Source organism: Klebsiella sp. K5-45, from assembly GCF_030128605.1.
In the GTDB taxonomy this organism is placed as follows: Bacteria; Pseudomonadota; Gammaproteobacteria; order Enterobacterales; family Enterobacteriaceae; genus Klebsiella; species Klebsiella quasipneumoniae.
Genome location: NZ_JAKUZW010000007.1, coordinates 1 through 112,621, shown reverse-complemented (window position 1 = coordinate 112,621; position 112,621 = coordinate 1). Strand labels below are relative to the sequence as shown.

Annotated in this window: 111 protein-coding genes, 3 tRNA genes, 1 rRNA gene and 4 pseudogenes (1 of these 119 cut by a window edge); 70 read left to right on the top strand and 49 right to left on the bottom strand. The window is 58.3% G+C overall.

Features of this window, described 5'->3' with window-relative positions; genetic code table 11:
• Positions 1-564, bottom strand: partial view of a murein transglycosylase gene (gene sltY, locus MKS11_RS16205; RefSeq protein WP_032451406.1) — the beginning only. Its footprint begins 1,374 nt before the window's first position; the window shows 564 of its 1,938 coding nt (coding positions 1-564); its start codon is at positions 562-564; its stop codon lies off the left edge, out of view.
• Between the two features lie 228 nt (positions 565-792).
• Between sltY and ettA the strand changes: the two genes are divergently transcribed.
• On the top strand, positions 793-2,460 hold the full coding sequence (ettA, locus tag MKS11_RS16200) for an energy-dependent translational throttle protein EttA (RefSeq protein WP_004204211.1): 1,668 nt from the start codon (positions 793-795) through the stop codon (positions 2,458-2,460).
• 257 nt (positions 2,461-2,717) lie between these two features.
• Here the strand turns inward: ettA and nadR are convergent, their stop codons facing one another.
• Genes nadR through serB form a run of 3 tightly spaced genes read right to left on the bottom strand, consistent with a single transcriptional unit; the run spans position 2,718 to position 6,335 of the window.
• A complete protein-coding gene (gene nadR / locus MKS11_RS16195; RefSeq protein ID WP_004886547.1) occupies positions 2,718-3,950 on the bottom strand; it encodes a multifunctional transcriptional regulator/nicotinamide-nucleotide adenylyltransferase/ribosylnicotinamide kinase NadR in 1,233 nt (410 codons plus the stop codon).
• A gap of 21 nt (positions 3,951-3,971) precedes the next feature.
• The gene (gene radA, locus MKS11_RS16190; RefSeq protein WP_002887800.1) at positions 3,972-5,354 is read right to left on the bottom strand and encodes a DNA repair protein RadA; all 1,383 of its coding nucleotides are present in this window, start codon (positions 5,352-5,354) and stop codon (positions 3,972-3,974) included.
• A 9-nt stretch (positions 5,355-5,363) separates the two neighbouring features.
• The gene (serB, locus tag MKS11_RS16185) at positions 5,364-6,335 is read right to left on the bottom strand and encodes a phosphoserine phosphatase (RefSeq protein WP_004886545.1); all 972 of its coding nucleotides are present in this window, start codon (positions 6,333-6,335) and stop codon (positions 5,364-5,366) included.
• 104 nt (positions 6,336-6,439) lie between these two features.
• Between serB and MKS11_RS16180 the strand changes: the two genes are divergently transcribed.
• Both MKS11_RS16180 and lplA read left to right on the top strand, forming a co-directional pair.
• The gene (locus MKS11_RS16180) at positions 6,440-7,087 is read left to right on the top strand and encodes a YtjB family periplasmic protein (RefSeq protein WP_009309166.1); all 648 of its coding nucleotides are present in this window, start codon (positions 6,440-6,442) and stop codon (positions 7,085-7,087) included.
• Positions 7,087-8,103, top strand: a complete 1,017-nt coding sequence (gene lplA, locus MKS11_RS16175) for a lipoate--protein ligase LplA (RefSeq protein ID WP_064178542.1) — start codon at positions 7,087-7,089, stop codon at positions 8,101-8,103. The genes MKS11_RS16180 and lplA overlap by 1 nt, the downstream gene beginning before the upstream one ends.
• Positions 8,104-8,192: 89 nt before the next feature.
• On the opposite strand, the gene deoD is transcribed toward lplA, so the two are convergent.
• From deoD to MKS11_RS16110, 13 genes are all read right to left on the bottom strand, one after another.
• Entirely contained in the window at positions 8,193-8,912 is a 720-nt protein-coding gene (deoD, locus tag MKS11_RS16170; RefSeq protein ID WP_004886539.1) for a purine-nucleoside phosphorylase, read from the bottom strand.
• A 103-nt stretch (positions 8,913-9,015) separates the two neighbouring features.
• Positions 9,016-10,239 (bottom strand): phosphopentomutase, encoded by a 1,224-nt coding sequence (gene deoB, locus MKS11_RS16165; RefSeq protein WP_004886536.1) that lies wholly within the window; start codon positions 10,237-10,239, stop codon positions 9,016-9,018.
• A gap of 52 nt (positions 10,240-10,291) precedes the next feature.
• Entirely contained in the window at positions 10,292-11,614 is a 1,323-nt protein-coding gene (gene deoA, locus MKS11_RS16160; protein WP_032431297.1) for a thymidine phosphorylase, read from the bottom strand.
• 109 nt (positions 11,615-11,723) lie between these two features.
• Complete coding sequence (gene deoC, locus MKS11_RS16155) at positions 11,724-12,503, bottom strand: deoxyribose-phosphate aldolase (RefSeq protein WP_017901231.1); 780 nt, start codon at positions 12,501-12,503, stop codon at positions 11,724-11,726.
• Positions 12,504-12,918: 415 nt separating this feature from the next.
• Positions 12,919-14,196 (bottom strand): NupC/NupG family nucleoside CNT transporter, encoded by a 1,278-nt coding sequence (locus tag MKS11_RS16150; RefSeq protein ID WP_017901232.1) that lies wholly within the window; start codon positions 14,194-14,196, stop codon positions 12,919-12,921.
• 129 nt (positions 14,197-14,325) lie between these two features.
• Positions 14,326-15,120 carry a metal-dependent hydrolase gene (locus MKS11_RS16145; RefSeq protein ID WP_017901233.1) on the bottom strand — a complete coding sequence of 265 codons (795 nt, stop codon included), beginning with the start codon at positions 15,118-15,120 and terminating at the stop codon, positions 14,326-14,328.
• On the bottom strand, positions 15,117-16,190 hold the full coding sequence (locus MKS11_RS16140; RefSeq protein ID WP_004886521.1) for a patatin family protein: 1,074 nt from the start codon (positions 16,188-16,190) through the stop codon (positions 15,117-15,119). Before MKS11_RS16140 ends, MKS11_RS16145 begins: the two co-directional genes overlap by 4 nt.
• Before the next feature lie 153 nt (positions 16,191-16,343).
• On the bottom strand, positions 16,344-16,505 hold the full coding sequence (locus tag MKS11_RS16135; protein WP_002887716.1) for a DUF1328 domain-containing protein: 162 nt from the start codon (positions 16,503-16,505) through the stop codon (positions 16,344-16,346).
• 129 nt (positions 16,506-16,634) lie between these two features.
• The gene (osmY, locus tag MKS11_RS16130; protein WP_017901234.1) at positions 16,635-17,255 is read right to left on the bottom strand and encodes a molecular chaperone OsmY; all 621 of its coding nucleotides are present in this window, start codon (positions 17,253-17,255) and stop codon (positions 16,635-16,637) included.
• A 219-nt stretch (positions 17,256-17,474) separates the two neighbouring features.
• Entirely contained in the window at positions 17,475-19,064 is a 1,590-nt protein-coding gene (gene prfC / locus MKS11_RS16125) for a peptide chain release factor 3 (RefSeq protein WP_002887711.1), read from the bottom strand.
• Between the two features lie 90 nt (positions 19,065-19,154).
• Positions 19,155-19,832, bottom strand: a complete 678-nt coding sequence (gene yjjG, locus MKS11_RS16120) for a pyrimidine 5'-nucleotidase (protein WP_004886511.1) — start codon at positions 19,830-19,832, stop codon at positions 19,155-19,157.
• Positions 19,833-19,846: 14 nt separating this feature from the next.
• Positions 19,847-20,293 (bottom strand): ribosomal protein S18-alanine N-acetyltransferase, encoded by a 447-nt coding sequence (gene rimI, locus MKS11_RS16115; protein ID WP_004886508.1) that lies wholly within the window; start codon positions 20,291-20,293, stop codon positions 19,847-19,849.
• The gene (locus tag MKS11_RS16110; RefSeq protein ID WP_004886506.1) at positions 20,262-20,675 is read right to left on the bottom strand and encodes a DNA polymerase III subunit psi; all 414 of its coding nucleotides are present in this window, start codon (positions 20,673-20,675) and stop codon (positions 20,262-20,264) included. Before MKS11_RS16110 ends, rimI begins: the two co-directional genes overlap by 32 nt.
• Positions 20,676-20,777: 102 nt before the next feature.
• On the opposite strand from MKS11_RS16110, the gene rsmC reads away from it, so the two are divergent.
• The 4 genes from rsmC (at position 20,778) to MKS11_RS16090 (ending at position 22,296) form a co-directional block, all read left to right on the top strand.
• A complete protein-coding gene (rsmC, locus tag MKS11_RS16105) occupies positions 20,778-21,806 on the top strand; it encodes a 16S rRNA (guanine(1207)-N(2))-methyltransferase RsmC (RefSeq protein WP_049093625.1) in 1,029 nt (342 codons plus the stop codon).
• Between the two features lie 171 nt (positions 21,807-21,977).
• Positions 21,978-22,064 (top strand) — tRNA-Leu (locus MKS11_RS16100).
• Positions 22,065-22,092: 28 nt separating this feature from the next.
• Positions 22,093-22,179, top strand: a tRNA-Leu gene (locus MKS11_RS16095).
• A gap of 30 nt (positions 22,180-22,209) precedes the next feature.
• Positions 22,210-22,296 (top strand) — tRNA-Leu (locus MKS11_RS16090).
• 21 nt (positions 22,297-22,317) lie between these two features.
• Here the strand turns inward: MKS11_RS16090 and MKS11_RS16085 are convergent.
• A complete protein-coding gene (locus MKS11_RS16085; protein ID WP_025999141.1) occupies positions 22,318-22,557 on the bottom strand; it encodes a DUF1435 domain-containing protein in 240 nt (79 codons plus the stop codon).
• 70 nt (positions 22,558-22,627) lie between these two features.
• On the opposite strand from MKS11_RS16085, the gene MKS11_RS16080 reads away from it, so the two are divergent.
• From MKS11_RS16080 to fhuF, 3 genes are all read left to right on the top strand, one after another.
• A complete protein-coding gene (locus MKS11_RS16080; protein ID WP_072096669.1) occupies positions 22,628-22,798 on the top strand; it encodes a hypothetical protein in 171 nt (56 codons plus the stop codon).
• A gap of 23 nt (positions 22,799-22,821) precedes the next feature.
• Positions 22,822-23,868 carry a GGDEF domain-containing protein gene (locus MKS11_RS16075; RefSeq protein WP_004886496.1) on the top strand — a complete coding sequence of 349 codons (1,047 nt, stop codon included), beginning with the start codon at positions 22,822-22,824 and terminating at the stop codon, positions 23,866-23,868.
• 106 nt (positions 23,869-23,974) lie between these two features.
• Entirely contained in the window at positions 23,975-24,763 is a 789-nt protein-coding gene (gene fhuF, locus MKS11_RS16070) for a siderophore-iron reductase FhuF (protein WP_004886493.1), read from the top strand.
• A gap of 50 nt (positions 24,764-24,813) precedes the next feature.
• Here the strand turns inward: fhuF and MKS11_RS16065 are convergent, their stop codons facing one another.
• A complete protein-coding gene (locus tag MKS11_RS16065; protein ID WP_002887650.1) occupies positions 24,814-26,157 on the bottom strand; it encodes a PTS cellobiose transporter subunit IIC in 1,344 nt (447 codons plus the stop codon).
• Between the two features lie 333 nt (positions 26,158-26,490).
• On the opposite strand from MKS11_RS16065, the gene MKS11_RS16060 reads away from it, so the two are divergent.
• A complete protein-coding gene (locus MKS11_RS16060) occupies positions 26,491-26,949 on the top strand; it encodes a YbaK/EbsC family protein (RefSeq protein WP_004886490.1) in 459 nt (152 codons plus the stop codon).
• 5 nt (positions 26,950-26,954) lie between these two features.
• Here the strand turns inward: MKS11_RS16060 and bglJ are convergent, their stop codons facing one another.
• The 4 genes and pseudogenes from bglJ to pobA all read right to left on the bottom strand — a co-directional run bounded on the left by bglJ (position 26,955) and on the right by pobA (position 30,659).
• The gene (bglJ, locus tag MKS11_RS16055) at positions 26,955-27,629 is read right to left on the bottom strand and encodes a DNA-binding transcriptional activator BglJ (protein ID WP_023319687.1); all 675 of its coding nucleotides are present in this window, start codon (positions 27,627-27,629) and stop codon (positions 26,955-26,957) included.
• A pseudogene (locus MKS11_RS16050) lies at positions 27,590-28,312 on the bottom strand (LuxR C-terminal-related transcriptional regulator). Before MKS11_RS16050 ends, bglJ begins: the two are co-directional and overlap by 40 nt.
• Before the next feature lie 264 nt (positions 28,313-28,576).
• Positions 28,577-29,458, bottom strand: coding sequence for a helix-turn-helix domain-containing protein (locus MKS11_RS16045; RefSeq protein ID WP_284109626.1), 882 nt, complete (start codon positions 29,456-29,458; stop codon positions 28,577-28,579).
• Between the two features lie 16 nt (positions 29,459-29,474).
• Complete coding sequence (gene pobA, locus MKS11_RS16040; RefSeq protein ID WP_004886477.1) at positions 29,475-30,659, bottom strand: 4-hydroxybenzoate 3-monooxygenase; 1,185 nt, start codon at positions 30,657-30,659, stop codon at positions 29,475-29,477.
• Between the two features lie 280 nt (positions 30,660-30,939).
• On the opposite strand from pobA, the gene MKS11_RS16035 reads away from it, so the two are divergent.
• The 6 genes from MKS11_RS16035 (at position 30,940) to opgB (ending at position 36,671) form a co-directional block, all read left to right on the top strand.
• On the top strand, positions 30,940-31,716 hold the full coding sequence (locus MKS11_RS16035) for a threonine/serine exporter ThrE family protein (protein ID WP_004886474.1): 777 nt from the start codon (positions 30,940-30,942) through the stop codon (positions 31,714-31,716).
• Positions 31,707-32,180, top strand: a complete 474-nt coding sequence (locus MKS11_RS16030) for a threonine/serine exporter (RefSeq protein WP_032455516.1) — start codon at positions 31,707-31,709, stop codon at positions 32,178-32,180. Before MKS11_RS16035 ends, MKS11_RS16030 begins: the two co-directional genes overlap by 10 nt.
• Positions 32,181-32,282: 102 nt before the next feature.
• Positions 32,283-32,822 (top strand): primosomal protein DnaT, encoded by a 540-nt coding sequence (gene dnaT / locus MKS11_RS16025; protein ID WP_017899103.1) that lies wholly within the window; start codon positions 32,283-32,285, stop codon positions 32,820-32,822.
• Between the two features lie 2 nt (positions 32,823-32,824).
• The gene (dnaC, locus tag MKS11_RS16020; protein ID WP_025999144.1) at positions 32,825-33,562 is read left to right on the top strand and encodes a DNA replication protein DnaC; all 738 of its coding nucleotides are present in this window, start codon (positions 32,825-32,827) and stop codon (positions 33,560-33,562) included.
• A gap of 65 nt (positions 33,563-33,627) precedes the next feature.
• Complete coding sequence (locus MKS11_RS16015; protein WP_004886462.1) at positions 33,628-34,122, top strand: DUF2501 domain-containing protein; 495 nt, start codon at positions 33,628-33,630, stop codon at positions 34,120-34,122.
• Positions 34,123-34,379: 257 nt separating this feature from the next.
• Entirely contained in the window at positions 34,380-36,671 is a 2,292-nt protein-coding gene (gene opgB, locus MKS11_RS16010; protein WP_017899105.1) for a phosphatidylglycerol--membrane-oligosaccharide glycerophosphotransferase, read from the top strand.
• A gap of 54 nt (positions 36,672-36,725) precedes the next feature.
• Here the strand turns inward: opgB and MKS11_RS16005 are convergent.
• The 9 genes and pseudogenes from MKS11_RS16005 to MKS11_RS15965 all read right to left on the bottom strand — a co-directional run bounded on the left by MKS11_RS16005 (position 36,726) and on the right by MKS11_RS15965 (position 46,209).
• Positions 36,726-37,647 (bottom strand): annotated as a pseudogene (locus MKS11_RS16005) (Rpn family recombination-promoting nuclease/putative transposase).
• A 133-nt stretch (positions 37,648-37,780) separates the two neighbouring features.
• Complete coding sequence (locus MKS11_RS16000; protein WP_165474139.1) at positions 37,781-38,791, bottom strand: SIS domain-containing protein; 1,011 nt, start codon at positions 38,789-38,791, stop codon at positions 37,781-37,783.
• 17 nt (positions 38,792-38,808) lie between these two features.
• Positions 38,809-39,870, bottom strand: a complete 1,062-nt coding sequence (locus MKS11_RS15995) for an SIS domain-containing protein (RefSeq protein WP_065697293.1) — start codon at positions 39,868-39,870, stop codon at positions 38,809-38,811.
• A gap of 12 nt (positions 39,871-39,882) precedes the next feature.
• Positions 39,883-40,734, bottom strand: a complete 852-nt coding sequence (locus MKS11_RS15990) for a PTS system mannose/fructose/sorbose family transporter subunit IID (protein WP_023319679.1) — start codon at positions 40,732-40,734, stop codon at positions 39,883-39,885.
• Positions 40,712-41,491, bottom strand: coding sequence for a PTS mannose/fructose/sorbose/N-acetylgalactosamine transporter subunit IIC (locus MKS11_RS15985; protein WP_087771775.1), 780 nt, complete (start codon positions 41,489-41,491; stop codon positions 40,712-40,714). The genes MKS11_RS15990 and MKS11_RS15985 overlap by 23 nt, the downstream gene beginning before the upstream one ends.
• A gap of 16 nt (positions 41,492-41,507) precedes the next feature.
• Entirely contained in the window at positions 41,508-41,978 is a 471-nt protein-coding gene (locus MKS11_RS15980) for a PTS sugar transporter subunit IIB (RefSeq protein ID WP_004886443.1), read from the bottom strand.
• 14 nt (positions 41,979-41,992) lie between these two features.
• Positions 41,993-42,414 (bottom strand): annotated as a pseudogene (locus tag MKS11_RS15975) (PTS sugar transporter subunit IIA).
• Positions 42,415-42,513: 99 nt separating this feature from the next.
• On the bottom strand, positions 42,514-45,279 hold the full coding sequence (locus tag MKS11_RS15970; RefSeq protein WP_284109625.1) for a sigma 54-interacting transcriptional regulator: 2,766 nt from the start codon (positions 45,277-45,279) through the stop codon (positions 42,514-42,516).
• A 99-nt stretch (positions 45,280-45,378) separates the two neighbouring features.
• Entirely contained in the window at positions 45,379-46,209 is an 831-nt protein-coding gene (locus MKS11_RS15965; protein WP_004886436.1) for a GNAT family N-acetyltransferase, read from the bottom strand.
• A gap of 32 nt (positions 46,210-46,241) precedes the next feature.
• Between MKS11_RS15965 and MKS11_RS15960 the strand changes: the two genes are divergently transcribed.
• Complete coding sequence (locus MKS11_RS15960; protein ID WP_017899113.1) at positions 46,242-46,775, top strand: GNAT family N-acetyltransferase; 534 nt, start codon at positions 46,242-46,244, stop codon at positions 46,773-46,775.
• 29 nt (positions 46,776-46,804) lie between these two features.
• Here the strand turns inward: MKS11_RS15960 and MKS11_RS15955 are convergent, their stop codons facing one another.
• From MKS11_RS15955 to MKS11_RS15935, 5 genes are all read right to left on the bottom strand, one after another.
• Positions 46,805-47,815: an Ldh family oxidoreductase gene (locus tag MKS11_RS15955; protein WP_087771776.1), complete on the bottom strand. Its 1,011-nt coding sequence runs from the start codon at positions 47,813-47,815 to the stop codon at positions 46,805-46,807.
• Positions 47,816-47,826: 11 nt separating this feature from the next.
• Complete coding sequence (locus MKS11_RS15950) at positions 47,827-49,428, bottom strand: APC family permease (RefSeq protein ID WP_087771777.1); 1,602 nt, start codon at positions 49,426-49,428, stop codon at positions 47,827-47,829.
• Positions 49,429-49,443: 15 nt separating this feature from the next.
• On the bottom strand, positions 49,444-51,048 hold the full coding sequence (locus MKS11_RS15945; protein WP_284109624.1) for an aldehyde dehydrogenase (NADP(+)): 1,605 nt from the start codon (positions 51,046-51,048) through the stop codon (positions 49,444-49,446).
• A 14-nt stretch (positions 51,049-51,062) separates the two neighbouring features.
• Positions 51,063-51,983, bottom strand: coding sequence for a dihydrodipicolinate synthase family protein (locus MKS11_RS15940; protein WP_004204197.1), 921 nt, complete (start codon positions 51,981-51,983; stop codon positions 51,063-51,065).
• Between the two features lie 151 nt (positions 51,984-52,134).
• Complete coding sequence (locus tag MKS11_RS15935; RefSeq protein ID WP_017899117.1) at positions 52,135-52,959, bottom strand: AraC family transcriptional regulator; 825 nt, start codon at positions 52,957-52,959, stop codon at positions 52,135-52,137.
• A 310-nt stretch (positions 52,960-53,269) separates the two neighbouring features.
• Here MKS11_RS15935 and MKS11_RS15930 point away from each other — a divergent pair, with 310 nt between their 5' ends.
• Genes MKS11_RS15930 through MKS11_RS15915 form a run of 4 tightly spaced genes read left to right on the top strand, consistent with a single transcriptional unit; the run spans position 53,270 to position 56,826 of the window.
• Entirely contained in the window at positions 53,270-54,217 is a 948-nt protein-coding gene (locus tag MKS11_RS15930) for a 4-hydroxyproline epimerase (protein ID WP_284109623.1), read from the top strand.
• Positions 54,214-55,323, top strand: a complete 1,110-nt coding sequence (locus tag MKS11_RS15925) for an FAD-binding oxidoreductase (protein WP_064151049.1) — start codon at positions 54,214-54,216, stop codon at positions 55,321-55,323. Before MKS11_RS15930 ends, MKS11_RS15925 begins: the two co-directional genes overlap by 4 nt.
• Positions 55,320-55,583: a (2Fe-2S)-binding protein gene (locus tag MKS11_RS15920; RefSeq protein WP_004204189.1), complete on the top strand. Its 264-nt coding sequence runs from the start codon at positions 55,320-55,322 to the stop codon at positions 55,581-55,583. The genes MKS11_RS15925 and MKS11_RS15920 overlap by 4 nt, the downstream gene beginning before the upstream one ends.
• On the top strand, positions 55,564-56,826 hold the full coding sequence (locus tag MKS11_RS15915) for an FAD-dependent oxidoreductase (RefSeq protein WP_284109622.1): 1,263 nt from the start codon (positions 55,564-55,566) through the stop codon (positions 56,824-56,826). The genes MKS11_RS15920 and MKS11_RS15915 overlap by 20 nt, the downstream gene beginning before the upstream one ends.
• Positions 56,827-56,829: 3 nt before the next feature.
• On the opposite strand, the gene hpaR is transcribed toward MKS11_RS15915, so the two are convergent.
• Complete coding sequence (hpaR, locus tag MKS11_RS15910) at positions 56,830-57,270, bottom strand: homoprotocatechuate degradation operon regulator HpaR (protein WP_002887503.1); 441 nt, start codon at positions 57,268-57,270, stop codon at positions 56,830-56,832.
• A 64-nt stretch (positions 57,271-57,334) separates the two neighbouring features.
• Here hpaR and MKS11_RS15905 point away from each other — a divergent pair.
• The 17 genes and pseudogenes from MKS11_RS15905 (at position 57,335) to MKS11_RS15825 (ending at position 72,995) form a co-directional block, all read left to right on the top strand.
• A pseudogene (locus MKS11_RS15905) lies at positions 57,335-57,499 on the top strand (hypothetical protein).
• Between the two features lie 57 nt (positions 57,500-57,556).
• Positions 57,557-58,189, top strand: a complete 633-nt coding sequence (locus tag MKS11_RS15900) for a fumarylacetoacetate hydrolase family protein (RefSeq protein ID WP_087771779.1) — start codon at positions 57,557-57,559, stop codon at positions 58,187-58,189.
• Entirely contained in the window at positions 58,186-58,950 is a 765-nt protein-coding gene (locus MKS11_RS15895; protein ID WP_087771780.1) for a fumarylacetoacetate hydrolase family protein, read from the top strand. The genes MKS11_RS15900 and MKS11_RS15895 overlap by 4 nt, the downstream gene beginning before the upstream one ends.
• Positions 58,947-60,413: a 5-carboxymethyl-2-hydroxymuconate semialdehyde dehydrogenase gene (hpaE, locus tag MKS11_RS15890; RefSeq protein WP_064178547.1), complete on the top strand. Its 1,467-nt coding sequence runs from the start codon at positions 58,947-58,949 to the stop codon at positions 60,411-60,413. The genes MKS11_RS15895 and hpaE overlap by 4 nt, the downstream gene beginning before the upstream one ends.
• Before the next feature lies 1 nt (position 60,414).
• Positions 60,415-61,272, top strand: a complete 858-nt coding sequence (gene hpaD, locus MKS11_RS15885) for a 3,4-dihydroxyphenylacetate 2,3-dioxygenase (RefSeq protein WP_002887492.1) — start codon at positions 60,415-60,417, stop codon at positions 61,270-61,272.
• A 9-nt stretch (positions 61,273-61,281) separates the two neighbouring features.
• Positions 61,282-61,662 (top strand): 5-carboxymethyl-2-hydroxymuconate Delta-isomerase, encoded by a 381-nt coding sequence (locus MKS11_RS15880; RefSeq protein ID WP_017899124.1) that lies wholly within the window; start codon positions 61,282-61,284, stop codon positions 61,660-61,662.
• A 137-nt stretch (positions 61,663-61,799) separates the two neighbouring features.
• Positions 61,800-62,603 carry a 2-oxo-hept-4-ene-1,7-dioate hydratase gene (gene hpaH, locus MKS11_RS15875; RefSeq protein WP_004204180.1) on the top strand — a complete coding sequence of 268 codons (804 nt, stop codon included), beginning with the start codon at positions 61,800-61,802 and terminating at the stop codon, positions 62,601-62,603.
• 10 nt (positions 62,604-62,613) lie between these two features.
• On the top strand, positions 62,614-63,411 hold the full coding sequence (gene hpaI, locus MKS11_RS15870; protein ID WP_017899125.1) for a 4-hydroxy-2-oxoheptanedioate aldolase: 798 nt from the start codon (positions 62,614-62,616) through the stop codon (positions 63,409-63,411).
• 21 nt (positions 63,412-63,432) lie between these two features.
• Positions 63,433-64,791 (top strand): 4-hydroxyphenylacetate permease, encoded by a 1,359-nt coding sequence (hpaX, locus tag MKS11_RS15865; protein WP_004204177.1) that lies wholly within the window; start codon positions 63,433-63,435, stop codon positions 64,789-64,791.
• A 9-nt stretch (positions 64,792-64,800) separates the two neighbouring features.
• Positions 64,801-65,691, top strand: coding sequence for a 4-hydroxyphenylacetate catabolism regulatory protein HpaA (gene hpaA, locus MKS11_RS15860; RefSeq protein ID WP_004204176.1), 891 nt, complete (start codon positions 64,801-64,803; stop codon positions 65,689-65,691).
• A 223-nt stretch (positions 65,692-65,914) separates the two neighbouring features.
• Entirely contained in the window at positions 65,915-67,477 is a 1,563-nt protein-coding gene (hpaB, locus tag MKS11_RS15855) for a 4-hydroxyphenylacetate 3-monooxygenase, oxygenase component (RefSeq protein ID WP_002887473.1), read from the top strand.
• 19 nt (positions 67,478-67,496) lie between these two features.
• Entirely contained in the window at positions 67,497-68,009 is a 513-nt protein-coding gene (locus tag MKS11_RS15850; protein WP_017899127.1) for a 4-hydroxyphenylacetate 3-monooxygenase reductase subunit, read from the top strand.
• A 295-nt stretch (positions 68,010-68,304) separates the two neighbouring features.
• Positions 68,305-70,455: a carbon starvation CstA family protein gene (locus MKS11_RS15845; RefSeq protein WP_004204173.1), complete on the top strand. Its 2,151-nt coding sequence runs from the start codon at positions 68,305-68,307 to the stop codon at positions 70,453-70,455.
• Positions 70,456-70,565: 110 nt separating this feature from the next.
• Positions 70,566-70,769 (top strand): YbdD/YjiX family protein, encoded by a 204-nt coding sequence (locus MKS11_RS15840; protein ID WP_004204171.1) that lies wholly within the window; start codon positions 70,566-70,568, stop codon positions 70,767-70,769.
• Positions 70,770-70,780: 11 nt separating this feature from the next.
• Complete coding sequence (yjiA, locus tag MKS11_RS15835; protein WP_004204169.1) at positions 70,781-71,737, top strand: GTPase; 957 nt, start codon at positions 70,781-70,783, stop codon at positions 71,735-71,737.
• A gap of 392 nt (positions 71,738-72,129) precedes the next feature.
• Entirely contained in the window at positions 72,130-72,675 is a 546-nt protein-coding gene (locus MKS11_RS15830; protein ID WP_004204167.1) for a YfaZ family outer membrane protein, read from the top strand.
• Complete coding sequence (locus MKS11_RS15825) at positions 72,675-72,995, top strand: hypothetical protein (protein ID WP_101865633.1); 321 nt, start codon at positions 72,675-72,677, stop codon at positions 72,993-72,995. The genes MKS11_RS15830 and MKS11_RS15825 overlap by 1 nt, the downstream gene beginning before the upstream one ends.
• A 48-nt stretch (positions 72,996-73,043) precedes the next feature.
• Here MKS11_RS15825 and MKS11_RS15820 read toward each other — a convergent pair whose 3' ends face one another.
• Together MKS11_RS15820 and MKS11_RS15815 are read right to left on the bottom strand one after the other, a co-directional pair.
• Positions 73,044-74,414, bottom strand: a complete 1,371-nt coding sequence (locus MKS11_RS15820) for an NAD-dependent succinate-semialdehyde dehydrogenase (RefSeq protein WP_043522346.1) — start codon at positions 74,412-74,414, stop codon at positions 73,044-73,046.
• A 159-nt stretch (positions 74,415-74,573) separates the two neighbouring features.
• Positions 74,574-75,476 carry an Rpn family recombination-promoting nuclease/putative transposase gene (locus MKS11_RS15815; protein WP_087771783.1) on the bottom strand — a complete coding sequence of 301 codons (903 nt, stop codon included), beginning with the start codon at positions 75,474-75,476 and terminating at the stop codon, positions 74,574-74,576.
• 215 nt (positions 75,477-75,691) lie between these two features.
• On the opposite strand from MKS11_RS15815, the gene MKS11_RS15810 reads away from it, so the two are divergent.
• From MKS11_RS15810 to MKS11_RS15775, 8 genes are all read left to right on the top strand, one after another.
• Entirely contained in the window at positions 75,692-76,507 is an 816-nt protein-coding gene (locus MKS11_RS15810) for an AraC family transcriptional regulator (protein WP_087771793.1), read from the top strand.
• Between the two features lie 47 nt (positions 76,508-76,554).
• Positions 76,555-77,217 carry a LysE family translocator gene (locus tag MKS11_RS15805; protein WP_087771784.1) on the top strand — a complete coding sequence of 221 codons (663 nt, stop codon included), beginning with the start codon at positions 76,555-76,557 and terminating at the stop codon, positions 77,215-77,217.
• Positions 77,210-78,502 (top strand): DUF445 domain-containing protein, encoded by a 1,293-nt coding sequence (locus MKS11_RS15800; protein ID WP_023319661.1) that lies wholly within the window; start codon positions 77,210-77,212, stop codon positions 78,500-78,502. Before MKS11_RS15805 ends, MKS11_RS15800 begins: the two co-directional genes overlap by 8 nt.
• 53 nt (positions 78,503-78,555) lie before the next feature.
• A complete protein-coding gene (gene mdtM, locus MKS11_RS15795; protein WP_049092926.1) occupies positions 78,556-79,803 on the top strand; it encodes a multidrug efflux MFS transporter MdtM in 1,248 nt (415 codons plus the stop codon).
• Positions 79,804-79,828: 25 nt separating this feature from the next.
• Positions 79,829-80,068 (top strand): DUF2164 domain-containing protein, encoded by a 240-nt coding sequence (locus MKS11_RS15790; RefSeq protein ID WP_043522363.1) that lies wholly within the window; start codon positions 79,829-79,831, stop codon positions 80,066-80,068.
• Positions 80,069-80,165: 97 nt separating this feature from the next.
• A complete protein-coding gene (locus MKS11_RS15785; RefSeq protein WP_087771786.1) occupies positions 80,166-81,317 on the top strand; it encodes a double-cubane-cluster-containing anaerobic reductase in 1,152 nt (383 codons plus the stop codon).
• Between the two features lie 9 nt (positions 81,318-81,326).
• Positions 81,327-82,094, top strand: a complete 768-nt coding sequence (yjiL, locus tag MKS11_RS15780) for a putative 2-hydroxyacyl-CoA dehydratase activator YjiL (RefSeq protein ID WP_043522364.1) — start codon at positions 81,327-81,329, stop codon at positions 82,092-82,094.
• Complete coding sequence (locus MKS11_RS15775; RefSeq protein WP_004204154.1) at positions 82,091-82,345, top strand: DUF3343 domain-containing protein; 255 nt, start codon at positions 82,091-82,093, stop codon at positions 82,343-82,345. Before yjiL ends, MKS11_RS15775 begins: the two co-directional genes overlap by 4 nt.
• Here MKS11_RS15775 and MKS11_RS15770 read toward each other — a convergent pair.
• The 4 genes from MKS11_RS15770 to MKS11_RS15755 form a co-directional block, all read right to left on the bottom strand.
• On the bottom strand, positions 82,342-83,406 hold the full coding sequence (locus MKS11_RS15770; RefSeq protein ID WP_004204153.1) for a DUF2955 domain-containing protein: 1,065 nt from the start codon (positions 83,404-83,406) through the stop codon (positions 82,342-82,344). The genes MKS11_RS15775 and MKS11_RS15770 overlap by 4 nt on opposite strands.
• Positions 83,396-84,463 carry an HlyD family secretion protein gene (locus MKS11_RS15765; protein ID WP_284109621.1) on the bottom strand — a complete coding sequence of 356 codons (1,068 nt, stop codon included), beginning with the start codon at positions 84,461-84,463 and terminating at the stop codon, positions 83,396-83,398. The genes MKS11_RS15770 and MKS11_RS15765 overlap by 11 nt, the downstream gene beginning before the upstream one ends.
• Positions 84,464-84,469: 6 nt before the next feature.
• Positions 84,470-84,934 carry a MarR family winged helix-turn-helix transcriptional regulator gene (locus MKS11_RS15760; RefSeq protein ID WP_004204151.1) on the bottom strand — a complete coding sequence of 155 codons (465 nt, stop codon included), beginning with the start codon at positions 84,932-84,934 and terminating at the stop codon, positions 84,470-84,472.
• A gap of 163 nt (positions 84,935-85,097) precedes the next feature.
• A complete protein-coding gene (locus MKS11_RS15755) occupies positions 85,098-85,262 on the bottom strand; it encodes a DUF1127 domain-containing protein (protein ID WP_004204150.1) in 165 nt (54 codons plus the stop codon).
• A 177-nt stretch (positions 85,263-85,439) separates the two neighbouring features.
• Between MKS11_RS15755 and MKS11_RS15750 the strand changes: the two genes are divergently transcribed.
• Both MKS11_RS15750 and MKS11_RS15745 read left to right on the top strand, forming a co-directional pair.
• Entirely contained in the window at positions 85,440-86,852 is a 1,413-nt protein-coding gene (locus MKS11_RS15750; RefSeq protein ID WP_004204148.1) for a PLP-dependent aminotransferase family protein, read from the top strand.
• A 304-nt stretch (positions 86,853-87,156) separates the two neighbouring features.
• Positions 87,157-89,007, top strand: coding sequence for a nuclease-related domain-containing DEAD/DEAH box helicase (locus MKS11_RS15745; RefSeq protein ID WP_087771787.1), 1,851 nt, complete (start codon positions 87,157-87,159; stop codon positions 89,005-89,007).
• A 10-nt stretch (positions 89,008-89,017) separates the two neighbouring features.
• On the opposite strand, the gene fosA is transcribed toward MKS11_RS15745, so the two are convergent.
• A complete protein-coding gene (gene fosA / locus MKS11_RS15740) occupies positions 89,018-89,437 on the bottom strand; it encodes a FosA5 family fosfomycin resistance glutathione transferase (RefSeq protein WP_065903167.1) in 420 nt (139 codons plus the stop codon).
• Positions 89,431-90,339, bottom strand: a complete 909-nt coding sequence (locus MKS11_RS15735) for a LysR family transcriptional regulator (RefSeq protein ID WP_032455484.1) — start codon at positions 90,337-90,339, stop codon at positions 89,431-89,433. Before MKS11_RS15735 ends, fosA begins: the two co-directional genes overlap by 7 nt.
• Before the next feature lie 86 nt (positions 90,340-90,425).
• Between MKS11_RS15735 and MKS11_RS15730 the strand changes: the two genes are divergently transcribed.
• The 21 genes from MKS11_RS15730 (at position 90,426) to MKS11_RS15630 (ending at position 111,182) form a co-directional block, all read left to right on the top strand.
• Positions 90,426-91,208: an NAD(P)H-dependent oxidoreductase gene (locus MKS11_RS15730; RefSeq protein WP_043522375.1), complete on the top strand. Its 783-nt coding sequence runs from the start codon at positions 90,426-90,428 to the stop codon at positions 91,206-91,208.
• 141 nt (positions 91,209-91,349) lie between these two features.
• On the top strand, positions 91,350-91,934 hold the full coding sequence (locus tag MKS11_RS15725) for a TetR/AcrR family transcriptional regulator (protein ID WP_017899140.1): 585 nt from the start codon (positions 91,350-91,352) through the stop codon (positions 91,932-91,934).
• A 21-nt stretch (positions 91,935-91,955) separates the two neighbouring features.
• Positions 91,956-92,762 (top strand): winged helix-turn-helix domain-containing protein, encoded by an 807-nt coding sequence (locus MKS11_RS15720; RefSeq protein WP_284109620.1) that lies wholly within the window; start codon positions 91,956-91,958, stop codon positions 92,760-92,762.
• Positions 92,759-93,277, top strand: a complete 519-nt coding sequence (locus MKS11_RS15715) for a FidL-like protein (RefSeq protein WP_004204137.1) — start codon at positions 92,759-92,761, stop codon at positions 93,275-93,277. Before MKS11_RS15720 ends, MKS11_RS15715 begins: the two co-directional genes overlap by 4 nt.
• Positions 93,278-93,723: 446 nt before the next feature.
• A complete protein-coding gene (locus tag MKS11_RS15710; RefSeq protein ID WP_004182810.1) occupies positions 93,724-94,002 on the top strand; it encodes a BMC domain-containing protein in 279 nt (92 codons plus the stop codon).
• A gap of 17 nt (positions 94,003-94,019) precedes the next feature.
• A complete protein-coding gene (locus MKS11_RS15705) occupies positions 94,020-94,304 on the top strand; it encodes a BMC domain-containing protein (RefSeq protein ID WP_002442227.1) in 285 nt (94 codons plus the stop codon).
• A gap of 12 nt (positions 94,305-94,316) precedes the next feature.
• On the top strand, positions 94,317-94,595 hold the full coding sequence (locus tag MKS11_RS15700) for a BMC domain-containing protein (protein ID WP_004146125.1): 279 nt from the start codon (positions 94,317-94,319) through the stop codon (positions 94,593-94,595).
• Positions 94,596-94,648: 53 nt separating this feature from the next.
• Positions 94,649-96,253, top strand: a complete 1,605-nt coding sequence (locus MKS11_RS15695; protein ID WP_043522385.1) for an acetaldehyde dehydrogenase (acetylating) — start codon at positions 94,649-94,651, stop codon at positions 96,251-96,253.
• Positions 96,254-96,278: 25 nt separating this feature from the next.
• The gene (locus MKS11_RS15690; RefSeq protein ID WP_017899143.1) at positions 96,279-96,545 is read left to right on the top strand and encodes a EutN/CcmL family microcompartment protein; all 267 of its coding nucleotides are present in this window, start codon (positions 96,279-96,281) and stop codon (positions 96,543-96,545) included.
• A gap of 8 nt (positions 96,546-96,553) precedes the next feature.
• The gene (locus tag MKS11_RS15685) at positions 96,554-97,708 is read left to right on the top strand and encodes a 1-propanol dehydrogenase PduQ (protein WP_017899144.1); all 1,155 of its coding nucleotides are present in this window, start codon (positions 96,554-96,556) and stop codon (positions 97,706-97,708) included.
• 25 nt (positions 97,709-97,733) lie between these two features.
• Complete coding sequence (cutC, locus tag MKS11_RS15680; RefSeq protein WP_017899145.1) at positions 97,734-101,120, top strand: choline trimethylamine-lyase; 3,387 nt, start codon at positions 97,734-97,736, stop codon at positions 101,118-101,120.
• An 85-nt stretch (positions 101,121-101,205) separates the two neighbouring features.
• Positions 101,206-102,153, top strand: a complete 948-nt coding sequence (gene cutD, locus MKS11_RS15675) for a choline TMA-lyase-activating enzyme (RefSeq protein WP_048322873.1) — start codon at positions 101,206-101,208, stop codon at positions 102,151-102,153.
• 12 nt (positions 102,154-102,165) lie between these two features.
• Positions 102,166-102,564 (top strand): BMC domain-containing protein, encoded by a 399-nt coding sequence (locus tag MKS11_RS15670; protein WP_087771789.1) that lies wholly within the window; start codon positions 102,166-102,168, stop codon positions 102,562-102,564.
• Positions 102,561-103,181 (top strand): phosphate propanoyltransferase, encoded by a 621-nt coding sequence (locus tag MKS11_RS15665; RefSeq protein ID WP_004204126.1) that lies wholly within the window; start codon positions 102,561-102,563, stop codon positions 103,179-103,181. The genes MKS11_RS15670 and MKS11_RS15665 overlap by 4 nt, the downstream gene beginning before the upstream one ends.
• A gap of 12 nt (positions 103,182-103,193) precedes the next feature.
• The gene (locus tag MKS11_RS15660) at positions 103,194-103,862 is read left to right on the top strand and encodes a hypothetical protein (RefSeq protein WP_004204125.1); all 669 of its coding nucleotides are present in this window, start codon (positions 103,194-103,196) and stop codon (positions 103,860-103,862) included.
• A gap of 31 nt (positions 103,863-103,893) precedes the next feature.
• Positions 103,894-104,307, top strand: a complete 414-nt coding sequence (locus MKS11_RS15655; RefSeq protein ID WP_017899148.1) for a multidrug efflux SMR transporter — start codon at positions 103,894-103,896, stop codon at positions 104,305-104,307.
• A gap of 19 nt (positions 104,308-104,326) precedes the next feature.
• Positions 104,327-104,656, top strand: a complete 330-nt coding sequence (locus MKS11_RS15650) for a multidrug efflux SMR transporter (RefSeq protein WP_004204123.1) — start codon at positions 104,327-104,329, stop codon at positions 104,654-104,656.
• 279 nt (positions 104,657-104,935) lie between these two features.
• Entirely contained in the window at positions 104,936-105,943 is a 1,008-nt protein-coding gene (gene trpS, locus MKS11_RS15645; protein ID WP_087771790.1) for a tryptophan--tRNA ligase, read from the top strand.
• A gap of 306 nt (positions 105,944-106,249) precedes the next feature.
• Positions 106,250-107,317 carry an HlyD family secretion protein gene (locus MKS11_RS15640; protein ID WP_284109618.1) on the top strand — a complete coding sequence of 356 codons (1,068 nt, stop codon included), beginning with the start codon at positions 106,250-106,252 and terminating at the stop codon, positions 107,315-107,317.
• Entirely contained in the window at positions 107,314-110,058 is a 2,745-nt protein-coding gene (gene rbbA, locus MKS11_RS15635) for a ribosome-associated ATPase/putative transporter RbbA (protein ID WP_101865631.1), read from the top strand. Before MKS11_RS15640 ends, rbbA begins: the two co-directional genes overlap by 4 nt.
• On the top strand, positions 110,058-111,182 hold the full coding sequence (locus tag MKS11_RS15630) for an ABC transporter permease (protein WP_023319637.1): 1,125 nt from the start codon (positions 110,058-110,060) through the stop codon (positions 111,180-111,182). Before rbbA ends, MKS11_RS15630 begins: the two co-directional genes overlap by 1 nt.
• A 41-nt stretch (positions 111,183-111,223) precedes the next feature.
• On the opposite strand, the gene MKS11_RS15625 is transcribed toward MKS11_RS15630, so the two are convergent.
• The 3 genes from MKS11_RS15625 to rrf all read right to left on the bottom strand — a co-directional run bounded on the left by MKS11_RS15625 (position 111,224) and on the right by rrf (position 112,620).
• Positions 111,224-111,541 (bottom strand): hypothetical protein, encoded by a 318-nt coding sequence (locus MKS11_RS15625; protein WP_004204117.1) that lies wholly within the window; start codon positions 111,539-111,541, stop codon positions 111,224-111,226.
• Positions 111,542-111,862: 321 nt separating this feature from the next.
• Positions 111,863-112,138, bottom strand: a complete 276-nt coding sequence (locus MKS11_RS15620) for a DUF2574 family protein (RefSeq protein ID WP_114267919.1) — start codon at positions 112,136-112,138, stop codon at positions 111,863-111,865.
• A gap of 366 nt (positions 112,139-112,504) precedes the next feature.
• Positions 112,505-112,620 (bottom strand): 5S ribosomal RNA (rrf, locus tag MKS11_RS15615).
• Position 112,621: the final 1 nt, after the last annotated feature.

Sequence of the window (112,621 nt, the reverse complement as noted above, 5' to 3'; positions counted from 1 at the left end):
GATCCGTTCGAGATAGGCCAGCGGATCCTGTTGGCCGGAGTCGCGCCAGGCGCTGAACAGCGGTTCACAGGCGCCGGGCTGGTTCTTGCCCGTCAGCCAGAGCGCTTTCGCTCCGCTCCAGGCCTCCTGCGACTGACCCACGCTCAGTTTGGCGTAGTAGTAGTTGCACTGCGCCTCGGTGCTGGTCGGCTTATCGGGGCTAAACGCCAGCAAGCCGCGCCAGTCGCTGCGCCGGGCCAGTTCATTCACGAAACGCGAACGTAATGAACGCGCCGGGGGCAGCGTCGGGTTGGCGTCAATAAAGTTTTTCACCACCAGCGCCGGCTGGTTCATCAGATCGTCGGTAATCTGCCGGTACTGCAAATAGGGATACAGGGGATAGGTGCTTAACGTGGGCATCAGCTGGTCAACCACATCCATCTGCCGGTTATCCCACGCCTGCTTAATTTGTGCGTAGCGGCTGCGCTGTTCATCCAGTGAATCCGCATGCGCCAGCTGACTCAACGCCAACAGACCAACGCTGGCAGCCAAAAGATGCCACGCCATTTTTTTGGCTTTTTCCACAAGCTCTTCCTCTTTCAGGTGCATTTTCGCAGCATCGTGCCGCTTAAAAGCCCCTGCCGGTTCGGCAGGCGGCTTTACTTATGCTAATCAGACAACGCTAAACGCGCCATGTCCTGAACATTTTTTTACGCTTCTGTGAATCCTGTCGCCTCGCTGGGATTAGCGCGCGAAAAAGGCTACACTTCGGCTTTGAACTATCTATCAAAATAGAAAGAGGCGAAGTCCAACGTGGCTCAATTCGTTTATACCATGCATCGTGTCGGCAAAGTGGTTCCGCCGAAACGTCATATTTTGAAAAATATCTCCCTCAGCTTTTTCCCTGGCGCGAAAATCGGTGTGCTCGGTCTGAACGGCGCCGGTAAATCTACCCTGCTGCGCATCATGGCCGGTATCGACACCGAGATCGAAGGTGAAGCGCGTCCGCAGCCCGGCATTAAAATTGGCTACCTGCCGCAGGAGCCGCAGCTCAACCCGGAGCACACCGTGCGCGAGTCCGTGGAAGAAGCGGTCGCCGAAGTGGTTAACGCGCTGAAGGGTCTGGACGAAGTCTATGCCAAATACGCCGAGCCGGATGCGGACTTCGATAAGCTTGCCGCACAGCAAGGCAAGTTCGAAGAGATTATCCAGGCGCACGACGGCCACAACCTGAACGTGCAGCTGGAGCGCGCGGCCGACGCCCTGCGCCTGCCGGACTGGGATGCGAAAATCGCTAATCTTTCCGGTGGTGAACGCCGCCGCGTCGCACTGTGCCGCCTGCTGCTGGAAAAACCGGATATGCTGCTGCTCGACGAACCGACTAACCACCTCGACGCCGAGTCCGTCGCCTGGCTGGAACGCTTCCTGCACGACTTCGAAGGCACCGTGGTGGCGATTACCCACGACCGTTACTTCCTCGATAACGTCGCCGGCTGGATCCTCGAACTTGACCGCGGCGAAGGTATTCCGTGGGAAGGCAACTACTCCTCCTGGCTGGAGCAGAAAGATCAGCGTCTGGCGCAGGAAGCTTCTCAGGAAGCCGCACGCCGCAAATCCATCGAGAAAGAGCTCGAGTGGGTACGCCAGGGCGCGAAAGGCCGTCAGTCTAAGGGCAAAGCCCGTCTGGCGCGCTTTGAAGAGCTTAACAACGTTGAATACCAGAAACGTAACGAGACCAACGAACTGTTCATTCCGCCAGGCCCGCGTCTGGGCGATAAAGTTCTGGAAGTCAGCCATCTGCGCAAATCCTACGGCGACCGCGTGCTGATCGACGATCTGAGCTTCTCGGTACCGAAAGGCGCTATCGTCGGCATCATCGGTCCGAACGGCGCGGGTAAATCCACCCTCTTCCGCATGATGTCTGGCCAGGAACAGCCAGATTCCGGCACCATCACCCTGGGTGAAACCGTTAAGCTGGCTTCCGTCGATCAGTTCCGCGACGCGATGGACAACAGCAAAACCGTGTGGGAAGAAGTGTCCGGCGGCCTGGATATCATGAAGATCGGCAACACCGAAATGCCGAGCCGCGCCTACGTGGGCCGCTTTAACTTCAAAGGCGTCGACCAGGGTAAACGCGTTGGCGAGCTGTCCGGCGGTGAACGCGGTCGTCTGCACCTGGCGAAGCTGCTGCAGGTCGGCGGTAACGTCCTGCTGCTCGATGAACCGACCAACGACCTGGATATCGAAACCCTGCGCGCGCTGGAAAACGCCCTGCTGGAGTTCCCGGGCTGCGCGATGGTTATCTCGCACGACCGCTGGTTCCTTGACCGTATTGCCACCCACATTCTGGATTACCAGGATGAAGGTAAGGTGGAGTTCTTCGAAGGTAACTTTACCGAGTACGAAGAGTACAAGAAACGCACTCTCGGCGCCGACGCGCTGGAGCCCAAGCGAATCAAGTACAAACGTATCTCAAAATAAAATGCAAAAAGGCAACGCAAGTTGCCTTTTTTAATGTTTGCTCCCTCTCCCACCGGGAGAGGGCCGGGGTGAGGGCAAGGTAAAAGTAAAAAGGCAACGCAAGTTGCCTTTTTTAGGGTTTGCTCCCTCTCCCACCGGGAGAGGGCCGGGGTGAGGGCAAGGTAAAAGTAAAAAGGCAACGCAAGTTGCCTTTTTTAGGGTTTGCTCCCTCTCCCACCGGGAGAGGGCCGGGGTGAGGGCAACAGCCCGCAGAGGATCTACCCCTGCTCCCCCATCAGCTGCTTCACCAGCTCGACGCAGCGCAGGAAGCGCGTATCATAGTCCGACTCCTTAACATGGACGAACTCGATCTCATTCTCTTTCAGCAGCGACACCAGCAGCGACTGAAACTCTTTACGATCCACCGAACTCCCAAGACTGCGTAACCCATCAGCCACCCACGGGGTGTTGTTCTCCAGCAGGATCACCAGGTCAAAGCGGTATTCATCAATCAGCGCCTGCACGAACGGGTGCTCACGCCCCTCGTACTTCAGACAGAACGCCTGAGTACTGACGAAGTCGGTATCGATAAATGCCACCTTGTTGGCATATTTCACTGCGAAATCAATATACTGGGCATGCCCGAGGGCAATTTTATCGTAATCAGAATACTGGAGCGCCATCTCATCGCCGCCGAGATGCGAAAAGACATAATCCCGGCCATATTCCCAGGCGCTGGTAGTATTGAAGATATTGGCGAGCTTATTGACCAGCGTTGATTTACCGCTCGACTCGCCGCCGAGGATCGCCACCGTCCGCACAAAGAACGGTTTCACTTCCGTCGGAATATATTCCCAGTAGCGGAACGGGTTCTCGCGGATCTGGCCGCCGCTAATATTCATAAAGGTCCGCTTAGGATCGATAAGCACCGTCTCGATCCCCAGATGCTCAAGGTACTGCGGCGCATCGGCCTCTTCCGAGGTATAGATCCGGTTCGGCTCGATCCCTTTTTCGCTCATAAAAGCGCGGATCCCATGACTCCACACATCCCAGCCGTGCGGATAGGGCTCCATCCCCTCTTCATTGAACGCATGGATGCGAATATTCTTCTGATACTTAAAGGTCTGTAGCAGCCAGCGCAGGCGGTCAGGCACCGTTGGCTGCTGCGACATGGCGCTCTCTTCAAACAGCTCGCGGTCGCGAGTATCGTCGTAGCCCATGATGATATGCAGCTCATCGACCTGGCTACAGGCGCGTTGAATCAAATAGATGTGCCCGGTATGCAGCGGGTAAAACTTACCAAACACCACGCCGACGCTTTTCTGTCGGCGGGGAAACTCCAGCCCGAGGAAGCGATGCAGCGCTTCAAGCTTCTGCGCGCTCGGGCTTTTGATTTTGGCGTTCAACAGCTGGCTGAGATACCCCTTGGTCATCCCGCTGGCTTCCGCCACCTGCTGCAGGGTACAGCCTTTCTGCTTTATGGCGCTTTTTAAATAGTCAAATGACGACATCGCTAATCTCCTTTTAACTTATTATAAGTCGTCAAAAACGCTTAGCGCGTCTGAAAGCTTTTTCACACCAAAGATTTGCATGCCTTCCGGCACTTTTTTCGGCACATTGGCCGCCGGGACGATGGCGCGGCGGAAGCCATGCTTCGCTGCTTCGGAGATACGCTCCTGACCGCTCGGCACCGGGCGAATTTCGCCGGCCAGCCCCACTTCGCCAAAGACCACCAGGTCCTGCGGCAGCGGGCGATCGCGCAGGCTGGAGACCATCGCCAGCAGTAGCGCCAGATCGGCGCTGGTTTCCGTGACCTTCACCCCGCCGACCACGTTGACGAAAACGTCCTGATCGGCCATCTGCAGGCCGCCGTGGCGATGCAGCACCGCCAGCAGGATCGCCAGACGGTTCTGTTCCAGCCCCACCGCCACGCGGCGCGGGTTGGACATCATCGAGTGATCCACCAGCGCCTGGATCTCCACCAGCAGCGGGCGGGTCCCTTCCCAGACCACCATCACCGAGCTGCCGGAGGTGATTTCATCTCCCCGGCTGAGGAAGATAGCGGACGGGTTGCTCACTTCGCGCAGCCCCTGCTCGGTCATGGCGAAAACGCCCAGCTCATTCACCGCGCCAAAGCGGTTTTTGTGGCTGCGCAGAGTGCGGAAGCGGGAGTCGGCATCACCGTCCAGCAGCACCGAGCAGTCAATACAGTGCTCCAGCACCTTCGGGCCGGCCAGCGAACCGTCTTTGGTGACGTGGCCGACCATAACGATCGCCACGCCGCGAGTTTTGGCAAAGCGCGTCAGATAGGCCGCCGTTTCACGTACCTGGGCGACGCTGCCCGGCGACGACTGAACGTCGGCCATATGCATCACCTGGATTGAGTCGATCACCATCAGCTGCGGTTTTTCTTCATCGGCAATCTGACAGATCTGCTCAATGCTGGTTTCCGAGAGCATGTTCAGGTTCGCCGTCGGCAGCCCAAGGCGATGGGCGCGCATCGCCACCTGCTGTAGGGACTCCTCCCCGGTGACGTACAGCGTTTTCATCCCTTCCGCCAGCTTGCACAAAGTCTGCAGCAGCAGGGTCGATTTCCCCGCGCCGGGGTTGCCGCCAATCAGGATCGCGCTGCCCGGCACCACGCCGCCGCCGAGTACGCGATCGAACTCTTTAAACCCGGTGGAGAAACGCGGCAGCGCTTCCAGGCTGATGTCTGACAGCTTCTGCACCTTCGAGACGCCGGCGTTACCGGCGTAGCCTGACAAACGCTCGTTTCTCGCCACCTGCGGCGACGCGGCGATGCGCATCTCGGTGATGGTATTCCAGGCATGGCAGGCGCTGCATTGCCCCTGCCACCGCGGATAATCCGCACCACATTCATTACAGACAAATGCGCGTTTTGGAGCTTTCGCCACGTTTACCTCTTACTTTTGGTTCATGCTGCCCGAGAGAATACAGAATACCCCCATCAGGTCAGCGTGGCGGATAGTCACTTCCGCCTGTTCATTCACTTTAGGCTTCGCATGATATGCGATGCCAAGCCCGGCAGCTTTAATCATCGGCAGGTCGTTGGCGCCATCGCCGATGGCCACGGTCTGCGCCGTTGGGATCTCATACTTTTCCGCCAGCTTGCGCAGCGTATTGGCTTTGTATTTGGCATCGACGATATCGCCGAGCACGTTGCCGGTAAGCTTACCGTCGCGGATCTCCAGTTCGTTGGCGAACACCGCGTCGAGATGCAGTTTGTCGCGCAGATACTCCGCAAAGAAGGTAAAGCCGCCGGAGGCGATCGCCACCTTCCAGCCCAGCGTTTCCAGCTTGAGCACCAGCTGCGCCAGGCCCGGCATCAGCGGCAGCGCGTCGCGAACCTGCAGCAGAATGTTGGCATCGGCGTCTTTTAGCGTCGCCACGCGCTGGCGCAGGCTGGCGGTGAAGTCCAGCTCGCCACGCATCGCCCGCTCGGTCACTTCTGACACCAGCTCGCCGGTGCCGGCCAGTTTCGCGATCTCATCGATGCATTCAATTTGGATCGCCGTGGAGTCCATATCCATCACCAGCAGCCCTGGGGTGCGCAGATGGGGGATTTTACCCAATGGCGCGACGTCCAGCCCCGCCTCATGCGCCAGTCGCGTCGCACGCGGGGTAAGCGAGCCCGCCAGGCGGATCACCTGGTAATCCTCGACCACCCAGGAGGCGACGATCACTAACGCGGCGCCCAGCTCGCGCTGCCACGCCGTCAGACGGCGTTTATCCAGCCCACGTCCGTACAGCAGCCAACCGCTGCGCCCGGCGTGATAATCCAGCGGCATGACCTCGTCACCGCTCAGGGAAAGCGGCAACCCAGGCCACAGGGAAACGTCTTCAGGCAGGTCGCACCAGGTCAAACTGTTAGGCATTACGGCTCCACATCTCTTCATTCAGGCGAGGAAAATAACGCATGAGGCTACCTTGTAACCAGCGCTTCTGGCAACATTAAGCTGCAAATTTTCAAAGGTGGAATATGGTTCGCGCAAAACTGAAATTCCGGCTGCATCGTGCGGTCATTGTCCTTATCTGTCTCGCCCTGCTCGTCGCGCTGATGCAGGGCGCCTCGTGGTTCAGTCAGAACAGTCAGAAACAACGCAATCCGCAGATGGAAGAGCTGGCCCGCACGCTGGCGCAGCAGGTGGTGCTGAATCTCGCGCCGCTAATGCGCAGCGAGACGCCGGACGAGAAGCGCATCCATCAGCTGTTGACGCAGCTCACCCACAACAGCCGCGTACTTGACGCCGGGGTATATGACGAACAGGGCGACCTGGTGGCGCGCTCTGGCGAAAGCGTCGAGGTTCGCGACCGGCTGGCGCTGGATGGTAAGAAAGCCGGCGGCTACTTCAACCAGCAGATTGTCGAACCGGTGCCGGGAAAAAATGGCCCGCTGGGCTATCTGCGTCTGACCCTCGATACCCATACTCTGGCGACCGAGGCGAAGCAGGTGGATAATACCACCAATATCTTACGCCTGATGCTGTTGCTGTCCCTGGCCATCGGCGTGGTACTGACCCGCACGCTGCTGCAGGGCAAACGCACCCGCTGGCAGCAATCGCCCTTCCTGCTCACCGCCAACAAGCCGGTTGAGGATGAAGACGATGAAAAGAAAGGAAATCTATAATGTCCACACTGCGCCTCCTGCTTTCTGACTCTTACGACCCGTGGTTCAACCTGGCGGTCGAGGAGTGCATTTTCCGCCAGATGCCCGCCACCCAGCGGGTGCTGTTCCTGTGGCGCAATGCCGATACCGTGGTCATCGGCCGCGCGCAGAACCCGTGGAAGGAGTGTAATACCCGCCGAATGGAAGAAGATCATGTGCGGCTGGCCCGTCGTAGCAGCGGCGGCGGCGCGGTGTTCCACGACCTCGGCAATACCTGCTTTACCTTTATGGCTGGCAAACCGGAGTACGACAAAACCGTCTCCACCGCTATTGTGCTGGCGGCGCTCAATTCACTCGGCGTAACCGCCGAAGCCTCCGGGCGCAACGATCTGGTGGTCAAAACCAACAGCGGCGACCGCAAAGTCTCCGGCTCCGCCTATCGTGAAACCATGGACCGCGGTTTTCACCACGGCACCCTGCTGCTCAACGCCGATTTAAGCCGTCTTGCCAACTACCTCAACCCGGACCAGAAAAAGCTGCAGGCTAAAGGCATTACCTCGGTGCGCGGGCGAGTGGCGAATCTGGTTGAGCTACTGCCGGGCATTACCCATCAGCAAGTTTGCGAGGCGATCCAGGAGGCGTTCTTCAGCCATTACGGCGAACGGGTAGACGCCGAGGTGATCTCCCCGGACAACACGCCGGACCTGCCGAACTTTGCCGACACTTTCGCTCGCCAGAGCAGCTGGGAATGGAACTTCGGCCAGGCGCCCGCCTTTTCCCACCTGCTGGACGAGCGCTTCCCCTGGGGCGGCGTCGAGCTGCATTTTGACGTTGAGAAAGGACATATCACCCGCGCGCAGGCCTTTACCGATAGCCTGAATCCGGCGCCGCTGGAGGCGCTGGCGGCACGCTTAGTCGGCTGTCAGTATCGGGCTGAGGTTTTGCAGCAGCAGTGTGAGGCGCTGGTCGGCGATTTCCCGGAGCAAGAAGCGGAACTGAAAGAACTGTCGGCATGGATTGCCGGCGCGGTGCGCTGATAAAAAAAGCCGGATGGCGGCTACGCCTTATCCGGCCTACAGATTTGACTCAAGCCCGGTAAACAAAGCGCTACCGGGCTATACCACGCTTACTCCTGGTCGCCCAGCAGTACCGATTCCAGCGCGATTTTAATCATGTCGTTGAACGTGGTCTGACGCTCCGCGGCAGTGGTCTGCTCGTGGGTACGAATATGGTCAGACACGGTGCAGATGGTCAGCGCTTTCGCCCCGAACTCCGCCGCCACGCCGTAGATACCCGCCGCTTCCATTTCCACGCCCAGGATGCCGTATTTTTCCATCACGTCGAACATGGACGGGTCCGGGGTATAGAACAGGTCTGCGGAGAAGATGTTGCCGACGCGCGCGTCAACGCCCAACGCTTTCGCCGCGTCTACCGCGTTACGCACCATGCCGAAATCGGCAATCGCCGCGAAGTCATGGTCTTTAAAACGCAGACGGTTCACTTTGGAGTCGGTGCAAGCGCCCATGCCGATCACCACGTCGCGCAGTTTGACGTCTTCGCGCACTGCGCCGCAGGAGCCAACGCGGATGATTTTCTTAACGCCGAAATCGGTGATCAGCTCTTTGGTGTAGATAGAGCAGGACGGGATACCCATCCCGTGGCCCATTACGGAGATTTTGCGGCCTTTATAGGTGCCGGTGAAGCCCAGCATGCCGCGCACGTTATTCACTTCACGCACGTCTTCGAGGAAGGTTTCGGCAATGTGCTTGGCGCGCAGCGGGTCGCCCGGCATCAAAACTACGTCAGCGAAATCGCCCATTTCTGCGTTAATGTGAGGAGTTGCCATCTTCAGTTCCTTTTATATTGTTGTTTTTGCCGGGTGGCGGCTACGCCTTACCCGGCCTACAAAATAGTAGGCCCGGATCGCTGTGCGCCACCGGGCAATGACCTCAGAACATGGCTTTGCCATATTCCATGTCAGACGTACCAAAGTATTTCGCGATAGTCTGGCCGATGTCCGCGAAGGTTTCACGGTGACCGAGCGAACCTGGTTTCACTTTCGGGCCGTACACCAGCACCGGAATATGCTCGCGGGTGTGGTCGGTACCGGTCCAGGTCGGGTCGCAGCCGTGGTCGGCGGTGAGGATCAGAATGTCGTCTTCCCCTACCAGCTCCATCAGCTCCGGCAGACGACGGTCGAACAGTTCCAGACCCGCCGCGTAGCCGGCGACATCGCGACGGTGGCCCCAGGAGGAGTCAAAGTCGACGAAGTTGGTGAAGACGATAGTCTCGTCGCCAGCTTCCTTCATCTCTTTAATGGTAGCGTCGAACAGCGCGTCCAGCCCGGTGGCTTTCACTTTTTTGGTGATGCCGCAGTTGGCGTAGATATCCGCTATCTTACCGACAGACACCACGTGGCCGTTCTTCTCGTCAACCAGCTTCTGCAGCACGGTCGGCGCCGGCGGTTCGACCGCCAGATCGTGACGGTTGCCAGTACGCTGGAAGTTACCGGCTTTATCGCCGATAAACGGACGGGCGATGACGCGGCCAATGTTGTAGCCGCCTTCGGTCAGCTCTTCACGGGCGATTTCGCACAGCTCATACAGTTTGTCGAGGCCAAAGGTCTCTTCATGACAGGCGATCTGGAATACGGAGTCAGCGGAGGTATAGAAAATCGGTTTCCCGGTTTTCATATGCTCTTCGCCGAGCTGATCGAGGATCACCGTCCCGGAAGAGTGGCAATTGCCGAGGTAGCCCGGCAGGTTGGCGCGTTTCACCAGCTTATCCAGCAGCTCCTGCGGGAAGCTGTTTTCGTGATCGCTGAAGTAGCCCCAGTCAAACAGTACCGGCACGCCAGCGATTTCCCAGTGGCCGGACGGCGTATCTTTACCAGAAGAGAGTTCATGCGCCCAGGCATAGGCGCCAATCACTTCGGCATTGCCATCCATTCCGGCGGCAATTTTACCGGTGGAGCCTTCATGCGCTTTCACCAGCCCCAGACGGGTCAGGTTCGGTAAATTCAGCGGGCCTTTGCGGCCGTGGTCAGCTTCGCCTTTGGCGCAGGCTTCCGCAATGTGACCCAGCGTATCGGCGCCGACGTCGCCAAAGCGGTCTGCGTCTTCCGTTGCGCCAATCCCAAAGGAGTCCAGCACCATGATAAATGCACGTTTCATCTTGTTCTCCATACATCTTGCGCTGCAAAAAAGCGATCAGATCAGTATATCGCTATTCAGTGATACGGCGATAGACTGTCGGTGTAATTTCCGGAGCTTTATCGTCCAGTTTAATGGCCGCTTTGACCGCTTTCGCGGCCTCCTGCCAGCTGTTCTCGTCTTTGGCATGGATCACCGCCAGCGGACGCTGTCCGTCCACGCGGTCACCCAGACGCGCCATCTCGGTAAAGCCAACGCTATAGTCAATGGTGTCTGATGCCTGACGGCGGCCGCCACCCATAGAAACCACTGCCATGCCCAGCGCGCGAGTGTCCATCGCGCTGATAAAACCTTCGGTATCAGCATAGACTGCTTTGCTCAGCATCGCCGTCGGCAGATAATGATCATAATTCTCGACAAAGTCGCTCGGTCCTTTCTGCGCCGCGACCATGCGACCAAAGACTTCCGCTGCTTTACCGTTATCCAGCACCGCCTGCAGCTTCGCGCGCGCATCGGTATCGTCCGCCGCCAGCTTGCCGGAAATCAGCATCTCCACACACAGCGCCATCGTCACGTCGAACAGGCGTGGGTTGCGGTATTCGCCGGTCAGGAACTGAACCGCTTCGCGAACTTCAACGGCGTTCCCGGCGCTGGAGGCCAGCACCTGGTTCATATCGGTCAGCAGCGCGGTGGTGCGCACGCCGGCGCCGTTGGCGACCCCGACGATCGCTTCCGCCAGCGCGGCGGAAAGCTCATAAGTCGGCATAAACGCGCCGCTGCCGACTTTAACGTCCATCACCAGCGCATCCAGCCCTTCCGCCAGCTTTTTGGCAAGGATCGAGGCGGTGATCAGCGGGATGGAGTCCACCGTCGCGGTAATATCGCGGGTGGCATAGAAACGTTTGTCCGCCGGAGCGAGGGAGCTGGTCTGCCCGATAATCGCCACGCCGACATCTTTAATAATCTCGCGGAAGCGGTTGTCGTCCGGGAAGATATCGAAGCCCGGGATGGCTTCCAGTTTATCCAGGGTACCGCCGGTATGGCCGAGGCCGCGGCCGGAAATCATCGGCACATAGCCGCCGCAGGCGGCCACCATCGGCCCCAGCATCAGCGAAGTGACATCCCCGACGCCGCCGGTGGAGTGTTTATCGACGATGGGGCCGTTAAGGTTGAGGCTTTTCCAGTCCAGAACGGTACCGGAATCCCGCATCGCCATGGTCAGCGAAACGCGCTCCGGCATAGACATATCATGGAAGAAGATGGTCATCGCCAGCGCGGCGATCTGCCCTTCTGAGATAGTATTGTCGCGGATGCCGTTGATGAAAAAGCGGATCTCTTCATCGCTTAATGCCTGACCATCACGTTTTTTACGAATAATTTCTTGTGCGAGAAACACGGTAACCCCCATGAGGAATCGGGTGAATGGTGGCGGGTGGCGCTACGCTTACCCGCCCTACGATCCTGTAGGCCGGATAAGTGAAGCCTCATCCGGCAATGTCTGACAATCAGTAGCTGCTGGTGCTCTTGCCGTCGCCGTGACCCAAGGCTTTCAACAGGCTGGCCAGCAGGCTGGAGGCGCCAAAGCGGTAGTGACGAGCATCGGCCCAGTCGGCGCCAAACAGCTCATCGGCGATCGCCAGGAACTGCTGCGCATCTTCCGCGCTGCGCACGCCGCCCGCCGGTTTGAAGCCAACGGTTTTCTCAACGCCCATATCACGAATGACTTCCATCATGATGCGCGCGCTTTCTGGCGTGGCATTCACCGGCACTTTACCGGTCGAGGTTTTGATGAAATCGGCCCCGGCTTTGATAGAGATTTCAGACGCTTTACGGATCAGCGCTTCTTCTTTCAGCTCACCGGTTTCGATGATCACTTTCAGCAGCACGTTGGCCGCCGCGCAGGCCTCTTTACAGGCTTTCACCAGCTCGAAGCCGACCTGTTCGTTACCGGCAATCAGCGCGCGGTACGGGAATACCACGTCCACTTCATCAGCACCGTAAGCGATCGCCGCGCGGGTTTCCGCCAGAGCAATGTCGATATCGTCATTACCGTGCGGGAAGTTGGTGACCGTGGCGATGCGGATATCCGGCGTTCCCTGCTCGTTCAGCGTCTTACGGGCAATCGGGATGAAGCGCGGATAGATACAGACCGCCGCGGTGTTACCCACCGGGGTTTTCGCCTGATGACACAGGGCAATCACCTTCTCATTGGTGTCGTCGTCGTTCAGGGTGGTCAGGTCCATCAGTTTTAACGCGCGCAGGCTGCTTGCTTTTAAATCAGTCATTTCATACTCCGCCGGCGCAGTGCCGGTTCAATAGTTTGTTCACCTTGCGAGTCTGTTACTATTGTAACATTCACTCGCTGTTACACTTCGACATTCATCACAGTTAATGAAAACTACTTACTAATTTGCATTACTGTAATGTGATTTTAATCACGAAACATCGGTGCATACCGCGACAATTATCATCACGCCCCTCTTAAGCATAATCAAAACTCTGCAACCAATGGGGATGTGACAATTCTAACACATAATAACAGCGCCACTCGACAACGTGGCGCATATTTTATCCGTACTGCCGGTGATAAAATGATTATCATTTGAAATGTAAATGGTTTTTCTGAAAACCAGAAATGATGGAATTTTCACAAACTCAATAAAACCAGCGACGCGACGGCCGCTGGTTCAGGTAACAGGTTTAGAGGGCGAGGAAAACCCCGGCGATGGTGGCGCTCATCAGGTTAGACAGCGTCCCCGCCGCCACCGCACGCAGCCCAAGCTGGGCGATATCCTGACGCCGGTTGGGTGCCATCCCCCCGAGGCCGCCAATCAGGATGGCGATCGATGACAGATTGGCGAATCCGCATAGCGCGAAAGAGATAATGGCTTTGGTGTGATCTGAAATGACCTGCAGCCCGGCCGCCGCCACCTCAGCGTCCGCCTTCAGATACTCGCCAAAGTTCATATAGGCCACGAACTCGTTAATGATCAGCTTCTGGCCGATAAACGACCCCGCTACCGTCGCTTCGTGCCACGGCACGCCGATCACCCACGCCAGCGGTGAGAAGACCCAGCCGAGGATCATCTGCAGCGACAGCTCCGGATGGTTAAACCAGCCGCCGACGCCGGACAGAATGCCGTTCAGCAAAGCGATCAGCGCAATAAACGCCAGCAGCATTGCGCCGACGTTGAGCGCCAGCTGCATACCAGACGCGGCGCCGGAGGCGGCGGCGTCCAGCACGTTGGCCGGTTTATCCGCATCCGCGCTCTGGCGGTCATGAGCTGGGTTATCGTCCGGTTTCTCCGTTTCCGGTACGATAATTTTGGCAAACAGCAGTCCACCCGGCGCCGCCATAAACGACGCGGCAATCAGGTACTCCAGCGGAACGCCCATCTGCGCATAGCCCGCCAGCACGGAACCCGCCACCGAGGCCAGGCCGCCGCACATGACCGCAAACAGCTCCGAGCGGGTCATGGTGGCGATATAAGGACGCACCACCAGCGGCGCTTCGGTCTGACCAACGAAGATGTTCGCCGTGGCCGACAGCGACTCGGTACGCGAGGTCTTCAGAACCGCCCGCAGCGCGCCGCCGAGAATGCGAATGACCAGCTGCATAATGCCCAGGTAGTAAAGCACGGCAATCAGCGACGAGAAGAAAACGATCACCGGCAGCACGCGCAGGGCAAAGACGAAGCCGCCGCCGCCAAATACCTCGAACATTTTATCGGAAACCAGCCCGCCGAAGATGAAACTAATCCCTTCATTGCCGTAGGCAATAACGCTGGCGACGCCGTTCGACATCGCTAACAGCGCCGAGCGCCCGGCCGGTACATACAATATTAACGCGCCGATACCCACCTGGATTATCCAGGCGCCGAGCACGGTACGCAGGTTAATGGCTTTTCGATTATTGGAGAGCAGCACAGCAATGGCCAACAGCGCCACCATGCCGATAAGTCCCATGAGGATTTGCATACAGATTCCCTGTGTTTTGATAGTCCAGCACTAACGGCGTGATTATATCGGCCCGAAACTATCCTGCCCGCCTGGCTTCACACATTTTAAGCAAATCAATGATATGGATGGACAATTATGAGAATTCGATCACCATACAGTGGCTGAGGGTAAGGAAAACAAGGCGAGTGTGTTGCGCATTATCCCTTCGGCTATAGCTGCCGGAGGCTCAGGGCGCAGTTCGCACAGGGCCTCAAATACCCGCGCAGCTTGCTCCGGGCGATTGGGCAGTCCCTGAAAGCCATTGAGCGGCATATCCGGGGCATCGGTCTCCAGCAGCAGGGCTGAAAGCGGCAGACGCGCCATCACCTCGCGGGTTTTGCTGGCGCGGGGATAGGTAATGGTGCCGCCAACGCCGATCTTATAGCCAAGCTGCACAAAGCGCTCGGCCTGCTGCAGACTGCCGGCGAAGCCATGTACCACCCCAGTACGCGGCAGGGCATGTTTTTTCAGCAGCATCGCCAGCTTATCGTGGGTGCGTCGGGAGTGGAGAATCACCGGCAGATCGTAACGCTTCGCCAGACGCAGCTGCGCTTCCAGCAGCGCCTGCTGACGATCGAACTGCGGCTCGTCGCGATAGAGATCGAGACCAATCTCCCCCACCGCCACCAGTTTTGGCGGGCGCTGCGCCAGCGACGCCTCCAGTTGCGCCAGCCCCTCATCGGTATGCTGCTCAATGACAATCGGATGCAGGCCCAGCGCGGCATACAGCGCCTCGTGCTGCGCCGCCAGCGCCAGCACGCGGCTAAAACGCTCAGCGGAGATGGCCGGAACGATAATTCGTCCGACGCCGGCCTGCGCCGCACGCGCCAGGCTGGCGACCTCATCTTCCGCGAAGGGGGGAAAATCGAAGTGGCAGTGGGTATCGATAAAACGGTGCGTCACGCCAGATCCTCATGATTAAAGCTTGCGTCATTGGCCTGCGGCGCAGCGATGATGGTCGCCTGCGGCGCTTCATTGGCCACCGGCACCGGCGGCACCACCACCGGCGAGGGCCGGGCAACACGCGGCGCGTGGCGCAACAGCGGCGGCCGGTCGGCCAGCAGTTTACCCACGGTGGCCAGGAAATAACGGCCGCACTGGCGTCCGGTTTTGTAGTCCTCCAGCAGCGCCGGCAGTCGGCTGCCAAGCGCCATGCTGCGCAGCGGCCGCTGGGGATAGATTTCGAAGATCCGCAGCTTACCGGGCGGTTTCTCGATGAACTGCTGGATGGCGCGATAGGTGGTTTCGTGGTGATGCACCAGATTGACCAGCGGCTGCAGGCTGCTCTCCCCCAGCCAGCGCTCCATCCGCTTAAACCACTCCGGGGTATAAAACATCTGCGAGGGGACGGTGCGGATCACCACGATGGTCTGAGCGCCGCGGCGGGCCGCCTCCTGAACCGGGATCGCATCGCTGACGCCGCCGTCAAGGTAGCTGACGCCGTCAAGCAATACGCCGCTGCGATAAAATCCAGGGATGGCGCTGGAGGCGCGGATCAGATCCAGCCAGGTTTGCGGCGTTGGTGAAAAATAGCTGGCGGAGTAATCGTCGCCGCGACAGGCGCACATCCACAGCTCTTTTCCCTGCGCGAACTGCGTTTCAGCATAGTTCATGGCCAGCGGCATCTGCTGCGAGGTGGCCTCGACCAGCCAGTCGAGATCGATAAGGTTGCCGCCGCGCACAAAGCGCATCGGATCGAAAAACTGGCGTGAGGTGGTGTAGCGGGTGATGACTTTGCGGGCATAGCCTTGCTGATTACACATGTAGGCGGAGAGGTTTTGCGCCCCCGCGGAAGTCCCCAGCATCAGGTCAAAGGGGTTAAATCCGGCGCGCATGAATTCGTCCAGAACCCCGGCGGTGAAAATCCCTCGCTGTCCCCCGCCTTCACACACCAGCGCCAGCTTGCCTGGTCGGAAGGGTTTAACCGCCAGCGGGGCGATATTGCCCAGCGTGACGGGAATGCGTTGCCCCACCCTGCTTTCCTGTTCGATTGGTCTTCTCCTGACAAGGTAACGCAATTTGCCCGCCGCTTAAACCGCGAAAGCCAGTCCACAGGACTGGCTTTGTGTAAGACGACGTGTCAGTAAAAATGCTCAGGCTTCAGCATCGCCCGCATCGCGGGCCACCTAAGGACGTCTGCGTCCAGTAAACAGGCTCACCAGGAACAGGATAATCCCGACGACAAAGACGATTTTCGCGGCGCCAGCGGCAGTACCCGCCAGACCACCGAAGCCCAGGGCCGCAGCAATTAATGCAATGACCAGAAAAATAATTCCCCATCGAAACATACTTTTCTCCTTACCATAATGGACGGTGAACAGCGGTTTGCGCACCCTTTCTGTCTAGCTCATCGCTCAGTGGATGCTGCTATTCGTTCGGCAACCTTGGCCAGACAACACTTTTGTTAATAACTCGATTTACTTCACGCTAAGATCGTTGCGGACGCTTTTCACACCGGAGACCGCTTTCGCAATCTCTGCGGCGCGCTCAGCCTGCGCAGCGGAAGCCACCGTACCGGTCAGATGCACGGCGCCGGCGTTAGTTTCTACTTTCACATTGCGCGAAGGGACAATGTCATCCGCCAGCAGCTTGGCTTTCACTTCGCTGGTAATAGCGGTATCCCCGGCATAGCCTTTCAGCGTCGCCGTCTCGCTCGACGATTTGTGCTGCACCGTCAGTTTGTCGTTAACCTGAGAGACGCCTTCGACCGCTTTTGCCACGCTCAGCGCCTGACTTTTCTGTTCAGCACTGGTGACGTCGCCGCTGAGGGTGACCACTTTGTTTTCCGTTTTCACCGAAATATCGCCGGAGTTAATATCCTTATGGTCGATCAGCGCCGCCTTTACCCGCGCGGTAATGGTGCTGTCGTCCATAAAATCGCCGACTTTATTAATCGAATTGTCTACCGCCTCTCCCGCATTGCTGGCAGCTGACTTCGCACTGTCTACCGTTGTTTTTTCCGTCTCTGCCGAGGCGTTCAACGCGGCTAAGCCTAAGAAGAGCGCCAGCAACATATTGGCATTCTTTAGTCTGGTCATCGTGATGTCCTCGTTTTTTCACCAGCGCTGGCGTCTTATCGCAGTGAATTACGCCAGCATTTTTAAAAACACGAATTAAATATAGTAGACAGGCGAAGGGGTTGCGGAGGATATGGATAAAAAACAGACGAATTAGCGGCGTTTTAAGAACTTTCCAGAAGGAAGGAAGCGCGGGCAGAAGAAGAAAAAAGCGCGGCCTGGGCCGCGCTTCGTCAGGGATTAGTGCTCGCGCGTTTTGCGGAACACCACGTCAGGATAACGCTCCTGCGTCAGGTTCAGGTTGACCATCGTCGGAGCGATGTAAGTCAGGTTATCGCCGCCATCCAGTGCCAGCTGAACTTCGTTTTTACGCTTGAACTCTTCGAATTTCTTCACGTCAGTGGATTCAACCCAGCGCGCGGTGGCCACGTTGACGGATTCGTAAATCGCTTCCACGTTGTATTCGCTTTTCAGGCGCGCCACGACGACGTCAAACTGCAGCACCCCCACGGCGCCGACGATCAGATCGTTATTGGCGATCGGACGGAAGACCTGCACCGCGCCCTCTTCAGAGAGCTGAACCAGCCCTTTCAGCAGCTGTTTCTGCTTCAGCGGATCCTTCAGGCGAATACGACGGAACAGTTCCGGTGCGAAGTTCGGAATACCGGTGAACTTCATCATCTCGCCCTGGGTGAAGGTATCGCCAATCTGAATGGTGCCGTGGTTATGCAGGCCGATAATATCCCCAGGATAGGCTTCCTCGACGTGTGAACGGTCGCCGGCCATAAAGGTCAGCGCGTCGGAGATCACCACGTCTTTACCGATGCGCACCTGACGCAGTTTCATGCCTTTCTCATATTTACCGGACACCACGCGCATGAAAGCCACGCGGTCGCGGTGTTTCGGGTCCATATTGGCCTGAATTTTAAACACGAAGCCGGTGAACTTCTCTTCCGTGGCGGTGACTTCACGGGTGTCGGTGTTACGCGGCATCGGCGCCGGCGCCCACTCCACCAGGCCATCCAGCATATGGTCAACGCCGAAGTTACCTAACGCGGTCCCGAAGAACACTGGGGTGATTTCCCCGGCCAGGAACAGATCTTTATCGAACTCGTTCGACGCGCCCTGCACCAGCTCCAGCTCGTCACGCAGCTGCTGCGCGAGATCTTCCCCCACCGCCGCGTCAAGATCCGGGTTGTTGAGCCCCTTCACGATGCGCACTTCCTGGATGGTATGGCCTTTACCGGTCTGATACAGGTAGGTTTCATCTTTGTAGAGATGATAGACGCCCTTGAACAACTTACCGCAGCCGATAGGCCAGGTAATCGGCGCGCAGCCAATTTTCAGCTCGTTCTCGACTTCATCCAGCAGCTCCATCGGATCGCGGATATCACGGTCGAGTTTGTTCATAAAGGTGAGGATCGGCGTATCGCGCAGACGGGTGACTTCCATCAGCTTACGGGTCCGATCTTCGACGCCTTTTGCCGCGTCAATCACCATCAGGCAGCAGTCCACCGCCGTCAGGGTACGGTAGGTATCTTCGGAGAAGTCTTCGTGCCCCGGGGTATCCAGCAGGTTCACCAGGCAGTCATGATACGGGAACTGCATTACCGAGGTGGTGATCGAGATACCACGCTGCTTTTCCATCTCCATCCAGTCGGATTTCGCATGCTGGCTGGAGCCACGGCCTTTTACGGTACCGGCGGTCTGAATCGCCTGTCCGAACAGCAGCACCTTTTCGGTGATGGTGGTCTTACCGGCATCCGGGTGAGAGATAATGGCAAAAGTGCGGCGTTTGGCCACCTCTTGCAGATAAGGAGACAACGTCATAATTAATCTTCTAAGTAAACGCGGCCATGGGCCACGCATGTGGAATACGAAAAATTGCGGCTATTTTACCCATCAACGGGGGGGAGGCAATCAGTGTTTACACAGGAGCTGCTCCAGTTCGCTTAACGAGGTCACCGTCCAGTCCGGCTCGAGGTCCGCCGGCAGCTCGCGCTGATGCGCATTGAGCCAGCAGGTCGCCAGTCCGGCGTTCACGCCGCCGCGAATATCCGACTCGGCGGTATCGCCGACCATCAGCACCCGCGAGCGCGGTGGGTTACCCGCCTTCGCCAGCGCGTAATCGAAAATGCGCGCGTCCGGTTTAGCGACGCCCACTTCTTCAGAAATAATTAGCAAATCAAAGTGATCGCGTAAACCGGTCCGCTCCAGACGAGTCTGCTGCAGCGAGGTAAAGCCGTTGGTGATGATGCCCATTTTGACCTTGCCCTGCAGCGCGTTGAGCAGAGAGACCGCACCCGGCAGCGGCGCACAGATTTCCGCCATCGCATTCATAAACGCATCGTTGAGCTCCCCGGGCGGCACATTCAAACGTTGCGCCCAGTTGTCAAAACGCTGGTGCTGCAGCTGCAGCGAGGTGATGGCGCCGTTTTGGTAATCCACCCATAGCGGCTTATTCACGGCCTGATAGTCCTGAAAATCTTCGGCGGTAAAGGTCACGCTGTAGTCGAGAAACATTCGCTGTAAACCGCTGAAAGAATCAAACGTAAACAGCGTTTCATCGGCATCAAAGAAAATCCAGTCCCATTTCATCGTATCACCTTGTCTTACATACTGATTGGCAGAGCCATAACAATGGCGTCTTCGCGCCCGTCGGCCGTCGGGTAGTAGTTGCGGCGAATCGTCGCTTCATTGAAGCCTAAGCTTTCATACAGCGCGAGGGCGGCAACGTTGGAGGCGCGCACCTCCAGCCATAGCGTGACGACGCCGAGCTTTTCGACTTCATCAATGACATGTTCCAGCAGCGCTCGCCCCAGGCCACGGCGCTGGTAAGCGGGATCGACAGCGATATTGAACAGCGTCGCCTCATCCAGCACCACTTGCGTAATGGCGAAAGCCGCCATTTCGCCATCCACCGACAGCTGATAGTTGCGATAGCGTTCCCCCTGGTTACTGGCCAGGGTCTGTTCGCTCCACGGGAAAGCGTGGGCGCGGGTTTCGATTTGCCAGGCTCGGGTTAAATCAGCCGTGCTGAGGGTAGAAATCGTGTTCATGTGCGCAGATTTGTTGCCAGAGCGCCCTGCGAGCCGGCGCGCTGGTCTGGAGTTCATCAAAAGCGGGGGTGGACACCTGGGCGCCCGCCAGCGGCAGCGACGCCTCTGTGCCCAACCGCCAGCTGTTACAGCGGCTGTCCTGCGGCAGCATCGCCACCCGCTCCGGGGTCAGCTGCAGGACCTGATCTGGCGTTACGGCCAGCGCGCGCAATACGTCGCCAATCAGCGGCTCTGTCAGCGACGGCGGGGTTTCCGCCACCATCACCAAACGAATATGTTCAGGAAGCGAGATAGCGATTTCGCCCTGTAACGCCCCCGGTCGGCGCAGCGACCACTGGGTAATGCCCAGCTGCTGTAGTTGCCAGTCTCGTCGGGATGTCATAGCGAAACACTCCTGTTAAACAAGCGCGCAATATAGCAAATCCGTCGTATCTGCGCCAACAAACTACTATAATCGGCGCCAGTCTTAATGAAGGAGTGTTTCATGTCCGCTTTTACCCCGGCAAGTGAAGTCTTGCTGCGCCACAGTGATGATTTCGAGTCCGCCCGCGTTCTGTTTGCCGGTGACCTGCAGGATGACCTGCCTGCGCGTCTGGATACCGCGGCCAGCCGCGCCCACACCCAGCAGTTCCACCACTGGCAGGTCCTCAGCCACCAGATGGGTGACACCGTCCGTTTTAGCTTAGTGGCTGAGGCGGCTGACGTCGCCGAGTGCGACACCCTGATCTACTACTGGCCAAAGAACAAACCAGAGGCGCAGTTCCAGCTGATGAACCTGCTCTCTCTGCTGCCGGTGGGAAGCGACATTTTCGTCGTCGGTGAAAACCGCAGCGGCGTCCGCAGCGCGGAGCAGATGCTGGCTGAATACGCGCCATTAAACAAAGTGGATAGCGCTCGCCGCTGTGGCCTCTATCATGGCCGTCTGGAAAAGCAGCCCGCCTTCGACGCCGAAGCTTTCTGGGGCGAATACACACTGGATAATCTGACGATTAAAACCCTACCGGGCGTCTTCAGCCGCGACGGTCTGGACGTCGGCAGCCAGCTGCTGCTCTCCACCCTCGAGCCGCATACCAAAGGGAAAGTGCTGGACGTCGGCTGCGGCGCGGGTGTGCTGGCCGCCGCGCTGGCCAGCCATTCGCCGAAAGTGCGCCTCACCCTGTGCGACGTCAGCGCCCCGGCGGTTGAAGCCAGCCGCGCGACGCTTGCCGCCAACGGCCTGGCTGGCGATGTGTTTGCCAGCAACGTCTTCTCCGAGGTCAATGGTCGCTTCGACATGATCATCTCCAACCCGCCATTCCATGACGGCCTGCAGACCAGCCTCGAAGCCGCCCAGGCGCTGATCCGCGGCGCGGTTCGCCATCTCAACAGCGGCGGCGAGCTGCGCATTGTCGCCAACGCCTTCCTGCCGTATCCGCAGGTGCTGGATGAGACGTTCGGCTTCCATGAGGTGATCGCCCAGACCGGACGTTTTAAGGTCTATCGCACCATCATGACCCGTCAGGCGAAAAAATAATCGTCTTTTCACGCCGGCGGCCCGCTCCTGGTGCCGCTGGCGCTTCCCGCGGGCAAATCCGCCCATTTTTGCAGCAATCGATACAACCTGCATAATTAACTATTGACGTGTCGCCGAAAACCACTAGAATGCGCCTCCGTGGTAACGATACTTTCATAGTGTCGATGGTATGCGAAGGTGGCGGAATTGGTAGACGCGCTAGCTTCAGGTGTTAGTGTCCTTACGGACGTGGGGGTTCAAGTCCCCCCCCTCGCACCATAATCCACGAAGATATTGCTCGCACTGGGCGAAGGTGGCGGAATTGGTAGACGCGCTAGCTTCAGGTGTTAGTGTCCTTACGGACGTGGGGGTTCAAGTCCCCCCCCTCGCACCAACGAGGCAATATCCAAAGAAAGAATACTGTGCGAAGGTGGCGGAATTGGTAGACGCGCTAGCTTCAGGTGTTAGTGTCCTTACGGACGTGGGGGTTCAAGTCCCCCCCCTCGCACCAATATTCTTCCCTCTCCCGACGTTATCCTCTCAGTTTGATATCCACCATCATCAGCATTATCCCACCAATCAATGCAACGCACGATGGCAGCAGGATAAAATGGCGCAGTTGACGATGCCATATCATCACCGCGGACATCAGCATGCCCACCGCGACCAGCGTCCGCCATACGTCAGCCGACACCCCGGCATACCCGAGAGCGACAATCAGCGCGCCGGGAACGACGACTGCCCAACCGCTTCCTAATGCTCGCTGCAGCATGGTTTTACCTCTCACAACGATAATGATAACCAATATCATATGATAATTTTTATCATTTGTCATTTGCAAAGTGCTCTGTGCCTTATTCTTTACGTTCGCGGTAATGACATACATTCATGAAGGTGATAAATTAAGCGGATTATCGATATATATTAAATATTTTTCTTATTTTGCAAATAACCTTTTTTTGCACATTGTTATCAGACTCTTCATTTTTGGCTTTCATCATTTTGAAATTTAACGACTAATAATGATTCTTCCGATATGACTGCACAAACCTGGCGAGCACATTACGCACAAAAATATCAATATTCCTTACGGCTTTTTTTACTGCTTAATTTCATTTCTTCCTCTCTGTCGCTGGTCACCCCCCTATTTACGGTAGTTCGTTTCACGCTGCCCTGCGCCCTGATCGTGGCCTGCAGCGGGTTGCTGCTGCTCTGGCACTGGAAATGGCCGCAATCGAAAATAAATATTTCCGCTATCTCGTTGTTATTTGGCATGCTATGGGCATGGCACGTAGTGACAAAGGCGATGCTATTGACACCGCCGCATTTTAACTATCTGGTGATCGCCCTATTAAGCATTCTGTTTATCGGCACCATCGCTTTTTCCAATAATATCACTGCCTTTACCCTCCACTCTTTACCGACTTTCCTTGCCTGCCTGATAATGGCGGAGGGAGAACAATGGTTGCGCATGACTTACTGTTTTATGCTGCCTATTGCCGGTATTACCCTGCAAAATATTATCCAGAAGCGCAGCGATGCCTTTACACAAGGATTGATGGATAAACTGATGCAGGAACGCAACACCCTCAACGATCTCAGTATGCTGGATCCCCTGACCGGTTTGTATAATCGCCGCGGACTGCAGAATCGCCTCGATACCCTGCTGGCGCTGGACGGCGATAACCACTTCGTGCTGCTCCTCGATATCGATCATTTCAAAGCCTATAACGATCACTACGGTCATATGATGGGCGATCAGGCGCTCATTCGCGTCTCTGCTGCCATTCGTAACGCCGTACGCTCGCGCGATATTGTCGCCCGCTTTGGTGGAGAGGAGTTTATGGTGCTGCTGACCAATAGCAGCGAAGAAACGGCCTGGCAGGCTGCCGAACGAATTCGACAGCGGGTCTATGACCTGAAAATCCCGCATATGTTTAATGAGAGCGTCGCCACCAACGTGACCATCAGTATTGGTCTGACGCCGCTCATTGATGACAATATTGAGCAAGCGCTGGCGCGAGCCGATGGCGCACTCTATGAAGCTAAAAATAAAGGCCGCAACATTATTTTGGCCAGTTAACCCGCGCGCGCTGCGGCATCGTGGCGCCGACAAAATTCTTGCCATGCCGCCTGCAAACAACTAATATCAGGAATCATTATCATTTAGATTTGTATCTGGAAATCGAATGGCCTGGCGTTCCCTTCCTCTCAGCGATGAACTTATCTGGCGGGCCCCTTTGCCGACGGCTGAGCGCGCCCTGGCGGAGAGTATTCGGGAAAAAATCGCCACCCTGCGCCCCCATCTGCTCGATTTCCTGCGCCTGGATGAATCCGCTCCCGGTCACGCGTTGACGCTCGCCGAGTGGTCGCAACCCACCGCCTTACGCTCCCTGTTGGCCACTTATTCCGATCATATCTATCGTCATCAGCCAACGCTGACACGGGAACAGAAACCTCTGCTCTCGCTCTGGGCGCAATGGTATATCGGTCTGCTGGTGCCGCCGCTGATGTTGGCGTTGCTCAATGAACCACAGGGTCTAAGCCTGGCGCCGGAACATTTCCACGTCGAATTTCACGAAAGCGGCCGGGCGGCCTGTTTCTGGATTGATGTCCATAGTGATGCCGGCATCGAGAGACTGTCACCGCTGTCGCGGATAGATGCCCTGGTGACGCGCACCCTGCAGCCGGTTATTGAGGCGCTGGAAGCGACGGGCGAAATCAATGGCAAACTTATCTGGAGTAATACAGGCTATCTGATTAACTGGTATCTTGGGGAAATGCGCGCGCTGCTGGGGGATGAGCAGCTTGCCGCCCTGCGCCAGCACTGTTTCTTTGAAAAACAACTCGCCGATGGTCAGGATAACCCACTATGGCGAACGGTCGTGCTGCGTGAAGGGCAGTTAGTCCGACGCACCTGCTGTCAGCGCTATCGCCTGCCGGACGTCCAACAGTGCGGCGACTGCACGTTAAAATAACGCCCTGTTCCCAATAAGCTACGGGCAGCCTGTGGCCGCCCGGTCACTATTTATGCGGTCTGCTGACTCTCCTGTTCCGCCCGTTCGGCCTCTTCCGCTTCCTGAGCAAGCAGCTGTTTCTCATACACCTTAAAGAACGGGAAGTAGATAATCGCCGACACGCAGGCCAGAACGATGACCAGAATTGCCGCCCGGAAATCCCAGCCCAGCGCCCAGGCACCGCCAATCGGCGCCGGCGCCGTCCACGGCACCACGGAGATGACGCGGCCGATCAGATCCAGCTTCATTGCCGCCCAGGCCAGTACCGCATTCACCATCGGCGCCAGCAGGAACGGAATAAAGAACACCGGATTCATGACAATAGGCGTCCCAAAGATGACCGGCTCGTTAATGTTAAACAGGCTTGGCACCACGCTCAAACGACCAATGGAGCGCAAATGCGCTGAACGACTGCGCAGATAGCAGAACACCAGCCCCATGGTGGCACCAGAACCTCCGACCACGATAAAGAAGGTCCAGAACGCCTCCATAAAGATATGCGGCAGAGGTGCGCCCTGGGCCAGCGCCTGCTGGTTCATACCGAGGTTGGTCAGCCAGAACATCTGCAGCATCCCGGAAACGATCGCCGCACCGTGGATCCCGGCAAACCACAGCAGGTGGCCGATGAGAACCGCCAACAGGATCGCCGGCAGGGAATCGGCCGCCGAAACCAGCGGTTTGAAAATCGCCATAATGGCCTGCGGGATCAGCATGTCAAAATGGTGTTGAATAAACAGGCTCAGCGGATAGAGCGTTAGCACAACCACCAGCACCGGGATCAACAGATCAAAGGAATTTTTGATCATCGGAGGGACCTGATCCGGCAGACGGATACCGATGTTATGTGCCTTGAGAAAACGCATCATCTCCACACAGTAGATCGCCACCAGAATGGCGGTAAAGATCCCTGTTCCGCCGAGGCTATCCACCGGCAGCGTGCCATTCGTCTTCGGCGCGGCAATCAGTAAAAAGGCCATGATCGACAGCATCGCGCACATAAAGGGATCGAGCTGATTGGATTTCTCGTAGTGCTTACCGAGGTTGTAAGAGATTGCCGCGCAGATGTAGATCGACATGATCCCCATTGTCATATCAAAGGGGGTCAGAATGCGCCCCTCGAACTCTTTTGCCAGATCCAGCCAGGCGCGGGCGAAACCCCAGGTGGTATCCGGGGAAAAAGGAGGATAAGCAAACACCAGCAGAAACGATCCGACGATCATAAACGGCATCGCGGAGATAAAACCGTCACGGATAGCCATGACGTGACGCTGCGATGAGATCCGCCCTGCTATGGGGCTTATGTAATTTTCTACAAAGCGAAATATCAAATTAAACGCAGCATGGTTAGCAGACATAGTAGCCCTCCTGACAGGCTATTGATACTGGCCCAACAACGATTACCCTGCCGTTACGATGACCGCTTTTTGATGCAGCAGGCCGCGGGTGGATCACCGGCTATACTGCTCATAACACAACGATTCATACACGGCTCTTTTGTTATAAATAAAAGGAGAAGTGACTGTTCCAGTATTCATCTCAATGCAGATAACCGCAACCGGTTACAGTAACCGGTTACGGTGAATGTGAAGGAGATCGACAAAATAGAAAGAATCTGGATTGTCCGCGCCGATATTTACACTCCGCCAGGCTTGTGACAGATTTAACCAGGCTTAAATCAGGAGAATCCAATGAGTCTGCAGTCTGTACGGCAGTTCTTTGCCGAACACGCCCCCGATATCGAAATTATTGAGTTAAACCAGAGTACCGCCACCGTGGCGCTCGCCGCTGCCGCGCACAACGTTGAGCCGGGACAAATAGCCAAAACGCTGTCGCTCAAGATCAAAGATAAAATTGTACTGATCGTCGCCAGGGGCGATGCGCGGCTGGATAATAAAAAGCTGAAAGAAACCTTTGGCGCAAAAGCGCGTATGTTGAGCAGCGATGAGGTGGTGACCTGGACCGGCCATCCGGTCGGCGGCGTGTGCCCGTTTGGTCTGGAAAATCCGCTGGACGTCTTCTGTGACGTCTCGCTCAGGCACTATCAGGAGGTACTACCCGCAGCGGGGGCTATTCACAGCGCCGTTCGCATCGAACCAGAACGAATGGCGCAGCTCACCGACGCAACATGGGTAGACGTATGCATATAGCCGCGTTATGCCACCTGTTTAACGGCGCTGGTCGGGCCGTTTATCGGTAAATGCAGCAAGATATCCGCCGCGTTTAATAAACCAATGTCAGAGCGAACCCCGAGCTTGGTCATGGCGTTGAACTTATGCGCGCGGATGGTTTTAATGTTCCGGTTCAGCTGCACCGCAATTTCCGAAAGCGAATATCCCCACGACATATACCGAAGAATAGCGTGCTCCGTCGGACTTAGCGGATCGTTGCATGCCTCTCTGCCGCAAAAATGCTCTTTGCCGGCGAGGGAATGATTATCCAGCAGCTGTAACAAATGCTCCTGCAACCCGCGTCGCGGCGCAGATTTATTTAATATACCGTGCAGGCAGGACGGCATTAAATGGCCGATCAGGCGCATTTCGCTTTCATTATTAGCCAGAATAATCGTTTGGACTTCCGGTCGGATCCTCGCCATCTCGTGAAGAAAAAGCAGGCTCTCGGCTCTGGACGAACGACTCCCTGAAAGTGAAAAGATCATTGCTGACCATGGGAACGACGCTTCCACCGCCCTGAGCAAATTGATATTTTTAAAAAAATGAATGCGGTATTGGCTGTTATCTTCACGGCTAAAGATATAGCGCCAGGCCATTTCCGTCATCACACATTTTTCTACGATGGCGACATGACGGGTTGTGCTATTTTTTTCCATTCCATTTGCTCCCCGTAAGCTGAATTGATATTCAGCTCTTGCATTCCCTGCGCGCTGTTGATCCAGGCATACATTTCAGCGTTGCTGCGTAGCGATAAGCGACGCATTGCGCTATTTTTCTGCGCGCTGATCGTCTTATTGCTCTTTTTCAACAGCGCGGCGATCTGGTTAATTCCCCATCCCTTCGCCAGAAGGCGCAGAACTTTTCGCTCTGACAGGGTCAGCATCGCCGCAGAGTGGTAGCTTGCGAAATCGCTGTCCTCATTCCCGGTAAACAGCGTACGGCTAATCTGCTCAGCCGCACGGCTACCGGCACAAATCACCTCAATCAGCCGGTTTACCGGCTCGCTCTCGGAGATGAGCGAGCTTTCGGGACGAATTAATAGCTCAACGGCTAATGGATAGAGGCTGTCGCTGACCATAAAAACCCAGTGAATATCACGATACTGGGTCATGAGGGAGTAATAACGCTCTCAGACGGCCCGGGGTTGCGCAATCTCGCCGGAGATATCCGCAACGACCAGCACCGCCCGCCGCAGTTGTAAAAGGGTGAGCTCATCATGAGAGCGACAAAAACTGAGTTCGTAATCCGGGAGGTTCTCATTGAAGATCACCTTTAACCCTGACTGCATGACGGGGATTTTACTAATAACGACGCCAAACTTACCTTGTCCTGGTAACATAACACCTCCGCTTCCTGTCGAAGTTCCTTCGCTTGCCCGTAAACGTTCGGCGAGTGACTCGATCGCCATACCATTTACTGGATGAATATTAAAAACATATTCATGGCCCGCGTACACGATATACTGAATGACCGAACCGTGGTCATACCGTGTAAATATTATTCCTGTGTATACTTGCGATGAATATTAGCACAGACGCCTCTGCGTTAATAAATTAGAAAAGATAAAACTATTATTTAGCAAAAATAATTTCAGGCTTGAAAATTATGAAGCATTCTCTTTAATTGCTTCTCTAAATGCTTTAGGCGACATGCCACTGTAGCGGCGGAAAAAGCGAGAAAAATAGGCGGCGTCGCTAAAACCCAAATAATCAGAGAGTTGCGTTACCGTCATGCGAGTGTACTGCAGGTTACGCCGCGCCTCAAGCATCAGTCGCTGATGCAGTACCCCGAGAGCGCTACAGCCATAGAACTCGCGACATAAATAGTTTAAATGCGTGACCGACAGCCCAATCAACTTCGCATACTCCGCCAGCGGGAGATGCTGCCGGTAGTGGCTCTCAATAAGCCGGGAAAAATGACGCATCATACTGCGCTTTCGCTCCGCTTTGTCTTCCGCGGGCGGTGCGAGGCGGCACTGCCGGTTCAGCCAGATCAGCAGCGTTCCCAGCAGCGAATAAAGCATCATTTCCCGTGCGTCATGATCGGCACTGTACTCCTCGCGAAGCGCTGAAAACAGCGTATGCATACGCCCCCGGGAACGCCCCACCGGCAGACACTGCGCTACGCTAAGCACATCCAGCGGCCGGCCGAACTGATTTTCAAAGCGGCTCAGCAGCGGCAGCGCCAGGGAGAGCACAAATCCGTGCGTTCCGGGTGAGAAATGAAAGCCATGAATGCAGAGGGCGGGCACCACCTGGATGCAGGACTCCGTCATCACCGAGGTGGTGCCTTCAATTTCGATCTCCGCCCGACCTTTGTGCAGATAGAGGAGCTGGACCATTTCGGCGTGCTGGTGGACGCGAATATGCCACTGATACAGGCTGCTGCGCTGCAAAATCGACTCGCAGTGCAGCAGGTCCGGCGTCGGCCAGCCGCGCTCCTCGCCATAGAGCTTAAATACCGGAACAGTTTGGACGGGCGACATAGTTACTCCTGTTCAGTCAGACGACGCGCTCCATGGGCAGGCCCACGTAGTTTTCCGCGATGGTGGTCAGCCCGGCGCGCGAGCCCAGATAGTAGCGGCGATCGGCCGCCTGCATTTTGGCGTCGAATTCGCTCTGCTGCGGGAAATCGTGCAGCAGGCGGGTCATGAACCAGCTAAAGCGTTCCCCTTTCCAGACCCGATCCAGCGCTAGTCGCGAATAGGTCGCGAGCAGATCGCTCCGGCCATGATGGTAGTATTCGCGAAGGATCCGCCACAGATAGTTCACGTCCGATGCCGCCAGGTTCAACCCTTTAGCGCCGGTCGGCGGTACGATATGCGCGGCATCCCCCACCAGAAACAATCGCCCATATTGCATCGGCTCTACGACGAAGCTGCGCAAGGGAGCGATGCTTTTCTCAAGTGAGTGACCAGTCACTAACTTTGATGACAGATCCGCCGGCAATCGGCATTTCAACTCCTGCCAGAAGCGTTCGTCCGACCAGTCTTCCACTTTATCGCTCAGCGGAACCTGCAAATAGTAGCGGCTGCGAGTAAGTGAGCGCTGACTACATAAAACGAATCCCCGCTGATGATGCGCATAGATCAGCTCCGGATTGACCGGCGGCGTATCCGCCAGCAGGCCTAACCAGCCGAACGGCCAGACGCTCTCGTAAGTCTTGAGTATGTCAGCGGGAATACTTTGCCGCGACACGCCATGGAACCCGTCGCAACCGGCGATAAAGTCACACTCCAGGCGACAGAATTCTCCTTCGCTAAGATAGGTGATCGTCGGCCGGTCGCTTTTCGCGTCATGGATAGTCACTTCGCTCACGCCGTACACGATCGGCGCGTCGCTGGCGGCCCGGGCAGCCATCAGATCGCGGGTCACTTCAGTCTGGCCGTAAACCATCACGCTCTTGCCGTCGGTCAGCTCGCTCAGTGAGACGGGCACCCGCTGGCCGTCAAAGAGAAACTCCACCCCATGATGCACCAGGCCTTCGACGTCCATTCGCTGCGCCACGCCCGCTTCGCGAAGCAGATCGACGGTACCGCTTTCCAGAATTCCCGCGCGGATGCGCCCCAGCACATACTGCGGCGTTTGACGCTCAAGAATGACCGTGTGGATGCCGGCGTTGTGCAGGAGCTGCCCCAGCAGCAGCCCGGAAGGGCCAGCGCCAATAATCGCGACCTGTGTTTTCATAGGATTGTCTCACTTTTGCAGGGTTAATTATTTGTATATTTTTTGTTTAATAAAAGTGCTTTCCTGCATTTTTGATAAGTCAGACGGGAAAAAGAAGGGATGAATGGCGACAAAAATTGCACTTTTCACCAAACTGGCAAAAGTGTGGGAAGCTTCAAATTCTGCCCCTCCGGCGGGCGGGAAATTTTTGCACATTATTTGATCCCACCCCCCTCAGCCGCCCAGGCGCTTCAGGTTAAAGTATCGGCAGATACCAGGCGTCGCGGACAGCAGAGGAAATATGCAGGTTGATCGGGCACAGCAGCGGGCAATCACACGATTATGCATCCAGTGTGGTCTTTTTTTGTTACAGCACGGCGCCGAAAGCGCGTTGGTGGAAGAGCTTTCAACGCGTCTCGGGCTGGCGCTGGGGATGGACAGCGTCGAAAGCGCCATTTCCTCCAACGCTATCGTCCTGACCACCATTAAGGATGGCGAATGTCTTACCTCCACGCGTAAGAATGTCGACCGCGGCATTAATATGCATGTGGTGACGGAAGTGCAGCATATCGTGATCCTCGCCGAGCATAAGCTGCTGGACTATCGCGACGTCGAGAAGCGCTTCGCGCAGATTAGGCCCCTGCGCTATCCCCGCTGGTTGCTGGTGATCATGGTGGGCCTCTCCTGCGCTTGTTTCTGTAAACTGAATAACGGCGGCTGGGATGGAGCGCTGGTCAGCTTCTGCGCCAGCACGGTGGCCATGTACATTCGCCAGGTGCTGACCCACCGTTCCATGCATCCGCAGATCAACTTCTGCATCACCGCCTTTGTGGCCACCACGATCTCCGGGCTGCTGCTGCGCCTCCCTACCTTTGCCAGCACCCCGACCATTGCCATGGCCGCCAGCGTCCTGCTGCTGGTCCCGGGCTTTCCGCTGATCAACGCCGTCGCCGATATGTTTAAAGGGCATATTAATACCGGCCTCGCCCGCTGGGCGATCGCCAGCCTGTTAACCCTTGCCACCTGCATTGGCGTAGTGATGGCAATGACCGTATGGGGGCTGCGGGGATGGGCATAATTTCGTTTATTTTCGCGCTGGCGGAAGACATGCTGCTGGCGGCGATCCCTGCCGTCGGGTTTGCGATGGTCTTTAATGTCCCGCGGCGCGCCCTGCGCTGGTGCGCGCTGCTGGGGGCCATCGGCCACGGTTCGCGCATGGTCATGATGAGCGCCGGTTTTAACATTGAATGGGCCACGTTCCTCGCCGCCCTGCTGGTGGGCTGCATCGGTATCCAGTGGTCGCGCTGGTATCTGGCGCATCCGAAGATTTTTACCGTTGCCGCCGTGATCCCGATGTTTCCCGGTATTTCCGCTTACACCGCGATGATCTCCGCGGTAAAAATCAGTCATTTTGGCTATTCTGAAGAGATGATGATTTTGCTGCTGAGCAATTTTTTAAAGGCCTCTTCAATCGTGGGCGCCCTCTCCATCGGCCTGTCGATACCCGGTCTGTGGCTGTATCGTAAGCGCCCTCGCGTCTAACCCCGGCGTCGCGGTAAAGCCGCGACGCTCCTTCCGCGACGGGCTCTGTGCTACTATGTGCAGATCACCCCACTCTTTGCAGTTCAGAGTTGAGATAGAGTTATGTCTTCGCGAATTTTAACCTCCCATTTTAGCGGCCTGGAAGAGTTCCTCCAGCAGCACGCGGCGCTGCTGGCGAAATCGACTGACGGCACTGTCGCCGTTTTTGCCAACAACGCCCCGGCGTTCTATGCGCTGACCCCAGACCGGCTGGCGCAGCTGCTGGAACTGGAAGCCAGGCTGGCGCGCCCCGGTAGCGACATCGCGCTTGACCCGCAGTTTTTCGACGAGCCCGCGGCGGCGCCGGTTGCGGTGCCGATGGGCAAATTTGCCATGTATGCGGCCTGGCAGCCGGACGCCGACTTTCAGCGTCTGGCCGCGCTGTGGGGCATCGCCCTGAGCCAGCCGGTCACCCCGGAAGAGCTGGCCGCTTTCGTCGCTTACTGGCAGGCGGAAGGTAAAGTGTTTCACCACGTGCAGTGGCAGCAGAAACTGGCTCGCAGCGTGCAAATCAGCCGCGCCAGCAACGGCGGGCAGCCGAAGCGCGATGTGAACAGCGTGAGCGAACCCGACAGTCATATTCCGCGAGGTTTCCGAGGATGAGCATGAAAAACGTTGGCGATCTGATGAAGCGCCTGCAGAAAATGATGCCGGCTCATATCGAACCGGCGTTTAAAACCGGCGAAGAGCTGCTGGCCTGGCAAAAAGAGCAAGGCAAGCTGCGTTCCGAAGCGCTGGAGCGGGAGAACCGCGCGATGAAAATGCAGCGCACCTTTAACCGCTCGGGGATCCGCCCCCTGCATCAGAACTGCTCCTTTGATAACTATCGCGTCGAGTGCGAGGGGCAGATGAACGCCCTCGCCCGGGCGCGTCAGTACGTGGAGGAGTTTGATGGCAATATCGCCAGCTTTATCTTCTCCGGCAAACCGGGCACCGGTAAAAACCACCTCGCGGCTGCTATCTGCAACGAACTGCTGCTGCGCGGGAAATCGGTCTTAATTATCACCGTGGCTGATATTATGTCAGCCATGAAAGATACCTTCGGCAATCGGGAGACGAGCGAAGAGCAATTACTGAGCGATCTCAGCAAGGTCGATCTTCTGGTGATTGATGAAATTGGTATGCAGACGGAGTCTCGCTATGAAAAGGTCATTATCAATCAGATAGTTGACCGCCGCTCTTCCTCCAAACGGCCTACCGGTATGCTAACCAACAGTAATATGGAAGAGATGAATAAGCTGCTCGGCGAACGGGTGATGGACCGTATGCGCCTGGGCAACAGCCTGTGGGTTATCTTCAACTGGGAAAGTTACCGGCACCGCGTCACCGGCAAGGAGTATTAAGAGATTTCCGGACAACGGCGGCGTTATACTAAAGTGATTCTTCAGTCACGCTTATGAGTCCGTCTATGAAATCGTTAAAAAATGGCTTACTTGCCGCGCTTACCCTCAGCGCATTTACCCTCTCCGGGGCCCACGCTGCCTCCTGGCAGGATTCTCTCAACAGCGCCGCCAGCCAGCTCAGCGGCGGCAGCACCCAGGCTGGCAGCGGCGGCATGTCCGTCTCCTCGCTAACCAGCCTGCTCAGTGGCAGCAGCCAGTCGCTGACCGCCAGCAGCATGAATAATGCGGCCGGGATCTTGTCATATTGCGCGCAACAGAAGCTGGCCTCCGTGACCAGCGCCGATAACGTCAAAAACCAGGTGCTGGATAAACTAGGACTCAGCACGCCGGAAAAACAGAAACAAGACACCAACTATCTCGATGGCCTGCAGGGGTTGCTCAACAGTAATAACGGCCAGCAGCTGGACCTGAATACGCTTGGCAACAGCTCGTTGGCGAAACAGGTGAAAACCAAAGCCTGCGATCTGGTCTTAAAACAGGGCGTTAACTTCCTCTCCTGATACATACTGCTAATGCCGCGTTTGTCGCCTTCGCAACGGCAGCGCGGCCTGAAACGGCTTTTTTCTCCTTTTTCTCCTTACGCTTCCCCGCCACGCCGGCTGCGACGCCGATCAAAAAAGGCAACTTCTAAACCAATTCTGAATAACTGCACACTTTCATGACGCTAGAATTGCAGCAAGATGGCGCTGCAATTACAGTGTGGCTTGAAAAGTAATCTGTTCTGCCAGCCGATAACTGGCGTTATTGAGGATGAGCTGTGTCAGAGTTGTTATCCATCGCCTTATTTTTAGCTTCGGTGGCGCTTTATGCCTGGAAAGCGGGTCGTAACACCTGGTGGTTTGCCGCCACGCTCACGGTGTTAGGCCTGTTCGTGGTGCTGAATATCACCCTCTACGCCAGCGACTACTTTACCGGCGACGGCATCAACGACGCGGTACTCTACACTCTGACCAACAGCCTGACCGGCGCCGGGATCGGCAAATACATTCTGCCGGGCGTCGGCGTGGCCGTCGCGCTGGTTGCCGTTTTTGGCGCCCTGGGGTGGGTGCTGCGCCGCCGTCGGCATCATCCTCATCACGTCGGCTACAGCCTGGCGGCGCTGCTGCTGGCGCTGGCCTCGGTCGACGCCAGCCCGGCCTTCCATCAAATCAGCGAGCTGGTGAAATCGCAATCACGGGAAGGAGACCCGGACTTTGCCGCGTACTACAAAGAACCGTCGAAGCGTATCGACAATCCGCAGCTGAATCTGGTCTATATCTATGGCGAAAGCCTTGAGCGCACCTATTTTGATAACGATGCGTTCCCCAACCTCACCCCTGAGCTTGGCAGAATTAAAGATGAGGGCATTGATTTCAGCAATACCATGCAGCTGCCGGGGACCGATTACACCATCGCCGGCATGGTCGCGTCACAGTGCGGCATTCCGCTGTTTGCGCCGTTTGAAGGCAACGCTTCGGCCTCCGTATCCAGCTTCTTTCCGCAGAATATCTGCCTTGGCGATATCCTGAAAAACTCCGGTTACGAAAACTATTTTGTGCAGGGAGCTAACCTGCGCTTTGCTGGCAAAGACGTCTTTCTCAAGTCCCACGGCTTCGATCACCTGTTCGGGGCGGAAGAGCTCAAAACCACGGTAGCGGATCCCGCCTACCGCAACGACTGGGGCTTCTATGACGACACGGTACTTGAGGAGACGTGGAAAAAATTCGAAGAGCTGTCGCAGTCCGGAAAACGCTTTTCGCTGTTCGCCCTGACGGTGGACACCCACCATCCCGACGGCTTTATTTCGCGCACCTGCGAGCGTAAACGCTATGACGTGGACGGTAAGAAAAACCTCTCCTTTAGCGCCGTTAGCTGCAGCCAGGAACATATCGCCGCGCTAATCGAGAAGATCAAAGCCTCTCCCTATTTCAAAAACACGGTCATCGTGGTCTCTTCCGACCACCTGGCCATGAAGAACAGCGCCTGGGATTACCTCAACAAGCACGATCGCAGCAATTTGTTCTTTGTCCTGCGCGGCGATCGGCCGCAGCAGGAGACCCTGGCAGTGAAACGCAACACCATGGATAACGGTGCGACGGTGCTGGATATTCTCGGTGGCGATAACTATATCGGCCTCGGGCGCAGCAGTCTCTCTGGCCAGTCGCTCTCCGGTATTTTCATCAATATGAAAGAGAAGATCCTGGCCTGGAAACCCGACGTGATCCGCCTGTGGAACTTCCCGAAAGAGATTAAAAACTTCACCATCGACTCGCAGAAGAACATGATCGCCTTCTCCGGCAGCCATTTCCGTCTGCCGCTGCTGCTCCGGGTGTCGGATCAGCGCGTTGAACCGCTGCCGGAGAGCGAATACTCGGCGCCGCTGCGCTTCCAGCTGGCCGATTTCGCACCGCGGGATAATTTCGTGTGGGTCGATCGCTGCTATAAAATGGGCCAGCTGTGGTCTCCTGAGCTGGCGCTCTCCACCGACTGGTGCGTCTCGCAGGGCCAGCTCGGGGGTGAGCAGAAGGTTCAGCACGTTGATAAGCCACAGTGGAAAGGCAAGACCGCCTTCAGGGACACCCTTATCGATATGGAGCGCTATAAGGGCAACGTCGATACGCTGAAAGTTGTCGACAACGATATTCGCTATAAGGCCGACAGCTTCGTGTTTAACGTTGCCGGCGCGCCGGAAGAGGTGAAACAGTTTAGCGGCATTTCGCGCCCCGAGTCCTGGGGTCGGTGGTCCAATGCCCAGCTGGGCAGCGACGTGAAGATTGAATATAAAGAGCCGCTGCCGGAGAAATTTGATCTGGTGATCACCGCCAAAGCCTACGGTCCCAATGCCAATAAGCCGATCCCGGTGCGGGTTGGTCAAAGTGAGCAAGTGCTTACTCTGGTCAATGATGTGACCACCACGACGCTGCATTTCGACAACCCGACGCGCAGCAACACGCTGACCATCACTCCGCCGGACCCACAGTCCACCAACGAGGGCAATATCCTCGGCCACTCCCCGCGTCAGCTGGGGATCGGTATGGTGGAGATCAAAGTGGTGAAAAGCGAAGGTTAAAGCCACCTTGCCCGGCGGGTTTTGGCGCCGGGCAACGGTTTGGGTGGCGGGGTGTTAGCAATACAGCGGCTTGAGCTCGTCAGCCGACAGTCCGGTAATCTTCTGTACCGTCTCTTTGTCGAGGCCATTCTGTAACATGCTGCCGGCAATGCGCAGCGCCTCACGCCGGCTCCCTTCCTGTAAGCCCTCAAGGCGCCCTTCCTGTCGACCTTCCTGCTTAAGCTTTTGCGCGATAGACATCAATGTCTCCTCATACTGTGGCAGACGGCGGGCCAGCCGGCGGAGAAACACGCCCGGCTCGGCCGTGTTACCGTACTGCAGCATATAGTGAAACAGCATTCTCAACTGCCGGGGGCTAGTGTATCCCAGCATCACCACGGCCGCCAACGACTCCGTTATGTCGCTGAGATCGCGCTGGCGAATATGCTTTTGCATCAGCTCCAGCAGGGCGACCCGCCGATGCTGCACGATTTCATCGTCCGGCATGACCGTGACGTCGATCAATGGAAACTGGATTGCCGTACAGCCTCTTCGCCAGCTGCGGGTCGGCAAATTCATCCAGCCAGTTGAGGGAAAAAGGATACGGACTGGTTGCGCCGTGATAAAACAGCATCGGCACCACCAGCGGCAGCGTTTTGTGCCCGGCGTCGAGGTGTCGCTGCATCGCGGCAATCGCATAGCGCATCAGACGAAAAGCCATATGGTTGTCCGGCGAGCTCTGATGCTCTATCACCACGTAAATATATCCCGCCCCGCAGGTGGTCCGCACCGACCACAGCACGTCCGAATACCAGGCGCGCAGATCCTCATCGATAAAACTCGCCGATTGCAGCCTCAGGGTAGCGAAATCGCACCGCTGGCGGATCGCTTCGGGAAGATAGAGCATGAGGAAATCATTCGCTGTCTCCGGGTGGCGAAGAAATCGTTTAAAGACCGCATCATGCGGCGTTGAGGTCATCCGTTTTTTCATGGCCATCCGCTTGCCTGAAAGAGAAGGAAAGCCGGACTCTACCACCGGTTTTTACCCGGCTGGATTTGACGATGATTGTCTGGGAAGCGCCTCGGAGAATAGCGGAGCGGCCAGTCTGACTGGCCGCCATGGGCAAGATTTAGTAATCAAACTGCCGGTAATAACGGCGGATATTCAGGTCGTGGCCGGTATGGTGCTCAAAGTGGGCCGCCAGCCGGTCCACCAGCAGAGTGGACACCACGCACGGCGCCATAATCCAGCGGAACGCATCATCAATGCCGTTCAGCGGATAGTCGCGTGGGTCGATCACCACCAGATGGTCAGTTATCTTTTCGGCAAAGCGTTCGACGCGCTCGTCCAGCGCCCGGCATTTCCCCTCACCCTTCACCAGAAACAACGGGACCTCTTTTTCCAGCAGCTCCAGGGTACCGTGGAAAAATTCAGCCGAGCTTACCGACTTCGTCCGCTTCCACTGCATCTCTTCGAGAATACACATCGAGAACAGATAGACTTCCCCCCACATTTCCGCCCCGCCAATCCACATCATGTAGTCGCTATTATGGTATTGCGCGGCAATTTTATCCGCCTGCGAATCGAACTGGCGCTTGGCCTCTAGCAGATTTTCCGGCAGCAATTCCAGCTGGCTGGCAAAACGCGCATATTCAGCAAACTCGCCGTGACGATAAATCACGCGGAAGAATAACCAGTACAGCAGCATATACTCATATTCCACGCCATTCTTATGGCACATCGGAATATGCCATCTGGCGGCGGCAGCCAATGGCGAATCGGCATGACGGGTAATGGCTACAACGCGTATCCCCTGCGCCTTGCACCATTCGGCAATGGCCACCGACTCTTTGGTATCGCCGGATTTAGAGAGCGTGACGACAACCGCCTCTTTATTTAATTTTTTATGCCCGCGATGGATTAATTCCGCCGCCTGCTCAAGATAAACCGGTACGCTGGTTAATTCTTTGGCAAACTCATTAATAGCCATCATCGGGGCCAGGGAACCGCCAACCGAGGCAAAAAATAATGCGCTGCAGCCGCTGTCATAAATAGCGTTGGCCACGGTTTCAGCCTGTTTACGCGCAGCGATGATCTCGCGAGCACTGGTCAGGTACTCGTCCTGATTAAAACCCAACATAGTTTTCTCCTGAATAATCAGATTTTACTTTTTAAGACGCGGTCAAAATCGTCGAAAATACGTTTAGCCAGATCGATGCCTTTCAGTCCTGCGGTATGCCAGGCGAGCATCTGCACTGGGACAATCAGCAACAGCGGCGCCAGGTGATGCTCGCACGGGCAGTTTAGCGCCAGCGTTTGTTCATCCTCTTCGTCGCTCAACGTCAGGGTAAAGGCCCGGGCAATGGACGGCGCCATATAGTCGCGCAGCGCCCGGGTTCGCCCGTCCGGCGTATCTTCAATAAACAGCATCACATGGCGGGCATTGGCTTCCAGATAGGGGCCGTGCATATAGGCTTCCAGCTCAAAGCCGCTGGAAGGCACGCGCACCGTCTCGGTAAATTTGGTTTCGAACTCCTTCGCCACGCCAACCAGCGCGCCGTAGCCGGTAGCGACAAAGCGCTCACCTCCCCGCAGCGCTTCGCTATGCTTGTCGATAAAACATGCGGTGCGGGCGGTAACTTCCGGGATCGCCGCCGCCAGCCGCTGGAATTCGGCAAGATAGTGCTGCTCCTCGACTTCGCTGGCCTTCCCCTGGCTGCGGGCAATCATCAGCGCCATCAGCAGCAGATTCAGCACTGTCGCGCTAAAGCCGCGGGTGACAAACCCTACGCTCTCGATCCCGGTATTGATATCGAGAACGCCATCGCAAGCGCGGGCTATCGGGCTTTGCGGGTCGGAGGTCAGGGAAAATACCGGCAGTCCTGAGGCCTGTACCTTACGCATCGCCTCCAGCGTCGACGCGCTTTTTCCGCTCTGTGAAATCGCCACCACCAGATCGGTATGCGGGTCGATAGCTTCGTAATGGGTAAAGTTGTACGGCTCTTTAATGTCAACCAGCACGCCGAAGCGTTGTTCAAAGAAATAGCGCGCGCACAGCGCGGCGTTCAGCGACGATCCGGTCGCCAGCAGCAAAATTCGGCGTACCGGGTGCTGGCGGGCAAAGGTCTCAATCGCCGCCAGCTTTTGCCGGTAGTCGCGCAGGATCTGCGCCAGACAGGCCGGCTCTTCGCTGATATAGGTCATCATTGTTGGTTGCATAGCTCACTCCCGTTAAAACAATCCGATCCACGAACCCAGAATGCCCACCAGCGCCATTCCGCCGATAATAGAGAGCGGTTTAACCTTGCGCCCAAGCAGCCAGTAGACGATGCCGAAACTCACCAGCGGCAGCATGCAGGGCAGAATGTCGTTGATGATGTCCTGCACCTGGGTTTTGGCCTCCCCGGCGCCAAAGGAGACAGGGATGGTGATATCGATCATTGAGGCGGTCATCGCCCCGACCACCATCAGGCCGATAATCGATGCCCCGTAGGTCAGGCTCTCCATCATTCCGCTCTTCTGGATCCGCTGCAGGACGCCGGTGCCCAGCACGTAGCCCCAGCGGGTAAAGCACCAGCGCGCCAGAATGTGCGGCACGTTAAATACCAGCAGAAACAGGATTGGCCCGAGAATATTGCCTTTTAGCGCCAGGCTGGTGCCGATACCGGTGGCGATCAGGCGCAGCGTCCCCCAGAAAAAGGAATCTCCCAGCCCGGCCAGCGGCCCCATCAGCGAAGCTTTGACGTTATCAATCGCATTGGCATCCATATTTTTCTGCTGGCTATTTTTCTCCTCCATCGCCGTCGTGATCCCCAGCAGCAGGGTGACGATATGCGGCGTGGTATTGAAGAACACCAGATGGCGTTTCAACGCCCCGGCCAGCTCCTCTTTGCGCGGATAGAGCTTCTTCAGCACCGGGATCAGCGCGTAAACAAAGGCAAGATTCATCTGTCGCTCATAGTTCCACGAGAACTCCATCTGGAAGGAGCGCCAGAACACCCGGCGTAAATCACGCGGCGTAATTCGCGTTTCTTCCTGCTCCTGCGGCTGCAGGGTCTCTTCAGAAATCATCTTCGTCGTCATCGCTGACTCCTTGTTCTGTCGGGGTACGAGGTGCGCTAAATGCGGTGACGTTAACCATCACCACCGCCACGATGGCGCCGAGAATGGCGATACCGGTCACCGGGATTTTCAAATAGGCCATCAATACAAAGCCGAGGAAAAAGTACGGCGCCACTTTCTTGTTAATCAGCAACCTGGCGAGCATCGCGAAGCCGAGAGCCGGAATGATCCCGGTGGCTACGCTAAGCCCGTGTTTGATAAATTCTGGGATCGCATCGAGCAGAGATTTCACCGCGTTGCTGCCCACCAGGAATGAGACGGTCACCACCGTGGCAAGCATTAGCGACAGGCCGAATCCGGCGATCAAATGCATCCGCTCAATGCCGCGCGTATCCGCCCGTTCCGCATAGCCGTCCGCTTTCTGGCTGAGCAACGGAATGAACATCCCCAGATAAACGTTTTTCAGGATCAGGGTCAGGGTGGCGATAGGCAGGCCGAGCAACAGCGCCGTTTCCGTGCCCGCGCCGGAGGTGATAGCGAACGCCACGCCGAGAATACCGCCGGTCACCACGTCGGGCGGGATCGAGGCGCCAACGGAGAACGAGCCGATAAACGCCAGCTCTAGCGTCGCGCCCATGATGACGCCGGTCTGCACATCCCCCAGCACCAGACCGGTCAGCAGCCCGGTGACGATTGGCCGGGAAATCAGCGACGTCCCTAAGGCATATTCCGATTGCGCGATAAACGCCACCAGACCCAGTAAGAGAGCCTCTACCATAATCTGTCCTCCGGAATTACACGCATTCCGTAAAAAGCTGTTTGCGATCGTTCGGGACCTGGCGAATTTCCACCTCGACGCCTTTGCCCACCAGTTGTTGCAACTGCTCTATTTCCTCCGGCAGTAAATTAATCGCCTTAGAAATATTTTTACTGCCCTCTTTGGCCTTAATCCCACCGAGATTAATACTTTTTATTTCCTCAACGGCGCTGGCAATACGCCAGGCGTCATTGACCGATTCCACAACAATAAATAAATTATATTTATCGGTAACCCCACTTGTTATCGCTTCAATAGAATCATTTATATTTTTAATCACCAGCTTTACCGAGGGTGGTTTAGCAAGCTTAATGGTGGTTTTCCGCAGTTCATCTTCAGGGACACTGTCGTTGGCGATTAAAATACAATCGGCACCGACATATTGGGTCCAGGAAAAGGCTACCTGGCCGTGAAGTAATCGATGGTCAACCCTTAATAACGTAATCATCATGCATCCTCATTTCAGAAGTCTTTATCCATAGTCATCGCCCGGCAATACTCTGATTGCAGTACTGAATGCTCTCTTTGGCGTTGATTAATGCTTCAGAAATTAATTTTTCGGTATTCTCTTCCGCTGCAGAAATAAGCAGGTCAATAATTAACGGTAGATTTAACCCAGACAATAAATGGAAATGTGGGCGCGATAAAAAACGCACAAACTCATTATTGACGCTGCCGGCGAAAATATCCGTAATCACTATCAGTTCATCCTGCGCCGGGAAACGCGCCAGCAGCGCCTCCACCTGCTGCGTCAGATCGACCTCCTCTTCTACATAGGCGCACAGAGTATGAATATCCGGCTGTTTACCGAGGATCAGCTCCACAGAGTTCAACAAACCGTTAGCAAAGGTGCCGTGGCTGGCAAAAATATAGTGTCGTTTCATCCTTACCTCGAAAGCGCATTCCACTGCTTTCTTAATTGCAACCGACGTGCCAGAAACAGTGGCGCGTCGGCTAACGTAAGGACAAAAGGGAGAGAAGCGTTAAAACTCTTGATCTTCCTGAATAAATTCCGTTTCCCGCGTCAGGATGTCGTGAATGTAATAGAGCTCGACAACGGGAATTTTGACACTATATCCGCTCTCTATGACACTAAAAGCCTCGCGCAGCGTAGCCAGCTCGCGCTCCGGACACTGCCTTCCCGAATAATGGGTTGGGGAAGCGTGGCGAATTAACCGCTCTATCAGACAGCTGATGTGCACATACAGCGCTACCTTACGTTCGTTGGGCACCTCGTACCCGGCCAGATGCTCATAGCGCAGCAAAAACTGCTCAACCTGGTTGATCACCTTCGCGGTATCAAGGATCGTCACCGACTCAATCACTCGCCGCAGCGAAAAGTTTTTCAGGATCAGGTTGTTGATCTCGCTAACCTGCTCCGCCGTCGCCAGTTCGCCGAAGATACGCATCAGCGGGCGACTTCCTTCGCCGGAAATCAGCGAATCCAGCGAGATCCACGGGAGATCGGCAAGATGCGGATCGAGGGTGCCGACGATCGCCAGCACCTCGTAGCGGCTGAGCATCGGCTCCCGCCGCGCGGGATCGGCAAGGGTCTCCACATCACAGGCCACAATATCAATGCCAAGCGCTTCAGGGATGCTGGCTTTTAACAGCGCCGACAGGTTCGCCGCCGCGCCCAGTCCGGTGGCGCAGGTGGTCAAAATCGCCCGCGGTTTATCGGTCTGCGGGTAATAGAGTTGGTGCTCAACCGCCAGATCATCGCCGATCTCGCGGACGATATCTTCCAGCATATCGCCGTGCAAAATCCGCTCCCCGACGTACATCGCCATGCCGGTGGAGACATTGTTAATAATCGCCACCGGCGTGTTCAGACGACGATTAAAATGGCTGTGAATAGCGTTCAGGGATCCCATATCGACCAAAATGATCAGTCCTGACGCCAGCGCGTGGCGCTCAATGTAGGCCATCACCTGATTAGCGATAGCCTCCGGCGTCACGTCGAGCGGCATGTCGAATGACTCAAACAGCGGGCTTTTCAGCAAGCGGTTCGCCACGCTGGCGATGCTGCTGGCGGTGGCGTAACCGTGAGCGAGAATAATCGCCCGGGTCACCTGCTGCTGGCTAATAGCGCCATTTTTCTGGAACCACAGCACCAGCAACAGCAGGTCAATACGTTGGGGCTCAATATCCAGCTTCAGCGCCAGCGCGTCGAGGATCGCTTCGCAAAAGCGATACAGCAGCGGGAATTTGTTTGCCAGAAAATCCGCCAGCAGACGGATTTTCTCATTGCTCATCGTGGACGGCGCCTGACGGGATCGATGGATCAGGTAGTGGCTCAGAGCGTAAAGACAGTTACCGTTAAACTGGATATTGAAGCGTTTTTCCAGGCGATAATACTCCTCCCGCACCTGATGGGCGATCAGCAGCAACATCTGCGAGCTACTGGCATCCTGGTTATCAAAGATCAGCCGATCGAAGAGGGTTTCAATCTCCTCCCCCATGCTTCTTTGCGCCTCTTCCCAGACCGTTTTTTTATTCAGCACCGCTTCATGCAGCGCCAAAATCCGACACTGAACGTCATAGATCAGCCCCTGAATCGGGTCGCGCGCCCGCAGCAGCCAGACCAGGCTGGTCTGCGGCTCGATTAGCAGCGGCTCCTGCTGGCCCATCGCTTCACTGAGCGCCGGCGTCGCCGCCATGATCGTTTCCGGCAGATCGTGCAGCGTCACGGTCAGCATCTCGCTGCCCGGAGACCTGGCCCAGGCTGATGCCACGGCGTACTTCACCACATTCTTCAGTTCGCCGACGTTGCCCCGATAAACGTACTGCGTCAGGACCTGCAAAAGCCGCGGCGTTAGCTGCAGCCGGGCGGCCAGCGTCCGGGCCTCCTGCCAGAAAAACTGCAGCGTTAGCGCCTCCTTCTCCTCGCGGCTGCGGTGTTGAAGATCGGGCAAGCTGACCAGGATCGGAATACGACGAAGAAAGGTGGTCAGAAAAGTGCTGTGAATCTCTTCGGTGGTGGCAAACACCAGCCGCAGCGAAATCGGCAGGCCTTGAGCGGTCTCCCCCACCCGGTAGATCTCCTTGCGATCCAGCCAGGTGAACAGCTTCTCCTGCCCCTGAGCATCCAGGCGGTGGACCTCGTCGAGAAACAGCATCCCGCCGTTTGCCGCCTCGAACGCCCCGGCTTTATCGCTCTGCGCGCCGGTAAACGCGCCTTTGACGTAGCCGAACAGGTTGGCGGCCAGCAGCTCCGGATTACTGGCATACTGCGCGCAGTTGAAGCTCACGAAGGGCGCATCGGGCGCCAGCGGGCCCTGGGCGATCGCGAACTCGTGCATCAGCTCCGCCATATAGCTTTTACCGGTCCCGCTGTCGCCGGTGATCAGCAGCGGTAGCCCGCCGTTGGGATAAAACAGCGCGGTTTTCATCTGCTCAATCGGTTTACGCAGGCTGCCGTCATGCCCGGTCAGCAACGAAAAATGGTCCGCCTGTTCCGGCTGGCGGTCACTCTCCGCGAGCAGCTCCGCCATGCTGGCGTACTCGCTGCGGGAAAGGGGGAAGAACTGCTGGCAGAAGGCTTTTTTATGCAGAAAATAGACCGGCCGGGTGTTGATCTTCACCAGCACGTCCTGGGCGACCAGCTGATTGAGATAATGGCTGGCGGTATTTCTTTGCATCGCGAATCGCTGAGCCAGCCAGCTGGCGGTGAACACTTCGCTCAGGTTATCCGGATCGAAAAAATCGGTCTGATTTTGCAAAAAAGCCAACAGTTCCGTTTTACGCATTACATCCCCCTCGTCGCCATTACGAAGAGATATGATGCGGCAAAAGAGAGGCTTATCGGCGCCCCGTGCTGTTTTTTGCGGCCCAGCGCACACTCCCGCTTAAGCGAACTTCGCTGCGGTCAACTCCATCGTCATTTCATACTGCTGCAGCGATAGCGGTGAATATCCCGCCGCGGCAAACAGCGGCGTAAAGGTTTCCGGGACCGTCACCGAAGTGCCGATACCCGGGAACTGCTGCGCCAGCGCCATCAGCAGCGCCCGTGCCAGCCCCTGGCGACGGGCGGCGGGTTCAACCCATAAAAACTGCAGTACAGGCCGTGAACCCGAGGTGCCCAGTACCGCGAAGGCGCGCTGTTCCAGCGTCACGACGCGGCATGGCAGGGTGGCGAAGGTAAGCGGATCCATCAGCCAGGGGAGCTGACTGTTACTCTCCTCAACGGCGCGTCTAAGCAGCGCCAGGGTGGGATAAGGCTGTAACACGCCTGGCGCCGCAGCCTGAGGCTCTGCGCTCAGGTAGCCGCAGAGCCCATAGCGCCGCGTAAAGCCTAACGACTGATACAGCGCGACGGCCACATGGTTATCGCGGATCACCTCCAGGGAAACCGCCTCGATCTCCTGCTGCTGCAGAAGCATCAGCAGCTCCTGCATCAATTTCCGTGCAAGACCTTTGCCGCGCCAGGCCGGACGCAGGGCAAAGGCCGCCAGGCGAGCCATATTCCCCCGACGCGCGACGATCGCGATCGCCGCCGGTTCATCTCCGGCCAGCCAGACGCGGGAATCGATCAGGCTCATCCCCTCGGCGCTAAAGCGCTGAACAAATCCCTCCACCGACTGGGTCACCGGTACCAGATAGTCTGCAAAACAGGCGTTAAGAATATCCGTTAACTGCACGCTGCTGAACTGCGTGGCGGGAACGGCGGTCAGCTCCATACTTTTCTCCCGAAGGCTGCTATGCTGAGGTGATGAAAACTAACACTATAACTGCCGGCGCCGGATTACGCCTGACCGAGGAGAGTGATATCGCCCTTCTGCCGGCCATTGAACGTTCCGCCGCTCAGGCTTTTCGTCAGATCCCCGCTCTCGCCTGGCTGGCGGACAGCGAGGTGATTAGCGTTGCGCGTCATCATGATTATCTGGAAACCGAGCATAGCCTGCTGGCGGAAGCCGCCGGGCAGCCGATTGGCTTTATTCTGACCGAACCGCTCGACGATGCCTTATTTATCGTCGAAGTCGCCGTCCACCAGGCCTGGCAGCATCAGGGCATCGGGCGGATGCTGCTGGAGCAGGTTATCGACGGCGCCCGGCAAATGGCTTACCCGGCGGTGACCCTCACCACCTTCCGCGACGTGCCGTGGAATGCGCCGTTTTATACCCGTCTGGGATTCGCCATGCTTGATGAGCTGACCCTGCCCGCCGGGCTGGCGGCGAAAAGAGAACAGGAGACCCGGCACGGCCTGCCGCCGGAGACGCGCTGCGCCATGCGCCTGGCGCTCTGATGTTCGGCCCCGCCGCGCTCTGCGCTTTGCTACGGCCGCAAGGCGCAAATCTCATCATATAAGGCGCGGCTGATAGCCACTCCCTGCTGCTCACTCTGCTGGCGGCAGGCGAAACGCCGCTCGCCCGGCAGCCGCGCGCCCTGATCCTGCATCGCATTGAACAGCGTTTCGGCGCGCGCCAGCTGCTCCTGTGCCTGCGCGCCGAGAAAGCGCTGCGGATCCAGCGCCAGAATCAGCTCTCCGCCGTAGGGTAAACCGCCCGCGCCGTTATCCCACGCCAGCGATTCGGCGCTGGTCATATCGCCGATAAGCGGCCCGGCCAGCAGCTCAACCATTGCCGCCAGCGCCGAGCCCTTATGGCCGCCGAAGGTTAACATCGCGCCGTTCAGCACCTCTGTGGCATCGGTGGTCGGCTGCCCCTGGCTGTCGATTCCCCACCCTTCCGGTAGCGCTTTGCCGGCGCGCTGATGCAACTGGATCTCGCCGCGCGCCGCGGCGCTGGTCGCCATATCAACAATAAACGGCGGCTTGTCCCGCCGCGGCCAGCCAAAGGCGATAGGGTTGGTGCCGAACAGCGGACGGGTGCCGCCCGCCGGGGCGACCCAGGCGTGGCTTGGCGTACAGGCTAGCCCCACCAGCCCTGCCTCGGTCAACGGCTCAATATCGGCAAACAGCGCGGAAAAATGGACGCAGCGGTTAATCGCCAGCGCCGCAATGCCGCTGTGCCGCGCTTTCTCCAGCAGCAGCGGCAACGCGCGCTCGTAGGCCAGCAGCGAAAAAGCGCCCCCTGCATCCGCCCGCACAATCGCCGGCGCCTGGTCGTGGATCTGCGGCTCGGCATCAGGCGATACCTTACCTTTACGTAAGGTATCGACAATGCCCAACAGCCGCCACAGGCCGTGGGAAGCGCAGCCGTCGCGCTCCCCGGCAGCCACGTTACGGGCGATAGCCGCCGCGTGGTCGGCGCTGAATCCATTGGCGCTGAGCACCGCCAGCGCCAGGTCATAAGCTTCTGGTAACGATAGAGTTACCGACTCCATACTGTTCTCCTTTACTCTTCTTCGTCTCCGCTAAAATTAGCCTGCGGCAGACAGCTGTGCGCGCCCCAGTAATAAATCCCCAGCGACATTGCCGCCACCAGCACCGTATCCCAAGGGTGACCAATAACATTAAGCCCGCCGAAGCTGCCCAGCCAGGAAAAGAGGATAATCAACGCATAAAAAGCGATCAGCCACAGCGAAGACTTCACCTGCTGCGCCAGGCTCACGGTATGTTCCGGCACCTTGCCTTTGCACATCACGTACACCACAAACATCACGATCTGCAGCCCCAGCAGCCACGAGAGCGTATTCCAGCCGGACCAGTAGACGATCAGCGCCGAGACCATAAACGACACTGGGCCGATGATGGCGAAGGCGCGCACGCGGAACGGCCTCGGCAGATCCGGGGCGTTGCGGCGCAGCCCGGCGGCAGTAACCGGGGCGATGGCGTAGCTCAGCACCAGGGCAGCCGACACCACGCTAATTAACTGTTCCCATGAGGGGAATGGCAGCGTCCAGAAAATCGACAGCCCGAAGGTCAGCCACAGCGCCGGGCGCGGAATACCGGACGCTTTATCGATATGGGTAAAGGCTTTAAAGAAGGTGCCCGCCTTCGCCCAGCCGAAGATCACCCGCGGCGTCGCGTTCATGTAGATATTGCCGGTGCCGCTCGGGGAGATGATCGCATCGCTAATGACCATAAAGGCCAGCCAGCCCATGCCGAGGGTAATGGCGATATCGCGATACGGCAGCGAGAACTGTTTGCTCACCTCGGCCCAACCGCCGGTCAGCATCTCGGTGGGGATACTGCCAAGGAACGCCAGCTGCAGCAGCACGTAGATAATCGTTGACAGCACCACTGATAAAATCAACGCAATAGGGATAGTCCGCTGCGGCTTTTGCACTTCGCTGGCCACCGAGATAATCGGCGTCAGTCCCAGATAGGCGAAGATAATCCCTCCGGCGCTGATCGCCGCTTCCACCCCGGACATACCGAACGGCGCAATGCCCTGCGCGTGCAGGTTCTCCGGTTTAAAGAAGGCGAACAGCGTCACCACCACCAGCAGCGGCACCAGAAACTTGAGCACGCTGATGAAGTTGTTCGAGCGGGCGAAGGTCTTGACGCTGTAGTAATTCAGCGCAAAGAAGAAACAGAGCAGTAGGAACTGCACTACCCACCCCAGCAGCGTCGGCGAGCTGGAGCCCGGCTGGGTCAGCACCGGAAACCAGGCCGCGGCGTATTGCCGGGCGGCGACGATTTCTATCGAGATCAGGCTGGAGAAGGCAATCAGGGTGATGAACCCCAGCAGATAGCCCATCAGCTCGCCGTGGGAAAAGACCGGGTAGCGGATAATGCCGCCGGCGCGCGGCAGCGCCGCCCCCAGCTCACAGTAGACAATCCCCAGCAGCAGTACCGCAAAGCCGCCGATCACCCACGACGCGATCCCGGCCGGACCGGCAATGGATGCGACGTGGCTGGCGGCGAATAACCATCCCGAGCCGAAAATCGCGCCCAGGCCGATAAAGGTGAGGTCGGTCAGGGTCAGCTGTTTTTTAAACTTACCCGACTCAGCAACGCGGGTTTGACTGTTATGCGTAGTGTGAATGGTCATGGTGATGCCCTTGCGTCAATGAGAGGAGGAAATCGCTTCCCGGGTCCACTGGCCGTTGACCAGGCGCAGCAGGTTCAAAGGGTTCGCATCCTGCAGCGCCGGCGGTAACAGGGCGGCCGGCGCATTCTGCAGGCAGACCGGGCGCAGAAAACGCTCAATCGCCCGGCTGCCGACCGACGTCCCGCGCGCATCGGTCGTCGCCGGCCACGGGCCGCCGTGGACCATCGCATCGCACACTTCCACGCCGGTGGGATAACCGTTAAACAGCACCCGTCCGGCCTTCTCGCACAGCAGCGGTAGCAGGTTCGCCGCCAGCGGGCCGTCGTCCGCTTCCGCGTGTAGCGTCGCGGTGAGCTGTCCCTGCAGCGCTTTCACCACCGCCTGTAGCTGGACCGCGTCGTCCACTTCCACCAGCAACGATAGCGGGCCGAAAACTTCGGTCTGCAGCAGCGTATCCTGCGCCAGCAGATCCTCGACCTGAGCCTGCCACAGCTGGGTTTGCGCCTGCCCGGCGCCGGCGGCGAGGCCGCTCGCCAGCCTCTCGATACGCGGGTGCGCCGCCAGGGCCGCCACGCCCTGGCGGTAGTGCTGGAGAGTCGGCGCATTGAGCAACACCTGCGGCGCAGAGCCCGCTACCGCCGCGCACAGCGCCGACTTAAAGCGTTCCAGCCCGGCGCCGCGCAGCGCCAGAATCAGCCCCGGACGGGTACAGAACTGGCCGCCGCCGAGGGTGAATGACGCCACCAGCTCGTTCGCCAGCGCCTCGGCCCGCGTCTGCAGCGCCTGCGGTAGAATAATCAGCGGGTTAATCGCCGACATTTCAGCAAACAGCGGGATTGGCTGCGAACGCTGCTGCGCCAGTTGATACAGCGCCTTACCGCCGGCCAGTGAGCCGGTAAAGCCAACGGCCTGAATCGCCGGATGGCGGACTAATTCGGCGCCGATATCAGTCCCGAAAATCATATTGAAGACGCCGCCGGGTAACCCGCATCGCGCGACCGCCCGGACGATCGCTTCAGCGGTCAGCTCGGCGGTGGCCATATGGCCCGGATGGGCCTTCACCACCACCGGGCAGCCCGCCGCCAGCGCCGAGGCGGTATCGCCGCCAGCGGTGGAAAAGGCCAGCGGAAAGTTGCTGGCGCCAAACACTGCCACCGGCCCTAACGCCTGCTGATACTGGCGCAGGTCCGGGCGCGGCAGCGGTTGACGGTCGGCTAAGGCGGTATCAATACGGGCGGCGAAGGTATCCCCGCGCAGGATCACGCCAGCAAACATCCGCAGCTGGCCGCTGGTGCGCGCCCGCTCGCCCTGCAGCCGCGCCAGCGGCAGCGCGGTCTCCTGTTCGGCGAGTGCAAAAAACGCTTCCCCCAGCGCGTCCAGCTCATCGGCAATGGCGCAGAGAAAGCGCGCCCGCTGCTGCGGCGTGGTTTGTGAATAAACGGCAAACGCCTGCTGTGCCGCCTCCGCGGCCTGGGCGGCCTCCTCGCATGAAGCCGGATAAAAGCGATGGCCGGTGGCTTCCCCATCCACCGCCCGCAGGCTCAATAGCGTCGCCTCGCCGCTGGCAACGCGGCGGCCGGCAATAAACTGCCGTCCCGCCATGGTCTGAGATGCATTCATACTGACTCCTGGGTTCAGAGGCCGACGTCCGGCAGGGCTGGACGAGTCGCCAGCGCCTGTTCCACGATCGCCACCACCTGCTGGCGCGTTTCCCCTTCCAGCGCCAGACGCGGCGGACGGGTCACGGCGCTGCCGCGTCCGAGTAGCTCTTCGCACAGCTTGATGCACTGCACCAGATCCGGACGCGCATCGAGATGCAGCAGCGGCATGAACCAGCGGTACAGCGCCATTGCCTCTTCGTAACGCTGTTGGCGGGCGAGACGGAATAACGTTTCCCCTTCGCGCGGGAAGGCGTTGGACATTCCGGAGATCCACCCTTCCGCGCCGACGGCGATACTTTCCACCACCACGTCATCCAGCCCGGCAAACAGCACGAAGCGATCGCCAACGGTGTTACGCAGGTCGATAAAGCGGCGGGTATCGCCGGAGGAGTCTTTAAAGCAGACGATGTTGTCGCAATCGGTCAGGGTGGCGAGAATGTCCGGCGTCACGTCGTTTTTGTATATCGGCGGGTTGTTGTAGACCATGATCGGCAGGTCGGTGGCGGTGGCCACGCTGCGGAAGTGGGCGGCGGTTTCATGCGGTTTTGAGGAGTAGACCAGCGCCGGCATCACCATGATCCCGTCGACGCCGACGCGCTCCGCCTCTTTCGCCATCTTCTGGGCAAAGGCGGTGGTGAACTCGGCCACCCCGGCGATCACCGGAATTTTGCCGCCGGCGGCATCTTTCGCCACTTCGATAATCTGCAATTTTTCATCAGTGCTCAGGGAGGTGTTCTCCCCGACGCTGCCGCACACCACCAGCCCGGAAACGCCATCTTTGACCAGGTTTTTCATCACCGCGTGGGTGGCGTCTAAATCGAGGGAGTAATCGCTACGAAACTGCGTGCTAACCGCCGGGAATACGCCGCTCCAGTGAATCGCTTTATTGCTCATGCTCGGTTCCTTGTCGTCATTTTGTTAAGTCGAGGTGAATGATTGGTGAATATTCACTGACAGATTGACGCGTAGCGGAACCGGCGGCTTGTCGGTTTTCCCTTAATCCGATGACGAAATTAGCACAGTCGACAAAAGTGTGAGCCAGCCGTTATCCCTGCAGCGTCAGGCGAAAATCGCGCGGCGTCGAGCCGGTCATCGCTTTGAACTGGCGGCTGAAGGCGCTGTGATCGGTATAGCCGCACTGCAAGGCGATATCGGTAATCGGCGTATCGCCGGCCAGCAGTTCGGTGGCTTTTTCCAGACGCACTTTGTGGATCATCTGCCGCGGGGTGAGATGAAAGATCCGCTTGCAGTAGCGCTCGATCTGCGCAATCGACATCCCGCTTAGGGCGGTCAACTCTTCCATGGCGATCGGCCGGTGATAGTGGCGCCGGATATGATCGTCGACGATCGCCAGCCGCTGCCACGCCGGATGGCGGGCGTGGGCCTCCTGCAGATCGTGAGAGATCCCGGCCATGCCGATCACCTGACCGCGGACATCGCGCAGCGCCAGCTTCTGCGTCAGGCACCAGCCTCGTTCCCGGCCATTGTAGAGATGCATTTCCAGCTGGTCGCGCAGGGTCACGCCCTCCCGTAATACCCGAAGATCCTGTTCGGTGTACCCCTGCCCCAGCGTGGAAGGAAAGACGTCGGCGGAGGTTTTCCCCAGCAGCGAGGAGACGGTTTTGAAACCGCAGCGGCGGGCCAGCGTCAGGTTCGCCAGCAGATAACGCGCCTCGCGGTCTTTGATAAAAAAGACCACGTTGGGGATGGCATTGAGCAGGGGGGCGATCAGCGCCAGGGCATTGAGCAGCGCCGGCATATTCTCCGGCCGCTGGCGCGCCAGCCCTTCGCAGATCTGGCTCAGCTCATCGACCGCCAGCTCCGGTTGATTAACAGCGCGCGGCGGCGCCGCTTCAGAAACACCGATCATAGGGCTTCCTCATGGTAAGTGACCGAAGGATATTTATTCACTTCCTGTTAACACCTCAAGCGGTAACCGCCGGTTTTGCGATCCTGGATCCGCTTTACGCCTTCCCCTGGTTTATCCACTGGCGCAATCGCCACTTTCGGTTTACCACGCCATTAACCAAATGATTAATAAGAAATAACTATGCAACGTATGCACATCACCCCGGCACGATTATGCCGATTTCGTCATTATCTCTGCCGAAAGTGCTCAAGCCGCCCGCCCCGGGTTGCGCCAGCATGATGAAACATGTTGTTAACTTTCGGAGAGCAGAATGACCGCGCCACGCCCCCCTATTGCGCTGAGAGCCATTGATTCACACACCGGCGGCGAACCCACCCGCCTGATCGTTGACGGCTTCCCCGACCTCGGCGGCGGCAGCATGGCGCAGCGCCGCGACCGTTTCGCCCGTGACTTCGATCGCTGGCGTCAGGCGGTGATTCTCGAACCGCGCGGCAACGATGTGCTGGTCGGCGCGCTGCTGTGCCAGCCGGTCTCGGCGGCGGCCACCGCTGGCGTCATTTTCTTCAACAACGCCGGTTTTCTGAATATGTGCGGCCACGGCACCATCGGGCTTATCGCCTCGCTGGCGTGGCTTGGCCGTATCCAGCCAGGCGTACATCTGATTGAAACCCCGGTCGGCGACGTAAGCGCCACGTTGCACGACGATGGCAGCGTATCGGTGCAAAACGTCCCGGCCCGCCGCTGGAAAAAGCAGGTCCGCGTGGAGACCGCGCCCGGCCCCGTCGTCGGCGATATTGCCTGGGGCGGCAACTGGTTTTTCCTGATCAACGATCACCCGTTCGCCATTACCCCGGAGCACATCCCACAGCTCACCGACTACGCCTGGGCGGTGCGCGAGGGGCTGGAAGCCGCGGGGATCCGCGGCGACGACGGCGGCATTATCGATCATATCGAGCTGTTCGCCGATGACGATGCCGCCGACAGCCGCAGCTTCGTACTCTGTCCGGGAAAGGCCTGGGATCGTTCGCCGTGCGGCACCGGCACCAGCGCCAAGCTGGCCTGCCTGGCGCAGGATGGCAAACTGCAGCCGGGAGCGATCTGGCGCCAGGCCAGCATCATCGGCAGCCAGTTTACCGCCAGCTACCAGCGCGCCGCCGCGGGCATCATCCCCACGATCCGCGGCGAAGCCTGGGTGTGCGGCGATAATCAGTTGATCCTCAACCCGGACGATCCCTTTTGCTGGGGGATCGCCCCGTGAAGTCGTGCGATGTCATCGTGATCGGCGCCGGGATCATCGGCGCCGCTTGCGCGTGGCAGCTGGCGAAGCGGGGGCAGAGCGTGACGCTTATCGACGACGGTCAGCCCGGCGCGACAGCGGCCGGTATGGGCCATCTGGTGTGCATGGATGACGACCCCGCCGAACTGGCGCTGTCGGCGTGGTCGCTGGCGCGCTGGCGCGCCATCACGCCGCGGATGCCCGACGCTTGCGCCTGGCGCGGCTGCGGCACGCTGTGGCTGGCGGATAGCGAAGAAGAGATGGCCGTCGCGGGCGAAAAACAGCGGCGGCTGGCAGGCTATCAGGTCCACAGCGAGCTGCAGACCCCGCAGCAGATCGCCGGGCGCGAACCGCTGCTGCGCAGCGGGCTGGCCGGCGGGCTATGGGTGCCCGGCGATGGTATCGTCTACGCGCCGAACGTCGCCCGCTGGCTGGTGGCCGATGCCGGAGACCATCTCACCTGCCTGCGCGACAGCGCGCAGGCGATTACCGAACCACAGGTACAGCTCGCCAGCGGCAAACGGCTACAGGCGCGGGCCATCGTGGTGGCCTGCGGACTTGAAGCCAACGCGCTGTTAGCGGAAAACTGGCTGCGGCCGAAAAAAGGCCAACTGGCGATAACCGATCGCTACGGGCCGCGGGTGCATCACCAGCTGGTTGAACTGGGTTACGGCGCCAGCGCCCACGGCGGCGGCACCTCGGTGGCCTTTAACCTGCAGCCGCGGCCCACCGGCCAGCTGCTGATTGGCTCGTCGCGCCAGTTTGATAACCGCGAGCGCCAGCTGGATCTCCCCTTGCTGGGGCAGATGCTCGATCGCGCCCGCCATTTTGTGCCGGCGCTGGCGACGCTGAATATCATCCGCTGCTGGAGCGGCCTGCGCGCCGCCTCACAGGATGGCAATCCGCTGATTGGCCCGCACCCCACGCGCCGCGGTGTATGGCTGGCGCTGGGCCATGAAGGGCTGGGCGTCACCACCGCCCCGGCGACGGCTGAGCTGCTGGCGGCGCAGATCCTCGGCGAACGCTGCCCGCTGGCGCCTGAGGCCTGGCTCCCGACCCGTCTGTATCATCAGGAGGCGATCGCATGAATAACACGCTCAATATCACTGTCGATGGCGAAGCGCTGACGGTGCCGGAAGGGATCAGCGTGGCGGCGGCGCTGGCGTTGACCGGCGATCCCACCACCCGCCAGGCGGTTAACGGCGACCCCCGCGCGCCGTTTTGCGGCATGGGGATCTGCCAGGAGTGCCGGATCACCGTCGACGGCCGGCGGGTGCTGGCCTGCCAGACCCTGTGCCGGGCCGGCATGCAAATAGAAAGGAGCCGCTATGCACACGCTGCGCTGTGACATTTTAATCCTCGGCGCCGGCCCCGCCGGCATGGCGGCCGCGCTCTCTGCCGCCGCCTGCAATAAGCAGGTCATTATTCTCGACGATAACCCCGCACCCGGCGGGCAAATCTGGCGCGCCGGCCCGCAGACGACGCTGCCCGCCCTGGCCCGGCGCTACCGCGACGCCATCGCCGCGTCTGCCGCCATCCGGATGGTGAACGGCGCGCGGCTGATTGCCCGCCCCTCCGCGCGCAGCGTGCTGTTTGAAACCGCCGACGGCGGGGGCGTGGTTGACTGGCAGAAACTGATCCTCTGCTGCGGTGCGCGCGAGCTGTCGCTGCCCTTTCCCGGCTGGACCTTACCCGGCGTGACCGGCGCGGGCGGCCTGCAGGCGCAGATCAAGCAGGGCCTGTCGCTGAAAGGAGAAAAGGTGGTGATTGCCGGCAGCGGCCCGCTGCTGCTGGCGGTGGCGGATACGGTGAATAAGGCCGGAGGCCAGGTAACGAATATCATTGAGCAAGCGGCGCTCCCGGCGCTGCTGCGCTTCGCCAGCGGGCTGTGGCGCTGGCCGCAGAAGCTGCGCCAGTTAGCGACGCTGGCCCCGAAAGGCTATCTTAGCGGCGCCCAGGCGATCCGCGCCCACGGCACAACGCGGCTGGAGGCCGTGACATTGCGCCAGCGCGGCGTCGAGCGGACTATCGCCTGCGATCAGCTGGCCATCGGCTACGGGCTGGTGCCCAATATCGAGACGGGGCTGCTGTTCGGTTGCACCACGGCGCAGGAGGCGATCCAGGTTAACCGCTGGCAGGAGACCAGCATCGCGGATGTCTACGCCGCCGGGGAGTGCACCGGTTTCGGCGGGAGCGAGCTGGCGCTGGTGGAGGGCGAAATCGCCGGGTATGCCGCCGCCGGTGCCAGCCAGCAGGCCCAGGCGCGATTTGCCCGTCGCGCCCGCTGGCAGCGCTTCGCCGCGGCTATCAACCGCACCTTCCAGCTGGCAGAGTCGTTGAAAAACGCGGCGACGCCGGAGAGCCTGCTGTGCCGTTGCGAAGATGTGCGCTGCGGCGACGTGGCTGCCGCCGACGACTGGCTGCAGGCCAAACTGACCCAGCGCTGCGGAATGGGCGCCTGTCAAGGGCGCACCTGCGCCGCCAGCGCCCGCTGGCTGTATGGCTGGCCGCTGCCGCAGCCGAGAGAGCCGCTGTCCCCCGCCCGCGCGGAAACGCTTATTGCCCTCGCCAGGCTGAGCGCCGAGCCGTAACCGCTACTCTTCTTCATCACCGCGCCCGGCAGGGACGCCAAGCGCAATAAACTCCTCCAGCAGCGAGGTCAGTTGCTGCAGCTTTTCCGTAGTGAACTGAGCCTCCAGCAGGCGATAGGTTTCTTCCACCTCCGCCTGGGCGCTTTCGTACAGCGCGGTTCCGGCAGGCGTCAGCGAGACGTATAGCTTGCGCTGATCGTTAACCGGCTTCAGGCGCAGCACCAGTCCATCCCGCTCCATACGCGTCAAAATACCGGTCAGACTGGGGCGCAGGATACAGGCGCGAAAAGCCAGATCGTGAAAGTCCATCGACGGACGTTCGGCGAGGATCCGCACGATCCGCCACTGCTGTTCGGTGAGATTGTGTCGTTTAACGATCGGTCGAAAGTAGGCCATCGCCGCTTCACGCGCCTGCAACAAGGCAATGGTTAATGAATCATGCATAGTTTCCCCTCAACGGCCTCATCTAAAACTTATTAACAAATTAATAATTAGCGTTAATCCTGCCATGTACAACCGGTTTCTGCACCTGAAAAGTACCAGTCTTTCCCTGAAAAATATTCAACTCGTTGATTAATAATAAATAAGTTACTGACGTGTAAATATTGTGTTAATCAGATCACAAAACATTCACTTCCAGTTGCTAAACCTCAGCGCAAAGCATAAAAGATGATCATTAATATATTAACGAAATCCCTTTGAACCGAAATCAGTCCCAGAGGAGTGGTGAATGAAAGGTACCATCTTCGCCGTTGCGCTCAATCATCGCAGCCAGCTAGACGCCTGGCGCGAGGCGTTTCAACAGGCCCCCTACAAGACGCCGCCGAAAACCGCGGTCTGGTTTATCAAGCCGCGCAATACCGTGATTGGCGATGGCGAGGCGATCCCCTATCCGCCGGGTGAAATCGTGCAAAGCGGCGCCACCGTGGCGCTGATTGTCGGCAAAACCGCGCGCAAGGTGGCGGAAGAAGAGGCGGCAAACTATATCGCCGGCTACGCGCTGGCTAACGACGTCAGCCTGCCGGAAGAGAGTTTTTATCGCCCGGCGATCAAGGCCAAGTGCCGCGATGGCTTCTGCCCCCTCGGCGCGCTGTCGCCGGTGCGCAACGTCGATAACCTGACCATCATCACCGAAATCAACGGCCGCGAAGCGGACAGCTGGCATACCGGCGATCTGCAGCGTAACGCCGCGCAGCTGCTGAGCGCCTTGAGCGAGTTCGCCACCCTCAATCCCGGCGACGCGATCCTCATCGGTACGCCCCACTCCCGCGTCACGCTGCGCCCCGGCGACCGGGTACGTATCCTCGCCGACGGTTTCCCGACGCTGGAAAACCCGGTTGTCGCAGAAGGAGAGCTGGCATGAAACAGGCACGCATTGAATGGCAGGGACAGGTACGCGACGTGCTGGTCGATGAACGCGACCAGGTGCGCCTGGACGATGGCACGGTATTAAAAGAAGGTGAATTCCGTTGGCTGCCGCCCGCCGACGGCACGCTGTTCGCGCTGGGGCTGAACTACGCCGACCACGCCAGCGAGCTGGAGTTTAAGCCGCCAACCGAGCCGTTGGTGTTCATCAAAGCGCCAAACACCTTTACTGGCCACCAGCAGCAGTCGGTACGCCCGGATAACGTCGAATACATGCACTACGAAGCCGAGCTGGTGGTGGTGATCGGTAAAACCGCGCGCCGCGTCAGCGAAGCCGAGGCCATGGACTATGTCGCCGGCTATACCGTGTGCAACGACTACGCGATCCGCGACTATCTGGAAAACTACTATCGGCCGAACCTGCGGGTGAAAAGCCGCGACACCCTGACGCCGATCGGCCCGTGGATCGTCGGCAAAGAGGCGATCCCGGATCCGCATAATCTGGCGCTGCGCACCTGGGTCAACGACGAGCTGCGCCAGCAGGGCACCACCGCCGATCTGATCTTCAGCATCCCGTTCCTCATCGCTTACTTAAGCGAATTTATGACCCTGCAACCGGGCGACATGATCGCCACCGGCACGCCGAAGGGGCTGTCCGACGTGGTGCCGGGCGACGAGGTGATCGTTGAAGTCGAGGGCGTGGGCCGCCTGGTCAACCATATCATCAGCCAGCAAGCGTATGAGGAGACACTGTCATGAAAAAGATTAACCATTGGATTAACGGTAAAAACGTTGCCGGCGCAGACTATTTTCATACCACCAACCCGGCCACCGGCGAAGTGCTGGCGGAAGTCGCCGCCGGCGGTGAAAGTGAAGTCCATCAGGCGGTAGCGGCGGCGAAAGCGGCCTTCCCGAAGTGGGCTAACCTGCCGATGAAAGAGCGCGCGCGCCTGATGCGCCGCCTGGGGGATCTGATCGATCAGAACGTCCCGGAGATCGCGGCGATGGAAACTGCCGATACCGGCCTGCCTATCCACCAGACCAAAAACGTGCTGATCCCGCGCGCCTCACACAATTTCGAATTTTTCGCCGAAGTGTGCCAGCAGATGAACGGCAAGACCTATCCGGTCGACGACAAGATGCTCAACTACACCCTCGTGCAGCCGGTGGGCGTCTGCGCGCTGGTGTCGCCGTGGAACGTGCCGTTTATGACCGCCACCTGGAAGGTGGCGCCGTGCCTGGCCTTAGGCAATACCGCAGTGCTGAAAATGTCCGAGCTGTCTCCGCTGACCGCCGATCGTCTGGGCGAGCTGGCGCTGGAGGCCGGGATCCCGGCCGGCGTGCTGAACGTGGTGCAGGGCTACGGCGCCACCGCCGGCGACGCGCTGGTGCGCCATCATGATGTGCGCGCCGTCTCCTTCACCGGCGGCACCGCCACCGGGCGCAACATCATGAAAAACGCCGGGCTGAAAAAGTACTCCATGGAGCTGGGCGGCAAATCGCCGGTGCTGATTTTTGAAGATGCCGATATCGAGCGCGCGCTCGACGCCGCGCTGTTCACCATCTTCTCGATCAACGGCGAACGCTGCACCGCCGGCTCGCGCATCTTTATTCAGCAGAGTATTTATCCGGAGTTCGTCAAGCGCTTCGCCGAGCGCGCCAACCGCCTGCGCGTGGGCGATCCGACCGATCCGAATACCCAGGTCGGCGCGCTGATTAGCCAACAGCACTGGGAGAAAGTGTCCGGTTACATTCGCCTCGGCATCGAAGAGGGGGCCACCCTGCTGGCCGGCGGCGCGGATAAGCCGTCCGACCTGCCGGCGCATCTGAAAGCCGGCAACTTCCTGCGCCCGACGGTGCTGGCGGATGTCGACAACCGCATGCGCGTCGCGCAGGAAGAGATTTTTGGCCCGGTCGCCTGCCTGCTGCCGTTCAAAGACGAAGCGGAAGGGCTGCGCCTGGCTAACGATGTGGAATACGGCCTGGCGTCGTATATCTGGACCCAGGACGTCAGCAAAGTGCTGCGTCTGGCGCGCGGTATTGAAGCCGGGATGGTGTTCGTCAACACCCAGAACGTGCGCGACCTGCGTCAGCCGTTCGGCGGCGTGAAGGCCTCCGGCACCGGCCGCGAAGGCGGCGAGTACAGCTTTGAAGTGTTCGCCGAAATGAAAAACGTCTGCATCTCGATGGGCGACCATCCGATCCCGAAATGGGGAGTCTGATATGGGTAAGTTAGCGTTAGCAGCAAAAATCACTCACGTGCCGTCGATGTATCTGTCTGAGCTGCCCGGGAAAAACCACGGCTGCCGCCAGGGCGCTATCGACGGACATAAAGAAATTGGCAAGCGCTGCCGCGAAATGGGCGTCGATACCATCATCGTGTTCGACACCCACTGGCTGGTCAACAGCGCCTACCACATCAACTGCGCCGACCATTTCCAGGGCGTCTACACCAGTAACGAACTGCCGCATTTTATTCGCGACATGACCTACGACTACGACGGCAACCCGGAGCTGGGCCAGCTCATCGCCGACGAGGCGGTGAAGCTCGGGGTACGCGCCAAAGCGCACAATATTCCGAGCCTGAAGCTGGAGTACGGCACCCTGGTGCCGATGCGCTACATGAACAGCGATAAGCACTTCAAGGTGGTGTCTATTTCCGCCTTCTGTACCGTTCACGACTTTGCCGACAGCCGCAGGCTGGGCGAAGCGATCCTCAAAGCCATTGAGAAATATGACGGCACCGTGGCGGTGCTGGCCAGCGGCTCGCTGTCGCACCGCTTTATCGACGATCAACGCGCCGAAGAGGGGATGAACAGCTACACCCGCGAGTTCGATCATCAGATGGATGAGCGGGTGGTGAAGCTGTGGCGCGAGGGCAAATTTAAAGAGTTCTGCACCATGCTGCCGGAGTACGCCGACTACTGCTACGGCGAAGGCAACATGCACGACACGGTGATGCTGCTCGGCCTGCTGGGCTGGGATAAATATGACGGCAAGGTGGAGTTTATCACCGAGCTGTTCGCCAGCTCCGGTACCGGCCAGGTTAACGCCGTGTTCCCGCTGCCGGCGCAGGCGTAAGGGGGCCCCATGCCGCATTTTATCGCCGAATGTACCGACAACATCCGCGAGCAGGCCGATCTGCCCGGACTGTTCGCCAAAGTCAACGAGGCGCTGGCCGCCACCGGCATCTTTCCGATCGGCGGGATCCGCAGCCGTGCCCACTGGCTCGATACCTGGCAGATGGCCGACGGCAAGCAGGATTACGCCTTTGTCCATATGACGCTGAAGATCGGCTCCGGGCGCAGCCTGGAGAGCCGTCAGGACGTGGGAGATATGCTGTTCGCGCTGATCAAATCCCATTTCGCGGCGCTGATGGAGAGTCGCTACCTGGCGCTGTCGTTCGCCATGGAAGAGCTCGACCCGACGCTGAACTACAAACAGAACAACGTGCACGCGTTATTTAAATAATACATCGAGGCTCAAGCTGGTAGCCCGGCCGAGCAACGCGACGCCGGGGTTTGCTCCGGGCCACCCCGGGGTCGGCGTAAACGCCTCGCCCGGGCTACTTGATTGTGCACATTTCCGGTAATGCCACAGGAATCACTATGCTCGATAAACAGACCCGAACCCTGATTGCCCAGCGGCTGAATCAGGCTGAAAAACAGCGTGAACAGATCCGCGCGATCTCGCTGGATTATCCGTCGATCACCATTGAGGACGCTTACGCCGTCCAGCGCGAGTGGGTCGAGATGAAGATCGCCGAAGGCCGCGTACTCAAAGGCCACAAGATCGGTCTGACCTCAAAAGCCATGCAGGCCAGCTCGCAGATCAGCGAGCCGGACTACGGCGCGCTGCTTGACGATATGTTCTTCCACGACGGCAGCGATATCCCCACCGACCGCTTTATCGTTCCGCGTATCGAAGTCGAGCTGGCCTTCGTGCTGGCCAAACCGCTGCGCGGCCCGAACTGCACGCTGTTTGATGTCTACAACGCCACCGACTTCGTTATTCCGGCGCTGGAGCTTATTGACGCCCGCTGCCACAACATCGATCCGGAAACCCAGCGCCCGCGCAAAGTGTTCGACACCATTTCCGATAACGCCGCCAACGCCGGGGTGATCCTCGGCGGCCGCCCGATTAAACCCGACGAGCTGGATCTGCGCTGGATCTCCGCCCTGCTGTACCGCAACGGCGTGATTGAGGAGACCGGCGTCGCCGCCGGGGTGCTCAATCACCCGGCCAACGGCGTGGCCTGGCTGGCCAACAAGCTGGCGCCGTACGATGTTCAGCTCGAAGCCGGGCAGATTATTCTCGGCGGCTCCTTTACCCGTCCGGTACCGGCACGCAAGGGCGATACCTTCCATGTCGACTACGGCAATATGGGCGCCATCAGCTGCCGCTTTGTCTGAGGAGAGCAACATGAACAACGCTTTTAAAGCGGCGCTCAAGGCCGGGCGTCCGCAAATCGGCCTGTGGCTTGGGCTGTGCAGTAGCTACAGCGCCGAACTGCTGGCTGGCGCCGGCTTCGACTGGCTGCTGATCGACGGCGAACACGCGCCCAACAATGTACAAACGGTGCTAACCCAGCTTCAGGCCATCGCGCCCTACCCTAGCCAGCCGGTAGTCCGCCCATCGTGGAACGACCCGGTGCAGATCAAACAGCTATTGGATATCGGCGCGCAAACCCTGCTGGTGCCGATGGTGCAGAACGCCGACGAAGCGCGGCTGGCGGTCAGAGCCACTCGCTACCCGCCCGCCGGCATGCGCGGCGTCGGCAGCGCGCTGGCCCGCGCCTCACGCTGGAACCGCGTGCCGGATTATCTCCACCAGGCCAACGACGCCATGTGCGTCCTGGTACAGATTGAGACCCGTGAAGCGCTGAAAAATCTGCCGCAGATCCTCGATGTCGACGGGGTGGACGGGGTGTTTATCGGCCCGGCGGACCTCAGCGCCGATATGGGTCACGGCGGCAATCCGCAGCACCCGGAAGTACAGGCCGCCATTGAAGATGCCATCCAGCAAATCCGTCAGGCCGGTAAAGCGCCGGGGATCCTGATGGCCAATGAACAGCTGGCGAAGCGCTATCTCGAACTGGGCGCGCTGTTCGTCGCCGTCGGCGTCGATACCACCCTGCTGGCCCGCGGCGCAGAAGCGCTGGCGGCCCGGTTTACCCACACCGCAACGACCACAACCGATAACAATAAATCCGTCTATTGAACGGATAATGTGGAGCGCAACATGACTACCTCTACCCTGCAACACAATGATAATAAATCCGTTGAAGTAGAAAACCGGGTGATCAAAAAGCTGTTCCGCCGCCTGATCACCTTCCTGTTCGTTCTCTTTGTTTTCTCATTTTTGGACCGCATTAATATCGGCTTCGCCGGCCTGACGATGGGCAAAGACCTCGGTCTGACCTCCACCATGTTCGGCCTGGCGGCGACGCTGTTCTACGTCACCTACGTGCTGTGCGGGATCCCCAGCAATATCATGCTGGCGAAAGTTGGCGCGCGCCGTTGGATCGCCGGGATCATGGTGGTCTGGGGGATCGCCTCGACCTGTACCATGTTCGCCACCAGCCCGCATACGCTGTACATCCTGCGCATGCTGGTCGGCATCGCCGAGGCTGGTTTCCTACCAGGGATCCTCGTCTATCTGACCTGGTGGTTCCCGGCCTACCATCGCGCCCGCGCCAACGCCCTGTTTATGATCGCCATGCCGGTGACGATGATGCTCGGCTCGATACTTTCCGGCTATATTCTGGCGCTCGACGGCCTGTGGAACCTGAAGGGCTGGCAGTGGCTGTTTCTGCTGGAAGGCCTGCCATCGGTGGTGCTTGGCGTCGTCACCTGGTTCTTCCTCAACGACACGCCGGATAAAGCCAACTGGCTGGATAACGAAGAGAAACAGGCGCTGAAGGCGATGATCGATCGCGAACGGGAACATGCGGCGATCGTCCCGGCTTCGCCGCGTTCCACGCTGCGCGAAGTCCTGACGCCAGCGGTGCTGATGTATACCCTGGCCTACTTCTGCCTGACCAATACCCTCAGCGCCATTAATATCTGGACGCCGCAGATCCTGCAGAGCTTCAACACCGGCAGTAGCAACATCATGATTGGCCTGCTGGCGGCGATCCCGCAGTTCTGCACCATTTTCGGCATGATCTGGTGGAGTCGCCGCTCCGACCGGCGCAAAGAGCGCAAGATGCATACCATCCTGCCCTACCTGTTCGCCGCGGCGGGTTGGCTGCTGGCTTCGGCAACGCACCACAGCCTGATCCAGCTGATCGGCATTATTATGGCTTCGGTGGGATCCTTTACCGCGATGGCCATTTTCTGGACCACCCCGGATCGGGTGATCAGCCTGCAGTCGCGCGCGGTGGCGCTGGCGGTGATCAACGCCATCGGCAACGTCGGCTCTGCCGTCAGCCCGCTGTTGATCGGCATTTTGCGTGATACCACCGGCAGCTTTAGCTCCGGGCTGTGGTTTGTCGCCGGACTGCTGATCGTCGGCGCGCTGGTGCTCACCCGCATTCCAATGAGCCAGCGTGAGGACGCCGCCGCCGCGCCGGGCTTAGCGGCGCAAAAAGGCCACTAAGGAGCGGGTATGTGTCAGCATTCCATCGCCAACATCGACATCAATAAAGATTACGACGAGAGCCTGGGTACCGAAGAGGTGCACTATCAGTCGTTTGCCCGTATGGCGGCCTTTTTTGGCCGCGACATGCAGGCGCATCGCCACGACCGCTATTTTCAGATGCACTTTCTTGATACCGGGCAGATTGAGCTGCAGCTTGATGACCATCGCTACTCGGTGCAGGCGCCGCTGTTTGTGATAACGCCGCCTTCGGTGCCGCACGCCTTTATTACCGAGTCCGATAGCGATGGTCACGTGTTGACGGTGCACGAAGAACTCATCTGGCCGCTGCTGGAGGTGCTTTATCCCGGCACGCGGGAGACCTTCGGCCTGCCGGGGATCTGCCTGTCGCTGGCGGATAAACCCGACGAGCTGGCGGCGCTGGCGCACTACTGGCAGCTGATTCGCCGGGAATCTACCGCCCAGTTGCCGGGGCGCGAGCATACCCTGGCGCTGCTGGCGCAGGCGGTCTTTACCCTGCTATTGCGTAACGCAAAGCTCGACGATCACGCTGCCAGCGGCATGCGCGGCGAGCTGAAGCTATTCCAGCGCTTTAACCAGATGATCGACAGCCACTACCATCAGCACTGGACGGTACCGGATTACGCCAGGGAGCTACACCTGACCGAATCGCGGCTGACCGATATCTGTCGCCGCTTTGCCAACCGTTCGCCGAAGCGGCTGATATTCGACCGCCAGCTACGCGAGGCGAAGCGGCTGCTGTTGTTTTCCGATAGCGCGGTTAATGAGATAGCCTGGCAGCTGGGGTTTAAAGATCCCGCTTATTTTGCGCGCTTTTTTAGCCGCCAGGTCGGCTGCTCGCCCAGCAGCTACCGGGCGCAAAAAGTACCGGTATCGTAAGTCCCCGCTGGCGCTGCGCCTGCCGGACGATGGCCCACAGGTCGGGTCAGCGCCGCGCCAGCCGGCAAAAGCTGCAGAGATCACAAAATTCACTCCCGCCTGAAAAGTACCCGTCGTTGTCGCAAACGTCCCTTCACGACAAGCGCAATAACCGCTTCAATTAAACAACAAAAACAAAACATATATTTAACATTATTTTCCGATAAATACTGAAGAGGCCCCTATGAAACCTGAAGATTTCCGCGCCGACGCGAAACGCCCGTTAACTGGCGAAGAATATTTAAAAAGCCTGCAGGATGGCCGCGAAATTTATATCTACGGCGAGCGCGTGAAGGATGTCACCACCCACCCGGCCTTCCGTAACGCCGCGGCTTCTGTCGCGCAACTGTACGATGCGCTGCACAAACCGGAGATGCAGGATTCCCTGTGCTGGGGCACCGATACCGGCAGCGGCGGCTACACCCATAAATTCTTCCGCGTGGCGAAAAGCGCCGACGATCTGCGCCAGCAGCGCGACGCCATCGCCGAGTGGTCACGCTTAAGCTACGGCTGGATGGGCCGCACCCCGGACTACAAAGCCGCCTTCGGCTGCGCGCTGGGCGCCAACCCGGCGTTTTACGGCCAGTTCGAGCAGAACGCCCGCAACTGGTACACCCGCATTCAGGAAACCGGCCTGTACTTTAACCATGCGATCGTCAACCCGCCGATCGACCGCCACAAGCCGGCTGATGAAGTGAAGGATGTCTACATCAAGCTGGAAAAAGAGACCGATGCCGGGATCATCGTCAGCGGCGCGAAAGTAGTCGCCACCAACTCGGCGCTGACCCACTACAACATGATCGGCTTCGGCTCCGCACAGGTGATGGGCGAGAACCCGGACTTCGCGCTGATGTTCGTCGCGCCGATGGATGCCGAAGGGGTGAAGCTTATCTCCCGCGCCTCCTATGAGATGGTCGCCGGCGCGACCGGGTCCCCGTACGACTATCCGCTCTCCAGCCGTTTCGACGAGAACGACGCGATTTTGGTCATGGATAAAGTGCTGATCCCCTGGGAGAACGTGCTGATTTACCGCGACTTTGACCGCTGCCGTCGCTGGACCATGGAGGGCGGTTTCGCCCGCATGTATCCGCTGCAGGCCTGCGTGCGCCTGGCGGTGAAACTGGACTTTATCACCGCCCTGCTGAAGCGTTCTCTGGAATGTACCGGTACCCTCGAATTCCGCGGTGTGCAGGCCGACCTTGGCGAAGTTGTGGCGTGGCGCAACATGTTCTGGGCGTTAAGCGATTCCATGTGCTCGGAAGCGACGCCGTGGGTCAACGGCGCATGGCTGCCGGATCACGCCGCGCTGCAGACCTATCGCGTGATGGCCCCGATGGCCTACGCCAAGATCAAAAACATCATCGAGCGCAACGTCACCAGCGGCCTGATTTATCTGCCGTCCAGCGCCCGCGATCTGAACAACCCGCAGATCGACCAGTATCTGGCGAAGTACGTGCGCGGCTCCAACGGTATGGATCACGTTGAACGCATCAAGATCCTCAAACTGATGTGGGACGCCATCGGCAGCGAATTCGGCGGCCGCCACGAGCTGTATGAAATCAACTACTCCGGTAGCCAGGATGAGATTCGCCTGCAGTGTCTGCGCCAGGCGCAGAGCTCCGGCAATATGGACAAGATGATGGCGATGGTCGACCGCTGCCTGTCCGAGTACGACCAGAACGGCTGGACGGTGCCGCATCTGCACAATAACGCTGATATCAACATGTTGGATAAGCTGCTGAAGTAATTCGCAGCGGGAGGTCATAATGCAATTAGATGAACAACGCCTGCGTTTTCGCGATGCCATGGCCAGCCTGTCGGCGGCGGTGAATGTGGTCACTACCGCAGGCGAAGCCGGCCGCTGCGGGATTACCGCCACGGCGGTGTGCTCGGTGACGGATACGCCGCCATCGGTGATGGTGTGTATCAACGCCAACAGCGCGATGAACCCGGTGTTTCAGGGCAACGGCAAGTTGTGCATCAACGTGCTGAACCACGAACAGGAAATCATGGCCCGTCATTTCGCCGGGATGACCGGGGTGACGATGGAAGAGCGGTTTGCCCTCAGCGGCTGGCAGCACGGCGCGCTCGGGCAGCCGGTGCTGAAGGGCTCGCTGGCCAGTCTCGAAGGCGAGATTAGCCAGGTGCAAACCATCGGTACCCACCTGGTATATCTGGTGGAGATCCGCAATATTACCCTGAGCCCGCAAGGCCACGGCCTGATTTACTTTAAACGCCGTTTCCACCCGGTGATGATGGACATGGAAGTCGCGGTGTAATGGCCTCGCCTGCTCCTCCCCGGTTGGGGAGGAGCGTTAACCAACAGAGTCGCAGGCCACAATCTCCTGTGATCACAATCACATAATCCAGCCCTGTTCACTTCCTAGCCAACCGCTTACCCCCTCCAGTAACCGCTTAACCCCCTATACAACCACTCACCGATTTACCCAACTTTACGCGCGCGTCGTTCTGGCAAGATCGAAGCCAGCCTAGCTAATCAATACCTCCATTAACCCTTACTTAAAACCAGACGGCTTCGGCCAATTATTCATCTAATTAACGCCAGGTTTTACTATGGATACCAAAAAACTACTCAAGCACATACCCTGGGTGATTCTCGGAATCATCGGGGCATTTTGCCTCTCAGTCGTCGCCCTGCGCCGCGGTGAGCACGTCAGTGCCCTGTGGATCGTCGTGGCGTCGGTTTCCGTGTACCTCGTCGCCTACCGGTATTACAGCCTGTATATCGCGCAGAAGGTGATGAAGCTTGACCCGACGCGCTCGACGCCGGCGGTCATTAATAACGATGGCCTGAACTATGTGCCGACCAACCGCTACGTGCTGTTTGGCCACCACTTCGCCGCCATTGCCGGCGCCGGCCCGCTGGTGGGCCCGGTGCTTGCCGCGCAGATGGGCTATCTGCCTGGCACCCTCTGGCTGCTGGCCGGCGTGGTGCTGGCGGGGGCAGTACAGGACTTTATGGTGCTGTTTATCTCCTCGCGGCGTAACGGCGCCTCGCTGGGCGAGATGATCAAGCAGGAGATGGGGCCGGTTCCGGGCTCTATCGCCCTGTTCGGCTGCTTCCTGATTATGATCATCATCCTCGCGGTGCTAGCGCTGATCGTAGTGAAAGCGCTGGCGGAGAGCCCGTGGGGCGTCTTTACCGTCTGCTCGACGGTGCCTATCGCGCTGTTTATGGGTATTTATATGCGCTTCCTGCGCCCTGGCCGCGTGGGTGAAGTCTCGGTTATCGGTATCGTGCTGCTGGTGGCGTCTATCTGGTTTGGCGGCATCATTGCCCACGACCCCTACTGGGGCCCGGCGCTGACCTTTAAAGACACCACCATCACCTTTACCCTGATTGGCTACGCGTTTATCTCCGCCCTGCTGCCGGTATGGCTGATTCTGGCGCCGCGTGACTATCTGGCTACTTTCCTGAAAATCGGCGTTATCGTCGGCCTGGCGCTGGGGATCGTTATCCTCAACCCGGACCTGAAAATGCCGGCAGTGACCCAGTACATTGATGGCACCGGCCCGCTGTGGAAAGGCGCCCTGTTCCCGTTCCTGTTTATCACTATCGCCTGCGGCGCGGTCTCCGGCTTCCACGCGCTGATCGCCTCCGGCACCACGCCGAAGCTGCTGGCCAACGAAACCGATGCCCGCTTTATCGGCTATGGCGCGATGCTGATGGAATCTTTCGTGGCCATCATGGCGCTGGTCGCGGCATCGATTATCGAACCGGGTCTCTACTTCGCGATGAACACCCCGCCGGCGGGCCTTGGCATCGTCATGCCGAACCTGCACGAAATGGGCGGTGAAAACGCGGCGATGATCGCCGCGCAGCTGAAAGAAGTGACCGTTCACGCGGCGGCGACCGTCAGCTCCTGGGGCTTCGTGATTTCACCTGAGCAGATCCTGCAGACGGCGAAAGATATCGGCGAACCTTCGGTACTGAACCGCGCCGGCGGCGCGCCGACGCTGGCCGTCGGTATCGCCCACGTGTTCCATAAAATCATCCCGATGGCGGATATGGGCTTCTGGTACCACTTTGGTATCCTGTTTGAAGCGCTGTTTATCCTCACCGCGCTGGATGCCGGTACCCGCGCAGGCCGCTTTATGCTGCAGGATCTGCTGGGTAACTTCGTGCCGTTCCTGAAAAAAACCGACTCGCTGGTCGCCGGGATTATCGGTACCGCGGGCTGCGTCGGGCTGTGGGGCTACCTGCTGTATCAGGGCGTGGTCGACCCGCTGGGCGGCGTGAAGAGCCTGTGGCCACTGTTCGGTATTTCTAACCAGATGCTGGCCGCCGTAGCGCTGGTGCTTGGCACCGTGGTGCTGGTCAAAATGCAGCGCACCAAATATATCTGGGTCACCGTGATCCCGGCTGCGTGGCTGCTGCTGTGCACCACCTGGGCGCTGGGCCTGAAGCTGTTCAGCACCAACCCGCAGATGGAAGGCTTCTTCTTTATGGCTCAGCAGTATAAAGAGAAGATTGCTGCCGGCGGCGAGCTGACCGCGCAGCAGATTGCCAACATGAATCATATCGTGGTCAACAACTACACCAACGCCGGGCTGAGTATCCTGTTCCTGGTGGTGGTGTACAGCATCATCTTCTACGGCATCAAAACCTGGCTCAACGTGCGCAACAATAAGGTGCGCACCGACAAAGAGACCCCGTACGTGCCGGTACCGGAAGGCGGTGTGAAGACCTCGTCACATCATTAACTCTGATGCCGGATAGCGCTACGTTTATCCGGCCTACAAACAAGCGCATTAACGTAGGCCGGATAAGGCGCGAGTCGCCATCCGGCTTTATTCGTTATCTGGAACTTACAATGTTTGGTAACTTAGGTCAGGCTAAAAAATATCTCGGTCAGGCGGCGAAAATGCTGATTGGCATTCCGGATTACGACAACTACGTCGCCCATATGCAAACCAACCATCCGGATCAGCCGTACATGACTTATGAAGAATTCTTCCGCGAACGCCAGCAGGCCCGCTACGGCGGCGACGGCAAAGGCGGCGTACGCTGCTGTTAATGGAGGCAATAATGGCACCGATTGCAGTCACCCTACTCACCGGTTTTCTCGGCGCAGGAAAAACCACCCTCCTGCGCCATATCCTGAATGAGCAGCACGGTTTCAAAATCGCCGTGATTGAAAATGAATTTGGCGAAGTCTCCGTTGACGATCAGCTGATCGGCGACCGCGCCACGCAGATCAAAACCCTGACCAACGGCTGCATCTGCTGTACGCGCTCCAACGAACTGGAAGACGCCCTGCTCGATCTTCTCGACAGCCGCGATCGCGGCGAAATCGAGTTTGACCGGCTGGTGATTGAGTGCACCGGCATGGCCGACCCGGGGCCGATTATCCAGACCTTTTTCTCCCATGAGGTGCTTTGCGAGCGCTATCTGCTGGATGGCGTGATCGCCCTGGTGGATGCGGTCCATGCCGACCAGCAGATGGATCAGTTCACCATCGCCCAGTCGCAGGTGGGCTACGCGGACCGCATTTTGCTGACCAAAACTGATGTAGCCGGCGATACCGAAAAGCTGCGCGAACGCCTGGCGCGCATCAATGCCCGGGCGCCGATTTATACCGTCATTCATGGCGATATCGATCTAAGCCAGCTGTTTAACACCAGCGGCTTTATGCTGGAAGAGAAGGTCGTTAACAGCACACCGCGTTTCCACTTTATGGCCGAGAAGCAAAACGACGTGTCATCAATCGTGGTTGAGATGGATTACCCGGTGGATATCAGCGAGGTATCACGGGTAATGGAAAACCTGCTGCTCTCCTTCGCCGAGCAATTGATGCGCTATAAAGGGATGCTGTGGATCGACGGCGAGCCGAATCGGCTGCTGTTCCAGGGCGTGCAGCGCCTCTACAGCGCCGACTGGGATCGCCCGTGGGGCGATGAAACGCCGCACAGCACGCTGGTGTTTATCGGCATTCAGTTGCCGGAAGAGGAAATTCGCGCGGCGTTTGCCGGGTTACGACGCTAACCTACCCGCCTGCGCGCTAAGGCGCAGGCCCCCTTCTCTCACCGCACATCGTCAAAGACAGGAACAAAACGTCGTCATCGCGTCGAAAAATGTAAATCAACGTTTTTATAAGTAACAGTAGAAACACTTTTGGAAATAATAAGAAACTAAATGAATAGGATCCTTAATAATTAATGCCCGCCCTGTTCAGTTTCTGTTTAGCTCACCCATTAAACCTCTGCTAAACAGACCAAATTTCATGATTGACCTCGCCGTAACCCAACGTCTTTACAACATTATCAAAACACACCGCTGACAAAACCAGCATAAAAAATCGACGTAAGTCACATTTGCAGAGGTAAACATCGATTGTTAAGGTGCCCTCAGACAAATTTAATGACGAGGAGCAAACCATGAAAAAGCTTAACATCCTTATTGTTGCTGCCCTGACCGCGGTCTCTGGTTCCGCCATGGCAATGGGGTTTACCGTTGAACAAGGTAAGAATTTTACCAACCTGAATATGGAAATGGGTAAATCCTCTTCCGGCCTGTATGCCGAAAGCCACTGGCTGAAGAATACCGATGACGGTAGCCAGACCGGCGGCGTTGGCGCGGGTTACAATCTGGAAGTGGGCCCGGTGATGCTCAACGCTGGCGCGAAAGCTATCTATCTGGGACCGAAAAAAGGCGATAACGGCGTCGCGTTTCCGGTCGGCGGCGGGGTGAACGTGGCCCTGACCGACAGCATCCACGTATTTGGCGAAGGGTATGTCGCGCCCGACGGCCTGAACAACAGCGTGAAAAACTATGTTGAGGCGAACGGCGGCGTGAGCTGGTCCCCGGTTGGTCCACTAACCCTGAAAGTGGGTTACCGTCACGTCAGCGTTGACGGCAAAGAGGGCCGCCCAAACCACACCCTGATTGACGGCGCCTACGTGGGCGGCGGGGTTACTTTCTGATGAAATCATGTCTCGCCGCGCTCTCTGCGCTGAGCCTGGCGTTGCTGCTGACCGGCTGCACTCAGTATACCTGGGTGAAGCCGGGTTTAAGCGATGCCGAGATGCATAAAAAGCTCACCGAATGTGAAGCGCAGGCCCTGGTCGATCTCCCGCCGGATAACGTGGTGACCGGGTCCAGTTCAGAAAAAACGGACAAAAAGCAAAAGAAACAGGATGTTGAAACAAGTTATACGGTAGAAGACGCGAATGAATATCAGCGGGAGACCTTAGTCGACAGCTGTATGTTCAAAAGCGGCTGGGATAAAGTCGAAGTGCAATAAATCTATTATAAAAAAACCTGCCGGATGGCAGGTTTTTTTATGACCGGCCTAGCGGCGCACCACCACCAGCTTCTGGTTCACGAACTCTTTGATCCCGAGATCGGAGAGCTCCCGGCCATAACCGGAACGCTTCACGCCGCCAAACGGCAGTTCGGGCGCGGTATCGGTCAGCCAGTTGATATAGACCATCCCGGTTTCAATGGCGGATGCCATCCGTTTGGCGCGTTCGATGTCCTGACTGAACACCGCGCCGCCCAGGCCATAGTGAGAATCATTGGCAAGCGCAATCGCCTCCTCATCGTTTTTCACCACATAGATCTGCGCCACCGGGCCAAAGAACTCTTCGAAGTACGCCGGGTTGTCACGGGTGATACCGGTCAGGATAGTGGGTTCAAAGAAGTTGCCTTCCCGCGCCACCGCTTTGCCGCCCAGATGCAGCGTGGCGCCGTTTTTGACCGCCTCGTCCACCTGCTTGCTCAAGGTTTCCAGCGCATCTTTAGAGGAGAGCGGCCCCAGCGTGGTGCCTTCATCCAGCGGATCGCCTATTTTTACCTGGCGAAACGCCTCGCTAAATTTCGTCAGAAACGACTCAGCGATGTTCTCATGCAGGATAAACCGCTTGGCGGCAGTACACACCTGTCCGGCGTTATTCAGCCGCGCCTGGACGCCGATTTTCACCGCGCGATCGAGGTCGGCATCGTCGAGCACCACAAACACATCGTTGCCGCCGAGTTCCAGGGTCGATTTCTTAATATGCTTCGCCGCCTGCGCCGCCACCACGCTGCCGGCTTTTTCCGACCCGGTCAGCGCCGCGCCCTGCACACGGTCGTCGGCGATAATCTTCGCCACCTGATCCTGAGAGATAAACAGATTGGTCCACGCCCCTTCCGGTGCGCCGGCCTCGCGCACCAGATGGGCAAAGGTCTCCGCGCAGTGCGGTACGATGCTGGCGTGTTTGGCGATAACCGGGTTACCGGCCGCCAGGTTTGGCGCCAGGACGCGCATCAGCTGGTAATAGGGGAAGTTCCACGGTTCCACCGCCAGTAAGACGCCAATGGGGTGGTGCTCAACCCAGGCTTCACCCAGTTCGGAGGGATACTTCACCGGCGCCAGCATCGATTTGGCGTTATCGGCGTAATAGCGGGCGATTTGCGCGCACAGTTTCACTTCGCCGCGGCTCTGCTTAATGAGTTTCCCCATCTCCTGGCTGGCGATTTTCGCCAGATCTTCCACCCGGCTGTCGATCAGATCCGCCAGCTTATGCAGCACCGCCAGGCGCGGTTCAATATCGCCTTTCGCCCAGGCCGAATGATAGAGCGCATCCGCCTGCCGCAGCGCCGCCTCCACGTCCGCATCGCTGTGCGCCGGGTACGTTTTAATAAGCTGATTGTTCGCAGGATTCACCGTCTGATAGGCCATATCGCATGTCTCCTTGTTATCGCTATAAAGGCAGTCAAAAATGCCGTTAAGGATATTAAGGGTAGTCGAGATGGCTGGCGATGCGGGTAAAGTTAGGTATATCCGGAATATTCCATAACGATGGCTAACCGGGGCGACCGTCAGGCCGCCAAGGCGTTATCAATGCGCCAGCGCGGCGACCTCATCGGCGGTCAGGCCGGTGATTTTCACCACCGTCTCGCGGGCAATGCCGTCGGCCAGCATCCTCTGGGCAATGCGCAGCGCCTCGGCATGCTGTCCTTCACGCTTGCCTTTTCTGCGCCACACTTCCTGTAATCGTTCGGCGATGGTCATCAATCTCTCCCTGTGCTGAGGAACCCGTTGTGCCACTTTGTGGATAAACCGGCCAAAGCGGCGCGCGTTGCCAGTGTGCAGCAGATAATTAAACAGCGTTTTTATCTGCCTGTCATTAGCGTCACCGCTAAGTAAAATCGTCGTCAGTTGCTCAACAATCCCCATTAAATCGCGCTGGCGAATATGCTTCTGTATCAGCTCGAGTAATGCCACGCGCCGGTGACGAACGATCTCATCGTCGGGGATCACCGTGATATCCACCAGCGGAAAGGGCGAGGCATAAAGCTCCCACGCCAGCGGTGGATCGGCAAAGCAGTCCAGCCAGTTGAGCGACCACGGGTATGGCGTGGTCGCTCCGTGATAGAACAACATCGGCACCACCAGCGGCAGTCTGGTATGACCGCTATCCAGATGGCGCTGCATCGCGGCGATGGCGTAGCGCATCAGGCGGAAGGCCATCTGCGCATCCGGCGAGCTCTGATGTTCGATAACCACATAAATGTAGCCCTCGCCAGACGCGGTTTTGAGTGACCACAGCACATCGGAGTACCAGGCCCGCAGGCTCTCCTCGATAAAGCTTGCCGACTCCAGCTGTAAGGTATCGAGGTCGCAGCGCTGACGCAGCGCAGGCGGTAGATGGATCGCCAGGAAATCACGCGCGATGTCGGCCTGAGTGAGAAACTGTTTAAACACCGCATCATGCGGCGTCGAGGTGGTGCCCTTTGCCATCGGCTCATCCCTGCCTGCTTATCCTGCAGGGACTCTACCTCCCATGAATGTCGCTGACACCCCGGAAACCGGAGTTTTACGTTCCGCGACGAAAACATATTTCCCCGGACTGCAAGCGCGACATCCTTTTTCGACGCGGTACGCAAATCCCGGCGGGCGACAGCCTCGGCGCAGCATGCTATAAACGATTTATCCCCTCAGCAAAGGTCGATGCGGTGAACCATACCCGAGATATTCCCCAAACCTTCTGGCGAGACGATCGCCTGCCGTGGCTGGAGCTGCGCAGCACCTGGCGCAGCCGTCAGGCCTATAAGCGCCACAGCCACCCGCAGCTCTCGGTGGGGGCGATTATCGACGGTGAAACGCGCTGCCTGTGCAATGGACAGGAATATCTCCTGCAGCCCGGGGATCTGATCGTGATCCCGCCGCACGCGCCGCATAGCTGTAATCCGCTGCGTGACCAGCCGCGCAGCTATCATATGCTGTACCTGGAGGCGGCATGGTGCCATGCGCAGCGTCCGGATATTCCCCCTACCGTCAGCATGGCTTCGCCGCAGCCGCTGCTGCGCGACAGCCCTCTCTTTGCCAGCTTCCAGCAGATTGTCGCCCTGATGAGCCGCGGCTGCATTGAGCAACTGCCCGCCCGGGTGGCGCAGCTCCTGCACGCGCTGCCGCTGTGCGCCGCCGCGCCGCAGGCGCCACATCACGTCAGCGCCCTGCTGTTTCAGCGCCTGGCGACAGATCTGCCGGCGCCGCCATCGCTGGATAAACTGGCCCACGATAGCGCGCTACGTAAAGAGACCGTTATCCGCGCCGTGAAACAGGATACCGGCCTGACGCCCGCCAGCTTGATCAATATGGCGCGCATTGAATATGCGAAAACGCGCTTACGCGCCGGGGACCCTATCGCCGACGTCGGCTATCAGGCCGGCTTTGCCGATCAGAGCCATTTCCATAAAACCTTCGTCAGCTATACCGCCGCCACGCCGCGGCAGTATGCGCACAGCAGATCAATTTCCGACAATAAGTAATTTTCCACCAGGCGTAGGGTGGCCTCAGCACCATTATCGAGGCCACTATGCATACCTTATCGACTCTCTTCCCCGCCGCCTTCCCGGCGTTAGCCCTGTCCCACTTTGTCGCCCTGCTCAGCCCGGGCCCCGATTTTTTTCTACTGGTCGGTTACGCTGTACGCTACCGGATCCGCGGCAGCCTCGGACTGTGTCTCGGCATCGCCGCCGGCAATGCGTTGTATATTGTTCTGGCCATCGTTGGCTGGGGACTTCTGCGCCAGGCGCCGCTGCTGTTTTTACTCATCGAGCTGTTGGGCGCGGGCTACTTACTGTGGATTGGCAGCCTGCTGATTCGCAGCCGTCCCGCGGCGCTGGCGGTGGAGAGCGTTTGCGCATCGCGTCCGGGGTTCGGCAAGCAGCTACTGCTGGGGCTGGGGTCATCGCTGCTCAACCCGAAGAATGCGCTGTTTTATCTGGCGCTGATGACCTCCCTGCTGGGGCCGGCGGTCACCCTGCTGCAGCAAACGGTGAGCGGGCTGTGGATGGTCAGCGTGGTGTTCTTCTGGGATTTACTGCTGGTGAGCGCGATTGCGCTGCCGCAGGTACAGCGCCGCCTGAGCGCCATCGTCTGGCGGGTCGAGCGGGCGGCGGGGGCGATCCTGATGATGTTCGGTCTGTGGATTATCTGGCGATTTTTGCACGACCTCGCCGTCAGGTTATATGCTTAAGTTTATGGAAAAACTCGCTGAACTGAAACGCGCCAAACTGCTGGCGCTGTCGCTGCTGCTGATCGCCGCCGCGCTATTTATTACCACCCTGCTGCTGCCGCCGACGCCGTGGGTCAGCGCGCTGAAGGCCATTTCCGAAGCGGCGATGGTCGGGGCGCTGGCCGACTGGTTTGCGGTGGTGGCCCTGTTTCGCCGTATTCCGCTGCCCTTTGTCGCCCGCCATACCGCGATTATCCCGCGCAACAAAGATCGCATCGCCGACAACCTCGGCCGCTTCGTTGAGGAGAAATTCCTCGATACCCCGTCGCTGGTGGCGCTGATCCGCCGCTATCAACCAGCGCTGATGCTCGGCAACTGGTTCAGCCAGCCTGAGAACGCCCGGCGGGTTGGCCAACACCTGCTGCAGGTGATGAGCGGTTTTCTCGAACTGACCGATGACGCCCGCATTCAGCGCCTGCTGCGGCGCGCGGTGCATAAGGCGATCGATAAGGTCGACCTGACGCAGACCAGCGCCATGATGCTGGAGGGGCTGACCCGCGACAACCGCCATCAAAAGCTGCTGGATTCGCTGATAAATCAGCTGATCGCCCTGCTGCAGCGCGACAGCTCCCGCGCTTTTATCGCCCGCGGCATCGTACACTGGCTGGAGACCGAACATCCGCTGAAGGCCAGGCTGTTACCCACCGAGTGGCTCGGCGAGCACAGCGCCGAGATGGTCACCGACGCCGTGAATACCCTATTGGACGAAGTCACCCACGATCGCACCCACCAGATCCGCCAGACCTTTGACCGCGCGACGCAAAAGCTAATCGATAACCTGAAATCCGACCCGGAACTGGCGCAGAAGGCCGATAACATCAAAGCCTGGTTGAAAAATGATGAGACCTTCAACCGCTATCTTGGCGAAGTGTGGGGCGACCTGCGCGGCTGGGTAAAAAACGATATCAGCAGCGACGACTCGCGTATCAAGCAGCGCATCGCCGAGGCCGGCCAGTGGTTCGGTGAAACCTTACTCCGCGACGACGCGCTGCGCGAATCGCTCAACGAACACCTGGAGCAGGCGGCGCATCGGGTGGCGCCGGAGTTCGCCGCCTTCCTCACTCGACATATCAGCGACACGGTGAAGAGCTGGGACGCCCGCGATATGTCGCGGCAGATCGAGCTCAACATCGGTAAAGATCTGCAGTTCATCCGCATCAACGGCACCCTGGTGGGTGGAACTATCGGCCTGTTGTTGTGGCTGCTCTCGCAGATCCCCTCGCTGCTGCATCTGCATATTGGTTAGCAATGATACTATCTGAACAATAGCGCTGATAAATATTCCACAGGGAGGGCGAGATAATGCACCGGATGACCCACTGGCTAACCCGGCACGCCGCCGCGCTGTTCTTCCCGGCGGCGCTCATTCTGTATGATTTTTCCGCCTATCTCACCACCGACCTGATCCAGCCGGGGATCCTCCACGTGGTGCGGGATTTTAACGCCGATGTGGCGCTGGCCCCAGCCTCGGTAAGCCTGTATATGGCCGGCGGCATGGCGCTGCAGTGGCTGCTGGGGCCGCTCTCTGACCGAATCGGACGGCGTCCGGTACTGCTCACCGGCGCGCTCATTTTCACCCTCGCCTGCCTGGCGACGCTGTTCACCACCTCCATGACCCAGTTCCTGATTGCCCGCTTCGTGCAGGGCACCAGCATCTGCTTTATCGCCACCGTCGGCTACGTCACCGTGCAGGAAGCCTTTGAGGAAAAAAGGTCGATCAGGCTGATGGCGGTGATCACCTCCGTCGTGCTGGTGGCGCCGATCGTCGGCCCGCTTTCCGGCGCGGCGCTGATGCATTTTATCCACTGGAAAGCGCTGTTCGGCATTATCGCCGCCATGGGGCTGGTGGCCTGGCTGGGGCTGCTGTTGACCATGCCGGAGACGGTGCGCCGGGGCGATGTGCCGTTCAGCCCCCTGGGCGTACTGCGCGATTTTCGCAACGTCTTTCGCAACCGCATCTTTTTGCTCGGCGCCGCCACGCTGTCGCTGAGCTATATTCCGCTGATGAGCTGGGTGGCAGTATCGCCGGTGATTTTAATGGACGCCGGCGGGCTGACCACCAGCGAGTTCGCCTGGAGCCAGGTGCCGGTCTTCAGCGCCGTCATCATCGCCAACCTGTCGGTGGCGCGCTGGGTAAAAGATCCCACCCGCCCGCGCTTTGTGCTGAGCGCGGTGCCGGTACAGATGCTCGGCCTGGCCATCCTGATCGTTGGGAATCTGGTATGGCCGCACGTCTGGCTGTGGTCGGTGCTCGGCACCTGCTTCTACGCCTTCGGCATCGGGCTAATTTTCCCGACGCTGTTCCGCTTTACCCTCTTTTCTAACGACCTGCCGAAAGGCACGGTTTCCGCCTCGCTGAATATCGTGATCCTCAGCGTCAGCGCCTTATCGATTGAAGGCGCGCGCTGGCTGTGGTTCCATGGCGGGAGACTGCCCTTCCACCTGTTAGCGGTGGCCGCCGGGCTCGTCGCCGCCTGCTGCCTCGCCGGACTGTTACGCCACCAGCGTCAGTGTGCGCAAGCGGTCATTGAAGCCCGGCAGTCGTGACCCCTTTTACGGAGAAAGCCCCATCATGAGTGAGATTGAACTCAGCCCGGCGCAGCGCGACCTGCTGCGCGACAGGCTCAGCAAGTACTGCAAAGAGACGTTTAACCTCGAGCTGGAGCAGTTTGACGCTGAATTTTTTGTCGACTTTATCGCCCAGGAGCTGGGGCCGCTGTTCTACAACGCCGGTATCGAAGAGGCCATCCGCACCCATCTGGCATGGAGCGAGCGGATCCAGGAAGAGATGGATTTAAAGAAGGTCTATTAACGCCGCGCGCAGACGCAGGAGATCAATAAAAACACACAATCAACAGGGTTATAATGGCGACTCTTTCAGCATCTCCCGTGTACGGGGAAGGAAAACCATGTCGCTTATCACCGATCTACCCGCCATTTTTGACCAGTTCTCGGAAGCTCGCCAGAAGGGCTTTCTCACCGTCATGGATCTTAAAGAGCAGAACGTGCCGCTGGTGGGTACCTACTGCACCTTTATGCCTCAGGAGATCGCTATGGCGGCGGGGGCCGTGGTGGTCTCGCTGTGCTCTACCTCCGATGAAACCATCGAGGAAGCGGAAAAAGATCTGCCGCGCAATCTTTGTCCGTTAATCAAAAGCAGCTACGGCTTCGGCAAAACCGATAAATGCCCCTACTTCTATTTCTCTGACCTGGTGGTCGGGGAAACCACCTGCGACGGCAAAAAGAAAATGTACGAGTACATGGCCGAGTTCAAGACGGTCCACGTGATGCAGCTGCCGAACAGCGCCAGCGACGCGGCCTCCCGCGCCCTGTGGAAAGCGGAGATCCTGCGCCTGCAGCAGGTGATTGAGGCGCGGTTTGGCGCGCCGATTAGCGAGGCGGCGCTGCGTGAAGCCATCGTGCTGAAAAACCGTGAACGCCGGGCGCTGGCCCACTTTTATCGTCTCGGGCAGCTCAATCCGCCGGCGCTCAGCGGCGGCGACATCCTGAAAGTGGTGTACGGCGCCACCTTCCGCTTCGACAAAACCGCGCTGATTGACGAGCTCAACGCCATGGCGGAGCGCATCCGTCAGGAGTGGCGGCAGGGTAAACGACTGGCATCCCGCCCGCGCATTCTGATCACCGGCTGCCCGATCGGCGGCGCGGCGGAGAAAGTGGTTCGCGCCATCGAAGAAAACGGCGGCTGGGTGGTAGGCTATGAAAACTGCACCGGCGCGAAGGCCACCGAGCGCTGCGTGGCGGAAGAGGGCGACGTCTACGACGCCTTAACCGACAAATATCTCGCCATCGGCTGCTCCTGTATTTCCCCTAACCATCAGCGCCTGCAGCTGCTGAGCCAGATGGTGGAGGAGTACCAGGCCGACGGGGTGATCGACGTCATTCTGCAGGCCTGCCATACCTATGCCGTGGAATCGCTGGCCATTAAACGCCATCTCCGCCAGCAGCACGACCGTCCTTATATGGCGATAGAAACCGACTATTCGACAGCGGACCTCGGACAGCTCAGCACCCGCGTCGCCGCCTTTATCGAAATGCTATAAGGAGCACGCGTGATCTACACGGTTGGTATTGATTCCGGCTCCACTGCCACGAAAGGCATCCTGCTCGCGGACGGGGTGGTTACGCGTCGTTTCCTCTGCCCGACCCCCTTTCGCCCCGCCGACGCCATCCATGAGGCCTGGGAGACGCTGCGCGCTGGCCTCGCGGAAACGCCCTTTTTAACCCTCACCGGCTATGGTCGCCAGCTGATAGATTTCGCCAATAAACAGGTGACGGAGATTTCCTGTCATGGTCTCGGCGCCCGCCTGCTGGCACCGGACACCCGCACGGTGATTGATATCGGCGGCCAGGACAGCAAGGTTATCCAGCTGGATGCCGGGGGCAACCTCAGCGACTTTCTGATGAATGACAAATGCGCCGCCGGCACCGGCCGCTTTCTGGAGGTCATTTCACGCACCCTCGGCGCCAGCGTCGAACAGCTGGACGCCATTACCGACGGCGTGGAACCGCATGCCATCACCAGCATGTGTACGGTATTCGCCGAATCGGAAGTCATCAGCCTGCGGTCGGCGGGAGTCGCGCCGGAGGCGATTCTGGCGGGGGTGATTAACGCCATGGCCCGGCGCAGCGCGAACTTTATCGGCCGCTTATCAGCGCAGGGGCCGCTGCTGTTTACCGGCGGCGTCAGCCACTGCGCCGCATTTGCCCGCATGCTGGAAAGCCATGTCGGCATGGCGGTGACAACCCATCCCGACGCCCAGTTCGCCGGGGCGATCGGCGCGGCGCTGATCGGCCAGCGCCAGCGGAGGCGCGGATGACAACGTTTCTGTTTTTATTTCATTCCACGGTGGGAGTGGTGCGAACGCGCAAAGCCCTGCAGGCGGCGGGAATGACCTTCGAGGTCAAAGATATTCCCCGCCAGCTGCGCAGCGGCTGCGGGCTGTGCATCCTGCTTGAGGGGACGGAAGCCGACGCGCGAGCCTGGATCGTCCCGGAACAGACGGCGGCGTTATATCAGCAGGACGGGGAGGCGTGGCGCTGTCTCGCCACCTTCCCACCGGCAGGTTAATCGCTTACCACAAAGCGCGTCGCCGCAAAGCAGTTCAGCAGACGGTGCATAAGAAAAACCAGGGTCAGCGTGACCACCAGCGAGACCGTCACCGAGGTGATGCGGTACAGATCGCTGAACACCAGATCCTGATAGGGATGCAGGTTTTGGCCAAACATAATGCCGATGGTGGTAATGCTGGCGAAGCCCACCCCGGCGCCCACTTTCTCCATCACGTGCAGGCGGGCGCTAAAGGCCAGCCCGAGGCCAATCAGCGGCATCATCAGGATCATGTGATTGCTGAAGTCATAGATAATCAGCTGCACCACCAGAATATAGAGACAGGCCAGCACCACCCCCGCCACGCGCCAGATCGAGCTGATCACCGCCCCGCGATAGTGCATCGGGAACAGGATCAGGATCCCGGCCATCAGCGCCGACAGCGAGTCGCTGAGATCGCAGATCTGAAACACCACGAAGATGATCGTCGCCACCGTGCCGGAGAGCAGCGACTCGTGGCGGATGCGGGCGGCGTCTTTTTCAATGCGCGGCGGCGGCTTGCGCGGTTCGACGTCCGGGATCAGGTAATGCAGCAGCGCGCTCAGCGCCACCGCCAGCACGCACGCTTCCATGTTGGAGAACATCAGGGTGTGCCAGTTGCTGGTCGGGTAGCTCATAAAGTTGAGCATCGTGCTCTGACACACCACCCCCATCGACCCCAGCAGAAACAGCGGCCCCTGGCTCATAAAGCGAAAACGCATCACGTACAGGGCGAACACCACCAGCGTCATGATCACCGGCCATTGCGACAAATAACCGACAATCAGCACCATTTCGACGCAGTTCACCGCCGCGCTGAACACAAACTGGCGGGCGACGTGGCGGTTGAACACCGGCACCAGCGACATCAGCATCAGTGGATACACCACAAAAAATACGCCGTACTGCACGTCGTAGAAGGTGGAGATGCTGAGCGCAATGGTCCCGGCCACGGCGATACGCACCGTCTGGCGAAAATCATTCGCCGTGTAGACGATATTGCCGTGCGGGGTAAAGACGTGCGCCAGGGTATTAATAGACATAGTGCAACCAGCTCACCAGATGAATCTGCAGGCCGGCGAAGGTGCGGGCGAAAGGTCCCTCGCTATTGTACAGCTGCACCGTGGCGCGGGCGCCGGTCGGCAGCGGTTTCGCCAGCGGCTGATCCAGCGCGACGTGAATGCGCATTCGCTGGGCATCACGCACCCAGCGGGTGGACTGTTCCGGCTGCGACAGCTGCCCGTTAACCGCCTCTTGCCCCGCCAGAATCCCGGCATCGCTGCTGGTCACGTGCGCCGGGAAAACTTCCCCCGGCAGGGCGTCAAAAACCACCGCCGCATCGGTGTTTACCGCGGTGTGGCGCAGGCTCTTCTCACGGAAGTCAGCGACGATATCGGTATTGTTGTTGACCAGCGCCAGCACGGCCGTCGCCGCGGTGGCGTAGATCCCCGGGTTAAGCTGCAGGTTGCTGACCATGCCGTCAGTTTCCGCACGCACTTTGGTCCAGGCCAGGTTCAGCTGCGCCTCCTCCAGCGCGTTGCGGTATTTCTGCAGGGTGACGTTGCGCTTATCGTCGCGCTCGCCGCGCTGGATCAGCAGGTTCTGGATCTGCGCGTTCAGCGCCGAGACCGACTGCTCGCTGGTCTGCCAGGTGGTCCGCACCTTGTCGAGATTGGACTGCGAGACGTTCTGCATGGTGCTCAGGCGCTGATAGCGATCGAGCGTGACCTTATCGTTACGGGCGGTGTACTGCGCGGTGCGCAGGTTGGCGCGGGCGGCGGCGATTTGCGCGTCCAGCTGCTGGTTGCTCAGCTTCGCCTGTTCAAGGGCGATCTGTGCCGCTTCAACTTTATTAATGAATGGCGTCGGGTCGAGCTCATACAGCAGGTCGCCCTTTTTCACCTGGCTATTGTTATGCACGTAGACGTGCGAGACATAGCCGGAGACCCGCGACGAAACCGGGGTCACCACGCGCATGACGGTGGAGTCCGGCGTCAGCGGGATCCAGATATCGGCAACGATAAACCAGGCGAATATTCCCAGAAAAGCGGCAATACTCACCCGTACCCAGCGGGCAAATTTTTGTTCAGGCGTCATCATAGTGTGTTAGATCTTGTTATCTTCTTCGCGGATATTCCGCAAACGGCAGGCGATTTGATTTAACGTGGCGCTGAAGGTGACGAGGTCGGCCTCCGGGATGGTCTGGGTTACGCGCTCCTGATAGGTCTCGATCACGCGGCTCAGTTTTTCCAGAATAGCCCGCCCCTCGGCGGTCAGCGTCAGCAGGCGAATGCGTTTGTCATATGGCGATGTGGAACGCAACAGATAGCCCTGCTTTTCCAGTAATGAGAGGGTGCGCGTCAGCGGCGGCAGTTCAATCCCCTGCACCTCCGCCAGTTCGCTGACCGAGACGTTGTCCCCCAACTGATGCAGCTGCATCAGCACCGTCCAGCTGGACTGGGTGAGTCCCGTATCGGTGATAGCGGAGTCAATAATCGCGCGCCACTGGCGCACCACCATGGCCATCCGCATCCCCAGCGGGCGGCGGGCAAACAGTTCGTCTTCAGTCACAGCTTTTCCTCTCATTGTTGAGAAGAAAATAATACTTATCAGGGTAAGTATCAAGAAACGGAAGGTCACGTCGCATCAATTGATAAATTTCGTGAATGATTCCCCGGCATCGCCAGCGCTTACCGGGGCAAAGAAGAAGTGATGCCTGAAAAAAAAGCACTTTTTAATTGATCTGATCCCGACGCAGGCCGATATCTTTCAGCTGTTCGTCGCTCATTTTCTGCAAAGCTCTGCGCGTTTGCTCCTGAAGCCACCATTTTTTGACAAACCGTGCCAGCAATACGAAACCGATAAATGGCTGTCTTGCCCTGTTCTCATGAAATTCCATCCTCTACCTCCTCACCTTGCCAGAGACTTTATCTTCACGGATTTGGGGGGAAGGAATACAGATTCACAAAACACTTTTCTTTAACATACAGATTGGCTAAAACGTACAGCAGACCGCAATTTTTCCTGCCATCTGTACTGGTTATTCCATCTGTATGGCGACAATTAAGGATACAGCATGACCCGCTATCAACATCTTGCGACGCTGCTGGCCGAACGCATTGAACAGGGCCTGTATCGCCACGGCGAAAAGCTGCCGTCGGTGCGCAGCCTGAGCCAGGAGCACGGCGTCAGCATCAGCACCGTCCAGCAGGCCTATCAGCTGCTTGAGCAGCAGCAGATGATTGTGCCGCAGCCGCGATCGGGCTATTTCGTCGCCCCCCGCAAGGCCCAGCCGCCGGTGCCGCCGATGTCGCGTCCGGTGCAGCGTCCGGTGGAGATCACCCAGTGGGATCAGGTGCTGACCATGCTCGACGCCCGCTACGATAAAACGATCATCCCCTTCGGCGGCGGCTCGCCGGACGTGACGCAGCCAAGCCTGAAGCCCATCTGGCGCGAACTGAGCCGGGCGATCCAGCACAACCTCACTGAGGTGTTGAACTATGACGAACTGGCCGGGCGCCGCGAGCTGCGGGAGCAGATCGCCCGCCTGATGCTCGACGGCGGATCGGTGGTGACTGCCGACGATCTGGTGCTCACCAGCGGTTGCCACAGCGCGCTGTCGCTGGCCCTGCTGTCGGTGTGCCAGCCAGGGGACATCATCGCCGTGGAATCCCCCTGCTACTACGGCACCATGCAGATGCTGCGCGGACTGGGATTAAAAACGATTGAGATCCCCACCGATCCGGAAACCGGGATCAGCATCGAGGCCCTGGAGTTGGCGCTGGATCAGTGGCCGATCAAAGGGGTGATCCTGGTGCCGAACTGCAACAACCCGCTGGGATTTATCATGCCGGACGCCCGCAAGCGCGCGGTGCTGAACCTGGCCCAGCGCCACGATATCGTTATTTTCGAGGATGATATCTACGGCGAGCTGGCTACCGAATATCCGCGCCCGCGCACGATTCACTCCTGGGATATCGACGGCCGGGTGATGCTCTGCAGCTCCTTTACCAAAACCATCGCCCCCGGCCTGCGCATCGGTTGGATAGCGCCCGGGCGCTACTACGACAAGCTGCTACAGATGAAGTACGCCGCCAGCGGCACTAACGTCCCTTCAACACAGCTGGCGGCCTTTAACTTTATTCGCGAAGGCCATTATCACCGCCACGTGCGGCGGATGCGGCAGATCTATCAGCGCAATATCGAGATCTACACCTGCTGGCTGCGGGAGTTTTTCCCCTGCGGGATCTGCGTCACCCGGCCGAAGGGCGGTTTTATGCTGTGGGTGGAGCTCCCGGAGCAGGTGGATATGGTCTGCGTCGCCAAACAGCTGTGCCGGCTGAAGATCCAGGTCGCGCCGGGGTCGCTGTTTTCCGCGGCGGGCAAGTATCGCAACTGCGTCAGGATCAATTGCGCCCTGCCGCCGACCGAGAAACATAAAGCGGTGATGGTTAAGCTGGGAGAAGCGGTGAAGGTGGCGATGGAGTGAAGCTGCGGCATTCCCACAATCTGCGAGCCGGTAACCCGGAAAAGGCGCGGTAAGCGCGCCTCCGGGCAAGATATACGCTCTTTAAACATTCTAAAATCACTCTTACAAATACGAAAAACAAAACAATTCATATAAACAATATTTCATTATTATTGAATAACAATTTTTGTGGTGCAAAACCATAAATACCAATATATATTGGCCCATTCACAAATACATGGTGGCATTTTAAGTAATGCCGTTAAAAAGCATGACTATTAACTTTTAAAGTATAAGCGTAGTCATACAGTTAGCTGAGAGCAAAATGGCAACGATCATCCCAACCATCGGAAGCTGCGGTAACAAGATTACTGCCGGAGAAAAGCGTCTTGCGAGAATTTTTGAAAGCAATCTGAGTAGCGATTGTACTTGTTGGTATGACATTCCTACTGGTGAAAAACAAACACATCCTGATTTCATCATTCTGGATCCTCAGCGAGGGCTGCTTTTTATTGAAGTGAAGGACTGGTATATTTCAAAAATAAAATCCGCTAATAAAACACATGTGATATATGAAACATCAGATGGTGACATTTCTCTAACCCATCCCATAGAACAGGTCAGACAATATTCTTACGGCGCAATTAACTATCTAAAGCGGGACCCACAACTTCTTCAGGACAACGAAAAATATAAAGGACAATTTTGCGCCCCCTACGGTCATGGAGTCTACCTCAGTAATATTACACGTAAGCAGTTAAATAAATACTTTTCCAATAGTGATATTTTTCCTTCTGATATCGTGATTTGTAAAGATGAAATCACCGAGTTTATGTCATCTGAAGAAATATCATTACGCCTATTTTCTTTGGTCAAACATACATTTTCTAAAGAGATAAGTAATAAGCAAGTAGATCGTATACGTTGGCATTTATACCCTGAGATTCGCATCACCCACGCTCTCGATAAACCAGAGAGTTCTGCCAACCCAATATCTGTACTCCGAACGCCGAATATTATAAAAATAATGGATACTCAGCAAGAATTACTCGCCAGAAGCCTTGGTGAGGGGCATCGGATAATTCACGGCGTCGCCGGCTCAGGTAAAACCTTAATTCTCCTTTATCGTTGCCTACACCTGGCGAAAGATAATAATTTAAAGAAACCTATTCTTGTCGTGTGTTATAATATAATGCTGGCCCAAAAATTAAAATCTCTAATAAAAAGCCATCAACTTACGGTTCCGGTTGAAATTACCAACTTCCATGCATGGTGTTATAAGCAAGCAAAAATTAAAAATATTCTCCCTAACTCAAAGCAAAATTTTATAGAAAACCTTGAGCAAGCTGTTATTACTGGTTTTCAAAATAAAACAATAGCAGCAGAACAATATAGTGCGGTATTAATTGATGAGGGGCATGATTTTAAACAGGATTGGCTAAAAATACTTGCTGGAATGGTTGATAGCGAAACTAACTATCTATTATTTCTATATGACGATGCGCAATCAATTTATCAGAAAAAAAGCTCACTTGATTTTACGCTTTCCAGCGTTGGTATCAAAGCTCAAGGGCGTACAACTATTCTTGACATCAATTATCGAAATACACAGCAGATTCTCCACTTTGCTACCAGCATTGCATTTGATTATTTAAATGATCATATTGAGGATAACTTTAAATATCATAAACCAGATGCTGGTGGACTTCAAGGCCAGGATCCAAACATGCTTATTTTTGATAACCACCACCAAGAAATCATCCATATAATTAAATGGCTAAAGCAACAACATCATACTGGTGTTAGCTGGAATGACATGGCTATATTATGTCCCTCGACCGCACATCTTTCTGCAATATTAGTAAAAGAGTTAAGGGATTCAAAAATCCCGCACTATTTTATAGCAAGCTCGGAAGATAAAAAACGCTACTCACCACAAAGCGATTTTTTGTCTATTATACCTTTGCCTAGTAGCAAAGGTCTCGAGTTTCATTCAGTCGCAGTGATAGATAGTTCAAACATAATGGGTAATAGCGATGATCTCAGCGACGAGATCAAGCGACTATATGTTGGTTTCACTCGGGCAACCAATAATTTGCTTGTGACTTTACATCAAAAAAATGTGCTCAGCAGACATTTAACCTCAACTTATAATCAAATCTATAACAATGCATAGTAGCCCCCTGTCACTCATCAAAAAACACCATCCCCTTATACGGCTGTTCGCGGCAGGCGGCCAGGCGCTGGGCGAGACTGCCGACGTGCAGCTCCAGCTTGTGGCCATCGGGATCGAGGAAGTAGTGCGAAGCGCCTTCGCTACGGTTCAGCTTCCAGACCGCCACGCCGGCAACCTCAAGGCGAGCGGCGAAGCGGGCGAAATCCGCTTCGCTGATGGTAAACGCATAATGGGTGTAGTCGCTCTCCTCCGGCGGAGTGACACGCCGCTGCGGATCCAGCGACAGGCACAGCCACAGATCGCCGCAGGAGAGATAAGCCCCGCTGTCCCAGCGGGCGTGCAGCGTCATGCCCAACAGCTGCTGATAAAACGCCACGCTCGGCGCCAGCTGGCTGACCGCCAGGGTCAGGTGATTCAGTCCGCTCAGCATGTCTGTTCCTCCAGTGAATTCACAATGAACTGGCGCAGCCATTGATGCGCCGGGTCGCGGTGCCAGCGCTCGTGCCACAGCATCAGCATCTCAAAGCCGGCGACCGCCAGCGGCGGCTCGACGACTGCCAGCCCGCTCTGCCCGCGCACCAGCCGCTCCGGCAGGACCGCCACCAGATCGCTATTGCGCAGGGTCTCCAGCATAAACAGGAAATGTGGCACGGAAAGGACAACCCGCCGCGTCAGGCCAAGGTTCGCCAGCGCGGTATCGGTCGCCGCGCTGAAGCCGCCTCCGTCCGGGGAGACGATCGCTTGCTCCAGCTGACAGAACGTTTCCAGGCTCAACCCTTGCCGCAGCACCGGATGCCCGGCCCGGCCCGCCAGCACGTAGCGCTCGCGAAACAGCAGGCGCTGATGCAGCCCCGGCGGCGCGCCCTCGCGGGTATGGAAAAAGAGATCCACTTCATCGCTGGCCGCCTGCTGCTCCAGCCGCGCCGGCTGGAGTTCGAATACCGCCAGCCGACTGCCGGGAGAGGCCTGCCGTAGCCTGCCCAGCATCGGCATGAGGGTCGCCGAAGCCATATAGTCCGTCGCCGCCACCCGCCAGGTCTCCGCCGCCGCGGCCGGATTAAAAGGTGCTACCGGCGCCACCGCCTGCTCCAGCGCGGCTAACGCAGCGCGCAGCGGCTGGCGAAGCTCATCGGCGCGGGCGGTGGGCTGCATGCCGCGCGGGCCCGGCATCAGCAGCGGGTCGGCAAACATCTCCCGCAGCCTGGCGAGTTGAATACTCACCGACGGCTGCGACAGATTCAGCCGCTGCGCCGCCCGGGTAACGTTATTTTCACTGAGCAGCACGTCGAGCGTGCGCAGCAGATTGAGATCCAGACGATGTAAATTAATCACAGCTATACCTGGGATTTAAGTAATTAATTTCTACTATAGCGCCAGCTTTCCTACTCTGCAGCTCTTCCCACTTCAGAGGTGATGTTATGAAAGTACTGCTGATTTACGCCCATCCGGAACCGCGCTCCCTCAATGGCGGTTTAAAAAATTTCGCCATCCGTCATCTGCTGCAGGCCGGTCATGAAGTCCAGGTCTCCGATCTCTACGCCATGCGCTGGAAGGCCGGGTATGACGCCGACGACAGCGGCGCGCCGCCGGTCGGCGAGTTCTGGCGTCCTACCCTGGACTCCAGACAGGCCTTTGCCCAAGGTACTCAAAGCGCGGATATCGCCGCCGAGCAGGAAAAGCTGCTGTGGGCCGATACGGTGATTTTTCAGTTTCCGCTGTGGTGGTTCTCGATGCCCGCGATCATGAAAGGCTGGATCGACCGGGTGTACGCCTGGGGCTTTGCCTATGGTGTCGGCGAGCACAGCGACCGCCACTGGGGCGATCGCTATGGGGAAGGCACCTTCGTCGGCAAGCGGGCGATGCTGATCGTCACCGCCGGCGGCTGGGCGGAACACTATTCACCGCGCGGGATCAATGGCCCCATCGACGACATTCTGTTCCCCATTCAGCACGGTATGCTGTTCTATCCCGGTTTCGAGGTGCTTCCGCCGCTGGTGTTTTACCGCACGGACAAAACCGATGCCGCGCAGTTCGCCGACCAGTGCGCCACCCTGGCCGAGCGGCTGGACACGCTGTGGCAAACCGAGCCCATTCCATTCCGCCGGCAGAATCATGGCGACTATCTGATCCCGTCGCTAACGCTGCGCCCGGAGCTGGCGCCGGGGCAAAGCGGCCTGGCGGTGCACCTGGCAACGAAATAAACCTCAACGCGATAGCCCTTCCGGGTTATCGCTTTCATTAATATGACAATTTGTGAGCCTCCACGCATTAACGGCATCGCATCGCGCGAAGCCGCCTCTCATATTGATAGCGATCAAAAATAATCATACCGTCTGGTCGGTATGATTCCGGCCATGAACATGGAAGCCCAGCATCGTAAAAAAGATCCCGTCCGTCTCCACCGTCAGCTGCTTGAATCGGCGGCGATGATTGCCGGCCGGGACGGTATCGCCGCCCTGTCGCTGAACGCTGTCGCCCGCGAGGCTGGGGTCAGCAAAGGCGGCCTCCTGCACCATTTTCCCAATAAGCAGGCGCTGATTTTCGCTCTGTTCGCCAGGCTGCTGGCGATTATGGAAAAGGCGATTAGCGAACTGATGGCCGCCGATAACATCGCTTACGGACGCTTTACCCGGGCCTATTTGCACTATCTGTCCAATCCGCAGTTGACGGACACGCACGAAAGCCGTCAGCTGATGGTGCTGTCGCTGGCGATGCCGGACGAACCGGTGCTGCGAAAATGCTGGCGCGACTGGATGCTGGATCATCTGGCGCAAGGCGATGCGCTGGATAACGGCCCAACCGGTACCCTGGTACGCTACGCCGCCGACGGTATCTGGTTATCTGAGCTGACCGAGGGGCGCACCATGAGCAGCGAACATCGCCAGTCGCTGGTGAACGATCTGACCAAAATGACGCTTCCCGCATGAAGCGAATAGAGTGAGGCCGCGATGCGCTACAACATCAATGCCCGTCTCATTTATGATGCAACAGACGGCACGCTAACCCTGCCCGGCAGCGATGAACCAGATAGCCAGCTATCCATCACCGCCAGCGCGCTGCTCTATTTTTTTCTCCGCCATACCGGCGTGGTCAGTCGCGATGAAGTGTTGAAAAAAGTCTGGGACGATAACGGCTTAACTTCTTCCAATAGCAACCTCAACCAGTATCTGAGCGTGCTGCGCAAAACTTTCCGCCACTACGATATCGATAACATTATCGTCACCGTGTCGCGCGGCATGCTGCAGCTGAATCAGGATCTCAGCATCGAACTGCTCGACGCCGGGCCGGCGCTGGCCGATGTCGCCAGCCCGGCCGCGCCGCCTGGCGAACCCGCCGGGGCAGGAAGGGAAACCATACCGCCTGCCGCTTCACCACACGCGCGCGGAATGTGCTGGTATCTGGCCGGCGGCTGCCTGCTGGTCATCGCCCTGCTTCTGGTGGCATTCACGTTTGCCGGAACCCACGTCGCCCGGCCAATTAATCTGACGCTGATGAACCACCGCCAGTGCGAACTGCTCGCCAGCGATGAAATGCTGCGTTCGGTCTCGGCGACGGCCTACAGTAAGAATTTTGATGAGGTGCGTCAGCGGCTGAAGCTCAGCTGCAAGCCGGGGGAGCGTTTTGTTTTCTTCTATGGCGACCGGCTGGAGACCAACGGCCTGGGCCGGGTATTTCTCGCCCACTGCGCGATGCACGAAGACAACCCGTTTAGCTATTGCGATAACTACTTTTACTACTCCTGGAAGCCGCAATGAGACTCGCGCCCCGCACCTTTTTCGCCCTCTCTGCCCTCGCGTTTATCGCCGCCGCCGGGTTTAGCGCCTGGCGCCTGCTGCCGGATGCCAACGACGGCGTGATGAGCTGCTCCACCAAAGCGATCATGCGTTTTGAAAACATGGAAAAAGAGAATGTGAACGGCAATATCCATTTTAATTTTGCCGCCAATGGCAACGGGTCGATGGTAGTGGAAGGCTATACCGATTCTGCCGCCGGCTGGCTCTACCTGCAGCGTTACGTCAAATTCAGCTACACCAGCCAGCGCATCTCGGCGACCGAGCGCCACTACCGCATCAAGAAATGGGAATCCAGCGCCTCGTCCATCGATGAATCGCCGGATGTCATCTTCGACTATTTCATGCGCGAGATGTCCGACAGCCACGACGGCCTGTTCCTCAATGCGCAAAAGCTTAACGACAAAGCTATCCTGCTGAGCTCTATCAACTCACCGCTCTACATCTGCACGCTGAAGTCCGGCAGCACGCTTAATTAACCCGTCCCCCCTGTACCACTGCGAGGAAAATGCGCCCTCGCTCACGCTCCATTATTGCCCCCTCTTTCCACGATGCTAAAAGCGCACGTTTTGCGTTTAGCTTCGACGCGAGAACTTGAGCATACCCACAATTATAACGCGGCTATATTACCGATTGCTGGCAAGTAATTAGCATCTTATTAACATTCATCTCCCGCCGATAAATAGCTTAAAAAAACGCCATATCATCATGAAAATCTTCACGCATGAAACAGGATTAAGAGATAAAAAGAAGCCTAAATAAGGCTAAATAGCAGAGTAAAAACCTAAAATATTCATCTACACGGATTTAAATTTCACTTCTCTCCCCATTCCCTATAGTGAACCCCGAACGCCGCTTCCGCGTGTTGATGCCGTTACGCGGACGGTTTTCCCAAATCACAAAACCTGTTCTGGAGGAGATCACGATGGGTGATGCATTGGGGCTTATCGAAACCAAAGGTCTGGTGGCCTGTATTGAAGCAGCGGACTCGATGTGTAAAGCCGCCAACGTCGAACTGATCGGCTATGAAAACGTCGGCTCCGGCCTGGTCACCGTGATGGTGAAGGGCGACGTCGGCGCGGTAAAAGCGGCGGTGGATTCCGGTGTGGAATCGGCGCAGCGCATCGGCGAAGTGGTGACCTCGCTGGTCATCGCGCGTCCGCATAACGACATCAACAAAATCGTCATTAAACACAAGGCCTGAAGGCCAGGAGAACGCAAATGGGTGATGCATTAGGTCTGATTGAAACCAAAGGTCTGGTGGCCTGCATTGAAGCAGCGGATGCGATGTGTAAAGCCGCCAACGTCGAACTGATCGGCTATGAAAACGTCGGTTCCGGCCTCGTCACCGCGATGGTGAAAGGCGATGTCGGCGCGGTGAAAGCGGCGGTGGATTCCGGCGTCGAATCGGCCCAGCGCATTGGCGAAGTGGTGACCTCGCTGGTCATCGCCCGTCCGCATAACGACATCAACAAAATCGTCTCGCATTACAAAATTGCGGACTAACGGAGAAACCTGATGAAAGAAGCGCTTGGTCTTATCGAAACCAAAGGTCTGGTGGCCTGTATTGAAGCCGCGGACGCGATGTGCAAAGCCGCCAACGTCGAACTGATCGGCTATGAAAACGTCGGCTCCGGCCTCGTCACCGCGATGGTGAAAGGCGACGTCGGCGCGGTCAACGCGGCGGTCGACTCCGGCGTGGAAGCGGCGAAACGCATTGGCGAAGTCGTCAGCTCTCGCGTCATCGCGCGTCCCCATAACGACATCGAAAAAATCGCGGCGCAGCACAAAGCATGACCTGACAGGGCACGCCCCGTCCCCACTCTTTTCGTCTGATGAAGGATAGACTCATGATTGAACTGGATAACGATTTGCAGTCCCGGCAGAACGCCCGGGAACTGGTGCGCAACGCCAAAAAAGCGCAGGCAATGCTGGCCACCTTTTCGCAGCAGCAAATCGACGCCATCGTGAAAAACGTGGCCCAGGAAGCAGCGCACCACGCCGAAGCGCTGGCGAAAATGGCCGCGGAAGAGACCGGTTTTGGCAACTGGCAGGACAAAGTGCTGAAAAACCGCTTCGCCTCGCTGCGCGTCTACGACGCCATCAAAGATATGAAGACCGTTGGCATCATTCATGACGACCCGGTAAAAAAAGTGATGGACGTGGGCGTGCCGCTGGGCGTGATTTGCGCGCTGGTCCCCTCAACTAACCCAACCTCTACGGTTATCTATAAAGCGCTGATCGCCCTCAAGGCGGGCAACGCCATTATCTTCTCCCCGCATCCGGGCGCACGTCAGTGCAGCTGGAAGGCGATTGAGATCGTCAAACGCGCGGCAGAAGCGGCCGGCGCGCCGGAGGGCAGCGTCGACGGCATCACCCAGCTGACCCTCGAAGCCACCTCAGAGCTGATGCACAGCAAAGACGTTTCGCTGATCCTCGCCACCGGCGGCGAAGGCATGGTGCGCGCGGCCTACGCGTCCGGCACCCCGACCATCAGCGGCGGTCCGGGCAACGGCCCGGCATTTATCGAACGCAGCGCCGATATCCACCACGCGGTGAAAGATATCATCACCAGCAAAACCTTCGATAATGGCGTGATCTGCGCCTCCGAGCAGTCGATCATCGTCGAAGGCTGCATTTACGATGAGGTTCACCGCGAGCTGGAAGCGCAGGGCGCTTACTTCATGAATGAAGATGAAGCGGCGAAAATGGCGGCGCTGCTGCTGCGCCCGAACGGCACCATCAACCCGAAGGTGGTCGGTAAAACCGCACTGTACCTCAGCCAGATGGCCGGCTTCTGCGTCCCGGCCAGCACCAAAGTGCTGATCGCCGAACAGACCATCGTCTCACCGAAAAACCCCTACTCGCGCGAAAAACTGTGCCCGGTACTCGGTCTGTACGTGGCTGAGGACTGGAAAGCCGCCTGCCACCGCGTGGTAGAGCTGCTGACTAATGAAGGGCTCGGCCATACGCTGGTGATCCACACCCGCAACCAGGACGTCATCCGCCAGTTCAGCCTCGAAAAACCGGTCAACCGCATCCTGATCAACACCCCGGCGGCGCTCGGCGGCATCGGCGCCACCACCAATATCTCTCCGGCGCTGACCCTCGGCTGCGGCGCGGTCGGCGGCGGCTCCAGCTCCGACAACGTCGGCCCGATGAACCTGCTCAATATCCGCAAAGTCGGCTATGGCGTGCGGTCGATTGACGAGCTTCGCGCGCCGGGCAGCCGCCCTGAGCCACAGCCAACCATCGTCACGCCGGCGAGCGATCCGCAGCGCAGCATTCTTGATGACGTGCGTTTCAACGCTCCGGCCAGCGCTGCGCCAGCACACGCGGCAGGCAGCGATGACCGCTTCGCCAGCCCAGGCGCCGCAGCGAATGCGGAAGGCGCAATCAACGAACAAAACGTGGAACGCGTTATCCGCCAGGTGCTGGAGCGCCTTGCTAAGTAACGCACTGATATAAGGCGATATAACGATGATTCTCGCAAAGGTGACCGGCCATGTTGTCGCCACGCAAAAATGCGATGAGCTGCGCGGCAGCAACCTGCTGTTGATCACCCGCTTAGATGACAAACAGCAGCCGATGAAGGACCAGACCTGGGTCGCCGTCGATAACGTCGGCGCCGGTATGCACGACATCGTGCTGGCGGAAGAGTACTTCGCGCTCAATAAAGACCGCTACAAAGCGATGTCGGTGGTCGCCATTGTTGAGAAGGTGTTTCGGGACGCCGAACAGGAGTGAATAGCCCAATGAGTGAATTTTTACTGAAACCACGGATTTGCTTCGGTCAGGACGCCCTCTCGGTGCTGAACGAAATTTCCGCCCGCAGCGTGCTGCTGGTGACCGATCAAGCGATGGTGAAATTTGGCCTCGCCGAGCGCGTCACCGCCCTGCTGCGCCAGCGCGGGATCGCCTGGCAGGTGTGGGACGACGTGGTGGCGGATCCGGATATCGCCACCGTGGTGCGCGGTATGAAGCTGATGGATAACCACTACCCGGATCTGGTTATCGCGCTCGGCGGCGGTTCGGTAATCGATGCCGCCAAAGCGGTTATTTTCTCCCTGGCGCAAACCCGTCCGCTGGCCGACCGTCCCCGACCGTGCTTCGTCGCCATCCCGACCACCAGCGGTACCGGTTCGGAAGTCACCGCCTTTTCGGTGGTGAAAGCCAACGCGGAAAAGCTGGTGCTGGTGGATGCGTCATTGCTGCCGGATATCGCCATTCTGGACCCGGCGCTGGTGGCTTCGGTGCCGCCGGCAATTACCGCCGACACCGGCATGGACGTGCTGTGTCACGCCCTTGAGGCCTACGTCTCCCGCGCCGCCAGCGACTTTTCCGACGCCCTGGCGGAGAAAGTGGTGCAGCAGGTATTTCGCTATCTGCCGACCTGCTGGCGCAGCGGCGACAACCTGCAGGCGCGCGAAAAGATGCACAACGCCTCCTGCATGGCGGGGATGGCCTTCACCAACGCGTCGCTGGGGATAACCCACAGCCTGGCCCACGCCCTCGGCGGCGTCTTCCGCGTGCCCCATGGCCGCGCCAACGCCCTGCTGATGGCGCACGTCGTCGCCTGGAACGCTGATTATCACGGGCTGTGCGATACCGATGCCGCCCGCAAATATGCCCGACTAGCCCATCTGCTGGATCTGCCTGCGGCCACTACCCGCCAGGGCGTCACCAGCCTGCTGGTCGCCATTCAGGCGCTTAAAGACGAAATGAGCATGCCGGCCGGCATCCGCGATACCGGCGTCCTTGCAGACGAGTTTGAACAACGGCTGGCGGAGATGATCGGCCAGGCGTTACGCGACAGCTGTACTCCGACGAACCCACGCGCGCCGGATGCTCACGCACTGACCGAACTCTATCGCCGGGCATGGACCGGCAACGCCGTTCAGGGCCACTGATAACAAGATTTGGAGAACCTTACCCATGGCACACTACAGCTTAACGCCGCGCGTCAAAGTGCTGGCAGACCGTTTACTCGCCCAGAAAAGCACGCTGTGCACCGAACATGCCACCACGCTGAACGCCCTGGATGGCGATATCGCGGGCGTTCCCGCCGCCGTTAAACCGGCGCGCCGTTTCTATGAACTGATGCGCCAGCTGCCGCTGACCATCAGCCCCGATGAACTCATTGTCGGCAACCAGAGCCGTAAACCGCACGGGGCGATTTTCCATGACGAAAACGCGACCCGTCGCCCATCGGCTTTCCAGTTCCTCAACCTCAATAGCGATCTGGATTCGCCGGACTACAGGCTGGTGGTCGAAAAAGGGGTGCTGGCGATTAAGCACCAGCTGGAAGAGAAAACCCGCGCACTCGGCAGCGCGGTCAGCCGCAGCGGTATGGATGAAGTCAACGGCTGCCGCGCCGCCATCTACGCCTGCGACGCCCTGCTGGCGCTGGCGCAAAATCTGGCCAACAGCGCCGAGCAGCTGGCGGCGGCGGAGACCAATGCTTATCGCAAAGCCGAGCTGCTCGATAGCGCAGCCATTCTCCACCACGTGCCGGCCCATCCAGCGCGTAATTTCAAAGAAGCCTGCCAGGCGTTCTATCTGTTCCAGCTGGCGCTCCAGCTGGATAACGGCAGCTATGCAGTCAACCCGGAAGGGGCGGACAAGGCGCTGCTGCCTTACTTCCAGCGCGATATCAACAGCGGCGCGCTGAATACCCAGCAGGCGTATGAGCTCGTGGAGTGCCTGTGGTTCAAGCTGGCGGAACTGAGCGAAGTCCGCGCCGCCTGCGCCATTGACGGCTATCCGATGCTCGACGCCATGTTGCATGGCGCCGCTTTTGACCATGCCGAGGTGAACGAACTCTCGGCGATGTTCATCAGCGCCCAGCGCAACCTCAGCGCGTTGAATCTGCCGGTGCGTCTGTTTAGCGGCGCACAACAGGTCAGCCATGCGCCGTTCGCCGCCTGCGCCGACACGCCGGTGATGGAAGGGTTAACCCCGCGTATGCAGCGTCTGCGTAACCACTATCTGACGGTACGCCCGAGCGTCTCTATCTATCGCGCGCTGGCCTTTACCGAAGTGGTGAAAGCTAACCCAGGCATGCCGACCATTCTGCTGCGAGCGAAAGCCTTCCGCCACGCCTGCGAAACCGCGCCGATTCTGATTCAGGACGATGAGCTGATCGTCGGCCATCCGTGCGGCAAGCCGCGCGCGGGCGCCTTCTCGCCGGATATCGCCTGGCGCTGGGTGCGCGACGAGCTCGACACCATGAGCACCCGCCCGCAGGATCCGTTTGAGATCAGCGAAGCGGATAAAAAAACCATTCGCGAAGAGATCGTCCCATTCTGGGAAGGCCGTTCGCTGGATGAGATTTGCGAAGCGCAATACCGTGAGGCTGGCGTCTGGGCCTTCAGCGGCGAGACCTTCGTCAGCGACCTCTCCTATCACCAGATTAACGGCGGCGGCGATACCTGCCCGGGCTACGACGTGCTGCTGTTCACCAAAGGGATGAACGGCATTAAAGCCGATGCCGAGGCGCATCTGGCCAGCCTGAGCATGGAAAATCCGGAAGATATCGACCGCATTTACTACTACAAAGCGGCGATTGAAACCTGCGAAGGGGTGGTCAACTACGCTCGCCGCATCGCCGCCCATGCCCGCGAACTGGCGGCTAAAGAGCAAAACGCCCAGCGCCGCGCCGAGCTGCTGACCATCGCCGACGTCAACGAAAACGTGCCGGCCAATCCGCCGAAGACCTTGCAGGAAGCGCTGCAGAGTATCTGGACCGTCGAATCACTGTTTGAAATCGAAGAGAACCAGACCGGGCTGTCGCTGGGGCGCGTCGACCAGTACTGCTATCCAATGTTCGAAGCCGATATCCGCGAAGGCCGCTTGACCCACGACACCGCACTGGAGCTGCTGCAGGCGTTTATCATCAAATGTGCCGAACTGATGTGGATGTCGAGCGAACTGGGAGCGAAATATTTCGCGGGTTATCAGCCGTTTATCAACCTCACCGTTGGCGGCCAGAAACGTAGCGGCGGCGATGCCTGTAACGATCTGACCTATCTGATTATGGACGCCGTGCGCTTCGTGAAGGTTTACCAGCCGTCGCTGGCCTGCCGTATCCACAACCAGTCGCCGCAGAAATACATGGAAAAAATCGTCGACGTGGTGAAAGCGGGAATGGGCTTCCCGGCCTGCCACTTCGATGACTCCCACATCAAGATGATGCTGCGCAAAGGCTTCGATTTTGAAGACGCCCGCGATTACTGCCTGATGGGCTGCGTTGAACCGCAGAAATCCGGGCGCATCTACCAGTGGACCTCCACCGGCTACACCCAGTGGCCTATCGCTATCGAGTTCGTGCTTAACCGCGGGCGGATGGTGCTGTTCGATAGCTATCAGGGGCTGGACACCGGCGACCTGCGCGACCTGCGCACCTTCGAAGCATTCGACGCGGCGGTGAAACAGCAGATCGCCCATATCGTGCGCCTGTCGGCTATCGGCACCGTCATCAGCCAGCGCGTCCACCGCGATGTGGCGCCGAAGCCGCTGATGTCGCTGCTGGTCGAAGGCTGCATGGAGAGCGGCAAAGATGTCGCCGCCGGCGGCGCGATGGTCAACCACGGTCCGGGGCTGATTTTCTCCGGTCTGGCGACCTACGTCGACTCGATGGCGGCGATCCGCAAGCTGGTGTTCGAAGAGAAGAAATACACCCTTGAGCAGATCCGCGATGCGCTGCTGGCCAACTTTGAAGGTTACGAAGCGCTGCGCCGCGACTGCCTGAACGCGCCGAAATACGGTAACGACGATAACTATGTCGACCAGTACGCGCTGGATATTACCGAATGGACCGAGAAAGAGTGCCGTAAGTACAAGATGCTCTACTCGACCCTCAGCCACGGCACCCTGTCTATCTCCAACAACACGCCCATCGGCGAGCTAACCAACGCCACGCCGAACGGCCGCCTGGCGTGGATGCCACTCTCCGATGGCATCAGCCCGACCCAGGGCGCGGATAAGCAAGGCCCGACGGCGATTATCAAGTCGGTCAGCAAGATGAACGTGGAAACCATGAACATCGGCATGGTGCACAACTTCAAATTCCTCAAAGGGCTGCTGGATACCCCGGAAGGTCGCCATGGCCTGATTACCTTGCTGCGTACCGCCTCGATTCTCGGCAATGGGCAGATGCAGTTCAGCTATGTCGATAACGAAGTGCTGAAGAAGGCGCAGCAGGAGCCGGAGAAATACCGCGACCTGATCGTTCGCGTCGCCGGCTACAGCGCCTACTTCGTTGAGCTGTGCAAAGAGGTCCAGGACGAGATCATCAGCCGTACGGTGATTGAGAAGTTCTAGTTCTCTTAAAGAGAATTAAATGAGCTGTATTTGAGAAATAACCGGAAGTTCTCCGTCCCGTAACGGGACGGAGCGGGAGGCAAGCGTGATCGCAAAACAAGAATTAACGGGCCGAATTTTCAATATCCAGAAATATTCGATCTATGACGGCGATGGCATTCGCACGCTGGTGTTTTTTAAGGGCTGCAACATTCGCTGCCCGTGGTGCGCCAACCCGGAAGGACTGAACAGCCAGTTCCAGGTGATGTTCTCGCACGACAAATGCATTAACTGCGGCGACTGCGTCAGCGTCTGTCCGGCGGGTATTCATTATCGGGCGGAAGAGAACGGCGAAATGAAGCACTTCGTCGACCGCCATAAAGACTGCATCGGCTGCCGCAAATGCGAAGAGATTTGCACCCAGAACGCGCTGGACATTATGGGCAAGGACGTCACCGTCAGCGAGCTGATGGAGATCATCATGCAGGACTACGACTTCTACATCTCCTCCGGCGGCGGCGTCACCATCGGCGGCGGCGAGATGAGCCTGCAGACCGATTTTGCCGTCGCCTTATTTCGCGAATGCAAAAAGATGATGATTAACACTGCCGTCGAAACCCAGGGCACCACCCCACTTGCCAACTACCAGAAGCTGGCGCCGGTCACCGACACCTTCTTATTCGACATTAAGCAGATTAACAGCGAACACCACAAGGCGATGCTCGGCATCGGCAACGAAGGGATCCGCCGCAATCTCGAATGGCTGGTGGATTCCGGCGCCAACGTCATTGTGCGTATGCCGCTCATTCGCGGCTACAACGACTCATTCGACGCCATTACCGGCGCCATTGATTACGTACAGAAGCTGGCGAAGCGCGGGAATATCCGCCGTATCGACATGCTGCCGTACCACCAGCTGGGACGCAAAAAGTACGAACGCCTGGATATGCCCTACCCGATTAGCCAGGACCCGTCTTATTCGCCGGATGAACTGGACCGGCTGGAAGCCTTCTTCCGGCAATTTGATTTTGATATTCGCTTAGTCCGCCATTAACAGGAGCCGACCATGAAAAGTTTAGGCGTAATTGAAACGCGAGGATGGGTCGCCGCCATTCAGGCCGTCGACGCCGCCTGTAAAGCCGCGGGAGTGACCTGCATTGGCTATCGCAAACCAGGCTCCGGGCTGGTGAGCGTCTGCTTTGAAGGGGAAATCAGCGCCATCCACACCGCTATAGAACGCGGCGTGGCGGTTGCCGGCGCCGAGCACACCGTGAAGTCGCTGGTCATTGCCCGTCCGGAGCGCTGCGTGATTGAAGCGTTAAGCAACCTCAAAGGCAACCCTCCGCGCGAGGAAAAAACGGACGAACCGGTGGTTATCACCGCCCCGGAACCCATCGTTCCGCCCGCTATCCCGAACGAAGCGGAAGATAAGCACCCTGCGCTGAAGAAAGGGAAGAAGTCATGATCGACACTTTGCTTCGCGAAAAAATCGTCGCCCGCCTGAGCGCAACGGCGCCGGCGATCCCGGTGGGGATCTCCAACCGCCACGTCCATCTCGCGCAACAGGACGTCGAGGCATTGTTCGGTAAAGGCTACAGCCTGACGCCGTTCAAACCGCTGCGCCAGCCGGGGCAGTTTGCCGCCCAGGAGTGCGTAACCGCCGTCGGGCCGAAGGGCTCGCTGACCAACGTTCGCGTCCTCGGCCCGACCCGCCCGCTATCGCAACTGGAAGTGTCGCGCGCCGACTGCTTCACGCTCGGCATTCAAGCGCCAGTTCGTGAGTCCGGGCAACTGGAGAATGCCGGTAGCGCGCTGCTGATTGGCCCCGCCGGTCACGTTGAGCTCCATTCTCAGGTGATCTGCGCCTGGCGGCATATTCATATGTCGCCGCAGGACGCGCGCCAGCTCAACGTCAGCAATGGCCAGAAGGTCAGCGTGCGCAGCAACGGCGAGCGCCAGCTGACTTTCGATGAAGTGGTGGTGCGGGTGCGCGATGACTTCGCGCTGGAATTTCACATCGACACCGAAGAAGCCAATGCCGCCGGGTTAAAAAACGGCGCGCAGGTGACGCTCATCGGCTAACGGAGGCTCGCCATGACCGACGAACAGATTGAAGGTGTAGTTGCGCGGATTTTGCAGCGCCTGCGGCCGCCGGTACTGGTGATGGTGACCGCCGCTGACGGCTACCGCGCAGCTATCCGCCAACGCCTGGCGGGAAGCGGCTATCCGCTGCGCCTCGCGCTGGAGGAGGGTCTCGCCGACGCCGCCGCCTGGCGAGAGGTGGGCGAGATTATCCCGTCATCGGCCTGGCAGGATGCCCTGCCGTCAGCGCCATGGCGGGGGGTACTGCTGCCTTTTCTCGATTATCCGCAAGCCTCGGATCTGCTGAACGGCACCCTGCGCAATCCGGTTTCCCGCTGCGCGCACGAGGCGCTGCTGGCGGGTATTCCGGTTCTGGCCCTGCGCTACCACTGCGATCCGCACAGCGAGCTCAACCAGCTGCGCGGCGCGCAGGCCGGCAGCGCCTATGCCGGGCATCTGCAGGCCACGCTGGCTCGTCTGGAAGCCTGCGGCGTCTTCCTCGGCACCATGAATGAGCTGCTGGCGAAGCTGGACGCACCCACCGCGCCGGCCGCCGCCAGCAGCGAACCGCGCCGTTATCTTACCGTCACAGACGTGGTGAATAATCCGGCGCTGGCGGCGGCCCCGCGCGCTCAGCTGACCGATGCGGCCATTGATTACTTAAAAAACAGAAAGATATGACCTTACCCAACGAAAAACCTGGAGCTTAACGATGTCTTCGAAAACAAAATGCTGGTTATGGATGCTGCTGGTTATCCTCTCCGAAACCTCGGCAACCTCGACGTTAAAAATGTTCGGTAGCAGCGAAGGCGGCAGCAAAATGCTGCTGCTCGGGCTGCTGATTGCGCTTTACTGCACCTGCTATTACTCGCTCTCAAGGGCGGTGAAAGATATCCCGGTCGGCCTGGCGTACGCCACCTGGTCCGGCACCGGCATTCTGGTGGTCTCGACGCTGGGAATGGCATTCTACGGCCAGCACCCGGATACCGCCGCCATCATCGGCATGGCGGTGATCGCCAGCGGCATCATTATCATGAACCTGTTCTCGAAAATGGGTTCCGAAGCGAGCGAAGAGGCGGCGCCCGCCGCGCCAGCCGCCGCCATGGATAAGAACATCGCTAACTAACAGGAAAGGAATACCCCCTATGTTTAATCTCGGATTTTTATGGCTGGCGCTGTCTATCGGCTCCGAAATCACCGGCACCTCGATGATCAAAAAGACCAACGGTTTCAGCAAACTGGCCCCTTCGGTGCTGGTGGTCTGCGCCTACGGCCTCTGCTACTTCGCCCTCACCCGCGCAATGAGCACCATCCCGGTGGGCGTGGCCTACTCGCTGTGGTGCGGCTTCGGTATCGTCGGCGTCACCATCTGCTCCATGATCCTCTATAAGCAGAAACCGGACCTGGCGGCCATTATCGCCATGGCGCTGATTATCTCCGGCGGCGTGATCATGAACGTCTTCTCGACCATGTAACAGCGGTCGTTTTATCCTGTTACCCGGCCTGTGCGGGCAGTCCGTAGGCCCGCGCCAGCGCAGCGCCGCCGGGCGTTTTACCAAACAGGGTTTACCCCACTATGGTTTCGTGGCAGGATAAAAAGATGAACAGAAACGCGATCGTGACCTATCCCCGCCGTTGGTGGCTGCCTGCATAACAGGCGGCACGATATACGTTTCCATTTTCAAAGCCGCCGGAAGGCGGCTTTGGTGTTTTCAGGACGTCTTTCGGCTGAACAGTCTGATAAGGAGTTCCTGATGAATCACCCGCAAACCATTCTCACCGGCGACCGCCCCACCGGCCAGCTACATCTTGGCCATTACGTCGGCTCGCTGCGCCAGCGCGTCGCGCTGCAGCACGACCACCAGCAGTTTATCCTGATCGCCGACCTGCAAGGGCTCACTGACAACGGCAGCAATCCGCAAAAAGTTAGCCACCATATCCTCGAAGTGATGGCCGATTATCTGGCCGTCGGCATTGACCCCAGGCTCACCACGATCTGCCTGCAGTCCGCCCTGCCCGCGCTGGCGGAGCTCAGCGCGCTGTATATGAATATCGTCACCGTCGCCCGCGTGGAACGTAATCCGACGGTCAAGAATGAGATTGCCCAGAAAGGATTCGCCCGTTCGCTGCCGGTGGGCTTTCTTGCCTATCCGATTAGCCAGGCCGCCGATATCACCGCCTTCAAGGCCGAGCTGGTGCCAGTGGGCGACGATCAGCTACCGATGATTGAGCAGACCAACGAGATCGTCCATAAGATGAATAGCCTCACCGGCGCGCCAGTGCTGCGCCACTGCAAGGCGCTCCTCAGCGAAGTGAGCCGCCTGCCGGGCGTCGACGGCAACACCAAAATGTCGAAATCGCTGGGCAATACGCTGACGTTATCGGCCAGTGAAGAGGAGATTCACCGCGCGGTCAGCGCGATGTATACCGACCCGACGCACCTGAGAGTCAGCGATCCGGGGCATGTCGACGGCAACGTGGTGTTCACCTATCTCGACGCTTTCCATAGCGATAAGGCACTGGTGGCTGAGATGAAAGCCCACTATCAGCGCGGCGGGCTGGGCGATCGCCAGTGTAAAAATGAACTGGAGACCTGCCTGCAGGCGCTACTGGCGCCGATCCGCGAACGGCGAGCCACCTTTATTCAGGATAAAGGGATGCTGCTGGATCTGCTGCGCCAGGGCAGCGAGCGCGCCCACCAGCTGACGCAGCAGACGCTGCATGAGGTGAAACGTGGTCTGGGGCTGCCGGTGCTGTTCTGAGGTGATGAAATGTTGCCGGTAGTGGATATTTTGTTAACACGTCGACAAGACCCTGCCTTTCGTATTGACAAGCCCGCCACGGATGTTACTATCGCGTTAACGGTAGCTCTCACTATGCGTGTTTCATTAAGGCCAGGATCGCTGATGATGACCACATAAGTAGTACAGCGTTCGGCTGCGCATCGACGCGGTAGAGCGCTGCGTCAGCGGCCCTTCCCCTCTTTATGCGTCCTTCGCAAGGAGGACGCTCCGCCCGCCGGAGGAGACACGCGTATCACTCAGCACAGGGAACCAAGCGAGTCGCGTATGGACAAAATAAAGAAACGTTGGACAGGGTATTTTGTCGGCTTACTGGTGGTACTCGCCGCCGCGGCATGGTGGCTGCTGCGCCCGCCGGGCCTCCCGGAGGGGTTTGCCAGTAGCAACGGACGAATAGAAGCCACCGAAGTGGATATTGCCAGCAAAATCGCCGGGCGTATCGACACCATTCTGGTCAAAGAGGGTCAGTTCGTGCGCCAGGGAGAGGTGCTGGCGAGAATGGATACCCGTGTACTGAACGAGCAGCGTCTTGAAGCCGCCGCGCAAATCAAGGAAGCGGAAAGCGCGGTCCTGGCCGCCAGAGCCTTGCTCGATCAGCGGCAAAGTGAAATGCGCGCCAGCGAAGCGGTTGTGAAGCAGCGTCAGGCGGAGCTCGACTCCACAGCGAAACGTTACGTCCGCTCGAATGCCCTGTCGCAGCGCGGCGCCGTCTCCGCCCAGCAGCTGGATGACGATCGCGCCGCGGCAGAGAGCGCCCGCGCGGCGCTGGAGTCGGCGAAAGCCCAGGTCTCCGCCGCCCGCGCCGCCATCGAGGCCGCCCGCACCAGCATTATTCAGGCGCAAACCCGCGTCGAAGCGGCCCAGGCGACCGAGCGGCGGATCCTTGCCGATATTGACGATAGCGAGCTGAAGGCGCCCCGCGACGGCCGTATTCAGTATCGCGTCGCCGAGCCGGGGGAAGTGCTGGCCGCCGGTGGTCGGGTGCTGAACATGGTCGATCTCGCCGACGTCTATATGACTTTCTTTCTGCCCACCGAACAGGCGGGCCTGCTGGCGCTTGGCAGCGAAGCGCGGCTGATCCTTGATGCCGCCCCTGATCTGGTGATCCCGGCCAATATCAGCTTTGTCGCCAGCGTCGCGCAGTTTACGCCGAAAACGGTGGAGACCCGCGACGAGCGTCTCAAACTGATGTTCCGCGTCAAAGCGCGCATCCCGCCGGAGCTGCTGGCGCAGCACCTGGAGTATGTCAAAACCGGCCTGCCCGGCATGGCTTACGTGCGGCTGGATAAGCAACACTCCTGGCCTGAAGACCTGACGGTGAGGTTGCCGCAATGATATTGACGCCACTGGATACCTCGCCCCCCATCGCCCGGCTGGACAACGTTGGCCAGCGCTTCGGCGCCACCGTGGCGCTGCGGGATATCAGCCTGGCGATCCCGGCGCGGCGCATGGTTGGCCTGATTGGCCCGGACGGCGTCGGCAAATCGAGCCTGCTCTCTCTCATCGCCGGGGCGCGGGCCATTGAGCAGGGTAACGTGATGGTGCTCGGCGGCGATATGCGCGACGTTCATCATCGCCGCGAGGTGTGCCCGAAGATTGCCTGGATGCCGCAGGGACTGGGGAAAAACCTCTATCACACCCTCTCGGTGTATGAAAACGTCGACTTCTTCGCCCGCCTGTTTGGCCATGATAAAGCCGAACGCGAATCACGTATCCACGAGCTGCTGCAGAGCACCGGGCTGGCGCCGTTTCGCGATCGCCCGGCGGGTAAGCTCTCCGGCGGGATGAAGCAAAAGCTGGGTTTATGTTGCGCCCTTATCCACGACCCGCAGCTGCTGATCCTCGATGAACCTACCACCGGCGTCGACCCGCTTTCCCGGGCGCAGTTCTGGGAGCTTATCGACAGCATTCGTCAGCGCCAGCCGGAGATGAGCGTGCTGGTGGCCACCGCCTATATGGAAGAGGCTGAGCGCTTTGACTGGCTGGTGGCGATGAACGCCGGCGAGGTGCTGGCGACCGGTACCGCTGCGGAGCTGAAAGTGCAGACCGGCAGCCAGACGCTGGAGCAGGCGTTTATCGCCCTGCTGCCGGAAGCGCAGCGCCAGGCGCATAAGGCGGTAGTAATCCCGCCGCGCGACGACCGCGAGGAAGAGATCGCCATCGAAGCCCGTGGGCTGACCATGCGCTTTGGCGACTTCGTCGCCGTCGACCACGTTAACTTCCGCATCGCGCGCGGTGAAATCTTCGGCTTCCTCGGCTCCAACGGCTGCGGCAAATCCACCACCATGAAGATGCTCACCGGCCTGCTGCCCGCCAGCGAAGGCGAAGCCTGGCTGTTCGGCCAGCCGGTCGATCCGAAGGATATCGCCACCCGCCAGCGGGTGGGCTATATGTCGCAGGCCTTCTCGCTCTATAGCGAACTGACCGTCCGGCAAAACCTCGAACTGCACGCCCGCCTGTTTCATATTCCGGACGGCGAAATCCCCGGTCGGGTGGCGGAAATGAGCGAGCGCTTCATGCTCAGCGAGGTGGAAGACGCCCTGCCCACCGCCCTGCCGTTGGGCATCCGTCAGCGCCTGTCGCTGGCGGTGGCGGTCATCCATCGCCCGGAAATGCTGATCCTCGACGAACCCACCTCCGGGGTCGATCCAGTGGCACGGGATATGTTCTGGCAGCTGATGGTCGACCTCGCGCGTCAGGATCGGGTGACCATTTTTATCTCCACCCACTTTATGAATGAGGCGGAACGCTGCGACCGCATCTCGCTGATGCACGCCGGCAAGGTGCTGGCCAGCGATACGCCGCAGGCGCTGGTCGAACAGCGCGGTGCCGCCAGCCTCGAAGAGGCGTTTATCGCCTGGCTCCAGGAGGCGCAGCCAACCGCCGCAGTTCCTGAGGAACCTGCGCCTGCTGCAGCATCCCATCCAGAACGCGCGGCCCCGCGCCAGGCCTTCAGTCTGCAACGGCTGTTCAGCTTCAGCCGCCGCGAAGCGCTGGAGCTGCGCCGCGATCCGGTACGTTCGACGCTGGCGCTGCTGGGAACGGTGATCCTGATGTTTATCATGGGCTATGGGATCAGCATGGACGTCGAGGATCTGCGCTTTGCGGTACTCGATCGCGATCAAACCCTCAGCAGTCAGGGCTGGTCGCAGAATATCGCCGGCTCACGCTACTTCATCGAACAGGCGCCGCTGCGCAGTTACGATGAGCTCGATCGGCGGATGCGCGACGGCGAACTGGCGGTGGCGATAGAGATCCCGCCGAATTTTGGCCGCGATATCGCCCGCGGCACGCCGGTGCAAATCGGCGTCTGGGTGGATGGCGCAATGCCAAACCGCGCGGAGACGGTGCGCGGCTACGTGCAGGCCATGCATCTCGCCTGGCTGCAGGAGATGGCCGGCCGGCAGAGCAGCCCGCCGCGCGATACCTCGCTCATCTCCATCGAGACCCGCTATCGCTATAACCCGGACGTGAAGAGCCTGCCGGCCATCGTCCCGGCGGTGATCCCGTTGCTGCTGATGATGATCCCGGCGATGCTCAGCGCCCTGAGCGTGGTACGTGAGAAGGAGCTCGGGTCGATCATCAACCTGTACGTGACGCCGACCACCCGCAGCGAATTCCTGCTCGGCAAGCAGGTGCCTTACATCATGCTGGGAATGTTTAACTTTTTTCTGCTGTGTGCGCTGTCGGTCTTCGTCTTTGGCGTATCACATAAGGGCAGCTTCCTGACGCTAAGCCTGGCGGCGCTGCTGTACGTCACCATTGCCACCGGACTGGGACTACTGATCTCAACCTTTATGAAGAGTCAAATCGCCGCCATCTTCGGCACAGCCATCATTACGCTAATTCCGGCGACCCAGTTCTCCGGGATGATCGATCCGGTAGCGTCGCTGGAAGGCCCCGGGCGCTGGATTGGGCAAATCTACCCGACCAGCCACTTCCTGACTATCGCCCGCGGCACCTTCTCCAAGGCGCTGAATCTCGGCGATTTGTGGGGCTCCTTTATTCCACTACTGATTGCAGTGCCGCTGGTGCTCGGGCTGAGCGTGCTGCTGCTGAAGAAACAGGAGGGGTGATGCGCGGATTACGCAATATTTATAATCTTGGCGTCAAAGAGCTGCGTAGCCTGCTGGGTGATAAAGCGATGCTGGCGTTGATCGTGTTTGCTTTTACGGTGTCGGTGTACTCCTCAGCCACGGTGATGCCCGGCTCGCTACACCTGGCGCCGATTGCGGTTGCCGATATGGATAAGTCGCAGCTCTCTTCACGCATCATTAACGCATTCTACCGCCCCTGGTTTCTCGAACCGGAGCTGATTACCGCCGATGAGATGGACGCCGGCCTGGATGCCGGGCGCTACACTTTCGCCATCAACATTCCGCCTAACTTCCAGCGCGATGTGCTGGCCGGCCGCCAGCCGGAAGTGCAGGTCAACGTCGACGCCACACGCATGAGCCAGGCCTTTACCGGCAACGGCTATATCCAGAATATTATTAGCGGCGAAGTAAACAGCTTCATTGCCCGCTATCGGGACAACAGCGTGCTGCCGGTAGAGCTGGCGATAAGAATGCGCTTTAACCCTAACCTGGAACAGGAGCGCTTTGGCGCGGTGATGGCGATCATCAACAACATCACCATGCTGGCCATTGTCCTCACCGGCTCGGCGCTGATCCGCGAGCGCGAGCACGGTACCATCGAGCATCTGCTGGTGATGCCGGTCACGCCGTTTGAGATCATGATGGCCAAGATCTGGTCGATGGGGCTGGTGGTGCTAGTGGTCTCCGGTTTGTCGCTGGTGCTGATGGTACAGGGGATGTTGCAGGTGCCCATTGAGGGGTCGATTCTACTGTTTATGCTGGGGGTGGCGCTCAGCCTGTTCGCCACTACCTCAATCGGCATTTTTATGGGCACCCTCGCCCGCTCAATGCCGCAGTTGGGGCTGCTAATGATCCTGGTGCTGCTGCCGCTGCAGATGCTCTCCGGCGGCTCCACGCCGCGGGAAAGTATGCCGCAGCTGGTTCAGGATATCATGTTGACCATGCCGACCACCCACTTCGTCAGTCTGGCGCAGGCGATTTTGTACCGCGGCGCCAGCTTCAGTATCGTCTGGCCGCAGTTCTTAACCTTGCTGGCTATCGGAGCGGTGTTCTTTACTATCGCCCTGCTGCGTTTTCGCAAAACGATTGGTCAAATGGCGTAAGGGCTTAAGAAGGGCCGTCGACTTCCGGCGGCCCGAATGGTTTATTTGTGGCGGTTCATAAAGTGGCGCAGACCCCAGGTGAAGGCCATCGCCATGCTGAAGAGAATGAACAGCAACACCACCCAGCTGATGGAGATGCGCAGCAGCGTGCCGGGGGTCATAAACGGCTGCAGATAGACGGTGAAGGACTGGGCGGGTGATTTCCCCAGCAGTTCATACAGGTTATCCGTAAGCCATACGCCGACCCGGCAGAACAGCCAGATTATCGCTGGCCAGCAGAGCAGCACCAGAAAGGTAAAGCGCTCCTGAAGGTAAGTGAAGAGCCGGCGCAACGGCGACCAGTTAAGCAGGATTTTCATTTCTATTCTCATATTGCCAGCCGATAACCAAAGCAGATAACGCAAGGTACGTCGGGCAGCGTCCATACAGGCAATCATCCCTCTTTGTATATCAAATTTGCTGTCATATAAACCAGATCAAGTTAACAAAGTGTTAATGATATCGCTCATTAAACCAAAAAACCGGCGAGAAGCATACCCATTGTCGCCATAAATGGGAGTGATGTATTCAGCGGTGGGAATAATTTCGTAATTTCGCTAACGCGTTAATATATATGAAGAAGATGCAGCGCTATTATTTAGCAGAACACAATATAATAGCGCTGAAATAGAGAGAGGTATTTAATCGTAGCTGCTGATAATTATTTTTCGATTCGTATCATTGGATAAATTCACTGTACGAGTGACCACACCACGCGCGTGATTCGCTATATTTTTCGAGGCAATGAGGTAGGTATTTTTTCCGCAGCGCTGCAGAGGTTGTTTATTCACAATATCAGTATTGCAGGTTTCTGACACGACCCGTCCGGAAAGCGTTAGGTTGGCGGTTTCGGCAGCAAACAGAGGTGAGCTTAATCCATAAGCGAAAATCAGAATCCCAATTAGCGGTTTTTTCATTTAATGTTTAACCAGTTAACAGGATGAAAGATAAGCGAGTTGCTTAATATTTTCTCCGTCAGGAGAGCGATGCATTGGTACATCACGCAGGGAAGATAAACCATAGTATTACTAAGGGAAATGTAAAGATAACCTATTAATGTGATAATTATTGCTGATAGTAGCGAACCGGCATAGTGGTCTGCCTGGAGACGGTGCTGCGCACCAGGTTTTGTGGCTCAGGATCCGTAGCCCCGGTAAGCGCAGCGCCACCGGGGAGGCATACCCCACACAGCAAAAAACCCCGCACCTTTCGGGACGGGGTTCTTGTTAAAACGCAAAAACAAAAAGCTCAGCCTTCCGACTGAGCTTTCTGCTTTATTTGATGCCTGGCAGTTCCCTACTCTCACATGGGGAGACCCCACACTACCATCGGCGCTACGGCGTTTCACTTCTGAGTTCGGCATGGGGTCAGGTGGGACCACCGCGCTAGTGCCGCCAGGC

Excerpts from the sequence above, each read along its gene's own strand:
- nadR (WP_004886547.1), bottom strand. The coding sequence starts at position 3,950 with ATGTCGTCATTTGACTATTTAAAAAGCGCCATAAAGCAGAAAGGCTGT.
- serB (WP_004886545.1), bottom strand. The coding sequence starts at position 6,335 with ATGCCTAACAGTTTGACCTGGTGCGACCTGCCTGAAGACGTTTCCCTG.
- MKS11_RS16180 (WP_009309166.1), top strand. The coding sequence starts at position 6,440 with ATGGTTCGCGCAAAACTGAAATTCCGGCTGCATCGTGCGGTCATTGTC.
- lplA (WP_064178542.1), top strand. The coding sequence starts at position 7,087 with ATGTCCACACTGCGCCTCCTGCTTTCTGACTCTTACGACCCGTGGTTC.
- deoD (WP_004886539.1), bottom strand. The coding sequence starts at position 8,912 with ATGGCAACTCCTCACATTAACGCAGAAATGGGCGATTTCGCTGACGTA.
- deoB (WP_004886536.1), bottom strand. The coding sequence starts at position 10,239 with ATGAAACGTGCATTTATCATGGTGCTGGACTCCTTTGGGATTGGCGCA.
- deoC (WP_017901231.1), bottom strand. The coding sequence starts at position 12,503 with ATGACTGATTTAAAAGCAAGCAGCCTGCGCGCGTTAAAACTGATGGAC.
- MKS11_RS16150 (WP_017901232.1), bottom strand. The coding sequence starts at position 14,196 with ATGCAAATCCTCATGGGACTTATCGGCATGGTGGCGCTGTTGGCCATT.
- MKS11_RS16135 (WP_002887716.1), bottom strand. The coding sequence starts at position 16,505 with ATGTTTCGATGGGGAATTATTTTTCTGGTCATTGCATTAATTGCTGCG.
- osmY (WP_017901234.1), bottom strand. The coding sequence starts at position 17,255 with ATGACCAGACTAAAGAATGCCAATATGTTGCTGGCGCTCTTCTTAGGC.
- prfC (WP_002887711.1), bottom strand. The coding sequence starts at position 19,064 with ATGACGTTGTCTCCTTATCTGCAAGAGGTGGCCAAACGCCGCACTTTT.
- yjjG (WP_004886511.1), bottom strand. The coding sequence starts at position 19,832 with ATGAAATGGGACTGGATTTTCTTTGATGCCGATGAAACGCTGTTTACG.
- rimI (WP_004886508.1), bottom strand. The coding sequence starts at position 20,293 with ATGAACACGATTTCTACCCTCAGCACGGCTGATTTAACCCGAGCCTGG.
- MKS11_RS16110 (WP_004886506.1), bottom strand. The coding sequence starts at position 20,675 with ATGACATCCCGACGAGACTGGCAACTACAGCAGCTGGGCATTACCCAG.
- rsmC (WP_049093625.1), top strand. The coding sequence starts at position 20,778 with ATGTCCGCTTTTACCCCGGCAAGTGAAGTCTTGCTGCGCCACAGTGAT.
- MKS11_RS16085 (WP_025999141.1), bottom strand. The coding sequence starts at position 22,557 with ATGCTGCAGCGAGCATTAGGAAGCGGTTGGGCAGTCGTCGTTCCCGGC.
- MKS11_RS16075 (WP_004886496.1), top strand. The coding sequence starts at position 22,822 with ATGACTGCACAAACCTGGCGAGCACATTACGCACAAAAATATCAATAT.
- fhuF (WP_004886493.1), top strand. The coding sequence starts at position 23,975 with ATGGCCTGGCGTTCCCTTCCTCTCAGCGATGAACTTATCTGGCGGGCC.
- MKS11_RS16065 (WP_002887650.1), bottom strand. The coding sequence starts at position 26,157 with ATGTCTGCTAACCATGCTGCGTTTAATTTGATATTTCGCTTTGTAGAA.
- MKS11_RS16060 (WP_004886490.1), top strand. The coding sequence starts at position 26,491 with ATGAGTCTGCAGTCTGTACGGCAGTTCTTTGCCGAACACGCCCCCGAT.
- bglJ (WP_023319687.1), bottom strand. The coding sequence starts at position 27,629 with ATGGAAAAAAATAGCACAACCCGTCATGTCGCCATCGTAGAAAAATGT.
- MKS11_RS16045 (WP_284109626.1), bottom strand. The coding sequence starts at position 29,458 with ATGTCGCCCGTCCAAACTGTTCCGGTATTTAAGCTCTATGGCGAGGAG.
- pobA (WP_004886477.1), bottom strand. The coding sequence starts at position 30,659 with ATGAAAACACAGGTCGCGATTATTGGCGCTGGCCCTTCCGGGCTGCTG.
- MKS11_RS16035 (WP_004886474.1), top strand. The coding sequence starts at position 30,940 with ATGCAGGTTGATCGGGCACAGCAGCGGGCAATCACACGATTATGCATC.
- MKS11_RS16030 (WP_032455516.1), top strand. The coding sequence starts at position 31,707 with ATGGGCATAATTTCGTTTATTTTCGCGCTGGCGGAAGACATGCTGCTG.
- dnaT (WP_017899103.1), top strand. The coding sequence starts at position 32,283 with ATGTCTTCGCGAATTTTAACCTCCCATTTTAGCGGCCTGGAAGAGTTC.
- dnaC (WP_025999144.1), top strand. The coding sequence starts at position 32,825 with ATGAAAAACGTTGGCGATCTGATGAAGCGCCTGCAGAAAATGATGCCG.
- MKS11_RS16015 (WP_004886462.1), top strand. The coding sequence starts at position 33,628 with ATGAAATCGTTAAAAAATGGCTTACTTGCCGCGCTTACCCTCAGCGCA.
- MKS11_RS16000 (WP_165474139.1), bottom strand. The coding sequence starts at position 38,791 with ATGTTGGGTTTTAATCAGGACGAGTACCTGACCAGTGCTCGCGAGATC.
- MKS11_RS15995 (WP_065697293.1), bottom strand. The coding sequence starts at position 39,870 with ATGCAACCAACAATGATGACCTATATCAGCGAAGAGCCGGCCTGTCTG.
- MKS11_RS15990 (WP_023319679.1), bottom strand. The coding sequence starts at position 40,734 with ATGACGACGAAGATGATTTCTGAAGAGACCCTGCAGCCGCAGGAGCAG.
- MKS11_RS15985 (WP_087771775.1), bottom strand. The coding sequence starts at position 41,491 with ATGGTAGAGGCTCTCTTACTGGGTCTGGTGGCGTTTATCGCGCAATCG.
- MKS11_RS15980 (WP_004886443.1), bottom strand. The coding sequence starts at position 41,978 with ATGATTACGTTATTAAGGGTTGACCATCGATTACTTCACGGCCAGGTA.
- MKS11_RS15970 (WP_284109625.1), bottom strand. The coding sequence starts at position 45,279 with ATGCGTAAAACGGAACTGTTGGCTTTTTTGCAAAATCAGACCGATTTT.
- MKS11_RS15965 (WP_004886436.1), bottom strand. The coding sequence starts at position 46,209 with ATGGAGCTGACCGCCGTTCCCGCCACGCAGTTCAGCAGCGTGCAGTTA.
- MKS11_RS15960 (WP_017899113.1), top strand. The coding sequence starts at position 46,242 with ATGAAAACTAACACTATAACTGCCGGCGCCGGATTACGCCTGACCGAG.
- MKS11_RS15955 (WP_087771776.1), bottom strand. The coding sequence starts at position 47,815 with ATGGAGTCGGTAACTCTATCGTTACCAGAAGCTTATGACCTGGCGCTG.
- MKS11_RS15950 (WP_087771777.1), bottom strand. The coding sequence starts at position 49,428 with ATGACCATTCACACTACGCATAACAGTCAAACCCGCGTTGCTGAGTCG.
- MKS11_RS15945 (WP_284109624.1), bottom strand. The coding sequence starts at position 51,048 with ATGAATGCATCTCAGACCATGGCGGGACGGCAGTTTATTGCCGGCCGC.
- MKS11_RS15940 (WP_004204197.1), bottom strand. The coding sequence starts at position 51,983 with ATGAGCAATAAAGCGATTCACTGGAGCGGCGTATTCCCGGCGGTTAGC.
- MKS11_RS15935 (WP_017899117.1), bottom strand. The coding sequence starts at position 52,959 with ATGATCGGTGTTTCTGAAGCGGCGCCGCCGCGCGCTGTTAATCAACCG.
- MKS11_RS15930 (WP_284109623.1), top strand. The coding sequence starts at position 53,270 with ATGACCGCGCCACGCCCCCCTATTGCGCTGAGAGCCATTGATTCACAC.
- MKS11_RS15920 (WP_004204189.1), top strand. The coding sequence starts at position 55,320 with ATGAATAACACGCTCAATATCACTGTCGATGGCGAAGCGCTGACGGTG.
- MKS11_RS15915 (WP_284109622.1), top strand. The coding sequence starts at position 55,564 with ATGCACACGCTGCGCTGTGACATTTTAATCCTCGGCGCCGGCCCCGCC.
- hpaR (WP_002887503.1), bottom strand. The coding sequence starts at position 57,270 with ATGCATGATTCATTAACCATTGCCTTGTTGCAGGCGCGTGAAGCGGCG.
- MKS11_RS15900 (WP_087771779.1), top strand. The coding sequence starts at position 57,557 with ATGAAAGGTACCATCTTCGCCGTTGCGCTCAATCATCGCAGCCAGCTA.
- MKS11_RS15895 (WP_087771780.1), top strand. The coding sequence starts at position 58,186 with ATGAAACAGGCACGCATTGAATGGCAGGGACAGGTACGCGACGTGCTG.
- hpaE (WP_064178547.1), top strand. The coding sequence starts at position 58,947 with ATGAAAAAGATTAACCATTGGATTAACGGTAAAAACGTTGCCGGCGCA.
- hpaD (WP_002887492.1), top strand. The coding sequence starts at position 60,415 with ATGGGTAAGTTAGCGTTAGCAGCAAAAATCACTCACGTGCCGTCGATG.
- MKS11_RS15880 (WP_017899124.1), top strand. The coding sequence starts at position 61,282 with ATGCCGCATTTTATCGCCGAATGTACCGACAACATCCGCGAGCAGGCC.
- hpaH (WP_004204180.1), top strand. The coding sequence starts at position 61,800 with ATGCTCGATAAACAGACCCGAACCCTGATTGCCCAGCGGCTGAATCAG.
- hpaI (WP_017899125.1), top strand. The coding sequence starts at position 62,614 with ATGAACAACGCTTTTAAAGCGGCGCTCAAGGCCGGGCGTCCGCAAATC.
- hpaX (WP_004204177.1), top strand. The coding sequence starts at position 63,433 with ATGACTACCTCTACCCTGCAACACAATGATAATAAATCCGTTGAAGTA.
- hpaA (WP_004204176.1), top strand. The coding sequence starts at position 64,801 with ATGTGTCAGCATTCCATCGCCAACATCGACATCAATAAAGATTACGAC.
- hpaB (WP_002887473.1), top strand. The coding sequence starts at position 65,915 with ATGAAACCTGAAGATTTCCGCGCCGACGCGAAACGCCCGTTAACTGGC.
- MKS11_RS15850 (WP_017899127.1), top strand. The coding sequence starts at position 67,497 with ATGCAATTAGATGAACAACGCCTGCGTTTTCGCGATGCCATGGCCAGC.
- MKS11_RS15845 (WP_004204173.1), top strand. The coding sequence starts at position 68,305 with ATGGATACCAAAAAACTACTCAAGCACATACCCTGGGTGATTCTCGGA.
- MKS11_RS15840 (WP_004204171.1), top strand. The coding sequence starts at position 70,566 with ATGTTTGGTAACTTAGGTCAGGCTAAAAAATATCTCGGTCAGGCGGCG.
- yjiA (WP_004204169.1), top strand. The coding sequence starts at position 70,781 with ATGGCACCGATTGCAGTCACCCTACTCACCGGTTTTCTCGGCGCAGGA.
- MKS11_RS15830 (WP_004204167.1), top strand. The coding sequence starts at position 72,130 with ATGAAAAAGCTTAACATCCTTATTGTTGCTGCCCTGACCGCGGTCTCT.
- MKS11_RS15825 (WP_101865633.1), top strand. The coding sequence starts at position 72,675 with ATGAAATCATGTCTCGCCGCGCTCTCTGCGCTGAGCCTGGCGTTGCTG.
- MKS11_RS15820 (WP_043522346.1), bottom strand. The coding sequence starts at position 74,414 with ATGGCCTATCAGACGGTGAATCCTGCGAACAATCAGCTTATTAAAACG.
- MKS11_RS15815 (WP_087771783.1), bottom strand. The coding sequence starts at position 75,476 with ATGGCAAAGGGCACCACCTCGACGCCGCATGATGCGGTGTTTAAACAG.
- MKS11_RS15805 (WP_087771784.1), top strand. The coding sequence starts at position 76,555 with ATGCATACCTTATCGACTCTCTTCCCCGCCGCCTTCCCGGCGTTAGCC.
- MKS11_RS15800 (WP_023319661.1), top strand. The coding sequence starts at position 77,210 with ATGCTTAAGTTTATGGAAAAACTCGCTGAACTGAAACGCGCCAAACTG.
- MKS11_RS15790 (WP_043522363.1), top strand. The coding sequence starts at position 79,829 with ATGAGTGAGATTGAACTCAGCCCGGCGCAGCGCGACCTGCTGCGCGAC.
- MKS11_RS15785 (WP_087771786.1), top strand. The coding sequence starts at position 80,166 with ATGTCGCTTATCACCGATCTACCCGCCATTTTTGACCAGTTCTCGGAA.
- MKS11_RS15775 (WP_004204154.1), top strand. The coding sequence starts at position 82,091 with ATGACAACGTTTCTGTTTTTATTTCATTCCACGGTGGGAGTGGTGCGA.
- MKS11_RS15770 (WP_004204153.1), bottom strand. The coding sequence starts at position 83,406 with ATGTCTATTAATACCCTGGCGCACGTCTTTACCCCGCACGGCAATATC.
- MKS11_RS15765 (WP_284109621.1), bottom strand. The coding sequence starts at position 84,463 with ATGATGACGCCTGAACAAAAATTTGCCCGCTGGGTACGGGTGAGTATT.
- MKS11_RS15755 (WP_004204150.1), bottom strand. The coding sequence starts at position 85,262 with ATGGAATTTCATGAGAACAGGGCAAGACAGCCATTTATCGGTTTCGTA.
- MKS11_RS15750 (WP_004204148.1), top strand. The coding sequence starts at position 85,440 with ATGACCCGCTATCAACATCTTGCGACGCTGCTGGCCGAACGCATTGAA.
- MKS11_RS15745 (WP_087771787.1), top strand. The coding sequence starts at position 87,157 with ATGGCAACGATCATCCCAACCATCGGAAGCTGCGGTAACAAGATTACT.
- fosA (WP_065903167.1), bottom strand. The coding sequence starts at position 89,437 with ATGCTGAGCGGACTGAATCACCTGACCCTGGCGGTCAGCCAGCTGGCG.
- MKS11_RS15730 (WP_043522375.1), top strand. The coding sequence starts at position 90,426 with ATGAAAGTACTGCTGATTTACGCCCATCCGGAACCGCGCTCCCTCAAT.
- MKS11_RS15725 (WP_017899140.1), top strand. The coding sequence starts at position 91,350 with ATGATTCCGGCCATGAACATGGAAGCCCAGCATCGTAAAAAAGATCCC.
- MKS11_RS15720 (WP_284109620.1), top strand. The coding sequence starts at position 91,956 with ATGCGCTACAACATCAATGCCCGTCTCATTTATGATGCAACAGACGGC.
- MKS11_RS15715 (WP_004204137.1), top strand. The coding sequence starts at position 92,759 with ATGAGACTCGCGCCCCGCACCTTTTTCGCCCTCTCTGCCCTCGCGTTT.
- MKS11_RS15710 (WP_004182810.1), top strand. The coding sequence starts at position 93,724 with ATGGGTGATGCATTGGGGCTTATCGAAACCAAAGGTCTGGTGGCCTGT.
- MKS11_RS15705 (WP_002442227.1), top strand. The coding sequence starts at position 94,020 with ATGGGTGATGCATTAGGTCTGATTGAAACCAAAGGTCTGGTGGCCTGC.
- MKS11_RS15700 (WP_004146125.1), top strand. The coding sequence starts at position 94,317 with ATGAAAGAAGCGCTTGGTCTTATCGAAACCAAAGGTCTGGTGGCCTGT.
- MKS11_RS15695 (WP_043522385.1), top strand. The coding sequence starts at position 94,649 with ATGATTGAACTGGATAACGATTTGCAGTCCCGGCAGAACGCCCGGGAA.
- MKS11_RS15690 (WP_017899143.1), top strand. The coding sequence starts at position 96,279 with ATGATTCTCGCAAAGGTGACCGGCCATGTTGTCGCCACGCAAAAATGC.
- MKS11_RS15685 (WP_017899144.1), top strand. The coding sequence starts at position 96,554 with ATGAGTGAATTTTTACTGAAACCACGGATTTGCTTCGGTCAGGACGCC.
- cutC (WP_017899145.1), top strand. The coding sequence starts at position 97,734 with ATGGCACACTACAGCTTAACGCCGCGCGTCAAAGTGCTGGCAGACCGT.
- MKS11_RS15670 (WP_087771789.1), top strand. The coding sequence starts at position 102,166 with ATGAAAAGTTTAGGCGTAATTGAAACGCGAGGATGGGTCGCCGCCATT.
- MKS11_RS15665 (WP_004204126.1), top strand. The coding sequence starts at position 102,561 with ATGATCGACACTTTGCTTCGCGAAAAAATCGTCGCCCGCCTGAGCGCA.
- MKS11_RS15660 (WP_004204125.1), top strand. The coding sequence starts at position 103,194 with ATGACCGACGAACAGATTGAAGGTGTAGTTGCGCGGATTTTGCAGCGC.
- MKS11_RS15655 (WP_017899148.1), top strand. The coding sequence starts at position 103,894 with ATGTCTTCGAAAACAAAATGCTGGTTATGGATGCTGCTGGTTATCCTC.
- MKS11_RS15650 (WP_004204123.1), top strand. The coding sequence starts at position 104,327 with ATGTTTAATCTCGGATTTTTATGGCTGGCGCTGTCTATCGGCTCCGAA.
- trpS (WP_087771790.1), top strand. The coding sequence starts at position 104,936 with ATGAATCACCCGCAAACCATTCTCACCGGCGACCGCCCCACCGGCCAG.
- MKS11_RS15640 (WP_284109618.1), top strand. The coding sequence starts at position 106,250 with ATGGACAAAATAAAGAAACGTTGGACAGGGTATTTTGTCGGCTTACTG.
- rbbA (WP_101865631.1), top strand. The coding sequence starts at position 107,314 with ATGATATTGACGCCACTGGATACCTCGCCCCCCATCGCCCGGCTGGAC.
- MKS11_RS15630 (WP_023319637.1), top strand. The coding sequence starts at position 110,058 with ATGCGCGGATTACGCAATATTTATAATCTTGGCGTCAAAGAGCTGCGT.
- MKS11_RS15625 (WP_004204117.1), bottom strand. The coding sequence starts at position 111,541 with ATGAAAATCCTGCTTAACTGGTCGCCGTTGCGCCGGCTCTTCACTTAC.
- MKS11_RS15620 (WP_114267919.1), bottom strand. The coding sequence starts at position 112,138 with ATGAAAAAACCGCTAATTGGGATTCTGATTTTCGCTTATGGATTAAGC.